General features: G+C 72.2%; 103 protein-coding genes and 2 pseudogenes (1 of these 105 only partly in view). 76 read left to right on the top strand and 29 right to left on the bottom strand.

Going from position 1 to position 114,375, the window contains the following annotated elements:
- Positions 1–315, bottom strand: partial view of a nucleotide sugar dehydrogenase gene (locus Asi03nite_RS02295; protein WP_203676684.1) — the beginning only. It extends 948 nt beyond the left edge of the window; the window shows 315 of its 1,263 coding nt (coding positions 1–315); it begins with the start codon at positions 313–315; its stop codon lies beyond the left edge, outside the window.
- A gap of 28 nt (positions 316–343) precedes the next feature.
- Positions 344–2,071, bottom strand: a complete 1,728-nt coding sequence (locus Asi03nite_RS02290; protein WP_203676683.1) for a stealth family protein — start codon at positions 2,069–2,071, stop codon at positions 344–346.
- A gap of 216 nt (positions 2,072–2,287) precedes the next feature.
- On the opposite strand from Asi03nite_RS02290, the gene Asi03nite_RS02285 reads away from it, so the two are divergent.
- The 16 genes and pseudogenes from Asi03nite_RS02285 to Asi03nite_RS02210 all read left to right on the top strand — a co-directional run.
- On the top strand, positions 2,288–2,515 hold the full coding sequence (locus Asi03nite_RS02285; RefSeq protein WP_203676682.1) for a hypothetical protein: 228 nt from the start codon (positions 2,288–2,290) through the stop codon (positions 2,513–2,515).
- 65 nt (positions 2,516–2,580) lie between these two features.
- Positions 2,581–4,119: a signal recognition particle protein gene (ffh, locus tag Asi03nite_RS02280; protein ID WP_203676681.1), complete on the top strand. Its 1,539-nt coding sequence runs from the start codon at positions 2,581–2,583 to the stop codon at positions 4,117–4,119.
- Positions 4,120–4,557: 438 nt separating this feature from the next.
- Positions 4,558–5,634, top strand: a complete 1,077-nt coding sequence (locus tag Asi03nite_RS02275; RefSeq protein ID WP_203676680.1) for an amidohydrolase family protein — start codon at positions 4,558–4,560, stop codon at positions 5,632–5,634.
- Between the two features lie 62 nt (positions 5,635–5,696).
- Positions 5,697–7,103: a proline--tRNA ligase gene (proS, locus tag Asi03nite_RS02270; protein WP_203676679.1), complete on the top strand. Its 1,407-nt coding sequence runs from the start codon at positions 5,697–5,699 to the stop codon at positions 7,101–7,103.
- A gap of 2 nt (positions 7,104–7,105) precedes the next feature.
- Positions 7,106–7,753 carry a ribonuclease FAU-1 family protein gene (locus tag Asi03nite_RS02265; RefSeq protein WP_203676678.1) on the top strand — a complete coding sequence of 216 codons (648 nt, stop codon included), beginning with the start codon at positions 7,106–7,108 and terminating at the stop codon, positions 7,751–7,753.
- 173 nt (positions 7,754–7,926) lie between these two features.
- Positions 7,927–8,442: a 30S ribosomal protein S16 gene (gene rpsP, locus Asi03nite_RS02260; RefSeq protein ID WP_203676677.1), complete on the top strand. Its 516-nt coding sequence runs from the start codon at positions 7,927–7,929 to the stop codon at positions 8,440–8,442.
- Complete coding sequence (locus tag Asi03nite_RS02255; RefSeq protein WP_014447131.1) at positions 8,420–8,677, top strand: RNA-binding protein; 258 nt, start codon at positions 8,420–8,422, stop codon at positions 8,675–8,677. The genes rpsP and Asi03nite_RS02255 overlap by 23 nt, the downstream gene beginning before the upstream one ends.
- A 6-nt stretch (positions 8,678–8,683) precedes the next feature.
- Positions 8,684–9,250, top strand: a complete 567-nt coding sequence (gene rimM, locus Asi03nite_RS02250; protein WP_203676885.1) for a ribosome maturation factor RimM — start codon at positions 8,684–8,686, stop codon at positions 9,248–9,250.
- The gene (trmD, locus tag Asi03nite_RS02245; RefSeq protein WP_203676676.1) at positions 9,250–10,014 is read left to right on the top strand and encodes a tRNA (guanosine(37)-N1)-methyltransferase TrmD; all 765 of its coding nucleotides are present in this window, start codon (positions 9,250–9,252) and stop codon (positions 10,012–10,014) included. The genes rimM and trmD overlap by 1 nt, the downstream gene beginning before the upstream one ends.
- 124 nt (positions 10,015–10,138) lie before the next feature.
- Positions 10,139–10,495, top strand: coding sequence for a 50S ribosomal protein L19 (rplS, locus tag Asi03nite_RS02240; protein WP_203676675.1), 357 nt, complete (start codon positions 10,139–10,141; stop codon positions 10,493–10,495).
- Between the two features lie 153 nt (positions 10,496–10,648).
- Positions 10,649–11,539 carry a signal peptidase I gene (lepB, locus tag Asi03nite_RS02235; protein ID WP_203676674.1) on the top strand — a complete coding sequence of 297 codons (891 nt, stop codon included), beginning with the start codon at positions 10,649–10,651 and terminating at the stop codon, positions 11,537–11,539.
- On the top strand, positions 11,536–12,198 hold the full coding sequence (lepB, locus tag Asi03nite_RS02230; protein ID WP_203676673.1) for a signal peptidase I: 663 nt from the start codon (positions 11,536–11,538) through the stop codon (positions 12,196–12,198). Before lepB (Asi03nite_RS02235) ends, lepB (Asi03nite_RS02230) begins: the two co-directional genes overlap by 4 nt.
- A 44-nt stretch (positions 12,199–12,242) precedes the next feature.
- Entirely contained in the window at positions 12,243–12,872 is a 630-nt protein-coding gene (locus tag Asi03nite_RS02225; RefSeq protein WP_203676672.1) for an NUDIX hydrolase, read from the top strand.
- Positions 12,872–13,717 (top strand): ribonuclease HII, encoded by an 846-nt coding sequence (locus Asi03nite_RS02220; protein WP_203676671.1) that lies wholly within the window; start codon positions 12,872–12,874, stop codon positions 13,715–13,717. The genes Asi03nite_RS02225 and Asi03nite_RS02220 overlap by 1 nt, the downstream gene beginning before the upstream one ends.
- Positions 13,714–14,037 carry a DUF2469 domain-containing protein gene (locus Asi03nite_RS02215; protein ID WP_014447123.1) on the top strand — a complete coding sequence of 108 codons (324 nt, stop codon included), beginning with the start codon at positions 13,714–13,716 and terminating at the stop codon, positions 14,035–14,037. The genes Asi03nite_RS02220 and Asi03nite_RS02215 overlap by 4 nt, the downstream gene beginning before the upstream one ends.
- 73 nt (positions 14,038–14,110) lie before the next feature.
- A pseudogene (locus Asi03nite_RS02210) lies at positions 14,111–14,617 on the top strand (M23 family metallopeptidase); the annotation flags it as partial.
- Between the two features lie 126 nt (positions 14,618–14,743).
- Here the strand turns inward: Asi03nite_RS02210 and Asi03nite_RS02205 are convergent.
- The 4 genes from Asi03nite_RS02205 to Asi03nite_RS02190 all read right to left on the bottom strand — a co-directional run bounded on the left by Asi03nite_RS02205 (position 14,744) and on the right by Asi03nite_RS02190 (position 18,696).
- On the bottom strand, positions 14,744–15,931 hold the full coding sequence (locus Asi03nite_RS02205) for an aminotransferase class V-fold PLP-dependent enzyme (protein ID WP_203676670.1): 1,188 nt from the start codon (positions 15,929–15,931) through the stop codon (positions 14,744–14,746).
- 20 nt (positions 15,932–15,951) lie between these two features.
- Positions 15,952–17,217 carry a tyrosine recombinase XerC gene (locus Asi03nite_RS02200; RefSeq protein ID WP_239102303.1) on the bottom strand — a complete coding sequence of 422 codons (1,266 nt, stop codon included), beginning with the start codon at positions 17,215–17,217 and terminating at the stop codon, positions 15,952–15,954.
- 382 nt (positions 17,218–17,599) lie between these two features.
- Entirely contained in the window at positions 17,600–18,004 is a 405-nt protein-coding gene (locus tag Asi03nite_RS02195) for a winged helix-turn-helix domain-containing protein (protein ID WP_203676669.1), read from the bottom strand.
- Positions 18,005–18,438: 434 nt separating this feature from the next.
- Positions 18,439–18,696, bottom strand: coding sequence for a hypothetical protein (locus Asi03nite_RS02190; RefSeq protein ID WP_239102302.1), 258 nt, complete (start codon positions 18,694–18,696; stop codon positions 18,439–18,441).
- 753 nt (positions 18,697–19,449) lie between these two features.
- Here Asi03nite_RS02190 and Asi03nite_RS02185 point away from each other — a divergent pair.
- Complete coding sequence (locus Asi03nite_RS02185) at positions 19,450–19,635, top strand: AlpA family phage regulatory protein (protein ID WP_052164533.1); 186 nt, start codon at positions 19,450–19,452, stop codon at positions 19,633–19,635.
- Between the two features lie 245 nt (positions 19,636–19,880).
- Here the strand turns inward: Asi03nite_RS02185 and dprA are convergent, their stop codons facing one another.
- The 3 genes from dprA to Asi03nite_RS02170 are packed head-to-tail and all read right to left on the bottom strand — an operon-like array spanning position 19,881 to position 22,992.
- Positions 19,881–21,056: a DNA-processing protein DprA gene (gene dprA / locus Asi03nite_RS02180; protein ID WP_203676668.1), complete on the bottom strand. Its 1,176-nt coding sequence runs from the start codon at positions 21,054–21,056 to the stop codon at positions 19,881–19,883.
- Positions 21,056–22,633: a YifB family Mg chelatase-like AAA ATPase gene (locus Asi03nite_RS02175; protein WP_203676667.1), complete on the bottom strand. Its 1,578-nt coding sequence runs from the start codon at positions 22,631–22,633 to the stop codon at positions 21,056–21,058. The genes dprA and Asi03nite_RS02175 overlap by 1 nt, the downstream gene beginning before the upstream one ends.
- Positions 22,633–22,992, bottom strand: coding sequence for a YraN family protein (locus tag Asi03nite_RS02170; protein WP_203676666.1), 360 nt, complete (start codon positions 22,990–22,992; stop codon positions 22,633–22,635). The genes Asi03nite_RS02175 and Asi03nite_RS02170 overlap by 1 nt, the downstream gene beginning before the upstream one ends.
- Before the next feature lie 146 nt (positions 22,993–23,138).
- Between Asi03nite_RS02170 and Asi03nite_RS02165 the strand changes: the two genes are divergently transcribed.
- The 8 genes and pseudogenes from Asi03nite_RS02165 to Asi03nite_RS02130 all read left to right on the top strand — a co-directional run bounded on the left by Asi03nite_RS02165 (position 23,139) and on the right by Asi03nite_RS02130 (position 30,750).
- Entirely contained in the window at positions 23,139–23,738 is a 600-nt protein-coding gene (locus tag Asi03nite_RS02165; protein WP_203676665.1) for a hypothetical protein, read from the top strand.
- A gap of 220 nt (positions 23,739–23,958) precedes the next feature.
- The gene (gene rpsB, locus Asi03nite_RS02160; RefSeq protein WP_203676664.1) at positions 23,959–24,855 is read left to right on the top strand and encodes a 30S ribosomal protein S2; all 897 of its coding nucleotides are present in this window, start codon (positions 23,959–23,961) and stop codon (positions 24,853–24,855) included.
- Between the two features lie 75 nt (positions 24,856–24,930).
- Positions 24,931–25,761 carry a translation elongation factor Ts gene (tsf, locus tag Asi03nite_RS02155; RefSeq protein WP_203676663.1) on the top strand — a complete coding sequence of 277 codons (831 nt, stop codon included), beginning with the start codon at positions 24,931–24,933 and terminating at the stop codon, positions 25,759–25,761.
- Positions 25,762–25,868: 107 nt separating this feature from the next.
- A complete protein-coding gene (gene pyrH / locus Asi03nite_RS02150; RefSeq protein ID WP_203676882.1) occupies positions 25,869–26,621 on the top strand; it encodes a UMP kinase in 753 nt (250 codons plus the stop codon).
- A 69-nt stretch (positions 26,622–26,690) separates the two neighbouring features.
- Positions 26,691–27,248, top strand: a complete 558-nt coding sequence (gene frr, locus Asi03nite_RS02145) for a ribosome recycling factor (RefSeq protein WP_203676662.1) — start codon at positions 26,691–26,693, stop codon at positions 27,246–27,248.
- Between the two features lie 83 nt (positions 27,249–27,331).
- Positions 27,332–28,225 (top strand): annotated as a pseudogene (locus tag Asi03nite_RS02140) (phosphatidate cytidylyltransferase); the annotation flags it as partial.
- A gap of 43 nt (positions 28,226–28,268) precedes the next feature.
- Positions 28,269–29,447 carry a dual-specificity RNA methyltransferase RlmN gene (gene rlmN, locus Asi03nite_RS02135; protein ID WP_203676660.1) on the top strand — a complete coding sequence of 393 codons (1,179 nt, stop codon included), beginning with the start codon at positions 28,269–28,271 and terminating at the stop codon, positions 29,445–29,447.
- Positions 29,448–29,484: 37 nt separating this feature from the next.
- Entirely contained in the window at positions 29,485–30,750 is a 1,266-nt protein-coding gene (locus Asi03nite_RS02130; RefSeq protein ID WP_203676659.1) for a DivIVA domain-containing protein, read from the top strand.
- Positions 30,751–30,805: 55 nt separating this feature from the next.
- Here the strand turns inward: Asi03nite_RS02130 and Asi03nite_RS02125 are convergent, their stop codons facing one another.
- Positions 30,806–31,042, bottom strand: coding sequence for a DUF2631 domain-containing protein (locus Asi03nite_RS02125; RefSeq protein WP_203676658.1), 237 nt, complete (start codon positions 31,040–31,042; stop codon positions 30,806–30,808).
- A gap of 142 nt (positions 31,043–31,184) precedes the next feature.
- On the opposite strand from Asi03nite_RS02125, the gene Asi03nite_RS02120 reads away from it, so the two are divergent.
- Positions 31,185–32,750: a Rieske 2Fe-2S domain-containing protein gene (locus tag Asi03nite_RS02120; RefSeq protein ID WP_203676657.1), complete on the top strand. Its 1,566-nt coding sequence runs from the start codon at positions 31,185–31,187 to the stop codon at positions 32,748–32,750.
- Between the two features lie 368 nt (positions 32,751–33,118).
- On the opposite strand, the gene Asi03nite_RS02115 is transcribed toward Asi03nite_RS02120, so the two are convergent.
- Positions 33,119–34,693 (bottom strand): phytoene desaturase family protein, encoded by a 1,575-nt coding sequence (locus Asi03nite_RS02115; RefSeq protein ID WP_203676656.1) that lies wholly within the window; start codon positions 34,691–34,693, stop codon positions 33,119–33,121.
- Positions 34,690–35,529: a YhjD/YihY/BrkB family envelope integrity protein gene (locus Asi03nite_RS02110; protein WP_203676655.1), complete on the bottom strand. Its 840-nt coding sequence runs from the start codon at positions 35,527–35,529 to the stop codon at positions 34,690–34,692. The genes Asi03nite_RS02115 and Asi03nite_RS02110 overlap by 4 nt, the downstream gene beginning before the upstream one ends.
- A 176-nt stretch (positions 35,530–35,705) precedes the next feature.
- On the opposite strand from Asi03nite_RS02110, the gene dxr reads away from it, so the two are divergent.
- Genes dxr through ispG form a run of 3 tightly spaced genes read left to right on the top strand, consistent with a single transcriptional unit; the run spans position 35,706 to position 39,384 of the window.
- A complete protein-coding gene (gene dxr / locus Asi03nite_RS02105; RefSeq protein ID WP_203676654.1) occupies positions 35,706–36,914 on the top strand; it encodes a 1-deoxy-D-xylulose-5-phosphate reductoisomerase in 1,209 nt (402 codons plus the stop codon).
- Positions 36,914–38,203: a M50 family metallopeptidase gene (locus Asi03nite_RS02100; RefSeq protein ID WP_203676653.1), complete on the top strand. Its 1,290-nt coding sequence runs from the start codon at positions 36,914–36,916 to the stop codon at positions 38,201–38,203. The genes dxr and Asi03nite_RS02100 overlap by 1 nt, the downstream gene beginning before the upstream one ends.
- 8 nt (positions 38,204–38,211) lie before the next feature.
- Complete coding sequence (ispG, locus tag Asi03nite_RS02095) at positions 38,212–39,384, top strand: flavodoxin-dependent (E)-4-hydroxy-3-methylbut-2-enyl-diphosphate synthase (RefSeq protein WP_203676881.1); 1,173 nt, start codon at positions 38,212–38,214, stop codon at positions 39,382–39,384.
- A gap of 182 nt (positions 39,385–39,566) precedes the next feature.
- On the opposite strand, the gene Asi03nite_RS02090 is transcribed toward ispG, so the two are convergent.
- On the bottom strand, positions 39,567–40,406 hold the full coding sequence (locus Asi03nite_RS02090) for a GNAT family N-acetyltransferase (protein WP_203676652.1): 840 nt from the start codon (positions 40,404–40,406) through the stop codon (positions 39,567–39,569).
- Positions 40,407–40,529: 123 nt separating this feature from the next.
- On the opposite strand from Asi03nite_RS02090, the gene Asi03nite_RS02085 reads away from it, so the two are divergent.
- Positions 40,530–41,114 (top strand): PadR family transcriptional regulator, encoded by a 585-nt coding sequence (locus tag Asi03nite_RS02085; RefSeq protein WP_203676651.1) that lies wholly within the window; start codon positions 40,530–40,532, stop codon positions 41,112–41,114.
- Positions 41,115–41,309: 195 nt separating this feature from the next.
- Here the strand turns inward: Asi03nite_RS02085 and Asi03nite_RS02080 are convergent, their stop codons facing one another.
- A complete protein-coding gene (locus tag Asi03nite_RS02080) occupies positions 41,310–42,278 on the bottom strand; it encodes an LLM class F420-dependent oxidoreductase (protein WP_203676880.1) in 969 nt (322 codons plus the stop codon).
- Positions 42,279–42,404: 126 nt separating this feature from the next.
- On the opposite strand from Asi03nite_RS02080, the gene Asi03nite_RS02075 reads away from it, so the two are divergent.
- Genes Asi03nite_RS02075 through Asi03nite_RS02065 form a run of 3 tightly spaced genes read left to right on the top strand, consistent with a single transcriptional unit; the run spans position 42,405 to position 45,871 of the window.
- A complete protein-coding gene (locus tag Asi03nite_RS02075) occupies positions 42,405–43,133 on the top strand; it encodes an ABC transporter ATP-binding protein (protein WP_203676650.1) in 729 nt (242 codons plus the stop codon).
- Positions 43,130–45,271, top strand: coding sequence for a YhgE/Pip domain-containing protein (locus Asi03nite_RS02070; protein WP_203676649.1), 2,142 nt, complete (start codon positions 43,130–43,132; stop codon positions 45,269–45,271). The genes Asi03nite_RS02075 and Asi03nite_RS02070 overlap by 4 nt, the downstream gene beginning before the upstream one ends.
- 15 nt (positions 45,272–45,286) lie before the next feature.
- Positions 45,287–45,871, top strand: coding sequence for a TetR/AcrR family transcriptional regulator (locus tag Asi03nite_RS02065; RefSeq protein ID WP_203676879.1), 585 nt, complete (start codon positions 45,287–45,289; stop codon positions 45,869–45,871).
- Between the two features lie 246 nt (positions 45,872–46,117).
- Here Asi03nite_RS02065 and Asi03nite_RS02060 read toward each other — a convergent pair whose 3' ends face one another.
- Complete coding sequence (locus Asi03nite_RS02060) at positions 46,118–46,552, bottom strand: HIT family protein (RefSeq protein ID WP_239102300.1); 435 nt, start codon at positions 46,550–46,552, stop codon at positions 46,118–46,120.
- A 622-nt stretch (positions 46,553–47,174) separates the two neighbouring features.
- Between Asi03nite_RS02060 and Asi03nite_RS02055 the strand changes: the two genes are divergently transcribed.
- The 12 genes from Asi03nite_RS02055 (at position 47,175) to Asi03nite_RS02000 (ending at position 62,243) form a co-directional block, all read left to right on the top strand.
- Positions 47,175–47,666: a MerR family transcriptional regulator gene (locus Asi03nite_RS02055; protein WP_373872076.1), complete on the top strand. Its 492-nt coding sequence runs from the start codon at positions 47,175–47,177 to the stop codon at positions 47,664–47,666.
- Between the two features lie 10 nt (positions 47,667–47,676).
- Complete coding sequence (locus tag Asi03nite_RS02050; protein ID WP_203676647.1) at positions 47,677–48,954, top strand: sensor histidine kinase; 1,278 nt, start codon at positions 47,677–47,679, stop codon at positions 48,952–48,954.
- The gene (locus tag Asi03nite_RS02045) at positions 48,951–49,610 is read left to right on the top strand and encodes a response regulator (RefSeq protein WP_203676646.1); all 660 of its coding nucleotides are present in this window, start codon (positions 48,951–48,953) and stop codon (positions 49,608–49,610) included. Before Asi03nite_RS02050 ends, Asi03nite_RS02045 begins: the two co-directional genes overlap by 4 nt.
- Before the next feature lie 61 nt (positions 49,611–49,671).
- Positions 49,672–50,562: an ABC transporter ATP-binding protein gene (locus Asi03nite_RS02040; protein WP_203676645.1), complete on the top strand. Its 891-nt coding sequence runs from the start codon at positions 49,672–49,674 to the stop codon at positions 50,560–50,562.
- The gene (locus Asi03nite_RS02035; protein ID WP_203676644.1) at positions 50,559–51,614 is read left to right on the top strand and encodes an ABC transporter permease; all 1,056 of its coding nucleotides are present in this window, start codon (positions 50,559–50,561) and stop codon (positions 51,612–51,614) included. The genes Asi03nite_RS02040 and Asi03nite_RS02035 overlap by 4 nt, the downstream gene beginning before the upstream one ends.
- Before the next feature lie 441 nt (positions 51,615–52,055).
- Complete coding sequence (locus tag Asi03nite_RS02030; protein ID WP_203676643.1) at positions 52,056–53,588, top strand: amino acid permease; 1,533 nt, start codon at positions 52,056–52,058, stop codon at positions 53,586–53,588.
- Between the two features lie 12 nt (positions 53,589–53,600).
- Complete coding sequence (locus Asi03nite_RS02025; protein ID WP_203676642.1) at positions 53,601–54,947, top strand: glutamine synthetase family protein; 1,347 nt, start codon at positions 53,601–53,603, stop codon at positions 54,945–54,947.
- Between the two features lie 16 nt (positions 54,948–54,963).
- Positions 54,964–56,325 (top strand): aldehyde dehydrogenase family protein, encoded by a 1,362-nt coding sequence (locus Asi03nite_RS02020; RefSeq protein WP_203676641.1) that lies wholly within the window; start codon positions 54,964–54,966, stop codon positions 56,323–56,325.
- A gap of 2 nt (positions 56,326–56,327) precedes the next feature.
- Complete coding sequence (locus Asi03nite_RS02015; RefSeq protein WP_203676640.1) at positions 56,328–57,092, top strand: 3-oxoacyl-ACP reductase; 765 nt, start codon at positions 56,328–56,330, stop codon at positions 57,090–57,092.
- 176 nt (positions 57,093–57,268) lie between these two features.
- Positions 57,269–57,961, top strand: coding sequence for a gamma-glutamyl-gamma-aminobutyrate hydrolase family protein (locus tag Asi03nite_RS02010; protein ID WP_203676639.1), 693 nt, complete (start codon positions 57,269–57,271; stop codon positions 57,959–57,961).
- 16 nt (positions 57,962–57,977) lie between these two features.
- Positions 57,978–58,718, top strand: a complete 741-nt coding sequence (locus Asi03nite_RS02005) for a gamma-glutamyl-gamma-aminobutyrate hydrolase family protein (RefSeq protein WP_203676638.1) — start codon at positions 57,978–57,980, stop codon at positions 58,716–58,718.
- 69 nt (positions 58,719–58,787) lie between these two features.
- The gene (locus tag Asi03nite_RS02000; protein WP_203676637.1) at positions 58,788–62,243 is read left to right on the top strand and encodes a SpoIIE family protein phosphatase; all 3,456 of its coding nucleotides are present in this window, start codon (positions 58,788–58,790) and stop codon (positions 62,241–62,243) included.
- Here Asi03nite_RS02000 and Asi03nite_RS01995 read toward each other — a convergent pair.
- Positions 62,236–62,544 carry an STAS domain-containing protein gene (locus tag Asi03nite_RS01995; protein WP_203676636.1) on the bottom strand — a complete coding sequence of 103 codons (309 nt, stop codon included), beginning with the start codon at positions 62,542–62,544 and terminating at the stop codon, positions 62,236–62,238. The genes Asi03nite_RS02000 and Asi03nite_RS01995 overlap by 8 nt on opposite strands.
- Before the next feature lie 79 nt (positions 62,545–62,623).
- Here Asi03nite_RS01995 and map point away from each other — a divergent pair, with 79 nt between their 5' ends.
- Positions 62,624–63,481: a type I methionyl aminopeptidase gene (gene map / locus Asi03nite_RS01990; RefSeq protein WP_203676635.1), complete on the top strand. Its 858-nt coding sequence runs from the start codon at positions 62,624–62,626 to the stop codon at positions 63,479–63,481.
- A gap of 109 nt (positions 63,482–63,590) precedes the next feature.
- On the opposite strand, the gene Asi03nite_RS01985 is transcribed toward map, so the two are convergent.
- The 3 genes from Asi03nite_RS01985 to Asi03nite_RS01975 all read right to left on the bottom strand — a co-directional run bounded on the left by Asi03nite_RS01985 (position 63,591) and on the right by Asi03nite_RS01975 (position 65,356).
- Positions 63,591–64,298: a nucleotidyltransferase domain-containing protein gene (locus tag Asi03nite_RS01985; RefSeq protein ID WP_203676634.1), complete on the bottom strand. Its 708-nt coding sequence runs from the start codon at positions 64,296–64,298 to the stop codon at positions 63,591–63,593.
- 17 nt (positions 64,299–64,315) lie between these two features.
- Positions 64,316–64,744 carry a ferritin-like domain-containing protein gene (locus Asi03nite_RS01980; RefSeq protein ID WP_203676633.1) on the bottom strand — a complete coding sequence of 143 codons (429 nt, stop codon included), beginning with the start codon at positions 64,742–64,744 and terminating at the stop codon, positions 64,316–64,318.
- A gap of 156 nt (positions 64,745–64,900) precedes the next feature.
- Entirely contained in the window at positions 64,901–65,356 is a 456-nt protein-coding gene (locus Asi03nite_RS01975; protein WP_239102299.1) for a hypothetical protein, read from the bottom strand.
- 195 nt (positions 65,357–65,551) lie between these two features.
- Between Asi03nite_RS01975 and rimP the strand changes: the two genes are divergently transcribed.
- The 10 genes from rimP to truB all read left to right on the top strand — a co-directional run bounded on the left by rimP (position 65,552) and on the right by truB (position 76,585).
- Entirely contained in the window at positions 65,552–66,187 is a 636-nt protein-coding gene (gene rimP / locus Asi03nite_RS01970; RefSeq protein ID WP_203676631.1) for a ribosome maturation factor RimP, read from the top strand.
- Positions 66,184–67,200, top strand: a complete 1,017-nt coding sequence (gene nusA, locus Asi03nite_RS01965; protein ID WP_203676630.1) for a transcription termination factor NusA — start codon at positions 66,184–66,186, stop codon at positions 67,198–67,200. The genes rimP and nusA overlap by 4 nt, the downstream gene beginning before the upstream one ends.
- Positions 67,178–67,564 (top strand): YlxR family protein, encoded by a 387-nt coding sequence (locus Asi03nite_RS01960; protein WP_373872080.1) that lies wholly within the window; start codon positions 67,178–67,180, stop codon positions 67,562–67,564. Before nusA ends, Asi03nite_RS01960 begins: the two co-directional genes overlap by 23 nt.
- Positions 67,565–67,671: 107 nt before the next feature.
- Complete coding sequence (gene infB / locus Asi03nite_RS01955) at positions 67,672–70,728, top strand: translation initiation factor IF-2 (protein ID WP_203676629.1); 3,057 nt, start codon at positions 67,672–67,674, stop codon at positions 70,726–70,728.
- Positions 70,729–70,862: 134 nt separating this feature from the next.
- Positions 70,863–71,888, top strand: coding sequence for a TRM11 family SAM-dependent methyltransferase (locus Asi03nite_RS01950; RefSeq protein WP_203676628.1), 1,026 nt, complete (start codon positions 70,863–70,865; stop codon positions 71,886–71,888).
- Between the two features lie 34 nt (positions 71,889–71,922).
- Positions 71,923–72,216 (top strand): DUF503 domain-containing protein, encoded by a 294-nt coding sequence (locus tag Asi03nite_RS01945; RefSeq protein WP_203676627.1) that lies wholly within the window; start codon positions 71,923–71,925, stop codon positions 72,214–72,216.
- A 96-nt stretch (positions 72,217–72,312) separates the two neighbouring features.
- Positions 72,313–72,780, top strand: coding sequence for a 30S ribosome-binding factor RbfA (rbfA, locus tag Asi03nite_RS01940; RefSeq protein WP_203676626.1), 468 nt, complete (start codon positions 72,313–72,315; stop codon positions 72,778–72,780).
- Positions 72,777–73,796 carry a DHH family phosphoesterase gene (locus Asi03nite_RS01935; protein ID WP_373872075.1) on the top strand — a complete coding sequence of 340 codons (1,020 nt, stop codon included), beginning with the start codon at positions 72,777–72,779 and terminating at the stop codon, positions 73,794–73,796. The genes rbfA and Asi03nite_RS01935 overlap by 4 nt, the downstream gene beginning before the upstream one ends.
- A gap of 456 nt (positions 73,797–74,252) precedes the next feature.
- Positions 74,253–75,566 (top strand): MATE family efflux transporter, encoded by a 1,314-nt coding sequence (locus Asi03nite_RS01930; RefSeq protein WP_203676625.1) that lies wholly within the window; start codon positions 74,253–74,255, stop codon positions 75,564–75,566.
- Between the two features lie 137 nt (positions 75,567–75,703).
- A complete protein-coding gene (truB, locus tag Asi03nite_RS01925; protein ID WP_203676624.1) occupies positions 75,704–76,585 on the top strand; it encodes a tRNA pseudouridine(55) synthase TruB in 882 nt (293 codons plus the stop codon).
- 4 nt (positions 76,586–76,589) lie between these two features.
- Here truB and Asi03nite_RS01920 read toward each other — a convergent pair whose 3' ends face one another.
- The gene (locus Asi03nite_RS01920; RefSeq protein WP_239102297.1) at positions 76,590–76,988 is read right to left on the bottom strand and encodes a response regulator; all 399 of its coding nucleotides are present in this window, start codon (positions 76,986–76,988) and stop codon (positions 76,590–76,592) included.
- Positions 76,985–79,738, bottom strand: coding sequence for a response regulator (locus Asi03nite_RS01915; protein ID WP_203676623.1), 2,754 nt, complete (start codon positions 79,736–79,738; stop codon positions 76,985–76,987). The genes Asi03nite_RS01920 and Asi03nite_RS01915 overlap by 4 nt, the downstream gene beginning before the upstream one ends.
- A 90-nt stretch (positions 79,739–79,828) precedes the next feature.
- Here Asi03nite_RS01915 and Asi03nite_RS01910 point away from each other — a divergent pair, with 90 nt between their 5' ends.
- The 6 genes from Asi03nite_RS01910 to dapB all read left to right on the top strand — a co-directional run bounded on the left by Asi03nite_RS01910 (position 79,829) and on the right by dapB (position 86,721).
- Positions 79,829–80,761 carry a bifunctional riboflavin kinase/FAD synthetase gene (locus Asi03nite_RS01910; protein ID WP_203676622.1) on the top strand — a complete coding sequence of 311 codons (933 nt, stop codon included), beginning with the start codon at positions 79,829–79,831 and terminating at the stop codon, positions 80,759–80,761.
- A 129-nt stretch (positions 80,762–80,890) separates the two neighbouring features.
- Positions 80,891–81,160, top strand: coding sequence for a 30S ribosomal protein S15 (rpsO, locus tag Asi03nite_RS01905; RefSeq protein WP_203676621.1), 270 nt, complete (start codon positions 80,891–80,893; stop codon positions 81,158–81,160).
- Positions 81,161–81,349: 189 nt separating this feature from the next.
- Complete coding sequence (locus Asi03nite_RS01900) at positions 81,350–83,668, top strand: polyribonucleotide nucleotidyltransferase (RefSeq protein ID WP_203676620.1); 2,319 nt, start codon at positions 81,350–81,352, stop codon at positions 83,666–83,668.
- 2 nt (positions 83,669–83,670) lie between these two features.
- Positions 83,671–85,005, top strand: coding sequence for a M16 family metallopeptidase (locus Asi03nite_RS01895; RefSeq protein WP_203676619.1), 1,335 nt, complete (start codon positions 83,671–83,673; stop codon positions 85,003–85,005).
- 71 nt (positions 85,006–85,076) lie between these two features.
- Entirely contained in the window at positions 85,077–85,979 is a 903-nt protein-coding gene (locus Asi03nite_RS01890; RefSeq protein ID WP_239102336.1) for a phosphatase PAP2 family protein, read from the top strand.
- Complete coding sequence (gene dapB, locus Asi03nite_RS01885; RefSeq protein ID WP_203676618.1) at positions 85,960–86,721, top strand: 4-hydroxy-tetrahydrodipicolinate reductase; 762 nt, start codon at positions 85,960–85,962, stop codon at positions 86,719–86,721. Before Asi03nite_RS01890 ends, dapB begins: the two co-directional genes overlap by 20 nt.
- A 506-nt stretch (positions 86,722–87,227) precedes the next feature.
- On the opposite strand, the gene Asi03nite_RS01880 is transcribed toward dapB, so the two are convergent.
- Both Asi03nite_RS01880 and Asi03nite_RS01875 read right to left on the bottom strand, forming a co-directional pair.
- On the bottom strand, positions 87,228–87,788 hold the full coding sequence (locus tag Asi03nite_RS01880) for a GNAT family N-acetyltransferase (RefSeq protein ID WP_203676617.1): 561 nt from the start codon (positions 87,786–87,788) through the stop codon (positions 87,228–87,230).
- A 9-nt stretch (positions 87,789–87,797) separates the two neighbouring features.
- Complete coding sequence (locus Asi03nite_RS01875) at positions 87,798–88,304, bottom strand: GNAT family N-acetyltransferase (RefSeq protein ID WP_239102295.1); 507 nt, start codon at positions 88,302–88,304, stop codon at positions 87,798–87,800.
- A 24-nt stretch (positions 88,305–88,328) separates the two neighbouring features.
- On the opposite strand from Asi03nite_RS01875, the gene Asi03nite_RS01870 reads away from it, so the two are divergent.
- From Asi03nite_RS01870 to Asi03nite_RS01850, 5 genes are all read left to right on the top strand, one after another.
- Positions 88,329–89,546, top strand: coding sequence for a winged helix-turn-helix domain-containing protein (locus Asi03nite_RS01870; protein WP_203676616.1), 1,218 nt, complete (start codon positions 88,329–88,331; stop codon positions 89,544–89,546).
- Positions 89,547–89,563: 17 nt separating this feature from the next.
- Positions 89,564–90,109, top strand: coding sequence for a DUF2752 domain-containing protein (locus Asi03nite_RS01865; RefSeq protein ID WP_203676615.1), 546 nt, complete (start codon positions 89,564–89,566; stop codon positions 90,107–90,109).
- Between the two features lie 26 nt (positions 90,110–90,135).
- Entirely contained in the window at positions 90,136–91,029 is an 894-nt protein-coding gene (gene dapA, locus Asi03nite_RS01860) for a 4-hydroxy-tetrahydrodipicolinate synthase (protein WP_203676614.1), read from the top strand.
- Between the two features lie 13 nt (positions 91,030–91,042).
- The gene (locus tag Asi03nite_RS01855; protein ID WP_203676613.1) at positions 91,043–92,731 is read left to right on the top strand and encodes a ribonuclease J; all 1,689 of its coding nucleotides are present in this window, start codon (positions 91,043–91,045) and stop codon (positions 92,729–92,731) included.
- Between the two features lie 114 nt (positions 92,732–92,845).
- Positions 92,846–94,417 carry a S1 family peptidase gene (locus tag Asi03nite_RS01850; RefSeq protein WP_203676612.1) on the top strand — a complete coding sequence of 524 codons (1,572 nt, stop codon included), beginning with the start codon at positions 92,846–92,848 and terminating at the stop codon, positions 94,415–94,417.
- Positions 94,418–94,474: 57 nt separating this feature from the next.
- Here the strand turns inward: Asi03nite_RS01850 and Asi03nite_RS01845 are convergent, their stop codons facing one another.
- A complete protein-coding gene (locus tag Asi03nite_RS01845; protein ID WP_307833980.1) occupies positions 94,475–94,882 on the bottom strand; it encodes a YbjN domain-containing protein in 408 nt (135 codons plus the stop codon).
- Between the two features lie 87 nt (positions 94,883–94,969).
- Here Asi03nite_RS01845 and Asi03nite_RS01840 point away from each other — a divergent pair, with 87 nt between their 5' ends.
- The gene (locus Asi03nite_RS01840) at positions 94,970–97,474 is read left to right on the top strand and encodes an FtsK/SpoIIIE family DNA translocase (protein WP_203676611.1); all 2,505 of its coding nucleotides are present in this window, start codon (positions 94,970–94,972) and stop codon (positions 97,472–97,474) included.
- Between the two features lie 220 nt (positions 97,475–97,694).
- On the opposite strand, the gene Asi03nite_RS01835 is transcribed toward Asi03nite_RS01840, so the two are convergent.
- Together Asi03nite_RS01835 and Asi03nite_RS01830 are read right to left on the bottom strand one after the other, a co-directional pair.
- Positions 97,695–98,153: a DUF3291 domain-containing protein gene (locus Asi03nite_RS01835; RefSeq protein ID WP_203676610.1), complete on the bottom strand. Its 459-nt coding sequence runs from the start codon at positions 98,151–98,153 to the stop codon at positions 97,695–97,697.
- A gap of 32 nt (positions 98,154–98,185) precedes the next feature.
- Positions 98,186–98,842 (bottom strand): helix-turn-helix transcriptional regulator, encoded by a 657-nt coding sequence (locus Asi03nite_RS01830; protein ID WP_203676609.1) that lies wholly within the window; start codon positions 98,840–98,842, stop codon positions 98,186–98,188.
- 88 nt (positions 98,843–98,930) lie between these two features.
- Between Asi03nite_RS01830 and rimO the strand changes: the two genes are divergently transcribed.
- The 6 genes from rimO to pspM all read left to right on the top strand — a co-directional run bounded on the left by rimO (position 98,931) and on the right by pspM (position 104,082).
- Positions 98,931–100,391 carry a 30S ribosomal protein S12 methylthiotransferase RimO gene (rimO, locus tag Asi03nite_RS01825; protein WP_203676608.1) on the top strand — a complete coding sequence of 487 codons (1,461 nt, stop codon included), beginning with the start codon at positions 98,931–98,933 and terminating at the stop codon, positions 100,389–100,391.
- Positions 100,388–100,969: a CDP-diacylglycerol--glycerol-3-phosphate 3-phosphatidyltransferase gene (gene pgsA / locus Asi03nite_RS01820; protein WP_203676602.1), complete on the top strand. Its 582-nt coding sequence runs from the start codon at positions 100,388–100,390 to the stop codon at positions 100,967–100,969. Before rimO ends, pgsA begins: the two co-directional genes overlap by 4 nt.
- 25 nt (positions 100,970–100,994) lie before the next feature.
- Complete coding sequence (locus Asi03nite_RS01815; RefSeq protein ID WP_203676872.1) at positions 100,995–101,480, top strand: CinA family protein; 486 nt, start codon at positions 100,995–100,997, stop codon at positions 101,478–101,480.
- Between the two features lie 161 nt (positions 101,481–101,641).
- Positions 101,642–102,043: a helix-turn-helix domain-containing protein gene (locus tag Asi03nite_RS01810; protein ID WP_203676601.1), complete on the top strand. Its 402-nt coding sequence runs from the start codon at positions 101,642–101,644 to the stop codon at positions 102,041–102,043.
- A 310-nt stretch (positions 102,044–102,353) separates the two neighbouring features.
- A complete protein-coding gene (locus Asi03nite_RS01805; RefSeq protein ID WP_203676600.1) occupies positions 102,354–103,217 on the top strand; it encodes a PspA/IM30 family protein in 864 nt (287 codons plus the stop codon).
- Between the two features lie 61 nt (positions 103,218–103,278).
- Positions 103,279–104,082, top strand: a complete 804-nt coding sequence (gene pspM, locus Asi03nite_RS01800) for a phage shock envelope stress response protein PspM (protein ID WP_203676599.1) — start codon at positions 103,279–103,281, stop codon at positions 104,080–104,082.
- Here the strand turns inward: pspM and Asi03nite_RS01795 are convergent.
- On the bottom strand, positions 104,027–104,998 hold the full coding sequence (locus tag Asi03nite_RS01795) for a DNA-formamidopyrimidine glycosylase family protein (RefSeq protein WP_203676598.1): 972 nt from the start codon (positions 104,996–104,998) through the stop codon (positions 104,027–104,029). The genes pspM and Asi03nite_RS01795 overlap by 56 nt on opposite strands.
- A 175-nt stretch (positions 104,999–105,173) precedes the next feature.
- Positions 105,174–105,962, bottom strand: a complete 789-nt coding sequence (locus tag Asi03nite_RS01790; protein WP_203676596.1) for an SAM hydrolase/SAM-dependent halogenase family protein — start codon at positions 105,960–105,962, stop codon at positions 105,174–105,176.
- A 110-nt stretch (positions 105,963–106,072) separates the two neighbouring features.
- Between Asi03nite_RS01790 and Asi03nite_RS01785 the strand changes: the two genes are divergently transcribed.
- Complete coding sequence (locus tag Asi03nite_RS01785; protein ID WP_203676594.1) at positions 106,073–106,999, top strand: LLM class F420-dependent oxidoreductase; 927 nt, start codon at positions 106,073–106,075, stop codon at positions 106,997–106,999.
- A gap of 87 nt (positions 107,000–107,086) precedes the next feature.
- Here Asi03nite_RS01785 and Asi03nite_RS01780 read toward each other — a convergent pair whose 3' ends face one another.
- Positions 107,087–111,826, bottom strand: a complete 4,740-nt coding sequence (locus Asi03nite_RS01780) for an Lhr family helicase (RefSeq protein WP_203676593.1) — start codon at positions 111,824–111,826, stop codon at positions 107,087–107,089.
- 119 nt (positions 111,827–111,945) lie between these two features.
- Between Asi03nite_RS01780 and Asi03nite_RS01775 the strand changes: the two genes are divergently transcribed.
- The coding region (locus tag Asi03nite_RS01775; RefSeq protein WP_203676588.1) for a serine/threonine-protein kinase at positions 111,946–114,375 on the top strand (2,430 nt) is incomplete at its 3' end.

The following is a 114,375-nucleotide window of genomic DNA, read 5'->3' as shown; positions in this document are numbered from 1 at the left end:
CACCGAGCCGGTCGCGCCGGTGACCGCCCGCAGGTCCGGGCCGTCGCCCTCGGCGAGCGGGGTGGGTACGCAGATCACCGCGGTGCGGGCCTGTGCGATCTCGGTCTCGTCACCTGTCGGCCGGAACCCGCCCGCGACCATCGCGGCGACGTCGGCGTCGCTCAGGTCGTCCACGTGCGAGCGGCCGGCGGCCAGCGACCCGACCACCGTGTCGTCGACGTCGAAACCGAGCACCGACAGGCCCGCCCGGATCGCTTGTTGTGCCAGGGGCAGGCCGACGTACCCCAGGCCGAGGATGACCACGTCGTAGCTCAAGGGAATCTCCTTGTCGTGTTGGGTGTGATCACGCGACCGGGGGGAGCGCGACGGTGCGGACGGGCCGCCGGGGCTGGGGGGCGGGCACGGTGCCGGCCCGTGGCTCGCACAGTTCGAAGGGCGACGGGAAGGGCAGGTACGCCGGCAGGAAGTCGCCGAGCAGCGCCCGCTGCTCGGCCACCGCGGCGTCCCGGCTCTCCACGTCGTTGAGGCAGAACGCGTCCGCGTCGCGCGAGCGCAGCAGCCCGGCCAGCTTCAGCGCGGTCCCCGGGTCGGCCAGGTCGGCGTACCGGTGCCGGATCCGGCCGGGGGTGGCCCGGCCGGTCAGGTAGGCGTAGTACTGCTGCAGCGAGGAGAGCAGCGACACGTCGTCCGGGTGCCGGAACTGGTGGCCGGCGGTGCTCCGGACCGGCTCGGCGAACCGCGACTCGATCTCGGCGAGCACGCTGCGCCGGGACGGGTGCGGGGTGTGCATCATCTTGCGGCTCGGCACCCGGCCGAAGGTCTCCAGGATCAGCCGCCGGTTGTTCTTCGCCGCCGAGTCGGCCGGCCGGTCGCCGGGGCCGCGCGGCGCCGGGTCGACCAGCGCCGGCGACGGGAAGAACTTGATCAGCCCGCCGGCCGTGAAGAACAGGTCCGGGGTGACCGGCCGGCCCAGGATCACGTCGTCGTTGAGGTACAGGAAGTGCTCGGCCAGCCCGGGGATCCGGTGCAGGCGGGACTCGATCGCCTGCGAGTTGAAGGTGGGCAGGGCGCCGGTGTCGCCGAAGATCTCCCGGTGACCGATCACGGTCAGGCGCGGGTGACCGAGGTCCAGCCAGGACGGCACCTGGTCGTCGGTGACCAGGTAGACGTGACGTACCCAGGGGGCGAAGCAGTGCAGCGCGCGCATCGAGTAGCGCAGCTCGTCCCGGCTGGTCCAGCGCGCGTCGTTGGCGGCCTGCCGGTGCGTCCCGCCGACCCACGGGTTGTCCGCCAGCGCCCGGGCCTTGCGCCGCTGCCAGGCCGGATCGGCGCCGTCCACCCAGGTGTAGACGACGTCGACCGGGAACTCGACGCGGTCCGGATCGACAGTGGTGAAGGTGCGCCGGGTGCGGTAGGCGGTGACGTCGTCCGGCGCGCAGAACGCGCCGAAGGCCGGCTCGGCGGCGCTCACCACCGGGTCGCCGGCCGGGATCCGGTCCGCCACCGGGTTGCGGCGCGGCGCGACCAGGTGCGTCCTCTCGGCCCGCCAGAACTCCACCTCGCAGGCGTGGTCCGGGCCGAGGACGAGGTTGCCGCCGGGGTCGGTGACCGGCCAGCAGACCGCCGCCACGCGGCCCTGCGGGCCACCGCGGCGCAGCATGCCGTGGTCCCGCCCGGCGAGCCCGGCCAGCACGCGCAGCACCAGGTCCCGATCGCTTTCCGGTACGGCGACGGCGGTGCTCGTGGGCCGTCGGCCGGGAATCCGGAACCAGTCGACGCCTGCCGAGTCCAGAGCCTGGGCGACCCGGTCCAGATTGGCGCGGCGCGCCTGGACCGGGTCGGCCCGGGTGACCACCCGGGCCCTGAGCGGGCCGTGCGGGTCGCGGACCCGGATCACCCGGCCGGTCGTCGCGGGCCGGTCCGGCCGGGCCGGGCCGAGCGGCATCAGCCGGCGGGCCACCCGCAGCCGCCGTTCCGGAGTCATCCGGGGCAGGAGCCGGCGCTGCGCGGCCTGGAAGACCCGCCGCCGGATCGGCCAGGGCGTCAGCAGCAGAATCCGCCGCAGGGTCACGCCGTCGTCCTTTCGCCGCACCACGCGTGCCTTAACGCGACGGTCGAGAGTGAAGTTGCGGTCTATACCGTTTAATGCGGTATATGCCATTGTCGGGCGGCTGGTGGGTGATCCGGGAAGTCCCACCCCTTAGGGGAACGTCTCAGGGGCTCGGCCGATGCGGGCGTTGCGCGGGCGCGGCATGGTGGTAGGGAGTCGAGACCGGGAGGGTCCCAGATGGGCAAGGCAGTGATGTTCCTGCTGGCGGTTATCGGTGGCGTCGTCGTGGTGAGCTGGGTGGTCCACGCCGTGTTCGGCGCCTTCTTCTACCTCGTGCTGGCCGCGGCGCTGGTCGGCGGCGGGCTCTGGCTCTACGGGAGGATCAAGCGGGAGATCGCCCCGGGGACCCGTACCCAGCGGCGGATCGAGGCGGCGGCGAAGACGTACCGGATGCGGAACAGGTGAGGTTCGGCCGCTCCGGATAGGCTTGCGGACGACGCCATCTCCACCGACCAACGGGAAGTCGCACCGTGTTTGACACCCTGAGTGACCGCCTGTCCGGGATCTTCACCAAGCTCCGCGGCAAGGGCCGGCTCACCGATGCCGACATCGACGCCACCGCGCGTGAGATCCGTCTCGCGCTGCTCGAGGCCGACGTGGCGTTGCCGGTGGTCAAGGCGTTCATCGCCAGCCTCAAGGAGCGGGCGCGCGGCGCCGAGGTCTCCCAGGCGCTGAACCCGGCCCAGCAGATCATCAAGATTGTCCACGAAGAGCTGATCAACACGCTCGGTGGTGAGGGGCGGCGCTTGGTCTTCGCCAAGCAGCCGCCCACCGTGATCATGCTGGCCGGCCTGCAGGGCGCCGGCAAGACGACGCTGGCCGGCAAGTTGTCGCGCTGGCTCAAGGGGCAGGGTCACCAGCCGCTGCTGGTCGCCGCCGACCTGCAGCGCCCGAACGCGGTCAACCAGCTGCAGGTGGTCGGCGGCCGGGCCGGCGTCGACGTCTACGCGCCGGAGCCGGGCAGCGGCGTCGGCGATCCGGTCAAGGTCGCCAAGGACTCGATCGACGTCGCCAGGCGCACCGCCAAGGACATCGTCATCGTCGACACCGCCGGCCGGCTCGGCATCGACGAGGAGATGATGCAGCAGGCCCGGGACATCCGCGACGCGGTGCGCCCCGACGAGGTCATCTTCGTCATCGACGCCATGGTCGGCCAGGACGCGGTGCAGACCGCCGAGGCCTTCCGGGACGGCGTCGGCGTCACCGGCGTCGTGTTGTCCAAGCTGGACGGTGACGCCCGCGGTGGCGCCGCGCTCTCCGTCCGGCACGTCACCGGCCAGCCCATCCTCTTCGCGTCCACCGGTGAGAAGCTGGAGGACTTCGACGTCTTCCACCCCGACCGGATGGCCAGCCGGATCCTCGGGATGGGTGACGTGCTGACCCTCATCGAGCAGGCCGAGCAGGCCTTCGACGAGGACCAGAAGGAGAAGATGACCAGCAAGCTGCTCGGTGGCGAGCAGTTCACGCTGGAGGACTTCCTGGACCAGCTGATCGCGGTCCGGCGGATGGGCCCGATCGCGAACATCCTCGGCATGATGCCCGGCATGGGCCAGATGAAGGATCAGCTGGCCGAGCTGGACGACAGCCACTTCGACCGGGTCACCGCGATCATCCGTTCGATGACGCCGAAGGAGCGCACCGAGCCGAAGATCATCAACGCGTCCCGCCGGCTGCGCATCGCCAACGGCTCCGGGGTCACCGTGATGGAGGTGAACCAGCTGCTCAACCGCTTCGCCGACGCGCAGAAGATGATGAAGCAGATGAGCGGCATGATGGGCCTGCCGGGCGGTCGCCGGAGCGCCACGAAGAGCTCGAAGAACAAGCGCAAGGGCAAGAACAACCGCCCGCGTACGGGCGGCGGGATGCCGGCCGGGTTCCCCGGCGGAATGCCGCAGCTCCCCGCCGGCCTGGACCCGAACGCGCTGGCCGGCGGCGGGATGCCGCCCGGCTTCAAGCTGCCGAAGCTGGACTTCAACAAGCTGCAGAAGCCCAAGGACAAGGACCGCTGACCCGGTGAACGACCACCAGCCCCGGCCGACCACCCTCGGCCGGGGCTGCTTGTTGTCATCGGTCCGTTCTGGGACTGTGAGCCCCGGCCGAGCGCCGTCGGCCGGGGCTGGTGGTGGCTATCGGGCTCCGGAAAGGACGATGAGTGCCAGCTGGTCGGAGTGAGCGGCGGCCGGGGCTGGACCCGAAGCGGAGGCCGCCTGGCGAGCCAGCTCAGCCGTCTGGCAACCGCGACGGCCGGCAGGGAGGGGCGGGTACGGCGCGCGTCGGCGACGGGCCCAGAGAACGGCGGGCGGGACCGGTGCGGCCCGGGGCGGCGGCGACCCGGCGACGAGCGGCGGGCGGGGCGGGTCTGGCCGGGGCGACGCCGACCCGGCGACGAGTGACCCGCGGGCGATCCGGTGCCGCGACCGGCACGCTGATCCGGTAGGACTGTGGGCATGGCGTTGCATGTGCGTGGAACTGTGCTGCCGGACGGCGAGGTCCGGGACATCTGGCTGGTCGGCGACCGGGTGACGTTCGAGCCGGTGACCGAGGCCGAGACGATCAGCGACGGCGGGTGGATCGTGCCGGGGCTGGTCGACGCGCACTGCCACCTCGGGATCGCGTACGGCGCGAAGCCGATCGAGAGCCTGGACCAGGCCCGCGAGCTGGCGCACATCGACCGGGACGCGGGCGTGCTGGCGTTGCGGGACGCCGGTTCGCCGTACCCCTATCCCGAATTGGACGACGAACCGGGGGTGCCCCGGCTGGCCCGCGCCGGGCGGCACGTCGCGGCCCCGCGCCGCTACCTGCGGGACATCGGTGTGGAGGTGGCCGCCGAGGAGGTCGCCGCCGCGGTGACCGCGCAGGCCGAGGCCGGCACCGGCTGGGTGAAGCTGGTCGGCGACTGGATCGACCGGGAGGCCGGCGACCTCGCCCCGAGCTGGGACGCGGCGACCATGGCGGCGGCGGTGCAGGCGGCCCACGCGGCCGGCGCGCGGGCCGCGGTGCACACGTTCTCCGAGGAGGGCGTGGAGATCATGGTGCGGGCCGGCGTGGACTCGGTGGAGCACGGCACCGGCCTGTCGCTGGAGCTGATCGACGAGATGGCCCGGCGGGGGACCGCCCTGGTGCCCACGATGATCAACATTCGCACGTTCGGGAAGATCGCGGACCAGGCGCGGGCCAGGTTCGCCGGCTACGCCGACCACATGATCGCCCTGCGGGACAACTTCCCCGAGGTGGTGCGCGCCGCACACGAGGCCGGCGTCCCGATCTACGTGGGCACCGACGCGGGCGGCGGGATCCGGCACGGGCTGGCCGCCGAGGAGATGCTCTACCTGCACGAGGCCGGCATCCCGGCGGCCGACGTGCTGGCCGCGGCGTCCTGGCGGGCGCGGGAGTGGCTCGGATTCCCCGGCCTGGTCGAGGGCGGGCTGGCCGACCTGGTGGTCTACGACGCCGATCCGCGGGTGGACCTGCGGGTGGTGCGGGCGCCCCGCCGGATCGTGCTGCGGGGCGCCGTCGTCCGCTAGGAGGTGAACACGGGATGCCCACCCGGCTCGTTGCGCCCGGCCCACGACTACGATGCTTGCTCATGGCTCGCGTGCTCACTCCCCGTGCGGAGGACTTCCCCCGCTGGTACCAGGACCTCATCGCCAAGGCGCAGCTCGCCGACAACGGCCCGGTGCGCGGCACGATGGTGATCCGGCCGGTCGGTTACGCGATCTGGGAGCGCATGCAGGCCGACATGGATGCCCGGATCAAGGAGCAGGGCGTCCAGAACGCGTACTTCCCGCTGTTCATCCCGGAGAACTACCTGCGCCGTGAGGCCGACCACGTGGAGGGCTTCTCGCCGGAGCTGGCAGTGGTCACCCACGCCGGCGGCAAGGAGCTCGCCGAGCCGCTGGTGGTCCGGCCGACCAGCGAGACGGTGATCGGCGAGTTCATGGCCAAGTGGGTCGACTCGTACCGGGATCTGCCGCTGCTGCTCAACCAGTGGGCCAACGTGGTCCGCTGGGAGCTGCGCCCGCGCACCTTCCTGCGCACCACCGAGTTCCTCTGGCAGGAGGGGCACACCGCGCACGCCACCGAGCAGGACGCCCGGGACCACGCCCGCGAGATCCACAAGCACGTCTACCAGGCGTTCATGGAGGAGATGCTGGCCATCCCGGTGGTGCCCGGCCGCAAGACCAGGGGCGAGCGGTTCGCCGGCGCGACCAACACGATGACCGTCGAGGCGATGATGGGCGACGGCAAGGCGCTGCAGATGGGCACCTCGCACGAGCTCGGGCAGAACTTCGCGAAGGCGTTCGACATCACGTACTCGTCGGCCGAGCGCACCGTCGAGCACGCCTGGACCACGTCGTGGGGCACCTCGACCCGGATGCTCGGCGGCCTGATCATGGTGCACGGCGACGACAACGGCCTGCGGCTGCCGCCGCGGCTGGCGCCCATCCAGGTGCAGATCATGGTGGTCAAGGCGGGCGAGGGGGTCGCGGAGGCCGCTGCGCGGCTCCGCGACGATCTGAAGACCGCGGGTGTACGGGTGCGGCTCGACGACCGCAGCGACATCCCGTTCGGCCGCCGGGCGGTGGACGCCGAACTGCAGGGCATCCCGATCCGCGTCGAGGTCGGCCCGCGTGACCTGGCCAACGGGAACGCCGTGGTGGCCCGCCGGGTGGACGGGTCGAAGTCGCCGATCGCGCTCGGCGAGGTGGCCACCGCGGTGGTCGCCGCGCTCAAGGCCGACCAGCAGCGGCTCTACGACGACGCGCTGGCGTTCCGGGTGGAGCGCACCGTCGAGGTGAAGACGCTGGAGGAGGCGATCGAGGCGGCGCAGACCGGCTGGGCGCGGGTGCCGTGGTCGGCGGTCGGCGAGGCCGGCGAGAAGGAGGCCAACGGCAAGGCCGTCACGGTCCGCTGCCTGACCCGCGAGGACGGCACGATGCCGGAGTCGGACGAGGAGCCGGGCCTGATCGCCTACCTCGGCCGGTCCTACTGACCGTGCGATTCCCGGTGGGCCGGCTGGTCCTGTACCGGAACTTCTCCGGGGACCGGCTGGTCAACGTCCGGCCCTGCCGGGTGATCTCGGACGACGACCGTGGGCTGCTGCTCTGGCTGGCGCAGGGGTCGCCGGTGATCATAGAGGTGGGGCTGGACGGCCGTGGGACGCGCGACATGTCGTTCGCCGAGTGGTCGGTGTCGCCGCACCAGCTGGTCCGGTCGACCTGGCGGGGCCCGGGTGTCCTGAAGTTCTTCCCGCCCGGCGCCGACCACTCCGTCTGGTTCTTCCGCACTTCCGGGGGCGACTTCGCCAACTGGTACGTCAACCTGGAGGAGCACGCGATCCGCTGGGACGACGGCGACGTCGCCGGGGTCGACGTGATGGACCAGGACCTGGACGTGGTGGCCACGCCGGATCGCGTCTGGCGGTGGAAGGACGAGGACGAGTTCGCCGAGCGGCTCGCCCTGCCCGAGCACTACTGGGTGCCCGATCCGGAGGGGGTCCGGGCCGAGGGTCGCCGGGTGATCAAGCAGATCGAGGCCGGCGAGTTCCCCTTCGACGGGACCTGGACGGACTTCCGGCCGGATCCGTCCTGGCCGGTTCCGGCGGAGATTCCGGCCGGATGGGATCGTCCCGGGGTTCGTTGACACCCGGTTGGGAAGTCGCGCCTCCCGTCTGGCAGAATGACTTGTTGGTATCCGGCATGTCGTGAGGCGCCCTCTAACCCCTCACCACGCTGCCAGTCCACGAGGCATCGGTCCCGCATCCCCACGTGGGTTCCGACCGGCTCACCCACGCAGTCATCAGGAGCGAATAAACCGTGGCCGTTAAGATCCGGCTCCTGCGGATGGGCAAGATCCGCAACCCGCAGTACCGCATCGTCGTCGCCGACTCGCGCACCAAGCGCGACGGCCGCGCCATCGAGTACATCGGCATCTACCAGCCGAAGGAACACCCCTCGGTGATCGAGGTCAAGTCCGACCGGGTGCAGTACTGGCTGTCGGTCGGCGCCCAGCCGAGCGAGCCCGTTCTCCGCATCCTGGAGAAGACCGGCGACTGGCAGAAGTTCAAGGGCCTGCCGGCTCCGGCGCCGCTGCTGGTCGCGCCGAGCAAGCAGAACAAGACCGAGGTGTACGAGGCGGAGGCCAAGGCCGCCGCCGGTCTCGCCGACACCAAGCCGGCCACCACCGGCAAGTCCGGCAAGAAGGCCGCCGCCCCGGAGGTCGCCGAGGCCCGCCCGGCCGACACCAAGCCGGCCGACCCGGCGGAGCCGAACCGCGAGGCCGTGGCCGAGACGGCAGAGGACCCGGCCGGTGCCGGCGCCGACGCGAGCTGACGGGGCGCTCCGGCCGGCGCTGGAGCACCTCGTCAAGGGCATCGTCGACAACCCGGACGACGTCCGGGTTCGCCTGGTCGACTCGCGCCGCGGCAAGCGGCTCGAGGTTCGCGTGCACCCGGAGGACCTGGGAACGGTCATCGGGCGCGGCGGGCGGACGGCCAAGGCGTTGCGTCAGGTGATCGGGTCGATCGGTGGGCGCGGCATCCGCGTCGACATCGTCGACGCGTACTGATCGATGCTGCTCGTCGTCGGCCAGATCGGTAAACCGCACGGCATCCGGGGCGAGGTCTCGGTGGTCGTGCGGACAGACGAGCCCGAGGAACGCTTCACCGTCGGGTCGGTGTTCACCACGGAGGTCCCCCGGGACCGCCGGGTGAGCGCCGGCCCGGCGGCCGCGTCCCCCTCGGAGGTTCGTTTCGAGGTCCCGAAACAACTCACCCTGGAGCAGATCCGCTGGCATCACGGCCGCGGGATCGCGCTTTTCGAGGGCATCTACGATCGCAATCTCGCCGAGGCGATGCGCGGCGTGCTCCTGCAGGTGGACAGCACCGAGCTGACGCCGCCCGCGGATCCGGACGAGTTCCACGACCATCAGCTGATCGGCCTGCGGGTGGAGTCGGCGGACGGTCTCTCCTACGGCACCGTGCAGCGGATCGAGCACGCCCCGGCCTCGGATCTCATCGTGCTGGCGAAATCCGGCGGCGGGACGGCCCTGATCCCCTTCGTGACCGCCATCGTGCCGACCGTGGACCTGCGTGCCGGTCGCATCGTGGTGGATCTTCCCGAGGGACTGCTGGACCTGTAGTGCGCGTCGACGTCGTCACGATCTTCCCGGATTACTTCACCCCGCTGGACCTGTCGCTGATCGGCAAGGCGCGGACGACAGGTGTGCTGTCGCTGACCGTGCACGATCTGCGTACCTGGACCCACGACGTGCACCGCACGGTCGACGACAGCCCGTACGGCGGGGGTCCCGGCATGGTGATGCGCCCCGAGCCGTGGGGGCAGGCCCTGGACGCGGTCACCTCACCGGAGGCGACGCTGGTCGTCCCGTCCCCGGTCGGCAGGCCGTTCACCCAGGCCGACGCGTACGAGCTGGCCGCGCTGCCGCACCTGGTCTTCGCGTGCGGCCGCTACGAGGGCATCGACCAGCGGGTGATCGACGACGCCGCGGACCGGATGCCGGTGCGCGAGGTGTCGCTCGGCGACTACGTGCTGTTCGGCGGCGAGGTCGCGGTACTCGTGATCATGGAGGCGATCACCCGGCTGCTGCCCGGCGTGCTGGGCAACGCCGACTCGCTGACCGAGGAGTCGCACGCGGCGGGCCTGCTGGAGGCCCCGGTCTACACGAAACCGGCCTCCTGGCGGGACCGTGCGGTGCCGGACGTGCTGCGGTCGGGCGATCACGGGCGGATCGCCCGCTGGCGGCGTACCGAGAGCCTGTTGCGGACCGCGGCCCGGCGGCCGGACCTTTTCGCGGCCTATCCTCCGGAGAACCTCGACAAGAAGGATCGGAAGGCGCTGGCCGAGGCCGGATTGGAGCTCCCGCCACCGGGTGTGGCAAAGTAGGGAGGTTGCCGTCTCCATCCCACGCCGTGGGGCGGGGCGAGGACTCTCCGAGGTGGTGGGGAGTCAGAAGTACCCATTCGCGTACCGAACTCCCGGTGCGCTCTAGCTCTACGAGGATGCAGCGATGAACACGCTGGACGAGCTCGACGCCCAGTCGCAGCGCACCGACCTCCCCGACTTCCGCGCCGGTGACACCGTCAAGGTGTACGCCCGGGTCGTCGAGGGCAACCGCTCCCGTGTCCAGGTCTTCCAGGGCGTTGTGATCGCCCGCCAGGGCGCCGGCCTGCGGGAGACCTTCAAGGTCCGCAAGATCAGCTTCGGCGTCGGCGTCGAGCGGACCTACCCGCTCAACAGCCCGGCACTGGACAAGGTCGAGGTTGTCACCCGTGGTGACGTGCGTCGCGCCAAGCTCTACTACCTGCGTGAGCTCCGTGGCAAGAAGGCCAAGATCAAGGAGCTGCGGGAGAAGCAGACCGTCTGAGTCTCTCAGATCCGGCACAGCCAGGAGGGCCTAGGCTGACGGCTGTGCCGGATGATGAACCATTCCAGTCCTACCGCTCGTAACTTCCCCTAGCCGGGAAACTCGGGCGGTAGTGCTGTATCCGGGGACGGTTCGGTCGGCAGGCGTCAGGAGATGCGAAGCGTGGATCCGATGGAAGGCTATCGTCCGAGCCGGCGGCGCTCGATGATGCGGCGCAAGGAGATGCCCCTGTGGCAGGAGCTGCCGCTTCTCCTGGTGGTGGCGTTCTGCCTGGCCGTGCTCATCAGGACGTTCCTGGTCCAGGCGTTCTACATCCCCTCCGGGTCGATGCAGAAGACCCTGGAGCTCAAGGACCGCGTGCTGGTCAACAAGGTCGTCTACGACATGCGGGACCCGCTGCGCGGCGAGATCGTGGTGTTCCGGGGCACCGACAACTGGGCGCCCGAGGTCACCGAGCCGGTCAGCAACGCGTTCGTCTCCAAACTCGGCCGCACCATCGGTGACCTGGTCGGGGTCAGCCGTCCCGGCGAGCGGGACTTCATCAAACGGGTGATCGGCCTTCCGGGTGACAAGGTTGCCTGCTGCGACGACCAGGGCCGGATCACGGTCAACGGCGTACCCATCGACGAGAGTTACATCGCCGACGGGTTCAACTCCGACCTCAGCCAGCCGGTCATCGCCGGTCAGTGCACCAGCCGGAAATTCGCCGAGGTGACCGTGCCGGCCGGGCAGATGTTCGTGATGGGTGACCACCGCGCGGTGTCCCAGGACGCCCGCTGCCAGGGTCCGGTGCCGATCGAGAACGTGATCGGCCGCGCCTTCGTGATCGTCTGGCCCAGCGACAGATTTACCAGCCTCAAAGTCCCGGACGTCTGGGAACAGTTCGCCGAGGAGCATCCGACGGCCGCCGCCGGACCCCCCGGACCGCAGCCCCGACAGGATCCCCAGGTGGCCGGCAACCTCCTCGCGGTGCTGTTGACCGCCGCCCTGTCCGCGCGTTCCGGCATGTCGTTCGTGACTCGACGACGTAGGCTCCGAGCGTGATTGACGAGCAGACCGAAAAGCGCCGCGGGTCCTTCTGGCGCGAGCTTCCCATTCTGCTGGGCGTGGCGATTCTGGTCGCCGTCCTGGTGCGCGCGTTCGTGTTGCAGACGTTCTACATCCCGTCCCCCTCCATGGAGCACACGCTGAACGTGTGGGACCGGGTGCTCGTCAACAAGCTCGTCTACGACTTCCGGGATCCGAAGCGCGGCGAGATCGTCGTCTTCAAGGCGCCCACCGAATGGCAGTCCGGCGCCGAGGGCGAGGACTTCATCAAGCGGGTCATCGGCACCCCCGGCGACCACCTGGTCTGCTGCGACAACCAGAATCGTCTGGTGGTCAACGGGCACTCGCTCGACGAGCCGTACATCTACACCGACGCCGACGGCAACCGGAACCAGGTGGCGGACGAGAAGTTCGACATCACCGTGCCGGCCGGGCGGCTCTGGGTGATGGGCGACCACCGCGAGGCCTCCGGCGACTCGCTGGAGCACTACGAGCAGAGCACCGCCGCCGACCAGGCGGGCAAAATGCAGGACGCCACGATCACCATCGATTCGGTGGTCGGCCGGGCGTTCACCATCTTCTGGCCGGCCGGCCGGGCCACCTGGTTGACAGTGCCGGACACGTACGACGACGTCCCGGATGCCGCCGGCCGGTGAGAGGGCGGTTCGGAAGATCCTGCACGGGCGCATAGGCTTGACCGATGACCGAGTCGAACCTGCCCGTCATCGAGCGGCGTGCCGGCCGGGTGCTCCTGGTCGATTCGGCCGGGCGCGCGCTGCTGTTGCACGGCGGCGATCCGGCCCGGCCCGGGCTGCGCTGGTGGTTCACCCCGGGCGGCGGGCTGGAGCCGGGCGAGAGCACGGCGCAGGCGGCCGCCCGTGAGCTGTTCGAGGAGGTCGGGCTCCGGGTGCGGCCCGAGGACCTGAGCGGGCCGGTGCGGCACGAGCAGACCGAGTTCTCCTTCGACGGCCGGGACTACCGGCAGGCGCAGGACTTCTTCTTGCTCCGGGTGCCGGGCTGGCGCGTCGACACGGCCGGGATGGACGAGGAGGAGCGGCTCACGATCACCGGGCATCGGTGGTGGTCGGTGGCCGAGCTCGAGGCCAGCGACGCGTTGATCTATCCGGCCGATCTGGCTGAGCTGTTGCGCTCCCAGGTGTCCGGGGAGGCCGCCGTGGCCGGCGCCGCTTCCTCCGGGCCGGCTTCCCGCGAGAGCGCCGGCGCGTCCGGGACGGCGATTCCCGGGCAGGCCGGCGCGTCCGGGCTCGCTCTCCCCGAGCCGGCCGGTGCTCCTGGGCGAGCTCACGGCGTACCGGAAAAGGATTCTTGATGTTGGCCCCTCCCCGCACCGTCGTCCGCCGCGAGGCCGGGCTCTACGCGCTGGAGCAGGCGTTGCAGCGGCGCGGCTTCGAGCATGTGGCCGGCGCCGACGAGGCGGGCCGCGGCGCCTGCGCCGGCCCGCTGGTCGCGGCCGCGGCGATCCTGCCGGCCGGCAAGCGCGGCGAGGTGCCCGGCCTGGCCGACTCCAAGCTGCTCACCGCAGCCGCGCGCGAGCGGGTCTACGACGAGGTGGTGGCCCGCGCGCTGGCCTGGTCGGTGGTGACCGTCCCGCCTGCCGAGGTGGACGCGCGCGGCCTGCACGTCTGCAACCTGGCGGCGATGCGGCGCGCGCTCGCCTCGCTGGCCGTCCGCCCGGAGTACGTGCTGACCGACGGCTTCCCGGTGGACGGGCTGGGCGTGCCGGGCCTGGCGGTGTGGAAGGGCGACCGGGTGGCGGCCTGCGTCGCGGCGGCCAGCGTGCTCGCCAAGGTCACCCGGGACAGGCTGATGGTGGAGTTGCACGACAGGTTCCCGGAATACGGTTTCGCCGTACACAAGGGTTATGTAACGGACGAGCACAGTGCCGCGCTGCTGCGGCACGGCCCCTGCGCCGAGCACCGGTTCTCTTATGTGAACGTCGCCGCCGCCTCGGGCCGGCGGAACGTGCCGCCCCGGGCGCGCCGCCCGGTGTCGCGGCCAGCCGACCCGGCGCAGGCGCTGTTCGATGTTTCCGTTACCGAGCCGCTGCTGCTTCCGGGGGCCGCTGAGGGTACCGTCGGCGTGGCGTCGGGCGAGCAGCCTCAGCCGTCGCCGTCGGTGGGGGAAGATGAGGCCATGGAGGGCGAGACACGATGAGCGCAGAGGATCTCGAGAAGTACGAGACCGAGATGGAGCTGCAGCTCTACCGGGAGTACCGCGACATCGTCCGCCAGTTCTCCTACGTCGTGGAGACCGAGCGCCGGTTCTACCTGGCCAACCAGGTCGACCTGCACGTGCGCAACTCCGACGGCGAGGTGTACTTCGAGGTCGAGATGCACGACGCCTGGGTCTGGGACATGTATCGTCCGGCCCGGTTCGTGAAGAACGTGCGGGTGATGACGTTCAAGGATGTGAACGTCGAGGAGCTGGAGAAGCCGGACATCTCGTTGCCGGACGACGCCGGGTTCGGCGGCTGAGGGGTTTTCCACACTGCCCGGTTGTCCACAGGGCCGGTCGCCGGTCGGCTGACGCGGGGTCAGACTCGCCGGCATGTTCATCGTTCTGGCGCTCCTTCTGGCCACGGTGCCGGGTCCGGTCCCGGCGGCGCTTCGTTCTCCGGCTCGCGGCCCGGTCCCGGCCGCGCTGCCGGCTCCGCGTTCGACTCCGGTCCCGGCCGCGCTTCTGGCCCCGGCGCCGGGCCCGCTTCCGGTTCCGGTTCTCTGGCCGCTGACGCCGCCACGGCTGGTGCGGCGGTTCGAGGCGCCGCCGGCGCCGTGGCTGGCCGGGCATCGCGGGGTCGACCTCGGCGGCGCGGTGGGGACGCCGGTCCGGGCGATCGCGGCCGGCACCGTGGTCTGGGCCCGGCTGCTGGCCGGGCGCGGTGTGGTCAGCGTCGCGCACCCGGGCGGGCTGCGCAGCACCTATGAGCCGGTCGACCCGTCCGTGGCGGCCGGGGATCCGGTGCTCGCGGGGCAGCGGCTGGGTGTGCTGGCGGCCGGGCACCCGGGCTGTCCGGAGGCCGCCTGCCTGCACTGGGGTGCCCGCCGCGGTGCGGACTATCTCGATCCGCTCACGCTGCTGGGGCTGGGCCGGGTGCGGCTGCTGCCGCTCTCGTCCGCCGCGGGCCGGCCGGCGCCGCTGCCGGCTGTCCGGCCGGCGGGCTCCGCTACCGCCGGCCGGCGGTCACCACTGCCAGGTGCTCAGCAGTGCGGGCAGCCGGTCGGCGAGGTGGTGGTACTCCTCCGGCCGGTTGTAGATCTGCGCGCTCAGCCGGAGCAGGCCACGGCCGCCCCAGGCGGTCATCTGGGTCTCCACGCCCAGCTTGTCGGCGATGTGCTGGCGCAGCGCGTGCGCCTCGGGCACGGTCGTGGCCAGCCCGGCCGGCAGCGGGACGATCCGCATCGAGACCCCGGGTCCGCCCGGGTCCGGCAGGTCCGCCGGGTCCAGGCCGAGGGCGCTTCCGACCACCCGCTGGCCGTAGGCCACGAGCGCCGCGTTGTGCCGCCGGATGGCGTCCAAGCCGAGCGTGCGCATCGCGAAGACACCGGCCGGAGCCGCCAGCCACGGTGTGTAGTCGGCGGTCCCGTGCGATTCCACGGAGGCCGGGAAGCCCCGGTCGTGCTCCCAGGAGACGACCAGCGGATCGATCCGCCGCCGCCACTCCTTCGCCACCACCAGCAGGGACGTGCCGCGCGGCGCCCACGCCCACTTGTGCAGGTTGCCCGCCCAGAAGTCGGCGCCGATGTCGTCCACGTCCACCGGCAGCATGCCGGGCACGTGCGCGGCGTCCACGAGCACCGGGATGCCTTGGGCGCGGGCCGCCGCGACGATCTGCTTCACCGGCATCAGGGTGGCGGTGGCCGAGGTCAGTTGGTCGATGATGAGCAGCCGGGTGCGCCCGGGGCGCAGCGCCGTCCGCACCCGCGAGACGGTCTCCGCGCTGGAGGCGCCGAGCGGCACGGCCACCGTCCGCACCGTCGCCCCGGTCCGCCGGCACTCCCGCCGGGCCGCCATCGCGACCGCGCCGTAGGAGTGGTCGGTGAGCAGCACCTCGTCGGCGCTGCCCAGGCCGGCGGACTGCAGCACCAGGCTGACCGCCGTGGTGGTGTTCGTGGTGAGGGCGCTGCCCTCCGGGTCGGCGCCGAGGAAGGCGGCCAGATGCCGTCGGGTGTGGCTGATCCGGTCGAGCAGGCCGGCGCCGAAGAACCGCATCGGGTTCAGGTCCATCTCGTCGCGCAGTCGCTGCTGCGCCCGCTGCACGCTGATCGGCAGCGCCCCGAAGGACCCGTGGTTGAGATAGGAGACCGCGGGATCCAGCGAGAACAGGAGCCGGGCGCCGGGGATGGGCTGCGGTGGATCTTCGGCGCTCATGGTTTCCGATCGTACGGTGTTCAGGCTCGTGGATGCGCCTGATCGAAGGCGGCACGTAGGCGCTCGGTGGAGACGTGGGTGTAGATCTGGGTGCTGGACAGCGAGCTGTGGCCGAGCAGCTCCTGGACCGCGCGCAGGTCCGCGCCGCCGTCGAGCAGGTGGGTGGCGGCGGAGTGGCGTAGGTCGTGCGGTTTGGCGTGCGGGAGGTTCGCGGCGCGGGCGGCGGCCGAGACGATCCGGCGGACCACGGTGGGTTGCAGGCGGCCACCCTTGAGGCCGAGGAAGAGCGCGTCGCTGTCGCCCCGGACGCCCCTGCCGGTGCGTTTTCCGCTGTTCGGGCCGTTCCCCGCGCGGTTCGCGGGTGCGGCTCCCCTCCGGCCCGCTGTCGTCGCGTCGTCTTCCGGGACGTGGCCTCTCGCGCGTTTGCCGTCCGCGGTGCTGGCGCGCGTCGCGCTGTTCGCGGCGGTCAGCGTCGGGCGGCCCAGCCTCAGCCAGGCGGCCAGGGCGTCCCGGGCGGGATGGCCGTAGGGGACGGCGCGTTCCTTGCCACCCTTGCCGAACACCCGGACCACCTGCCGGGAGTGATCGATGTCGGACTGGTCGAGGTCGCAGAGTTCGCTGACCCGGATGCCTGTGGCGTAGAGCAGCTCCAGCACCGCCCGATCGCGGATCGCGACGACGTCCCCGCCCGCCGGTCCGCCGTGCCGGTCTTCCTCCGCGTCTTCGCTCGCGTGCCCGGCTTCTGGCCCGCCGTCGCCTGCCACCTGCCCGCCCTCGCTCACCCGCGGGTCCGCCGGCCTGCCGGCTTCGCCCGCGGGCCGGTTCTCCGGTTCGCCGGCTCGTCCTGCCCGGGAGGTCCCCGGCTCGGTGGCCTGTCTTGCTCCGGGGGCGGTGACCAGGGCGGCGGCCTGGTCCGCGCGGAGGACGTGGGGGAGGTCACGGTGTGCGCGCGGGCTCGCCAACCCGGCGCCGGCGTCCGCGGGTGCCAGGCCGATGCGGTGCGCCCATCCGGTGAAGGTCCGGACCGCGGCGGCGCGGCGCGCCTGTGAGGTGCGGGCGGCGCCCTCGCCCAGCCGGGCCGCCAGCCATCCGCGCAGCACCGTGATGTCGAGGTCGGCCACGGTCGTGCAGCCCTGGCCGGCGGCGTGCGCGAGCAGCGAGACGACGTCGCCCAGGTAGGCCCGCACGGTATGCGCGGATCGATCCTCGACGACCGCCAGGTGATGCCCGAACCGGTCCACCGCGTCCCGCAGATCCGGAGGCAGCGTCTGGTGCAGATCGGTCACGCGCTTGGCCCGAGGCCGTCGTCGGTAGGCGTCCACGGTGTTCAGTGTGCCGCTTCTTGTCGTACCCCACCCCTATGGTCCGTCCATGGCGCGCCACCCGAAGCGAATCCGTTCGGCACCGAGCCGGCAGCCCCGCCGTCCGGTCCCGCCGCCTGCGCCGGCCCGCGCGACGTCCGCCTGTCTGCTGCCATTCCCTGCGTGCTCATCGGTGAGGCCCGGATCGCGGCGGCCCGGGTCGGTCTTGTCCCGGGCGAGGACGCGTGTGGTGTGGGGAAGCCACCGATCGGCGCGGGGGCCCGGGTCGGTCTTGTCCCGGGCGGGGACGCGTGTGGTGTGGAGAAGCCGCCGATCGGCGCGGGGGAGCGGAGCGTTGGTCCCGGGATCAGGGGCGGGTGATCTGGACGCGGTCGGCGGGGTGCACCGTCTCGGTGCCGTCCGGCGTGGTCACGACCAGGACCGGGACGCCTTCGCCGAGCCGGTACTTGCGGCGCTCCGCGTCGGTCGGCATCCGGGCGCCGGCGCGCTCGCCGCGGGCCAGCGGGATGACCTGGACAGGCTCGGGCACTCGGACGAACGTCCCGCGTGGCCGGTCGACCGTGACGAGCCCCTCGGTGCGCAGCTGCCCGATCGCCTGGCGCACCGTGGTGCGGCTGATCCCATAGTCCTGAGCGAGGCGAAGCTCACTGGGCAACGGCTCCCCGGGGCCCAACTCACCGGACTTGATGCGATCCCGCAGCAGGTCAGCCAGCTGACGGAAGACCGCCCGGTCCGCCGAATGATCGATCATGGCGATTATTTTACGTGACCACGATGTTCCGTCACGTTGTACCTACAGCCCAATATAACTATGATGGGGATGCCGCACCGGGAAGGCCCAGCCGGACCGGACGGAAGAGCGGGCGACGGTTTTGCCAGGCTGGCCGAAAGGCTGCTGGGCGCGACCGTCGCCCGTTCGCCATGCGGAGCCCAGCCGTACCGACTCGATCCGGCCACCCCCACTCCGGCCACGTCGGCAGCGCCGATCCGGGTGGCGGCCCGGTTGTGGCGCGGCGCGCGGGTGGCGGCCCAGTGGGGTGCGGCGCGCGCGGATGGTGGCCCGGTTGGGGCGCGGCGCGTGTGGGTGGTGGCCCGGTTGGGGCGCGGCGCGTGTGGGCGGACGCGCTGCGGCACGTGCGGTGCGGCCTGCGCGGCGGTGGGTGGCGACGGCGGGCGGTGGGTTGGTCACGGAGTTGGCGGCTTGTGCCAGGCCCAGGCGAGGAACCGCTCGTACAGGTTCAGCGGAATTCCCTCGTCCGTGACCATGTCCTCGATCGCGTCGTACATCTGCGCGGACAGGTAGATCCGCAGCAGTGAGGGAAAGGCGCGGTACTCGTACAGCAGATTGGTCTTCGCCGTGGCGCACGGCCAGGGGCGGCCGCAGATGCGGCAGTTCCAGCCCGGCCGGTCATGCAGGTGCTCGGCTTCTCGTGCGACGGTCAACGTTGTTTCCCCCCGGATCCGGTGCGGGCCGCCGCCCGCGGCCCGGCCGACGCCGGCGGACTTCTCCGCGGCGCCGGCCCGCGACCCCGCGGTACGACGGCATCCTGAACGGTGCGTTGCCTCCTTGTGTGCCGTCCGCCGTGGCGCTCAGCGGCGGCCGCGACGCCGGTGCAGATGGTTCTTGAACGGGTCGTTGCAGCACGCGCGGAACCGTTGTCCCGGCGTCGGATTGCCGGCCCCGCCCACGTTCGCCTCCAGGTGCCGGCGCCGCGGTAGCGGCGCCGGAACGCGTTCGATCGGGTGTCCACCGTGCTCGCCGGCGTCGGCCCGGGATGAGCAGATCCGAGGTGCTCCACCGGCGCCGGGCCCCTCCTTGTTGCGCTCGTCGAGGGGCTCGCGCTGTGTGTGCGGCGCGCTCAGCCGGGGTTTCTGCGGCTCTCCGACCACATTGTCGGAATGTGCGGGTGTTGCTCCGCGGCCCGGAGCGACCGGCCGTGGCGGGTACGGCTTGGCCGGCGCGGGCACCAGCCGGTCGACGCACGGGGCCGGCAGGCCGCATCGGCAACGGCGCCACAGGGTCCGCCAATCCCGGCGGTGACTAGGGGATAGGGGGACTTGTCCGGTTGACGGTCGACATCTAGTCATGGCGACGATCCTAATGAACGAACGACTAGCTGTCTGCCGCCAACATGCTGAATGCCTAATAGTCCCGCGCCTACGGTCGATCATGTGGGAGTGAAGCCGATCCGCCTCATGGGCGCACACGAGATCCGTATCCGCCTGGGCGGGGTCAGTCGCCAACGGGCGTACCAGATCACCAGCCGCGCGGACTTTCCCAAGCCGGTCGCCGACCTGGCGCAGGGCAAGGTGTGGCTGACCGAGGACGTCGAGGCCTGGATGAAGGTCCACCGTCGTGACCTGGATGAATCCGAGGACTGATCGCTGCCGCGCCGTCCCGGACGGCGCGCGTGCGACGAAGGGGCCGGGCCGCCCGGCTGCCGCGCGACAGCGGCGCCGGAGGTCCGGCACGCGGACGAAAGTTTCCGCGGCGTTCACGCGCTGAACGCGGTGGTGCACGGCCTCGCCGCGGGGCCGGCAGTCCACATCGGACGTCCGGATCGGCGCTCTCCCGGCCGCCGGGCGTGCCGGATCTTTCCCCCGATCGGGTGGTGGAGTCCACATGACTAGCCGCCCCGGGGCGCCAGCGCGACGCCGGCCTCGGTCCGTACCACCAGGCCGGCCGCCTCGAGCAGGGACAGGCGGCGCAGCACCGTACGCAGATCCAGCCGGGCCCGGGCCGCGAGCTCCTCCGGAGTCGCCACCCCGCGGCCCGGGACCACCTCCAGGACCAGCGCGGACTCCTCGTCCAGCCGGTCGTGCGCCCGCTCGGCGCCGCGGGGCGCCGGCTCCAGGTACTCGCCGATCCGGCCGACCTCCTCCAGCACGTCGGCGACCGAGGTGACCAGCCGCGCCTGTGGGTGGGCGCGCAGCACCTCGTGGCAGCCCACCGACATCGCCGAGGTCACCGGCCCCGGTACGACCATCGCGGGCCGGCCCAGCGCCAGCACCCGACTCATCGTCTGGGTAGCGCCGCTGCGGGCGGCGGCCTCGACCATGACGGTGCCCGCGGTGGCCGCCGCGATCACCCGGTTCCGGATCAGGAAGCGGTGCTTGAACGGCTCGGAGCCCGGTGGCCACTCGCTGATCAGCAGGCCCCGCTCGGCGATCCCCGCGAACATCGTCGAGTTGCCCGCCGGGTACGGCCGGTCCACGCCGCAGGCCAGCACCGACACGGTCCTCCCGCCCGCGGCGAGCGCACCCTGGTGGGCCGCCGCGTCGATCCCGAACGCGCCGCCGGAGGTCACCGTCCAGCCGCGCTCGGCCAGCCCGTACGCCAGTTCGCGGGTGACGTGGTCGCCGTACCCGGTGGACGCCCGCGCCCCCACGATCGCCACCGACCGGTCCAACGCCGAGCCCAGCGGCAGCTCGCCGCGCACCCAGAAGCAGAGCGGCGGCCGGGTGTCCCGGTTCACCCGCCCGCCGCTGTCGATTTCCAGCTGCGCCAGCGCGTCCACCCGGGCCGGCCACTCGTCGTCCGCGGGCACCACCAGGCGGGCGCCGATCCGCCCCGCCTCGCGCAGCGCCGTCTCCGCCACCTGCCGGGCGTCGCCGGCCGCGGAGCGCGCGGCGACCGTGGAGCGCAGGAACCGGTCCGGGATGTCCCCGGCGAGCAGGCGGTGCAGGGTGGCCGGCGCTCCGGCCCGCTGGACCAGCGTCCAGACCGCGCGGTTGCCGGGCTCGGCCAGCCAGGTGAGCGCGGCCCGGGCGATCCGATCGGCGTGACTTCCCGGCTCACCCATCACGACCGCGCCGGGGACGAGGCAGGGGCGGCGGAGTGCGTGGGCCCGGACGGCGTCCAGGAGGCGGCCGGGGCGCCGGTTCGTAGCTGCAGCGCCTCCGCCACGTCGCCGCCACCGGGCCGATCGCGTCCGTCCAGATCCGCGATCGTCCAGGCCAGGCGCAACACCCGGTCGAAGCCCCGGGCCGACACCGTCCCGCGGTCCAGTGCCTCCCGCAGCACCCTGGTGTCCTTCGCCGGCAACAGCCACGGCGGCCGGCGGAGCTGGGGTCCGGGCACCTCGGCGTTGAGCCCCCACCCGCACGGCCCCCATCGCTGCGACGCCGCCGTCCGGGCCCGCAGCACCCGGGCGGCCACCACCTCCGACGATTCGGCCGGCCGGTCGTCGGCCATCAGTTGCGCGGCTCGCATCGGCAGCAGGTCCACCTTGATGTCCACGCGGTCCAGCAGCGGCCCGGAGAGCCGGGCCAGGTAGCGCCGCCGGACCTGCGGGCTGCAGGTGCAGCGCTGGTCCGTGGTCGCGCAGGGGCAGGGATTCGCGGCGAGGACCAGTTGCACCCGGGCCGGGTACTCGGTCGTGCCCCGGGCCCGGGCCAGCACCACCTGGCCGCTCTCCAGCGGCTGCCGCAGGGCCTGCAGGGTCGCCCGGGCGATCTCCGGCGCCTCGTCCAGGAACAGCACGCCCCGGTGGGCCAGGGAGAGCGCGCCCGGCCGCGCCAGCCCGCTGCCCCCGCCGATCAGCGCCGCCAGGCTGGAACTGTGGTGCGGCGCCTGATACGGCGGTCGCCGGATCAGCCCGCTGTCCGGCGGGAGCACCCCGGCGATCGACTGCAGCGCCGTCACCTCCAGCGCCGCCTCGTCGCTCAGCGACGGCAGGATCGACGGTAGCCGCTCGGCCAGCATCGTCTTGCCCGAGCCCGGCGGGCCGAGCAGCGCCAGATGGTGGCCACCGGCGGCGGCGATCTCCACGGCGTACCGTCCGAGCTGCTGCCCGGCCACGTCGGCCAGGTCGGGTCCGCCGCGGGCCGGCGGCGGGGACTCCGGCGGCGGGTCGAGCAGCCGGTCGGCGCCGCGGACGAAGTCGGCGAGGCGGCGCAGCGTGTCCACGGCGCGGACGGTCACCCCGGGGACCACTGTCGCCTCCCGGGCGTTGGCCAGCGGCACGATCACCCGGGTGATCCCGGCCCGCGCGGCCGCGGCGACCATCGGCAGCACGCCGCGCACCGGGCGGACCGCCCCGTCCAGGCCGAGCTCGCCGAGCAGGAGAACCCGCTCCAGCGGCCCGGGGGGCAGCTCACCGGCCCCGGTGAGCAGCGCCGCGGCGATGGCGAGATCGAAGCCGCTGCCGTGCTTGGGCAGCGCGGCCGGCAGCAGGTTGACGGTGATCCGCCGGTTCGGCCACGCGCAGCCGCTGTTGACCACTGCCGCGCGCACCCGGTCGCGGGCCTCGTGCAGCGCGGTGTCCGGCAGGCCGGTCAGCACCACGGCGGGCAGGCCGACGGACAGGTCCGCCTCCACCTCGACGAGGCGGCCGGCCACCCCGATCAGTCCGACACAGAGCACCCGGGCGTAGCTCATCAGAACGCCGCCGGGATGTGCGCGACCCGGGCGGCGCCCCGCGGCTGCGGCAGCACCTCCACCACGTCGAAGCGGATCTGCGGCGAGGACGTGCCGGACTCGGCCAGCCAGCGGAGCGCGAGCTGCCGCAGCTTGTGCACCTTGCGCCGGTGGACCGCGGCCGAGGGTGGCCCGAAGGCCGCCGTGCGCCGCGTCTTGACCTCGCAGAACACCACGGTGTCGCCGTCCCGCAGGATCAGGTCGATCTCGCCGTCGGCGCACCGCCAGTTGCGGGCCAGCACCACCAGCCCGCGCTCTTCCAGATACCGGGCGGCCTGTCGCTCGCCGTACGCCCCGATCGCCTGTCGCTGAGTCGTCATGCCGCCGGACGGTGGCAGGGTCGGTCGCTCGCCGTGGATCTGCCTGTGGACAGAGCGTCATTGTGGATTCCGGCACGGTCGCCGATGCGGTGTGATATGTGCCTACCTGTGGTGTGATCGGCCCCGGTCGCCTACGGTGCGAATTCGTGGAGCATCGTTACGCCGACGAGTCCGGCCCCAGCTGGTACTCGGGGAGCCGGTACACCGATCCACCCCGATACCCGGCCGAGCCCGAGGTCTCCGGTTCGCACGCGTGGCGCGAGCAGCCGTACGACACCGGCGCCGTGCGCCTGCCCGAGCAGCGCCCCGCCACCGCCCCGTACGAGTCGGGCCGCATTCCGGTCCGCGGCCCGGAATATCCGACCATTCCGCCGCCCTCGCTGCCGCCGGTCCCGCAACAGCCGCCGGACCAGGCGACCACCCTGGTCCCGCCGGTGAGGGTGGAGCCGCGCGGCGCGGCCCGGCGCCGCCCGCTCTCCTCGGTGGTCGTGGCGGTCGGGACGGCGGTCCTGGTCCTCCCGGCGCTGCGGCTGCTGCTGAGCGTGACCTTCGCCTCGGATCCCACCGCCCGCGGCATCGTTCCCGCGGTGCTGCTCACCCTGGGTCTGGCGCTCACCGGCTTCGGCGTGCACGCGGCAGCCGGCGGAGCCGCGAAGGCGGACCGCGACGCGTGGCTGCGCCCGCCCGCGGCGTACCTCCCCATCGGTTTGATCTTGCTGTTGGCGGCGGGCTTGGCCGTCGCTTAGCCGGAAACGGCTTGGCGTATGCTTGTGCCTGGCGACCGCCCACGCGGTCGACCTCGCGCGCCCTCCGACCGTTCCGACCCGCTGTTCCTGGCGCGTCGGCCGGCGGCGACGGCCCTCCCTGGTCCCGATGATCGTCGGGTCCGACTGTGGCCGTCGACCGGGCGCCAGGACGCTCACCGCCGGTGGGCGTGACAACCAGGGCAGATCAGGGAGCACCACCATGGCCGTCGTGACCATGCGCCAGCTGCTGGAGAGCGGTGTCCACTTCGGGCACCAGACCCGTCGCTGGAACCCGAAGATGAAGCGCTTCATCTTCACCGAGCGCAACGGTATCTACATCATCGACCTGCGCCAGACCCTCGACTACATCGAGAAGGCGTACAGCTTCGTCCGGAACACCGTCGCCGAGGGTGGCCACATCCTCTTCGTCGGCACCAAGAAGCAGGCCCAGGAGGCCATCGCCGAGCAGGCGACGCGGGTCGGCCAGCCGTACGTGAACCACCGTTGGCTCGGCGGCATGCTGACCAACTTCCAGACCGTTTACAAGCGCCTTCAGCGGATGAAGGAGCTCGAGGCCCTGGGTGACCTGAGCGGCACCGCCGCCGGCTACACCAAGAAGGAGACCCTCCAGCTCTCCCGCGAGAAGGAGAAGCTCACCAAGACCCTCGGTGGTCTGCGTGACATGACCAAGGTCCCGTCGGCGATCTGGGTCGTGGACACCAAGAAGGAGCACATCGCGGTCGACGAGGCGCGGAAGCTCAACATTCCGGTCATCGCGGTGCTCGACACCAACTGCGACCCGGACGAGGTCGACTTCCCGATCCCGGGCAACGACGACGCGATCCGCTCCGCGGAGCTGCTCACCAAGGTGATCGCCAGCGCCGTCGCCGAGGGCCTGATCGCCCGTTCCGGCCGCAACCGCGGTGACGCCGACGCGAAGCCCGAGGCGGGCGCCGTCGCCGCCGGCGAGCCGCTGCCCGAGTGGGAGCGGGACCTCTACGAGGGTGGCGAGAAGAAGGCCGACGAGGCCGCCCCGGCCGCTGCCGAGCCGGCGGCTGCCGAGCCGGCCGCCGCCGAGCCGGCCGCCGCGGCGCCCGCTGCCGCCCCGGCCGAGTAAGTCGACCGACGTGCTTGCGGCCGCCGTCGTTGACGGGCGGCGGCCGTTCTCCCGACTGACATCGAGAAGAGAGTCATGGCTAACTACACCGCCGCGGACGTGAAGAAGCTCCGCGACCTCACCGGTGCCGGCATGATGGACTGCAAGAAGGCGCTCGAGGAGTCCGAGGGCGACTTCGACAAGGCCGTCGAGTTCCTGCGGATCAAGGGCGCGAAGGACGTCGGCAAGCGGGCCGGCCGGACCGCCGCCAACGGCATCGTCAGCCACTCCGGCAAGGCCCTGCTCGAGCTGAACTGCGAGACCGACTTCGTCGCCAAGACCCCCGACTTCGTCGAGCTGGGTCAGCGCCTGGTCACCTTCGGCGAGCAGAACCAGCTGGCCGACGCCGCCGCTCTGCTGGCCGCCACGATCGAGGACGGCAAGACCGTCGCCGACCTGGTCCAGGACTACGCCGCCAAGATCGGTGAGAAGATCGTCCTGAACCGCTTCACGATCCTGGACGGCACCGTCGCGGTCTACCTGCACCGCAAGGCGCAGGACCTGCCGCCGCAGGTCGGCGTCCTGGTGCAGTACACCGGCAAGGACGACGAGGCGGCCGACTCGGACGCCCGCGGCATCGGCATGCAGATCACCGCGATGCGGCCGAAGTACCTGACCCGTGACGAGGTTCCGGCCGAGGTCGTCGAGTCGGAGCGCCGGATCGCCGAGCAGACCGCTCGCGAGGAGGGCAAGCCGGAGCAGGCGATCGCGAAGATCGTCGAGGGCCGGGTGAACTCCTTCTTCAAGGACTTCGTCCTGCTGGAGCAGGCTTCCGTCGTCGACAACAAGAAGACGGTCAAGCAGGTCGCCAGCGAGGCCGGCATCGAGCTCACCCGGTTCGTCCGGTTCGAGGTCGGCCAGGAATAAGGCTCCACAACGCTTGGCACGGGAGGTCGGGAACGCGATTGAGCGTCCGGCCTCCCGGTCGCATAGGGTCTCCTGCAGAAAGCGAAGGGAAGGCGGGTCTCATGACGATGGTGACCGAGCAGTCCGCCACGGTCGACGAGAACCCGCCGGCCATGCGGCCGCGCCGGGTCGTGCTGAAACTGTCCGGCGAGGTGTTCGGCGGCGGCGCGGTCGGCGTCGACCCCGACGTCGTCCAGGCGCTGGCCAGGCAGATCGCCACGGTGAACCGGCGCGGCATCCAGGTGGCCGTGGTGGTCGGTGGCGGCAACTTCTTCCGCGGCGCCGAGCTGCAGAAACGCGGCATGGACCGGAACCGCGCGGACTACATGGGCATGCTGGGCACGGTGATGAACTGCCTGGCCCTCCAGGACTTCCTGGAGAAGGAGGGCATCGAGACCCGGGTGCAGACGGCCATCACGATGGCCCAGGTCGCCGAGCCGTACATTCCGCTCCGCGCGATCCGGCACCTGGAGAAGGGCCGCGTCGTGATCTTCGGCGCCGGCGCGGGCATGCCGTACTTCTCCACCGACACGGTGACCGCCCAGCGCGCGCTGGAGATCCACGCCGACATGGTGCTGATGAGCAAGAACGGCGTCGACGGGGTGTACACCGCGGACCCCCGGATCGACCCGGGCGCGCGCAAGCTGGAGAACATCACCTTCCAGGAGATCCTCCAGCGGGGGCTGCGGGTGGCCGACCAGGCCGCGTTCAGCCTGTGCGAGGAGAACAAGCTGCCGATGCTGGTCTTCGGCGCGGACGGCGACGACACGATCGTGCGCGCGTGTGCCGGCGAGAAGATCGGCACCCTGATCACCGCGTGAGCTCGCTCATCGCGACTGACGTGCCCACATCCCGCACCACCGAAGACAGCAAGGAGGCGAGAAGAGCCGGTGATCGAGGAAACCCTCTTTGAGGCCGAAGAAAAGATGGACAGTGCGGTCGAGCACGCCAAGGAGGAGTTCGCCGCCATCCGGACCGGCCGGGCCACTCCGGCGATGTTCTCCAAGATCCTGGTCGACTACTACGGCGCGCCCACGCCGGTGACCCAGATGGCCTCGGTCGGCGTCCCCGAGCCGCGCATGGTCATCGTCAAGCCGTACGACAACAGCCAGCTCGGCCCGATCGAGCGCGCCATCCGTGACTCGGACCTCGGGGTCAACCCCAACAACGAGGGCACCCAGCTGCGCATCCACCTGCCGCAGATGACCGAGGAGCGCCGCCGCGAGATGATCAAGGTGGCGCGCGGCAAGGCGGAGGAGGGCCGGGTGGCCATCCGCAACGTGCGCCGCAAGGCCAAGGAGCAGATCGACAAGCTGGTCAAGGACGGCGAGACCGGTGAGGACGACGGCCGTCGCGCCGAGAAGGAGCTCGACGACGTCACCCACCGCTACGTCTCGGTGATCGACGAGCTGGTCAAGCACAAGGAAGCCGAGCTGCTCGAAGTCTGATGTCCTACCTCGATCCGCGTGCCGGGCAGACCTCCGGCGACGACACGAGCGTGCCGGCGTACCCGAACCGCGCCTGGCACGCGGACGAGCAGGCGCCGCCTTCCGAGCCGGCCCGGCGCGGCCCCGGCAGGCGCCGCGCCGGCCGTGGCCGCAGCCCGGAGCAGGGCAAGAGCCGCGCCGGCCGCAACCTGCCCGCCGCCATCGCGGTCGGGCTCAGCCTGGGCCTGGTCGTGCTGGCCGCGCTGCTGGTCTGGCCGCCGGCCCTGCTCGGCGTGGTGGTGGTGGCCGCCGGAGTCGGCGTCTGGGAGACCGCCCGCGCCCTGTCCGTGACCGGGGCCCGCCCGCCGCTCATCCCGCTGATCGCGGGCACCGCGGTGATGACCGGCCTGGCCTGGTACGAAGGCGCCGACGCGCTCACCCTCGGCCTGCTCGCCACGATCGGCGCGGCCGCGCTCTGGCGTCTCGCCGACGGCACGCGGGCGGTCCGCCGCGACTTCACCGCCATCACCCTGATCTCGGTGTACGTGCCGTTCCTGCTCAGCTTCGCCGCGATGCTGGTGCGCCCGGACGACGGCCAGTGGCGGGTGCTCGCCACGGTGGTCGCCGTCGTGTTGTCGGACACCGGCGGTTACGCCGCCGGCGTATTCCTCGGCAAGCACCCGATGGCCCCGCGGATCAGCCCGAAGAAGTCCTGGGAGGGCTTCGCCGGCTCGGTCACCGCGGCCGCGATCGGCAGTGGCGCCCTGCTGTTCTTCCTGATGGAGATCCCGGTCTACTACGGCCTGCTGTTCGGCGCCGTGATCTCGGTGGTCGCGGTTCTCGGCGACCTGGCCGAGTCGATGCTCAAGCGCGACCTCGGCGTCAAGGACATGAGCAACCTGCTGCCCGGCCATGGCGGTCTGATGGATCGGCTGGACTCCATCCTCTTCGCGGTTCCCACCGCCTACCTGCTCTTCGCGATCATCGCACCGAACTAGCCATGGCCGACCTGCCGGTGAAGCGTGGGAGACTGGATACGCCATGACGATTCTTCCGGTCATCCCGATCAGTCCCGACCAGCCCGACGCGGTGTCGACCCGCCGCCGTCCCAGCATGCCCCCGCGCCACCTCGCCGACCTGGACCTCGCCGGGCGCAAGGCGGCCGTGGCGGGCCTGGGCGAGCCGGCCTTCCGGGCCAAGCAGCTCTCCACCCACTACTTCGGCCGCCTGGTGCGTGACGCCGCGGAGATGACCGACCTGCCGTCGGCCACCCGCGACAAGCTCACCACCGAGCTGCTGCCCACGCTGCTGACCCCGATCCGCGAGCAGGCCTGCGACGACGGGGCCACCCGCAAGACGCTGTGGCGGCTGCACGACGGCGCGCTGGTGGAGAGCGTGCTGATGGGCTACCCCGACCGGATCACCGCCTGCGTTTCGAGCCAGGCGGGGTGCGGGATGGCCTGCCCGTTCTGCGCGACCGGCCAACAGGGCCTGACCCGCAACCTCTCGGTCGCCGAAATCGTCGATCAGGTGGTCTACCTCGCCGGGGTGGCCGCCTCCGGCGCGGTGACCGGTTCACCGCCGCGGCTCTCCCGGGTGGTCTTCATGGGGATGGGTGAGCCCCTGGCCAACTATCCGCGGGTGATCGAGGCCGTTCGGCGCCTCATCGCCCCCGCTCCGGAGGGCCTCGGGCTTTCACAACGGCACATCACGGTGTCCACGGTGGGTTTGGTGCCCGCAATGCGCCGGTTGATCGCCGAACAGCTCTCCGTGACTCTTGCGTTGTCACTGCATGCCCCCGATGATGATCTGCGCGATGAGCTTGTGCCCGTCAACCAGCGTTGGAAGGTGGCCGAGGTGCTCGATGCCGCGTTCGACTACGCGGCGCAGACCGGCCGTCGGGTCTCCATCGAATACGCCCTGATCAGGGACGTAAACGATCAGCCCTGGCGTGCCGACCTGCTTGGCCGCCTACTGCACGGCAAGCTGGCCCATGTGAATCTCATCCCGCTGAACCCGACCCCGGGCAGCAAGTGGGATGCCAGCCCGAAACCGGTCGAGCGGGAGTTCGTCCGGCGGCTGCGGGAGGCCGGCGTCGCGACCACGGTCCGCGACACCCGGGGCCGCGAGATCGACGGTGCCTGTGGCCAGCTGGCCGCGGGCGAGCTGACGCAGGCAGGCGCGGGAGCCGTCGCAGCCGACGCGGAGGTGGCACAGTGACTGGGCTCAGGTCCCAGCGAGCGGAGTGGGAGACGTTGTGACGAGTCAGGGACAGCGTTTCCGGCGGCGCGCACTGCGCCGGGGCTACAAGGTCGACGAGGTCGACGCCTTCCTGGACCGGGTCGAGGCGACCCTCGCCGGTGAGCAGGTCGGCCCTCCGGTCGCCGCCCAGGAGGTGCACGACGTCGTCTTCCGGGTGCGTTTCGGCGGCTACGACGAGTGGCAGGTCGACCTGCACCTCGACCGGGTGGAGCGACAGCTCGCCGAGTTCGAGGAGCGCGGCGGCCGCCCGGTCGACTCGATGCGCGACTCGATGCGCGGTGGCCTGTCGGCCGACCGTTCCGGCGCCATCGACCGTGGCTCGATCGAGCGCTCCGGCGCGATCAACCAGCCCAGCGGCCCGCCGGCGCTCTCCGGTGGTCCGGGGGGCATGCCCCGCAACGGGATGGCCGGCGCCGGCATGGGCATGGGCGGCCCGCAGCAGCCCGGCCCGTCGCAGCCGGGCATGCAGCCGCCCGGCCCGCAGTTCGGCAACCCCGGCCAGCAGCAGTTCGGCAATCAGGGGATGAGCAATCCGAGCATGGCGCAGACCGAGCGGATCCCGGCCCCGATCCGGGACGACCGGATGATGCCGCCGCAGACGCCGCAGCGCCCGCAGATGCCGCAGCCGGACCCGTATGGCGGCGGCCGTTACGACGAGCCCACGACGTACGGTGGCCAGCCGCAGCTCCCGCAGCGCAACGCGCCGCAGCCCCCGCCGGGCTACGACCAGGGCGGCTACGACGAGCCGACGACGTACAACGGGTTCGAACCGGGCCGGCACGGCCGCGCCGACATGACCGCCGAGATCCGGATGCCTGACCGGGACCCGCGCGGCGGTTACGGCGGCCCGCCGATGCCGCCCGCGCCGATGGGCAACCCGATGCAGCAGCAGCCGCCGGCCGGGATGCCGGGCTCGCCGATGCCGGGCGCCCCGATGAGCGGCCCGCCCGGTGGTTACGGTCAGCCGCAGCAGTCGCACCTGGGCCCGCCGATCGGCGAGCCGGGCGGCGAGCTGTACCGCGTCGACCAGCTGCGCCGCACGTTCCAGCCGCGCCGCTTCGGCAGCGGTTACGACCCGATGCAGGTGGACCGGCTGTTCGAGGGCATCCTGCAGGCGATGACCGGTCGCGGCCCCATGCCGGTGAACGAGAACGAGCTGGACATGCTGCAGTTCGGCCTGGTCCCGAACGGTTACTTCGAGGCCGAGGTGGACGCGGCCCTGCGCGAGGTGAAGGACATCCTGCTGCGCGGCCGCCGCTAGAGGACGAAACGAGTAGGGCCCGCTCCTGGCGGGCCCTACTCGTGGTGCACGCGGGTCAGTCGTTCGGCCGCAGGCCGGCCTTGCGCAGCACGATGTCGCCGATCACGGCGGCGACCAGCAAGGCCGCGATCACGACGAGCCACACCTTCTCGGTGTTGCCCTCCTGGTTGCCCCAGAAGAACATCAGCAGGACCACTGCCGAGATGATCGCGCCCCGCTGGGCGCGCCGGCGGTTGGTCGGCTTCAGCTGGTCCGGAGCGTAGACGTCCTCGTGTTCCTCCAACGCCGACACGTCGGTCCTCCTCGTCGATGATCTGAGCGTTATCCACAGTCTGTCACGGGGCCGATGGGCGGAACCCGGCAACCCGGCTGTACTTTCGATGCGGTCAGAAAAGCGATGCGGTCACCACGGCCCGAAGCAGAGGAGCGATCAAGTGCGGATCACGGGCACCGGCCATGCGAGCATGCGGATCGACACGGCCGCGGGCAGCATTCTGTGCGATCCGTGGGTGAACCCGGCGTACTTCGCCTCCTGGTTCCCGTTCCCGGACAACTCCCAGCTTGATTGGGAGACCCTCGGCGACGTCGACTATCTGTACGTCTCGCACCTGCACCGGGACCACTTCGACGCGGAGCACCTGAAGCGGTTCATCAACAAGAAGGCCACCGTCCTCCTCCCGGAGTACCCGACCAGCCAGCTCGAGGACGAGCTGCGTGAGCTGGGCTTCACCAGCTTCCTGCGGACCAGGTCGGACGAGGTGCACGAGCTCGACGGCGGCCTCAAGGTGATGATCCAGGCGCTGATCAGCCCCACCGACGGCCCGATCGGTGACTCCTCGCTCTGGGTGGAGTACGACGGCATCCGGGTTCTCAACCAGAACGACGCCCGGCCCGCCGACCTGACCCGCTTCAACGAGCTGGGCCACGTGCACGCCCACATGCTGCAGTTCTCCGGCGCCATCTGGTACCCGATGGTCTACGAGCTGCCGGAGAACGCGAAGACCGCGTTCGGCAAGCAGAAGCGGGAGCGGCAGTTCGACCGCACCTGGCGCTACATCGACGACCTGAAGGCGGACTTCGTCTTCCCGATCGCCGGCCCGCCGTGCTTTCTCGACGACTCGCTCTGGCAGTTCAACGACATCCACGGCGACGAGGGGAACATCTTCCCCGACCAGTCCGTCTTCCTGTCGGAGTACGCGAAGGTCGGCGGCACCAACGCCGTCGTGCAGCTCCCGGGCAGTGTGACGGTCCTCTCCGACGGCGGCCGGACGCAGCACACCACGCACCCGATGCCGGTCGAGGAGTTCTTCGCCAACAAGGCCGCCCACCTGGAGGAGATGCGGGAGCGCAAGGCCCCGATCATCGCCGCGGAGAAGGCGTCCTGGCGGCACCCGGAGATCGACGTGCTGGGCGAGCTGAAGAAGCGGATCGAGCCGCTGCTCGAGGAGTCGATCTACCTGGCGAACGGGGTCGGCGGCCCGGTCCGCTTCGACCTGACCGACTCGTTCGGCCCGGACGGCGAGGTCATCGAGTCGATCGTGGTCGACTTCCCCGGCAAGCAGGTCCGGGCATATGCCGACGAGAAGGTGCGGTACCGGTTCAAGACCGGTCGCGCCCTGATCGAGCACCTGATCCACATCGACGAGGGCGACTGGGTCAACTCGCTGTTCCTGTCCTGCCGCTTCTCGGCGGCCCGCATCGGGCAGTACAACGAGTTCGTCTACGCGTTCTTCAAGTGCCTCTCCGAGGAGCGTCTGCAGTACGCGGAGGGCTGGTACGACGAGCACGAGAAGGCGGTCGACGCCGAGGACACCCAGTTCGGCGACTGGACCGTGCAGCGTCGCTGCCCGCACCTGAAGGCCGACCTGTCCCGCTTCGGCGTTCTCGACGGCAACGTGCTGACCTGCCAGCTCCACGGTTGGAAGTTCGACCTGCCCAGCGGCCGCTGCCTGACCGGCGTCGGTCACAAGATCAGGGCCCACCGGACCGAAACCGCTTAGCCGGTACGGGCCGGGACCTGCCCGGCCGCGGCGGGGTCCCGGCGCCGGACCGCCCGGCGATCATCCGGTCGTGGTGGTCGGTCCGCGAGGCCGGCGGGACGCGCGTCCGCGCCGCGCGGCTCGCATTCCGGCTGGCTGTGAGAGGTGTCCCGGGACGGTTGAGAGACCCCTGAGCGCCAGCCGGACCGTGAGCGGCGGCAGTCGCGGGACCGGAGATGGGACTGCCGGGCCTGCGAGGTCGCGCGGGCGCGTGGGAACGTGCCGGGCCGGCGAGGTCGCGGTCGGGTGAGCGGGCGGGAACGGGCCGGGCCGGCGCGAGCGCGCGGGACGGGCGGCCCCGGCGGGAGGTGCCGGGGCCGGGGCGCGGTTCAGCGGTGGCCGAGGTCTTCGAGGATCCGGGTGGCCGCGTTGTGGCCGGCGGCGCCGATCACGCTTCCCGCGGGGTGGGTGCCCGCCGAGCCCGCGTAGAGGCCGTCGACGCCGGTGAAGTAGGGCATGCGCCGGTCGAAGGCGACCGTGTTGTCCACGTGGTGGATGTGACCGCCGGTGATCCCGAAGTGCCGCTCGATGCCCGGGGGAGTCAGCGGGAACACGTCCGCGACCAGCTCGGAGGTCCCCGGGGCGTAGCGGTCGCAGATCGCCAGGAGGCGCTCCACGTACGCCGGGAGCTCCGCCTCCCACGACGAGCCCGCCGGCTCGAACGGCACCGACTGCACGAACAACGCGGACGAGTGATGCCCCTCGGCGTCCCGCAGCGACGGGTCGACCGTGGTGTGCAGATACCACTCGATGGTCGGCTCGGCCGGCAGCTGCCCGGCCTGCACCCGCGCCCACATCTCCCGCAGCGCGGCCATCGGCGAGTCGCCCGCGCCGGGCAGCAGGTGGATCGTCGAGCCGAACGGGGACGGCGCGCCCTCCGGCAGGCAGCTGAACGCCGGCAGCCCACGCAGCGCCAGGTTGACCTTGAGCGTGGTGCCGGGCTTGCGCACCGCGGCCATCCGCTCGGTCAGCTCGGCCGGCAGCACACCCTCCGGGACCAGGGACATCAGCTGGTACGGATCGCAGCTGCCGAGCACCACCCGGGCGCCGACCGCCCGGCCGTCGGCGAGCACCACACCGCTGGCCGCGCCCCCGTCCACGGTCACCGCGGACACCCGGGCGTCGGTGAACAGCCGCGCTCCGGCCGCCCGGGCGGCGCCGGCGAAGGTACGCGACACCGTGCCCATGCCGCCCTCGGCGATCAGCCAGGTGCCGTCGGCGCCGGGCAGCCGGCACATGTTGTGCACCAGGAAGTTGTGCCCGGTGCCCGGGTCGTCGGGGCCCGCGGTCAACCCGGAGAGGCCGTCGGTCACCGCGTACATGCTGGTCAGCAGTTCGCTCTTGAAGCCGAACCGGGCGAGGTAGTCGGCTACCGAACCGCGCACGAGATCGAGGAACGTGCTCTGCAGCTGTGGGCGGACGTAACGGTCGGCGATCTGCTCCACCGAGCCGGGCTCGTGGAGCCAGGACGGCGCCAGATCGGCGCGCAGCGCGCCGATCTCCACGGCGAGGGCCTCGTCGGCGGCCGCGTCGCGGGGCGAGAAGAACGTCTCCAGCTGCTGCCGGGTGGCCTGGCGGTCCCGGCCGAACAACAGGTACGGCGAGCCGGCCGGGCCGGGGGTGGGCAGGAAGTAGTGCGGGTCACGGCGCAGCACCGGGATGTCGACGTCGAGGGTCCGCAGCAGTTCCGGCGGCATCAGGCCGAGCAGGTACGAACCGGTGGACTGGCCGAGCCCGGGCACTTTGGCGAACGGGTGCTCGGTGCGGGTGGCACCGCCGAGCACCCCGGCCGCCTCGAGCACGACGACGTCGAGCCCGGCGCGGGCCAGCAGGATCGCGGAGACCAGGCCGTTGTGACCGGCTCCGATGATCACCACGTCGGCGCGGTCGGGAATGGGGGTCATGCCGAGCGACGGTACCTTGCGCCGGCCTCGTCCGCCCTCGACGGTTCGCCCGACAACCGCGGCTTGACGGCATGGGTTGCCGCGAACCCGACAAGAACGATCGTGTGGAACAGATAGAGCCAGAGGCCGACCGCGACCGTTCCGCCGATCTGGTCGAATCCGCCGAACGGCGCGCCCAGGTTCAGCGGCAGCGAGCAGAACAGCACGAAACCGTGCAGGAAGCCGGAGAGGTTGGCGGCTGTGAACGACCCGATCAAGACCGTCGGCAGCCAGGGCGGGCGGCCCGGCGCGACGTAGCGGAAGACCCAGATCACCACGGGCGTGAGGACCAGCCAGGCGGCCAGGAAGGACAGGACCACGCCGAGCACCGACCACCAGCCGCCGCGGATCCAGAGCGAGCTGGTGGTGGGCAGCGCCAGGAACAGCGAGAGCAGCAGCGCCGGGGCGGCGGCCAGCAGGGGCAGCCAGAGCACCCGGCCACGCCAGCCGACCAGCGACTCGCCGCTGGTCTTGTAGATCGACACGAACGCCCGGCGCAGCCCCTCCCCGTAGAGGGTGGCCGGCAGCAGGCTGGCCAGCGCCAGCAGCGGGGTGAGGTGCAGGCCGGCGTCGATCAGCGCGGCCAGCGCGCGGGGCGCGCCGATCTGGTCCGGAAGAGCCGCGATGGTACGGCCGGTCAGCCGCCGTACCCGGTCCGCGCCGGCCACCAGCCCGGTCAGCCAGATCGCCAGCAGCGCGACCGGCACCACAGCGATCCCGCTGTAGAACGTCACCGCCGCCGCGTGCAACGCGAGATCCCGTCCACGCAGCGGCCCGAGCAACGCCCTGATCTTCATGGGCTGTGAACTACCCAGTCCAGCCCGGTTGTCCACAGGAGGGTGAATCGGGCCCGCGCGGCGGGCCGGTCAGGGCACGACGCCTCCCCGTTGGAGCCCTTCCCCTTCGCCGTCGATCCGGTGGATCCGCTCGGCGGGGAGGACTGAGCGCGAGCGGTGGGACGGCGTCCGGGAAGATGGGCGGCATGCGAGACCTCGTCCTGCTCGGTTCCACCGGATCCATCGGCACCCAGGCCATCGACATCGTGCGCCGCAATCCGGAGCGGTTCCGGGTGGTCGCGCTCGGCGCGGGTGGCGGCAACGTGGAGTTGCTCGCCGCCCAGGCGCTGGAACTGCGGGTGGACGCGGTCGGCGTCGCGGCGGCCTCCGCCGTACAGGACCTGCAATTGGCCTTTTACGCGCAGGCGCAGAAGCGCGGCTGGTCGTCAGGTGACTTCAAGCTTCCCAGGATCGTGGCCGGGCCGGACGCGATGACCGAGCTGGCCCGCCAGCCGTGTGACGTGGTGCTCAACGGCGTGGTCGGCAGCCTCGGGCTCGGGCCCACGCTGGCCGCCCTGCAGGAGGGCCGGACGCTGGCCCTGGCCAACAAGGAGTCGCTGGTCGCCGGGGGCCCGCTGGTCCGGCGGATCGCCAAGGAGGACCAGATCGTCCCGGTCGACTCCGAGCACTCCGCGCTGGCCCAGTGCCTGCGTGGCGGCCGGGCCGGCGAGGTGCGCCGGCTGGTGCTGACGGCCAGCGGCGGGGCGTTCCGCGGGCGGCGCCGCGAGGAGTTGACGAACGTCACGCCGGAGGACGCGCTCAAGCACCCGACCTGGGACATGGGCCCGGTGGTCACGATCAACACGGCGACCATGGTGAACAAGGCGCTCGAGGTGATCGAGGCGCACGAGCTGTTCGGCGTGCCGTACGAGGACATCGAGGTGACGGTCCATCCGCAGTCGGTGATCCACTCGATGGTCGAGTTCACCGACGGCTCGACGCTGGCCCAGGCCAGCCCGCCGGACATGCGGCTGCCGATCGCGCTGGCCCTGGCCTGGCCGGAGCGGGTGCCCCGGGCCGCCGCGGCGGTGGACTGGACCATGGCGCACAACTGGGAGTTCCGGCCGCTCGACAACCGGGCGTTCCCCGCGGTCGAGCTGGCCAAGGAGGCCGGCCGGGCCGGGCGCTGCCGCCCGGCGATCCTCAACGCGGCCAACGAGGAGTGTGTGGCCGCTTTCGTGGCGGGTCGGCTACCTTTCTTGGGCATCGTCGAGACCCTGGAGCGGGTGCTCGCGTCGGCTCCCGATTTCGCGGAGCCGGGTACCGTCGATGACGTGCTGGCCGCAGAGGCCTGGGCTCGTGCTCAGGCGCAGCGGACGATCGCGACTGTGGCTGAAGGAGCCTGATGGCGTTCTGGCTTGGTACGGCGGCCTTCGCGCTGACCATCCTGATCTCGGTGAGCCTGCACGAGCTGGGTCACATGATCACCGGTAAGCGCTTCGGCATGAAGGTGACGCAGTACTTCGTCGGCTTCGGTCCGACGATCTTCTCGTTCCGGGTCGGTGAGACGGAGTACGGCCTGAAGGCCATCCCGCTCGGCGGCTTCTGCAAGATCGTCGGGATGACCCCGCAGGACGACGACGTCCGGCCGGAGGACCAGCCGCGGGCGATGTGGCGTTTCCCGGTGTGGAAACGGACGATCGTGATGTCGGCCGGCTCGATCACCCACTTCCTGCTCGCCCTGGCCGGCGCCTGGGTGATGGCCGTCTCGGTCGGCCTGCCGAACATCCACCTCCCGCAGAACACCGCCGATCAGCGGAGCTACCCCGCGATGATCGAGGTCGGCGACTGCCTCCCGGTGCAGACCGAGCTGAAGAAGCTGGACGCCGCGGCGCAGAAGGCCGCGAGCGAGACCTGCACGCCGGGCGTCAACGGCGCCGTCGTGCCCCCGGCCAAGGCCGCCGGCCTGCAGGACCTCGACCTGGTCACCAAGGTCGGCAACACCCCGGTGGCGAACTACGGGCAGCTCACCGACGCCATCCGGGCCTCGCCGGCCGGCCCGACCGTCTTCGAGATCGTCCGCGACGGTCGGGCGCAGAGCGTCAAGGTCGACCTGATCACCGACGAGCGCGCGCCGATCGACAACCCGGAGGGCCAGGTCGCGCTGGTCTCGGTGGCCGGCCTGAGCTGGGACACCGACCAGCCGTACGTGGTGCACTACAGCCCGGCCGGCGCGTTCCAGGGCTCCGGCGAGTACGGCTGGTACCTGGTGGAGAACTCGTTCAAGGCGATGGCCCGGATCCCGCAGAAGATCCCGGCGCTGTGGCACTCGATCACCGGCGACGAGCGCGACCCGGACACCCCGATCAGCGTGATCGGCGCGAGCCGGCTCGGCGGCGAGGCGATCGAGAAGGGCGTGCCGGAGATCTTTTGGCAGATCTTCATCTCGCTGAACGTGTTCATCGGCCTGTTCAACCTGCTGCCGCTGCTCCCGCTGGACGGCGGGCACATCGCCATCGCCTGGTACGAGAAGGTCCGGTCCTGGCTCTACCAGCGGCTCCGGCGACCCGATCCGGGGCGTGTCGACTACTACAAGCTCATGCCGCTCACCTATGCGGTCATTCTGATCGGTGGTGCGTTCACCTTGCTGACCGCCACCGCCGACATCATCAACCCGATTACGATCTTCAAGTGAGTGAGTCGATGACCGCGATCAGTCTCGGAATGCCGGCCGTACCCCCGCCGCCGCTGGCCCCGCGCCGCCAGAGCCGGCAGATCAACGTCGGCGGCGTCCTGGTCGGCGGCGGCGCTCCGGTCAGCGTGCAGTCGATGACCACCACGCTCACCGCCGACGTCAACGCGACGCTGCAGCAGATCGCCGAGCTGACCGCGGCCGGCTGCCAGATCGTCCGGGTCGCCGTGCCGTCCCAGGACGACGTCGAGGCGCTGCCCGCGATCGCCAAGAAGTCGCAGATCCCGGTGATCGCCGACATCCATTTCCAGCCGAAGTACGTGTTCGCCGCGATCGACGCGGGCTGCGCCGCGGTCCGGGTCAACCCGGGCAACATCCGGCAGTTCGACGACAAGGTCAAGGAGATCGCCAAGGCGGCCTCCGACGCCGGCGTCCCGATCCGGATCGGCGTCAACGCCGGCTCGCTGGACAAGCGGCTCCTGGAGAAGTACGGCAAGGCCACCGCCGAGGCGCTTGTCGAGTCGGCGCTCTGGGAGTGCTCGCTGTTCGAGGAGCACGGCTTCCGGGACATCAAGATCTCGGTCAAGCACAACGACCCGGTCGTGATGATCCGGGCGTACCGGCAGCTCGCCGAGCAGTGCGACTACCCGCTGCACCTGGGCGTCACCGAGGCCGGGCCGGCGTTCCAGGGCACCATCAAGAGCGCTGTGGCGTTCGGCGCGCTGCTCGCCGAGGGCATCGGCGACACCATCCGGGTCTCGCTCTCCGCTCCGCCGGTCGAGGAGATCAAGGTCGGTCAGCAGATCCTGGAGTCGTTGGGCCTGCGCGAGCGCGGCCTGGAGATCGTCTCCTGCCCGTCCTGCGGTCGCGCCCAGGTCGACGTCTACACGCTGGCCGAGCAGGTGACCGCGGCGCTCGACGGGTTCCCGGTGCCGCTGCGGGTGGCCGTGATGGGCTGCGTCGTGAACGGGCCTGGCGAGGCCCGGGAGGCGGACCTCGGGGTGGCCTCGGGCAACGGCAAGGGCCAGATCTTCGTGAAGGGCAAGGTCATCAAGACCGTGCCGGAGGCGGTCATCGTGGAGACGCTCGTGGAGGAGGCGCTGCGGCTGGCCGACGAGATGGGCGCCGAGCTGCCGGACGAACTGCGGGAACTGCTCCCCGGCCCGACCGTGACCGTGCACTGACGGCGTACCGGATCGGGCGATCGGCGAAAAGCGGCCCGGGCTCGCGATGCGAGCCCGGGCCGTCGCATCGCCGGCGATGCGGCAGGCGCCGGCCCCGGGCGTCGCGTGGATGCGAGAAGCCGGGATGCGCGAAGCCGGGATCCGAGAAGCCCGGACCCGAAACCCCTGGATCCGAGAAGCCGCTAGAAGAGCACTGTCGCGAAAGCGCCGGCCGACACGAAACCGCAGCGCTGGTAGACCCGGCGCGCCGCGGTGTTGTAGTCGTTCACGTAGAGGCTCACGGTCGGCGCGACCCGCCGCAGCGCGTTCTCGACCACCGCGGCCATCGCTGCCGTGGCGATCCCGCGCCCCCGATAATCCGGATGCACCCAGACGCCCTGGACCTGTGTGGTGCGCCGGGTGATGATCGCCAGCTCGGCCTTGAAGATCACCTGTTCGCCGTCGAACCGCGCATACGCCCGCTTGCCCTTGACCAGCTCGGCGACCCGTCGACGATAGCCCCGCCCGCCGTCGTCCTGCAGCGGTGAGACCCCGACCTCCTCGGTGTACATCGCCACCGCGGCCGGGAACAGCTGATCCACCTCGCCCGGCCGGACCAGGCGTACCCCCGGGTCGGCCGCCACGGCCGGGGTCCGGTCGGTGACCAACAGCGGCTGGTTGGGCCGCACGTCCCGGGCGCGTCCCCAGTGCACGCCGAGCCGGTCCCACAGATCGAGCACCGCCTCGGCCCGTCCGATGATCGACGAACAGATCCGCGGCTCGTTGCTGAGCAGGTCGGCGAAGGCCGCGACGGCCGGCGGGGTGGCGCCGACCGGAACCAGATGCGCGCCGGACCAGATGATCGACTCGATGCGGCGGGCCGGCTCGTAACCGTAGACCCGCCCGTCGGAACGCCACCAGTTCAAGCCGTGCGCGGCCACCCGCTCGGCGATCTGGGCGCCCGCGTAGGGGTCGGCGTCCAGGATCCGCTCGACCGCAGCACGCTCCGGCTCACCGAGCTGGCGAATGGGCACCGTCAACACAGCTACCACATTGCCAGATGCGGGCGTCTCGACACGCATGGCAACCCCATCAGTTCGGAAACCCTTGCCGCCGACACGTTGCCGATATATCGTCTAACTATCGACGACAGAACGGAGAAGATTATGAGGTTCCCGCACGAGGGTCACCACGGACGCCGCATGCGCGGTTTCGGCTTCCCGCCCGGATTCCCCTTCGGCCCCGGCGGTCCGGAGGGTCACGGCCCGTTCGGGTCCGGCGAGTTCGGCCCGCGCGGCGGACGTCGCGGTGGCCGCGGCCGGCTCAACGTCCGCCCCGCCGTCCTGGCGCTGCTCCTGGAGCGCCCGATGCACGGCTACGAGATGATCCAGGAGCTCGATGCCCGCACCAACGGCATCTGGCGCCCCAGCCCCGGCTCGATCTACCCGACGCTCCAGTTGCTGGAGGACGAGGGCCTGATCGAAGCGACAGCCGAGGGTGGCCGCAAGAGCTACCAGCTCACCGCCGACGGCCGGCCGGAGGCCGAGACCGCCGCGCAGAACCCGCCGTGGGCCCGCTTCGGCGACGACACGCTCAACCAGGTGCAGGACTTCCGCGACGCCGCGGTCGGCATCTTCGGCGCGCTGAAGCAGGTGGGCTTCTCCGGCACGCCGGAGCAGCGCCAGCGGGCGCTCGAGGTGCTGAACGAGACCAAGCGCAAGCTCTACGCGATTCTCGCCGACGGCGAGTGAGCGGCCCGGGGTCCAGATCCGCCGAAAAGGAGCGCAATCCTCCGGGTTGCGCTCCTTTTCGCTGGGGTACGACCGCGGCACGCCGCAAAGCGCGGGCGTTCCCGGCGGGGTGACAGGTGCCGCCCGCGCCGACCTGATCGGGGAGGGCGGCGCGGCGCGGCGGGACGCCTGGAGTGCGAGACGGCGGGGGAGCGGTCAGGCGGGGCGGCCCAGGGCGCTGATCAGCTCGGTCAGGGCGGGGAGGCCACCCCGCTCCAACTCGGGCGTCGGCAGCAGCGCCATCACCGGGACCGTGATGCCGGCGTCCGCGTAGGCCTGGACCCGGGCGCGGACCTGCTCCGGCGTGCCGTGCACCACCAGCTCGTCGACGAGCGGATCCGGGATGGCGGCCAGCGCGCCCCTGCGGTCGCCGGACTCCCAGGCCCGCCACATCGGGGTGAGGACCTCCTCGCGGCCCAGCCAGCGGTGGAACTCGGCATAGGCCGGAACCGTCAGATACGACGTGATCAGCCGGCGGCCGAGGGTCCGGGCGTAGGCCGCGTCGTCGGTCGGGACGACGAAGATCCGGGCGGCCACGGCGAAGCCGGGGCCGGCCTGCTTGGTCTCGGCGAGCGCGGTGTGCACGTCGGCGGGGGAGAGCCAGTTGAGGATCACCCCGTCCGCCTCGGCGGCCGCCAGGCGCAGCATCTGCGGGCGCAGCGCGGCGAGCAGGAGTTGCGGCGGCACGGCCGGCGGGCGCTCCAGGCGGAAGCGCTTCACGGTGAACGTCGGGAACGCCTGGTCGACCACCTCGCCGGCGAGCGCGGCGCGCAGGAAGCGCAGCATGTCCCGGCTGCGGGCGAACGGCTTGACGAAGTCGGCGGCGTTCCAGTCGCCGGCGACCACCGGGGAGGACGCGCCGATGCCGAACTGGAAGCGCCCCGGCGCGGTCTCGGCGAGCGCGGCCGCGGTCATCGCCAGCAGGCCCGGCCCGCGGGTGTAGACCGGGGCGATCGCGGTGCCCAGCCGCAGTCTCGGCTCCCAGGCGGCGGCCAGCGTGAGCGGCGTGAACGCGTCGGCGCCGTTCACCTCGGCGGACCACGCGTCGGTGAAACCGGCGTCGGCCAGAGCCGAGAAGACGGCGGCGTGGCCGGCCAGCGGAACGCCGCCGAGCGGCACGGTCATGCCCCAGCGCATCGACATGACCCCGATCCTGCCGTACCGGCGTGATGTCCACCACCTGTGGATTCCCGAAGATGTGGGCGCGGGTATGTTTTCGAACTGACCAGTCAGTTCGAAAAAGGAGCCATCATGGCGGTGCTCAGCGTCACCTGCGCCGAGGTGCGGCACCATCGGCGCACGCTCCTGCGGGACCTCGATCTGGTGGTCGAGGCCGGCCAGACCGTCGCGGTCGCCGGCCCGCCCGGCAGCGGCCGGACCAGCACGGTGCTGGCCCTGGCGCGCCGGTTACGGGTGTCCGGGGGCAGGGTCGAGCTGCGTGGTACGGCGTCGCTCGGGCACGTGGCAGGCGTCAACGACCCGGAGCCGGTCCTCACGGTGCGTGAGCACGTGCGGGAGCGGCTGGCGCTGCTCGGGCGCTCGCCGCGGGAGGCCGCCACGGTGGACCTGCGCGGGTTGGACCCGCGGCTGCGGGGGCGGGAGCTGACGCCGTACCAGAAGCAGGTCCTGGGGTTGATCCTGGCTCGCCTGTCCCGGCCGGCGCTGATCGCCCTCGACGGGCTGGACAGCGGGCTCGACGAGGCGGAACAGGCCGCGCTCTGGGAGCAGATCGATGAGCTGACCGCGGAGGGCGTGGCCGTGCTGGTCACCGCGCGGACCGTGGATCCGGGACGGGTGACGCGCACGGTGCTGCTCGGCGACCCGCGGTCGGGGGAGCCGGGACGGGCGGAGGTGCTTCCGGCCGTACCGCCCGAAGCGCCGGCGGTGGAGGCGGTGGAGGCGGAAGTGCCGGCGGCGGCCGGGGACGCGGCCGGCGGCCGCGACGAGGAAAGCGCGAGCGGAACCGAGGAGGAACGATGACCGGGTTCTCGGCAGTGTCGCTGGCGGGTCTCGAGATCCGCCGTTTCCTGCGCGGCCGGCTGACCGCCGCGGCATTGGCGGTCCTCGCGGTCGTCCCGCTGCTCTACGGCGCCCTCTACCTCTACGCGTTCTGGGATCCCTACGGCCGTCTGAACCACATTCCGGCCGCCCTGGTGGTCGAGGACCGGCCCGCGACCGATCCCGACGGCAACACCGTCCACGCCGGCCGGAACCTCGCCGACAAGCTGATCGAACGGCAGGTCTTCGACTGGCACGTCGTCGGCGCGCAGGCCGCCGACGCCGGCCTGCGCGACGGCAGGTACCAGATCGAACTGCGCATCCCCGCGGACTTCTCCGGCAATCTGGCCGCCGCCCCGGACCCCGATGCCGGCCCGGCGGCCGCGCGATTGAGCGCCACCAGCGACGATGCCACCAACTATCTGTCCGGCGTCTTCGCCCGCACCGCTTTCGAGGAGGTGCGCGCGGCCGCCAGCGCCGGCGCCTCGGCGAAGTACTACGACCGGATGCTGATCGGATTCACCGACCTCAAAGCCGAGACCGAGAAGGCCGCCGACGGCGCGGGGCAACTCGCCGACGGGGCCGGGGCGCTGCACAAGGGTGCCGCGGAGGAGGCCGCCGGGATCGACGAGGCGCACGCCGGCGCCGGTGAGATCGCCGGCCGGCTGACCGCTGCCGGCTCGGGTGTGGACCAGCTCGCCGACGGCCTGACCCGGCTGGAGTCCGGCGCCGCCCAGCTGGCCACCGGCACCGCGCGGGCCGCGGACGGCGGCCGCCGGCTCGCCACCGCCGTGGACGCCGCGGCCGACCGGGTCGGACCCGTGCTGCGCGACAACGCGGAGGCCATCGGGGATGCCGCCACCCTGGTGGCGAACGGCGCCGACCTGCTCGCCGCGAACGTCGGCGCGATCGACGACGCCGCCGGCCGGGCCGTCACGGACGCCAGGCGGCTGCGGGACTACCTGGACGGCCTGCCGGCCGGCACCAAGGGCCTGGAACAGGCCAAGCGCCTGGCCGCCCAACTGGTCACCGACGCCGAGCGGATCCAGCAGCGGATCGGCGCCGCCGATCTGGACGGCCTGCGCGCCCGGCTCCGGGAGGTCGCGAAGACCGCCCGTGAGGTGGCCGCCGCCGCGCCGCACCTGGCCGACGACGTCGCCGCCGCCCGCGCCCGGGTGGACCGCCTGGCGAACGGCCTGGACCAGCTGGCCACCGGAGCGAAACAGCTCAGGACCGGCACCGCGCGGGCCGCGGACGGCGCGAGCCGGCTGCGGACCGGTGTGTACCGGCTGGCCAGCGGCGCCCGGGAGCTCGACGGCGGGCTGGCGGAACTCTCCGCCGGCGGGCACCGGATCGCGGACGGCCTCACCGAGCTGCAGGACGGCGCCGGGCAGCTCGCCGGCAAACTGGCCGACGGGGCCGGCGAGATCCCGGCGTACGACGACGCGGACGAGCGGTCCGGCGTCCTGGCCGACCCGGTCTCGCTGGACCGGGTGGTGCGCCACCCGGCCGGCACGTACGGCGTCGGCTTCGCGCCGTACTTCCTGGCCCTCGCACTCTGGGTCGGCGCAATGATCAACTACATGCTGCTGCGCCCGCTGAACCGGCGCTACCTGGTCTCCGGCGCGCCCGCGCCGCGGGTCGCCCTGGCCGGGCTGCTGCCCGGGGTGCTGATCGGGCTGATCCAGGCGAGCCTGCTGTACGCGGTGGTCCGTTTCGGTCTCGGCCTGTCCCCGGTCCGCCCGTGGGCGAGCCTTGGCCTGCTGCTCGGCACGGCGGCCGTCTTCGCCGCGATCATGCAGCTGATCGGCGCGGCGCTCGGCGCGCCCGGCCGGATCGTCGCGCTGGTCCTGCTGATGCTGCAACTGACCTCGTCCGGCGGGACCTATCCGGTGCAGACCACGCCGGGGTTCTTCCAGGCGATCCACCCGCTGCTGCCGATGACGTACGTGGTGGAGGCCATGCGCCACGCGGTCGACGGCGGCGCCGCCGCCCCGGTCGCGCACGGCGCCCTGGCGCTGGCCGCCTTCGGGCTGGCGGCGCTGCTGCTCACGATCCTGGTGGCCGGCCGCAAACGCCGCCTGAGCACCGCGGATCTGCACCCGGAGCTCGTCCTCTAGCCTGGTTCCGTGGCGATGGACGGGCGCAGCCGGCGGCGTGAGGACACCCGGCAGAGGTTGTACGAGGCCGCCGTGGAACTGATCGCCGAGCAGGGCTTCAACGAGACCACGGTGGACGACATCGCCCTGCGCGCGAACGTCGCGAAGGGCACCGTCTACTACAATTTCAAGTCCAAGTCCGACCTGTTCAAGGAGCTGTTGCGGCACGGGGTCGGCCTGCTCACCGAGGAGTTCCGCCGCGCGGTGGCCGGCCTGCCGCCGCGCGAGGCGGTCCGTGCCCTGGTCCGCGCCCAGCTCGCGTACATCCAGCGCTACCAGGCCTTCGCCCAGCTGCTGGTCTCCGAGATGTGGCGGACCAACCGGGAGTGGCAGCAGACCCTGGCGCTGCTGCGCGAACAGGCGATCGGCGTGATCGCGGAGACCGTCCAGGCCGGGGTGGACTCCGGTGACCTGCCGGCCGACCTGGACGTGCGGGTGGCGTCCGCGGCGCTCTTCGGGGTGGGGCTGGTGGTCGCGGTGGACTGGCTGGTGTTCCAGCCGGAACGGCCGATCGGTGACGTCGAGGAGGCCATGCTCGCGATCGTCCGGCGGGTCGCCTGATCAGCTGCCGGCGGAGCAGCTCGGCGGTGGCCACCCACAGCCGGCGCTCCCGCCGCCGGTCGTGCGCCACCGGCTTCGGCCGGATCACCCGGTCCCTCGGGACGAACGCGCCGTCGCGCGGGTGCGCCCGCCGGTCGTCGGGGGGCGAGGGAGGCGAGCGCTGGCCCGGACGTCGCCGGACCGGACACTCCGGGGAGGCGCCCGAGCCCGCGCAGGACCGTGGACGACTCTAGGGCGGAGCGGACGTCAAGCCAGCGCGTCGCGCAGCGCGGCCGCCACCTCGTCCAGGTTTTCCGCGGGCGACCCGCCCAGGTAGGCGAAGATCCGCGGGCCGCGGTGCTCCGCCGGCAGGCCGGGCATCCGGGGCACCACGTGGAAGTGCAGGTGAGCGAAGCCCTCCTGCTCGGAGAACTGCATCACATACGTCTTGGCGCACCCGGTCACCACGCCCAGCGCCCGGGCCAGCCGCACCTGCCAGGTCCCGAGGACGGCGGCCTCGGCGTCGGTGAGGTCGGCGATCGAGAGGACGTGCCGCCGCGGGAGCAGGACCAGCCAGCCCGGCAGTGCCGCGTCGAAGGCGTGCGCCACCCGCCAGTGGTCGTCGAGCCCGATCAGCTCGCGCACCGGCAGCTGCTCGATCCGCTCGTTCCGGCGGCAGGTGTAGCAATCCACGGCAGGCACCACCGTATGCCCACCGGGCAAGGCGGCCCGCCCACCGGATCCGGGTCTCCTCCCGCCCCGCGCAACCAGGGCGGCCCAGCGGCCACAGCCGTATCAGGGCGATCTCGGGAGCGCCGCTGCCTCGATCCGCCGTTACGTCGGGTCCGCCAGCTCGGGCCGGGCGCAGTGGGGTATGGGTTTCATCATGGGTCTCACCGAGGGCTGATGAAAGGTGTCCAGCAGGGCGTGACGGCGGGCGGCAGGATGGTGCGACGGGTCTTGCAGAGGTTGACGGCAAGTTGCATAACAGCAGCTCAATATGGGTGCTGACAAAAAAATCTACAGTGGCGACTCTAGAAATTTGGCCGGAAGTGGCATACGTTTGGCGAGTCGGTCAACCGCCGGCATCGCAAACTGGCACAGACGCTGAGTTGGAGAAGGAGGACGAGATACCGCAGTTACGCGTAATCACCACGTCCCCGACCCGACAAGAGGTGATCGCAGCCGATGCCCATCACTCCGGTCGACTGCTAGCGGCACGCAGCCGGTCGACCACATGCGCCGGCCAGTGGAGTCGGCACGAGAATTGAAAAGCCAGGGCCCCGGTTACCCGCCGGGGCCTTGGACTGCGCACGAGGTGGCGATGCCGATCAACCGGATGCCCAGCAACCCGGCGCCCGCCGACCGGACGCCCGCCAAGCCGCCGACGCGCGGCGGCCCGAGGTCCCCGGGTCGCGGGCCGGCAAGCGACCGGGACGCCGACCTCCCAGCGTACACCATGGGCCGGGCCGCCGAACTGATCGGGGTGACCCCGGCCTTTCTCCGCAGCCTCGACGGCGCCGGCCTGATCGAACCGGAGAGGTCCGCCGGCGGCCACCGCCGCTACTCCCGCCACCAGCTGGATCTCGCCGGCCGGGTCCGGCTTCTGCTCGACGAGGGTTTCCTGCTCGCCGCCGCGGTCCGGATCGTCACGCTGGAGGACCGCCTGGCGGCCGCGCACCGTCGGATCCGCGAGCTCGGCGGCACCCTCGGCCCCGGCGAGGACGCGAGCATCCCGCTGGGCCCGGGCGCGGGCCCGGAGGTCGGCATTCCGGCGCAGGCCCGCCGTGATACCACCGCCCGGGAAAACATGTAATCGTTTCCGCATGCCATCGTGGAACGTCGAAGAGTGGCGGCGGCCGGGCCCGACCCCCGAACAGCGCCGTAACGACCTGCTGATCGGGGCGGCGACCGCCGCCATCGCCGTTCTCAGCCTCTACCTGATGCGCAGCACCGGGTCGTTCCACGGCGAACGGGCCCCGGCCCTGGCCGAGCAGATCTTCTGGGCGGTGGTCACCACCGGGCCGCTGGCCTGGCGCCGGATCGCCCCGGACCTGGTCGCCGTGGTGATCTCGATCGCCTTCATCGCCGGTCAGGCGCGGTTCTCCCCGGAGCAGATGGTCACCACGTACGCCCTGTTCGCCGCGATCTACGCGCTGGGCGCCTGGGGCCCGGACCGCAGGCGCGCCCGCGCCCTGCGCCTGGGCATCGTGGTGGTGATGTTCGGCTGGCTGACCCTCTCCTGGGCGCTGTACCACGACATGATCACCGTCGCCGAGCTGAGCGGCGCCACCGGCGAGCTGCCCGGTGTCTGGTCCGTGGTGTTCACCAGCTACCTGCAGAACATCGTCTTCTTCGGCTTCACCTACCTGATGGGCGACGCCGCCTGGCGCGCCGTGTGGCGGCAGCACCAGCTGCGGGAACAGGCCGAGCAACTGCGCGCGGCTCAGGAGGCGGCCGCCGGCCGGGCGGTTCTCGACGAGCGCGTCCGGATCGCCCGGGAGCTGCACGACGTGGTGGCGCACCACGTGTCGGTGATGGGCATCCAGGCCTCCGCGTGCCGCCGGGCGCTGGACAAGGACCCGGCCCGGGCGGTCGCCGCGCTGACCGCCGTCGAGGAGGGCGCCCGGACCGCGGTGGGCGAGCTGCGCCGGATGCTGGGCGCGCTGCGTTCCAGCGGCGCGGACACCGAGCCGGCGCCGGGCGCCGGCATCGACCGGATCGAGGAGATCGCCGACCGGGCCCGGGAGGCCGGTCTCCAGGTTCACTTCGGGACGTACGGCGATCCGGCGCCGCTGCCCGAGTCGCTGTCCCAGGCGGCCTACCGGATCGTGCAGGAATCGGTGACCAATACGCTCAAGCACGCGCAGGCCGGCACCATCGACATCCGCGTCCGCTACCTGGCCGGGGAGTTGGAGCTGGACGTGGCCGACGACGGGCACGGCGGGACCGGCGCGGGTGGCGGCGGGATGGGACTGATCGGGATGCGGGAGCGGGTGGCGGTGCACGACGGGACGCTGGAGCACGGGCGGCGCGGCGGTGGCGGGTTCCGGGTGCGGGCCCGGCTGCCCTACGGGCCGGCGACCGTGGGGAGCGCCGCGTGACCATCCGGGTCCTCCTCGCGGACGACCATCAGCTGGTGCGCTCCGGGTTCCGGGTCATCCTGGAGATGGAGGACGACATCACGGTGGTCGGGGAGGCGGCGGACGGCCAGCGGGCGGTGGAGCTGGCGCTGCGGCTGCGGCCCGACGTCGTACTGATGGATGTCGAGATGCCGGTGATGGACGGTCTGGAGGCGACCCGGCGGATCGCGGCCGGAAGCGGCCCCTCGGTGTTGATCCTGACCACGTTCGACCGGGACGACTACCTGTTCGCGGCGCTGCAGGCGGGGGCCAGCGGGTTCCTGCTCAAGAACGGGACGCCGGAGGCGCTGACCGAGGCGGTCCGGGTGCTCGCGGCCGGTGACGCGCTGCTCGCGCCGGCGGTGACCCGGCGGGTGATCGCCCAGTTCAGCGCGCCCCGCCAGCGGGCGCCCGAGCCGGCTGCGCGGCTCGGCGAGCTGACCCCGCGCGAGCACGAGGTGCTGGTCCAGCTGGCCGGCGGGGCGACGAACGCGGAGATCGCCGCCGCTCTGCACCTGGGCGAGACGACCGTGAAGACGCACGTGAGCCGGGTGTTGATGAAGCTCGGCGCGCGTGACCGCACACAGGCGGTGGTCCTGGCGTACGAGATGGGTGTGGTCCGTCCTTCGCAGGGATGACCCGGGACGGTCCGTCGCGAGCCGGACGCCGGCGGCGGCCCGAAAGCCTAGCGTCAATGGCATGAACACCGTTCTCACCGTCGACGGGGTCGACCGGTCGTTCGGTGAGCGGCAGGTCCTCAAGGACGTGTCGTTCACCGTGGCGGCCGGTCGGCTGACCGGATTCGTGGGCGCCAACGGCGCCGGCAAGACCACCACCATGCGGATCATCCTGGGCGTGCTGGCCGCCGACGCGGGCACGGTGACCTGGCGGGGCGAGCCGCTCGACCGGGGGATCCGGCAGCGCTTCGGCTACATGCCGGAGGAGCGCGGCCTCTACCCGAAGATGAGCGTCCTGGAGCAGATCGTCTACCTGGGCCGGCTGCAAGGGCTGGGCGCCGCCGAGGCGCGCGACCGCACGATGGCCCTGCTGGAGCGCCTGGAGCTGGCCGGCCGGGCCGACGACCACGTGCAGAAGCTGTCGCTGGGCAACCAGCAGCGCGCGCAGATCGCCGCCGCGCTGGTGCACGACCCGGAGCTGCTGGTGCTGGACGAGCCGTTCTCCGGCCTGGACCCGCTGGCGGTGGACAACGTGGTAGCCGTGCTGCGCGAGCGGGCCGCCGCCGGCGCCGCGGTGCTCTTCTCCAGCCACCAGCTCGACGTGGTGGAGCGCCTCTGCGACGACCTGGTGATCATCGCGGACGGCACGATCCGCGCGGCCGGCGACCGGGCCGCGCTGCGTGAGCAGTACGCCCTGCCGCGCTACGCGATAGAGGTCGGCGCCGACGCCGGCTGGCTGCGTGACCTGCCCGGCGTCACGCTCGTCGACCTGGACGGCAGGAACGCCGTCTTCGACCTCGACTCCGGTTCCGACCAGGACGTGCTGCGCGCCGCCCTGGACCGCGGCCCGGTGCACGCGTTCGGCCCGGTCCGCCCGTCGCTCGCCGAGATCTTCCGAGAGGTTGTCCAGTGACCACGTTCGAAGCCGCCAAGCTGGTCGCCGCCCGGGAGATCCGGACCAAGCTGCGCGACAAGGCGTTCCTGTTCAGCACCGTGTTCTTCCTGGTCATCGTGGTCGCGTCGATCATGCTGCCGTCGCTGCTCAACGGCGGCGCCACCAAGGTCGCGGTCGTCGACGGCGGCTCGGCCGCCGTGCTGCGGGAGCACGGCATGCAGGTGCGGATCGTCGCCGACCAGGCGACCGCCGAGCAGCTGGTCCGGGACGGCGAGGTGGACGGCGCGGTGCTGCCCGGCCCGGTGGTGATCGGCGACGAGGAGAGCCCGGACGACGTGGTCGAGGCGCTCAGCACCGCGCCGCAGGTCCGCCTGCTGGAGCCGTCCGACGTCGACCCGTTCCTCAAGGTGATCGTGCCGGTCGCGTTCGCGATGCTGTTCTTCTTCACCTCGTTCACCTTCGGCATGCAGATCGCGCAGAGCGTGGTCGAGGAGAAGCAGACCCGGATCGTGGAGATCCTGGTGTCCAGCGTGCCGGTGCGCGCGCTGCTGGCCGGCAAGGTGTTCGCGTTGACCGTGCTCGCGTTCGCCCAGGTGGGGCTGCTCGCCCTGGTCGCGGTCGTGGGCATGAGCGCCACCGACACCGCGCCCGGCCTGGTCTCCGCGGTGCTGCCGGCGATCGGCTGGTTCGTGCCGTTCTTCGTCCTCGGTTTCGTGATGCTGGCCGCGCTCTGGGCCGGGGTGGGCGCGCTCGCCTCCCGCCAGGAGGAGCTGGCCAGCACGACGGTGCCGGTGCAGATGCTGGTCCTGATCCCGTTCTTCGCGGTGATCAGCCTGCCGCATGACGGCGTCGCGATGCGCGTCCTGTCGTACATCCCGTTCTCCTCGCCGATCGCGATGCCGATCCGGCTGTTCGAGGGTGACGCGGCGGTCTGGGAGCCGGTGGTCGCCGTGGTCCTGCTGGCGGTCACGGCGGTGGCTCTGCTCGGGGTGGGAGCCCGGGTCTACTCGGGGTCGCTGCTGCGGACGCAGGTCCGGACCTCGTTCGCCGCGGCACTGCGAAAAGCCTGATTCCGGTACGACGTGAGTCCCGCGCCCGCCCCGGTCCGCCGGAGGCGGGCGCCCCCGGTCGGGCCGGCGCCCGTTTCCGCGACGTCGCGACCCCCCCAGCCCGCCCGCCCGGGAATGGAGGCGCGCGTCCAGGTTTCGGCGGCGCGCAGCTACCTGGAGCAGGCAGGGCGGCGATGCGGGGCGGGCGCTCCGCGGCCGGAGAGCCGCGTGCGGGGTGAGAGAGGTGACCGCGCCCCGCATCGCCGCGGGAGGGTTGCCGAACAACCGGGCCGGCGAAGCTTGCCGAGAGCTTGCGGGCCCGCCCTGATGCCATCAAGGCTCGCACCATGCCGTACCCCGGGCAACGCAATTAACGCTGATCATTGACGGCCGTAACACAGCGGAGCGATCATCACCGAAAGCCGTGGCTCAGGTCACACCTTCGGCATAGGGAGCTCACCTATGAGCACTGAACCAGCCGTCTCCAGCAGCGACGAGGAACGACTCGCGCAACTCGGGTACAAGCAGGAACTGCACCGCCGGTTGTCCGGCTTCTCCAATTTCGCCGTCTCCTTCTCGATCATCTCGATCCTGGCCGGCGCGATCACGTCCTACGTGATCGCGATGAACGCCGGCGGGCCGTTCGCGATCACGATCGGCTGGCTCCTCGTCGGCATCATGGTCACGCTGGTCTCGCTGGCGATGGCCGAGGTGTGCTCGGCCTATCCGACCGCAGGCGCGCTCTACTGGTGGGCCGCGGCGCTGGCCAAGCGGAACAAGGCGGCCTGGGCCTGGTTCATCGGCTGGTTCAACTTTCTCGGCGAGGTCGCGGTCACCGCCGCGATCGACTTCGGTGCGGCGATCACCACGTCGGCGTTCCTCAGCCTGACCTTCGACATGGAGGTCACCCCCGGGCGGACGTTCCTGATCTTCCTGGTCGTCATCGTGGCGCACGGCCTGCTCAACACGTTCGGCGTGAACCTGGTGCGGCTGCTCTCCGACGTCAGCGCGTGGTGGCACCTGATCGGCGTGGTGGTCGTCGTGGTGCTGCTGGCGGTGATCCCGGACCAGCACAAGCCGATCTCCGAGGTGTTCTTCGAGGTGCGCAACGCCACCGGGTTCGGCTTCACCGGCGCGACCGTCTACGCCGTCCTGATCGGACTGCTGATGGCGCAGTACACCTACACCGGTTACGACGCGTCCGCGCACGTCGCCGAGGAGACCCACGACGCGGCGAACGCGGCACCCCGCGGCATCGTGATGTCCGTGGTGGTCTCGGTGATCGCCGGCTTTGTCCTGCTGTTCGCGATCACCTGGTCGATCCAGGACTACGACGCCGAGGCGGCCACCTCGCTGGGGCTGCCGCCGGCGCAGATCTTCATCGACGCGGCGGGCCACGACACCGGCACGTTCTTGCTGTTCATCTGCATGGTCGCGCAGTGGTTCTGCGGGATGGCGTCGGTCACCGCGAACTCCCGGATGTCCTACGCGTTCGCGCGGGACGGCGCGCTGCCCGGCTCGCGGCTGTGGAAGCAGGTCAACCCGCGCACCGGCACCCCGACCAACTCGATCTGGCTGTGCGTGACGATCTCCACGATCCTGGTGCTGCCGTCGCTCTGGAACACCACCGCGTACGCCGCGGCCACCTCGATCGCGGTGATCGGCCTGTACATCGCGTACGTCGGCCCGGTCTTTCTGCGCCGCCGCCGGGCGGACTTCCAGGCCGGTCCGTGGAACCTCGGCCGGTGGAGCGCCCCGGTCGGCTGGATCTCGATCGCCTGGGTGGCGTTCATCTGCGTGCTGTTCGTGCTGCCCACGGCTGGCCCGATCACCGCGGGGAACTTCAACTACACGGTCGTCGCGGTGGCCGTGGTGGTGGGCGGCGCGACGATCTGGTGGTTCGCCGGCGCCCGGAGGTGGTTCACCGGCCCCCGTTCCAACCTGCTGGAGAAAGCGGCACACGGCGAGCAGACCATGCCGACGGCCAACGACTGATAGGACTGTTCCATGGATCTCGAGGACCTCGATGTAGCGGTCGGCAACGGCTCGATCGACACCGTCCTGCTGGCGCTCACCGACATGCAGGGGCGGCTGCAGGGCAAGCGGCTGCACGGCCGGTACTTCATGGACGAGGTGGTCAGCGGCGGCAGCGAGGGCTGCAACTACCTGCTCGCGGTGGACGTCGACATGAACACCGTCGGCGGGTACGAGATGTCCTCGTGGTCCACCGGCTACGGCGACTTCGTGATGCGGCCGGACTTCGGCACGCTGCGGCCGGTGCCGTGGCAGCCGGGGACCGCGCTGGTGCTGGCGGATCTGTTCGACACCGCGGGCGCGCCGGTTCCGGCGTCCCCGCGGCAGATCCTGCGGCGCCAGCTGGACCGACTGGCGGCGCACGGCCTGACCGCGTTCGCCGGGACCGAGCTGGAGTTCGTGCTCTACCGGGACAGCTACGAGCAGGCGTTCTCCTCCGGATACCGGAACCTCACCCCGGCGAACCAGTACAACGTGGACTACTCGCTGCTCGGCACGGCCCGCGTCGAGCCGCTGCTGCGCCGGATCCGCAACGAGATGTACGGCGCCGGCCTGCTCCCGGAGAGCGCCAAGGGCGAGTGCAACCTCGGTCAGCACGAGATCGCCTTCCGCTACGCCGACGCGCTGGCCGCCGCCGACAACCACGTCGTCTACAAGAACGGGGCGAAGGAGATCGCCGCGCAGGAGGGCATGGCGCTGACCTTCATGGCCAAGCCCAACGAGCGGGAGGGCAACTCCTGCCACATCCACTTCTCGCTGCGCGGGCCGGACGGGAGGTCGGCGATGCTCGGCGACGGGCCGGCGCACCTGAGCGTGACCGGGCAGCGGGTGCTGGCCGGCCTGCTCGCCACGATGCGCGAGTTCAGCCTGCTCTTCGCGCCGAACATCAACTCGTACAAGCGGTACCAGCCGGGCTCGTTCGCGCCGACCGCGCTGCGCTGGGGCGTGGACAACCGGACCTGCGCGCTGCGGATCGCCGGGCACGGGCAGGGCATGCGGGTGGAGAACCGGGTGCCGGGCGGGGATGTGAACCCGTACCTGGCGATCGCCGCGCTGGTCGCCGGCGCGGTGCACGGCATCGAGAACGAGTTGCCGCTGGAGGACGAGTTCGTCGGCAACGCCTACCAGGATCCCGGGGCCGAGCGGGTGCCCGGGACGCTGCGCGCGGCGACCGACCTGTGGGCCTCCAGCGAGCTGGCGGAAGCCGCGTTCGGGGCGGATGTGGTCGCGCACTACGCCAACATGGGCCGGGTGGAGCTGGCGGCCTTCGACGCGGCGGTCACCGACTGGGAGCTGCGTCGTGGATTTGAACGCCTCTGAGTGTGAGGATCTTGGCGTGGGGACGACTGATGTGATCGACCCGGCGACGGGCGCGGTCTTCACGACCGTGCCGTCGCTGGACCTGGCCGGGACGGACGCGGCGATCGAGCGTGCGGCGCGGGCCTTCGACGGGTGGCGCGCGGTCGCGCCCGGCGACCGGGCGAGGCTGCTGCGCCGCTTCGCGGCGGTGGTCGAGGACCACCTGGAGGAGCTGGCCCGGCTGGAGGTACGCAACGCCGGGCACACCATCGGCAACGCCCGCTGGGAGGCCGGCAACGTCCGCGACGTGCTGAACTACTACGCCGGCGCGCCGGAGCGGCTGTCCGGCCGGCAGATCCCGGTGCCCGGCGGCGTGGACGTGACGTTCCACGAGCCGCTCGGCGTGGTGGGGATCATCGTGCCGTGGAACTTTCCGATGCCGATCGCCGGCTGGGGTTTCGCGCCGGCGCTGGCGGCCGGCAACACGGTGGTGCTGAAGCCGGCCGAGCTCACCCCGCTGACCGCGATCCGTCTCGGCGAACTGGCGCTGGAGGCCGGCCTGCCGGAGGACGTCTTCCAGGTGCTGCCGGGCCGGGGCCGCGTGGTGGGGCAGCGGTTCGTCACGCATCCCGCGGTCCGCAAGGTCTGCTTCACCGGCTCCACAGCGGTCGGCAAGTCGATCATGGCAGGCTGTGCGGATCAGGTGAAGCGGGTGACGTTGGAGCTGGGCGGGAAGTCCGCGAACATTGTCTTCGCCGACGCCGACCTGGAGAAGGCCGCGGCCGCGGCGCCGGGTGCGGTCTTCGACAACGCCGGGCAGGACTGCTGCGCGCGGTCGCGGTTGCTGATCGAGGCCTCGGTCTACGACAAGTTCCTCGCGCTCCTGGAGCCGGCCGTCAGGAAGTTCCGGGTAGGAGACCCTTCCAGTGACTTGTCCGAGATGGGCCCACTGATCTCTTCCGGGCAACGGGCGACGGTGGCTGGATTCGTCGCCGGCGCCGACGTGGCTTTCCGCGGCGACGCTCCCCGCGGTGAAGGTTGGTGGTTCCCGCCCACGGTCCTGCTCGCCGGGTCCACACAGGATCGGCACTGGCGGGAAGAGATCTTCGGACCGGTCGTGTCCGTCCTGCCGTTCCGCGACGAGGCCGAGGCGATCCGCTTGGCCAACGACACGGAGTACGGCCTGTCCGGCTCGATCTGGACCCGTGACGTCGGCCGTGCCCTGCGAGCGGCCCGCGCGGTCGAGACCGGCGCGCTCAGCGTCAACAGCAACTCGTCGGTGCGGTACTGGACCCCGTTCGGCGGGATGAAGCAGTCCGGCCTCGGCCGCGAACTGGGCCCGGACGCGCTGCTGTCGTTCACCGATGTGAAAAACGTGTTCCTGGCTACGGGAGATTGACAGTGGATCGTTTGCAGGACCGGGTCGCCGTGATCACCGGCGCCGGCAGTGGGATCGGGCTGGCCACCGCCCGGCGGTTCGCCGCCGAGGGCGCCAAGGTGGTCGCCGTGGACATCTCCGAGGAGGCCGGCAAGGCCGTCGCGGCCGAGGTCGGCGGCGAGTTCGTGGCCTGCGACGTCAGCGATGAGGAGCAGGTCCGGGCGCTCTTCGACGGGGTCGCCGAGCGGCACGGGCGGGTCGACATCGCGTTCAACAACGCCGGCATCTCGCCGCCCGACGACGACTCGATCCTGGTCACCGGCATCGAGGCCTGGGAACGGGTCCTCAAGGTCAACACCACCAGCGTCTTCTTCTGCTGCAAGTACGCCATCCCGCACATGCAGCGGCAGGGCAAGGGGTCGATCATCAACACCGCGTCATTCGTGGCGCTGCTCGGGGCGGCCACGTCGCAGATCGCCTACACCGCGAGCAAGGGCGGGGTGCTGGCGATGACCCGGGAGCTCGGGGTGCAGTTCGCCCGCGAGGGCATCCGGATCAACGCGCTCTGCCCCGGCCCGGTGGCCACCCCGCTGTTGCTGGAGCTGTTCGCCAAGGACCCGGAGCGGGCCGCCCGCCGCCTGGTGCACGTGCCGATGGGCCGGTTCGCCGAGCCGGACGAGATCGCCGCCGCGGTGGCGTTCCTGGCCAGCGACGACGCCTCGTTCATGACCGCCGCCCAGTTCGTCGTCGACGGCGGCATCACCGGGGCCTACGTAACGCCGCTGTAAACGTTTAGCTTTGCCGAACGAGGGAACGAGATCACAGAACAGGGGTCGAATCCCTGCTCAGGCGGGCTCGGATCCCCGTCTGGGATAGGACAGAGGGCCCGTCGCGCGGCGCCGGAAATCCGGCGCCGCGCGCCTGTCCGGCCCGGAAACCGGCGGACGGTGACTACGGTGGTGCGATGCGTCCGATCATCGGGATAACGACGTACGTGATGCCTGCCACCTGGGGGGGCTGGAATGATCTCCCCACCGTCCTGGTCCCGCGGGACTACGCCGAGGCGGTGACCCTGGCCGGCGGCCGGGCGGTGCTGCTGCCACCCGACGACCGGGACGCCGACGTGCTGCGGATGCTGGACGGCCTGCTGCTCTCCGGCGGCCCGGACATCTCGCCGCGGTGGTACGGCCAGGAGCCGGGGCGGCACACCGTGACCCACCCCGAGCGGGACGAGGCCGAGCTGCTGTTGCTGGAGGCCGCGCTCGACCGCGACCTGCCGGTCCTCGGCGTCTGCCGGGGCATGCAGCTGCTGGTCGCCGCGCACGGCGGCACCCTGCACCAGCATCTGCCCGATGTGCTCGGCCATGAACGACACCGCGTGGCCCCGGCGGTGTACAGCGAGCACGACGCCGTCTTCGTCCCAGGCAGCCGGATCGCCGGGCTGATGGGCGGGGACGTGACCATCAACTGCTTCCACCACCAGGGCGTCGCCGACGCCGGGAAACTGACCGTGACCGGGCGGGCCGAGGACGGGCTGCCCGAGGCGGTCGAGGACCCGGACCGGCGGTTCCTGCTCGGTGTGCAGTGGCACCCCGAGGTGAGCCGGGACGTCCGGCTCTTCGGCGCCCTGGTGCAGGCGGCAGCCGAACGGAGCTGAGGAGGACCACACCCCCATGCGCAGACCGCTGATCGGGCTCACCGCGTACGCCCAGCACGTGCACTTCGGCCGCAACGACGTGATGGCCGGGATGCTCCCGATGACCTATGTGAGAGCGGTGCACGTCACCGGCGGGCGGGCGGTGCTGATCACTCCGGACGACCCCGGCACCGACGTCCTGGAGACCCTGGACGGGATCGTGTTCACCGGCGGCGGCGACGTCGGCCCCGGGCACTGGGGCGCCGAGCCGCACCCGGAGACCGAGGTCGACGAGGTCCGCGACGCCGCCGAGATCATGCTGATGCGCGCCGCCCTGGAGCAGGATCTGCCGGTGCTCGGGGTGTGCCGGGGCCACCAGGTGATGGCCGTGGCCACCGGCGGCTCGCTGCACCAGCACCTGCCCGACCTGATCGGCCACGACCGGCACCGGGCCGCGGTGGGCACCGACCCGCTGGCCGCCGGGGCCGGCGACTACGGCCGGCACGACGTGGTGACCGCTGACCACTCCCTGGCGCACGACCTGTTCGGCCGGCACACCACGGTGAACTCGTTCCACCATCAGGCGGTGGCCGACCCGGGCAGGTGCGTGGCGACCGGCTGGTGCCCGGACGACCGGGTCGTGGAGATCATCGAGCATCCCGGGCGGACCTTCGCGCTGGGTGTGCAGTGGCATCCGGAGCGCACCTCGGACCTGCGGGTCTTCGCGGCGCTCGTGGCCGCGGCGATGAACCGCCGGAAAGTCGCCGCAGCGGCGTAGGCGGACCGGTGTTAACGTGCGTCCGGGCCGGCTTTTCCCGGTCACCCGACCCCCCACCGGAGGCTTTTGATGGGCGCCCTGCCGGCCCGGCTGCGCATCGCTTTCGAGCGTGGTGGCGAGATGGGCCGGCGGATGGCCGCGCTCGACTGGTCCACCTCGCCGGCCGGCCACCCGTCCACCTGGCCGCCGGAGCTGGCCGACGCCGTGATCAGGGCGCTCGCGTCGCGCGCGCAGATCTGCGTGTTCTGGGGGCCGGAGCGCGTCGTGTTCTACAACGACGCGTACATCGCGGTGACCGGCGCCAAGCACCCGGCGTACCTGGGGCGGCCCGGCGCCGAGCTGTGGGCCGAGGCCTGGGACATGATCGACGGGCTGCTCCGGCGGGTGGCCGCGGAGAACGAGGCCTTCTACGCCGCCGACCTGCTCTTCCTGCTCGACCGGTACGGCTTCCTGGAGGAGACGTACTTCGACGTCTCGTACGACCCGATCCGCGGCGCGGACGGCACGGTCGCCGGGTTCCTCTGCCTCGTCACCGAGACCACCGGCCGGGTGCTCGGCGAGCGCCGGGTGCGCACGCTCTCCGCGCTGGGCCGCCGCCTGGCCGACCTCGCCCACCCGACCGCGCTGGCCGGCGAGGCGGTCGCGGTGCTCCAGGAGAACGCGGCGGACGTGCCCGCGGCCCGGGTGGTGCTGGACGGCCCGCTGCCGGAGCCGGCCGCCGGCACCCTGGTGCTGCCGCTCGGGGTGGGCGCGGACACCGTCGGCGCGCTGGTGGTCGAGGTCAGCCCGCGCCTGGCACTGAACGGCGACTACCGGGACTTCCTGGAGCTGGCCGCGGCGCAGATCGCCCGGGCGGTGGCCAACGCCCGCGCGCTCGAGCGGGAGCGCCGCCGGGCCGCCGAGCTGGCCGCGCTGGACCAGGCGAAGACCGACTTCTTCTCGAACGTCAGCCACGAGTTCCGTACCCCGCTGACCCTGGTCCTCGGACCGCTGGAGGACCTGCTCGACAACCCGGCCACCGATCCCGCCCTGCGGCGGCGGCTGGATCCCATGCACCGCAACGGCCTGCGCCTGCTCAAGCTGGTCAACACCGTGCTGGACTTCTCCCGGCTGGAGTCCGGGCGGATGCGCGCCGTCTTCCGGCCGACCGACCTGGCCGGTCACACCGAGCGGCTGGCCGCGTCGTTCCGGCCGGCCACCGAGCGGGCCGGGCTGGACCTGGTGATCGAGACGCCGCCCGCGCCCGTACGGGTACACGTGGACCACGAACTGTGGGAGAAGATCGTCTTCAACCTGCTCTCGAACGCGGTGAAGTTCACCCGGGCCGGGCGGGTCGAGGTGCGCGTCCGGGTCGACGACGAGCACGCCGAGCTGGCCGTGCGGGACACCGGCGTGGGCATCCCGCCCGGCGAGCAGCCGCTGCTGTTCGACCGGTTCCACCGGGTCACCGGCGCCTGGTCGCGTAGCCATGAGGGCACCGGCATCGGCCTGGCCCTGGTCCGTGAGCTGGCCGAGCTGCACGGCGGCTCGGTGAGCGTGCGCAGCGAGCCGGGCGTGGGCAGCGAGTTCCTGGTCCGGATCCCGTTCGGCACCGGGCACCTGCCGGCCGACCGGGTCAGCGACGACCCGGCCCCGGCGATCGGCGTGGACCCGCGGCTCTGGGTGGACGAGGCGGCCTGGTGGACCCGGGACGGCGGGACCGCCGAGACCCCGCCGGGGATCGCCGGGGGCGGCCGCATCCTGCTCGCCGACGACAACCCCGACCTGCGCCGGCACGTCGCCCGGCTGCTCAGCCCGTACTGGGAGGTGGTCACCGCGGTGGACGGCGCCACCGCTCTGGAGCTGGCCCGGCAGCGGCCGTTCGACCTGGTGCTGACCGACGTGATGATGCCGGGGCTGGACGGGTTCGGGCTGATCGCCGCCCTCCGTGCCGATCAGCGCACCCGCGACGTGCCGATCGTGGTGCTCTCGGCCCGGGCCGGCGAGGAGTCCGCGGTCGAGGGCCTCGCCGCGGGCGCCGACGACTACCTGGTCAAACCGTTCTCCACGCGGGAGCTGACCGCCCGGGTGCGGGCCAACCTGGAGCTCGGCCAGCAGCGCCGGGAGACGGTCAGCCGGCTGCGCGGGCTCGTCGACGCCGCGGCCGCGCTGAACGCGGTGACCGGCACCGCCGAGGTGCTCGACGTGGCCGCCCGGCACGTGCAGGCGATGACCACGGCCGGCCGGGTGGTGGTGACCGCCCCGGACGCGCGGGCCGAGCGGGACGGCGGCGCGGACGGCGCCGCCGAGCCGGACCTGGTGCTGCCGCTGCCGGACACCGCCGGGGCCGCCCTCGGCGAGCTGCGGGTCTGGTCGGGCGCCGGCGGGCCGGTCGAGCCGGTGCTGCTCACCCAGCTCGCCCGGCTGATCGGGCTGCGGCTGGCGAACGCCCGGCTCTACGAGACCGAGCACCGGATCGCCCGGACCCTGCAGCACAGCCTGCTGCCGCAGTCGCTGCCCCGGGTCCCCGGCGCGGTGGTCGGCAGCCGGTACGTGGCCGGCAGCAGCGAGGCCCGGGTCGGCGGCGACTGGTACGACGTGATCGCCGCCCCGGACGGGCAGCTCTACCTGGTGATCGGGGACGTCGTCGGCAAGGGCGTGCAGGCGGCGGCCGCGATGGGCCAGCTGCGCAACGCGCTGCGGGCGTACATCCTCGAGGGCTTCGACTGCGGCCCGGCTCTGAGCCGCCTCAACCGCCTGGTCGACACGCTCGGCCGGCGACAGTTCGCCACGGTGTTCTGCCTGCGCTTCGACCCGGGCACCCGGGTGATGCGCTACTCCTCGGCGGGCCACCCGTCACCGATCCGGGTGGCGCGCGGCGAACTCGGCACGTTCCTCTACCGCACGGCGCTCGGCCCGCCGATCGGCGCGCTCGGCGACGTGCCCTACCCGACCAAGGAGCTGCAGCTGAACCCCGGCGACCGGTTGCTGCTCTACACCGACGGGCTGGTCGAGGACCGCACCCAAGGCATCGACACCGGCCTGGCCCAGCTCACCGCGGACGCGGCGAAGCCCACCGAGCACATCGAGGACCTGCTCGACGGGCTGCTCACCAAGGCGGCCCGGCACGTCCGGCGGGACGACATCGCGATGATCGCGCTGGAGGTCACCGAGCCGCGCGAGTTCGTCATGCGCCTGCCGGCGGATCCGACCCGGCTCAGCGTGCTGCGCAAGCGTCTCGACGACTTCCTCACCGCGCACGGCGTGCCCGAGACGGACATGTTCGATCTGTCGGTGGCGGTCTCCGAGGCCGCGGCGAACGCGATCGAGCACCCGATCGATCCGGCCGAGCCGTGGATCACCGTGGAGGCGTCGATGGCGGAGGACGCGATCCTGATCACCGTACGGGACACCGGGCGCTGGCGGCCGGCGACCGACGCCGGTTTCCGCGGGCGTGGGCTGGCGCTGATCGGCGCGCTGACCGAGCTCTCCGTGCACCGTTCCCCGGAGGGCACCGCGGTGACCCTGCGCCGGCCCCTTACCTGAGCCAGGGCTGGCCGCCCAGCCCGGAGATGTCGAGCACCCGGCGGACCCGGTCGGAGGGGATCACCTCGAGCGTCCCCGGGTACCGCTCGGCGAGCCGGATCAGCGTGTGGATGGCTGCCGAGTCGAAGAACGTCACCGCGCGCAGATCGATCGTCGCGCCGGTGATCAGCTCCGGGGTGGCGGCCCGGTAGAGGGCGCCGGCCGTGGACATGTCCACCTCGCCGGTCACCGTGACGACGATGCGGTCGCCGGTGACCGTACCGGTCGCCGAGAAAGCCGGGTCCTGGCCCTCTTGATCCACGAATACACGATTTCACAGCGGATCAGGAGCGGCAAGGACGGGCCCGGCCGTGGCCGCACGCGGCGGATAGGCTGTTCCCATGACCGTACGTGCGCCACTCGCGCCGGGTAAGCAGTCGCGTGAGCGATCGGTCCCGGCGAACATCGTCCGCCCCGAGTATGTCGGCAGGAAGCGCCCGAAACAGTGGCACGGTTCGCACGTGCAGACCCCGGAGACCATCGAGAGGATGCGGGTCGCCGGGCGGATCGCCGCGCGGGCCACCCAACTGGCCGGCGAGCACTGCAAACCGGGCGTCACCACCGACGAGATCGACCGGGTGGTGCACGAGTTCATCCTCGACCACGGGGCGTACCCGTCGACCCTGGGTTACAAGGGCTTCCCCAAGTCCTGCTGCACCTCGCTGAACGAGGTGATCTGCCACGGCATCCCGGACTCCACGGTCCTGGAGGACGGCGACATCATCAACGTCGACGTCACCGCGTTCCTGGACGGGGTGCACGGCGACACCGACGCCACGTTCTGCGTGGGCGAGGTCAGCGAGGAGGCCCGGCTGCTGGTCGAGCGCACCCACGAGGCGATGATGCGCGGCATCCGCGCGGTGGCCCCGGGCCGGCCGATCAACGCGATCGGGCGGGTCATCGAGGCCTACGCGCGGCGGTTCGGCTACGGCGTGGTCCGCGACTTCACCGGGCACGGCATCGGCGAGACGTTCCACTCCGGTCTCTACGTCCCGCACTACGACAACCCGCGCCTCGACACCGTGATGGAGCCGGGGATGACGTTCACCGTCGAGCCGATGATCACGCTGGGCACGCACGAGTACGAGATCTGGAAGGACGGCTGGACGGTCGTCACCAAGGACCGCAAGTGGACCGCCCAGTTCGAACACACGCTGGTGGTCACGGAGGACGGTTTCGAGATCCTGACCCTTCCCTGAGACCGATTCCGGTACGCACGGCGCCGGCCCTGGCCGCGCACCCGGCTCCGGTGCCGGCGCACGCGACGCCGCCAGTGGTCCGGACCGCCCGGGGGCCGGGCCGTACAGCTCAGTCGAAGAGCGCGCCCAGCGTGCCGTCCACCGGACGGCCTCGGGCGGCCAGCTCGTCCGCCTGGTATTTCAGGATCGCGCCCAGCTCCTGAATGTCCGCGGCGGCGACCCCGGTCCGCTTCACCGCGTCCGCGGCGTTGCGGAACCAGGTGCGGGTGAGGAAGCCGGTCACCAGCGCCGCGTGCACCCGGGCCTGGGTGATCATCACGAGCGCGGCGTCCGTGTCGTACCACTGGGTGAGCCGGATAGCCCGCTGCCGGGCACCGTTCGCCGCCGCCCAGTTGTGCCTGGCCAGCGACGTGAACTCGGCCGGCCGGGCCTCGCCGAGCAGGTTCTGGTGCGCCTCCCGCTGCTCCTTGAAGCATGCCTTCGGATCGTGCAGCGGGAAGGTGGTGATGAACCGGTCGGCCAGCAGCGGCCAGCGCGGCGTCAGCTGCCGGGCCTGGACCAGCGCCTCCTCGGCGGCCAGCACCTCCAGCTCGACCGGGATGCCGTCGACCTTGCGCAGGGTCGGCTTCGGCCCGGTCCGCGGGCGATAGGTGACCACCACCAGGTTGACGTCGCTGCTGTCGGTGTCGTCGCCGTGCGCCACCGAGCCGCGCACCCCGATCGCCTTCACCTCGGCGGGCCACCGGTGCAGGACGGTGTTGCCGAGCCGGACGGCCAGGGCGCCCCGGGGCGAGCTGGTGTCGATCGCGCCGATCATCACTTCATTGTCGGCCCTCAGGCGGTCGGGCGGCCCGGAAAGATCAGGGTCAGCGGCGTGAGCCGGGCGAGTTTGCGCCATTTCGTCGCACGAACCGCGGACTCGGTCAAAGCCGACAGGGCGTCGGCCCGCTGGGTGCTCTCGGTGACCGGCAGCACCGTCCGCCACGCCTGGGCCACGCCGTCCTCGATCTGGACCGCCAGCTTCAGCGCGGTGGCCCGGTCGGTGACCGGGAACGGCAGCTCGTAGCCGGCCGGGGTGGGCGCGGTGCCGGCCCGCAGCGCGGCGAGCTGCTCGACCAGGTCGTCCCGGCGCACCCGGTGCGCGTCCTCGGCGGCTCGCGCCTGGTCCTGCTCGGCGCCCTCGCGCAGGTGCACGCCGATCAGCCCGTACGCCCAGATGGCCGCCTCCTCGGCGGCGAGCGCGCCGGCCAGTTCGTCTTTCACGTTCGAGAAACTAGCGCAACGCTTCCGCCGGCGGGGGAGCCGGCGGAGAGCCGCGGGCAGACCGGTGCGGTGTCCAGCGACGTCGACCGGGGCGGTGACCGCTGTCAGTGCCGTTCCGGCGGCCTCAGCGACCCGGCGGAGCCGGTGGGCACCGCGCTAACGGAGGGCTTCCGCGTGGCTGGCGCGAGCGGCGGCGATCGATCCGACCAGCGCGGCCCGGGCCGCCGGAGCCGCCTTGCACGCGGCCGCGGCGGTCTTCTGCGCGGCCAGCTCCGCCGTGCGCAGGCCGGCCACGGTGTTGTCGGCGCCGGCCGCCGTGGGGGCGGCGGACGGCAGCGTGGTCCCGATCACCCGGGCCAGCTCGGCGGCGTGTGCCCGGTGGGCCTGGGACATCGGGGTGAGCCTGGCGCTCAGCGTCTGGTCGGCCAGCACCACCCGGTCGTACGCCGCGGCCAGCGCCAGCGCCTCGTCCAGCACCGGCCGCAGCGGGTCCGGCCCGGCGGGCGGCTCGTGGTCGTCGCCGAAGATGCCGCAACCGCTCAGCGTCACCAGGCCGGCCAGCGCACCGCCCGCGCCCAGCACCCGTCGGCGGGTGTGTCCCGAATCGCTCATCCGCACCGAGCCAGTCAACACCATCCCCGCCAAGGATGAAGTGCGGGGCCACTGACCTGCGGATCGAGTGGTTTTGGTGCGGCGGCGCGCCGCCCGGCCGGTCGGCACGTTACGCTCTGCGTCAGCCGCGGGGCCGTGCACTGCCCGGCGGCATATAGTCGTTGCAGCGAAAAAACGAGGGAGAGGTCGAGCCCGATGACGCAGCGTGGTCGCGCCGGGGCCCGGCCCGGTGGTCGCCCGAGTGGCCGGCGGACCCGGCCGGAGCCGGAGACCCGGAGCACTCCCGTCGCCCCGCGGGTCGACCTGGCCGCCGCCCGCGCCCGGTTGCGCGAGGTGGTCGAGCCGGTGGTCGCCAGGTCCGGTTACGACCTGGAGGACCTGACGCTGACCCGGGCCGGCCGGCGGTTCGTGGTCCGGGTGCTGATCGACGCCGACGGCGGGATTGGGCTGGACGACGTGGCCGTCGTCTCCCGGGAGATCTCCGAGGCCCTCGACGCCGCGGACGAGCAGGGTGGCGAGGTCCTCGCGGGGGAATACCAGCTGGAGGTCGGCTCGCCCGGGGTGGACCGGCCGCTGACCGAGCCGCGCCACTGGCGCCGCAACATCGGCCGCCTGGTCGCGGTGAACGGGCTGACCGGCCGGGTGCTGCGCACCGGCGACGCCGGCGTGACGCTCGACGTGGACGGCGCCGAGCGGGAGCTGGCCTGGGCCGAGCTCGGGCGCGGCCAGGTCCAGATCGAGTTCAAGCGCATGGACGAAGCCGATTTCGGCGACGAGGACGACGCCGACGACCTTGACGAAGACGACGACGAAGGGGAGGGCGAGGAATGAACATCGACCTCGCGGCGCTGCGCGCCCTGGAGCGCGAGCGGGAGATCCCGTTCGAGACGATCCTCGCGGCCATCGAGACCGCGCTGCTGACGGCCTATCGGCACACCGAGGGCGCGGAGAGCCACGCCCGGGTGGAGATCGACCGCAAGACCGGCGTCGCCTCGGTGCTGGCGCAGGAGCTGGACCCGGACGGCACTGTCGTCCGCGAGTGGGACGACACCCCGCACGACTTCGGCCGGATCGCCGCGATGACCGCCAAGCAGGTGATCCTGCAACGCCTCCGGGAGGCCACCGACGAACAGCACTTCGGTGAGTACGCGGGGCGCGACGGCGACCTGGTCACCGGCGTGGTGCAGGCCGACGCCGCACGTGCCGAGAAGGGCATCGTGATCGTCGACCTGGGCAAGCTGGAGGCGGTGCTGCCGCAGTCCGAGCAAGTCCCCGGCGAGTCCTACGAGCACGGCTCGCGGATCCGCTGCATCGTCGTGCACGTGGCCAAGGGCTTCCGCGGCCCGCAGATCACCCTGTCCCGCTCGCACCCCGCGCTGGTGAAGAAGCTGTTCGCGCTCGAGGTGCCGGAGATCGCCGACGGGACCGTCGAGATCGCCGCGATCGCGCGTGAGTCCGGTCACCGTACGAAGATCGCGGTCCGGTCCACGGTGCCCGGGGTGAACGCGAAGGGCGCCTGTATCGGCCCGATGGGCCAGCGGGTCCGCGCGGTGATGAGCGAGCTGCACGGTGAGAAGATCGACATCATCGACTGGTCCGACGATCCGGCCCAGTTCGTCGGCAATGCGCTGTCACCGGCCAAGGCACTGCGGGTGGAGGTCGTCGACGCGGCCACCCGGACCGCCCGGGTGACAGTGCCCGACTTCCAGTTGTCCCTGGCCATCGGGCGGGAGGGGCAGAACGCCCGGCTCGCCGCCCGGCTGACCGGATGGCGCATCGACATCCGCCCGGACAACGAACCCGCTTCAGTCGCGGACCGTGATGCGGCCGAGGCGGGGAACTGACCGGATACGCGGTCGCCGCGATCGAGGGGTAGACTTGCCTTCGGTCGGCCCGATGCGAACCTGCATCGGCTGCCGCAAACGCGCGCCGGCCGCTTCATTGCTGCGGTTCGTCGCGGCCGGATCCGGGGGAGACCTCCGGCTTCTGCCCGATCCAAGCCGCCGACTGCCGGGCCGGGGAGCTCATCTGCATCCCGATCCGGCTTGCTTCGGGCAGGCGGAGCGACGTCGCGCCTTCGGGCGTGCGTTGCGTCTCACCGGTGTTGCTGACGCCGGACTGCTTGCCGAGCACATCCGGACGGTCTCCGTGCCGTCTGGAACACCTGATGACGAGGCGTCGTCGCCCCGTCACGACCCAGCAAGGTAGGACGACCCAGATGAGCACACGATGAAGTCCCTGAAATGACCAGGCTTCTAGTGCACGAGTGAGGTCGCTGCGGGTACTGCTCGCACGACCTCGAAGTGAGGAGTGCAGTGCCAGGCAAGGCCCGCGTACACGAGCTCGCGAAGGAGCTCGGGGTCGACAGCAAGACCGTTCTCGCCAAGCTCAAGGAGATGGGCGAGTTCGTCAAGTCCGCATCCAGCACCGTCGAGGCCCCGGTGGCCCGGCGGCTCCGTGGCGCCCTCGAGGCGGGCGGCAGCGTCCCGGCGGCTCCGGCCGCTCCGGCGGCGTCCAGCCCCGCCCCGTCCACCGGCGCCCCCACCCCGTCCGCGGCCCCCCGGCCCGGTCCGCCGATGGCCCGGCCGCAGCCGCCGCGCCGTCCCGGTCCGCCTCCCGGCCCCGGCACGTCCAGCAGCACCACCCCGGCCGCGCCGGCTCCGACTCCCGGTCAGTTCGCCCGGCCGAAGCCGTCGGCCCCCGGCCGTCCCGGCCCCACGCCCGGCCCGGTCACCAAGCCGGCCAGCGCGCACGACATCGAGGTGGCGGCCGCCGAGGCGCGCGCCTCGGCGTTGAAGGCCGAGCAGGAGGCCGCGGTCAAGGCGGCCCAGGCCGCGTCGGCGGCCCGCACGCGGGACGCCGAGCGGCGGCCCGCGCCGCAGGCGCACCCGCAGGTTCCGGCCGAGGGTGGCCCTCGTGGCCCCCGCCCGGGTCCGGCCGGCATGCCGCCGCGCCCGGGTTCCCCGGCCGCCGGTCGTTCCGGTGGCAACCAGGGTGGCCAGGGCCAGGGTGGCCCGCGTCCGGGTCCGGCCGGCGGCGCGCCGCGCCCGCCCGCGCGTGGTCCCGGTAACAACCCGTTCGGCGTCTCCGGCAACGCGGCCGGCCCGCGGCCCTCGCCGGCCTCGATGCCGCGTCCCAACCAGCCCGGCATGCCGCCGCGCCCGAGTCCCGCCTCCATGCCGCCGCGGCCCAGCCCGGCGTCCATGCCGTCGCAGCGCCCCGGTCGTCCCGGTGGCGGTCCCGGCGGTGGCGGCGCCGGTCGTCCCGGTGGTCCCGGCGGCGGCCGTGGCGGCCCCGGCGGTGGCGGTTTCCGTCCCGGTGGCGGCGGTGCCGGCGGTGGCGGTGGCTTCCGCGGCGGTCCCGGCGGCGGCGGTGGCGGTCCGGTCGGCGCGGGTGCTCCGGGTCGTCCCGGTGGCGCCGGCGGCCGTGGTCGCGGCGGTGGCGCGGCGGGTGCCTTCGGGCGTCCCGGCGGCCGGCCGACCCGTGGCCGCAAGTCGAAGAAGCAGCGGCGTCAAGAGTTCGACAACCTGTCGGCTCCGCAGATGAGCTCGGGTGCTCCGCGCGGTCAGGGTCAGGAGATCCGGCTGTCGCGTGGCGCCTCGCTGTCCGACTTCGCCGACAAGATCAACGCCAACCCGGGCTCGCTCGTCCAGGAGATGTTCAACCTGGGCGAGATGGTCACGGCGACGCAGTCGGTCTCCGACGACACGCTGCTGCTGCTCGGTGAGCACCTCGGCTTCGACGTCAAGATCGTCAGCCCCGAGGACGAGGACCGTGAGCTGCTCGCGCAGTTCAACATCGACCTCGACGCCGAGGTGGCGCAGGACCGGCTGGTCACCCGGCCGCCGGTGGTGACCGTCATGGGTCACGTCGACCACGGTAAGACGAAGCTGCTCGACGCGATCCGCAAGACCAACGTGGTCGCCGGCGAGGCGGGTGGCATCACCCAGCACATCGGCGCCTACCAGGTGCAGTACGAGCACAACGGCGAGGACCGGGCGATCACCTTCATCGACACCCCGGGTCACGAGGCGTTCACCGCCATGCGTGCCCGTGGTGCCCAGGTGACCGACATCGTCATCCTCGTGGTCGCCGCTGACGACGGCGTGATGCCGCAGACGGTCGAGGCGTTGAACCACGCCAAGGCCGCCGAGGTGCCGATCGTCGTGGCGGTCAACAAGGTCGACAAGCCGGACGCCAACCCGGACAAGGTCCGGCAGCAGCTGACCGACTACGGCCTGCTCGCCGAGGAGTACGGCGGCGACACGATGTTCGTCAACGTCGCGGCCAAGCCCGGCATCGGCATCGACGACCTCCTCGAGGCCGTCCTGCTGACCGCCGACGCGTCGCTGGAGCTCACCGCTCCGATCGACGGGCCGGCGCAGGGTGTCGCGGTCGAGGCCCACCTCGACAAGGGCCGTGGTGCGGTCGCGACCGTCCTGGTGCAGAAGGGCACGCTGCGGGCCGGCGACTCGATCGTGGCGGGTGGCGCGCACGGCCGCGTCCGCGCCATGCTCGACGAGAACGGCAAGCAGGTCGCCGAGGCCGGTCCGGCCCGTCCGGTCCTGGTCCTGGGTCTGACGTCGGTGCCCAGCGCCGGCGACACGTTCCTGGCCGCCGAGGACGACCGCACGGTCCGCCAGATCGCCGAGCAGCGTCAGGCGCGCCGTCGTGCGGCCGCCTTCGCGAACTCCGGCGCCAAGGCCACGCTCGAGACGCTCATGGCCCAGCTGAAGGAGGGCGAGAAGACCTCGCTCACGCTGGTCATCAAGGGCGACAGCTCGGGTTCGGTCGAGGCCCTGGAAGACGCGCTGTTCAAGATCGAGATTCCGGACGAGATCCAGCTCAAGGTCATCCACCGCGGCGTCGGTGCGATCACCGAGAGCGACGTCAACCTGGCGTCGGCCTCGTCGGAGCAGACCGCGACGATCATCGGCTTCAACGTCCGGGCCTCGAACAAGGTCAAGGAGATGGCCGACCGCGCCGGCGTGGAGATCCGCTACTACAGCGTGATCTACCAGGCCATCGAGGAGATCGAGGCGGCGCTCAAGGGCCTGCTCAAGCCGGAGTACGAAGAGGTCGAGCTGGGCACGGCGGAGATCCGCGAGGTCTTCCGCTCGTCCAAGATCGGTCTGATCGCCGGCTGTCTGGTCCGGTCCGGTCTCATCCGCCGCAACGCCAAGGCGCGAATCCTGCGCGACGGCACCGTGGTGGGGGAGAACGTCACGATCAGCTCGCTCAAGCGGTTCAAGGACGACGCGACAGAGGTCCGCGAGGGCTTCGAGTGTGGTCTGACGCTCTCCGGGTTCGGCGCGCCGCAGATCGGCGACGTGATCGAGACCTACGAGATGCGGGAGAAGCCGCGGGTCTGATCCCCGGCTGAGGTTTCGGCGGCCCCGGCGCTTCGTGCGCCGGGGCCGCCCCCTTCTCCGGTACGGCGCGGCCCGGCCGTTGGCCGGGCCGCCCCTTTCCCGGTCGGCCGGGGCCGGCTGGGAGGATGGGTGGCATGTCCCGCTACGCCATGCTGCTCGCGCCCTCCGCCAACCGTGTCTACGCCGATCAGGCGTCCCGCATGTCCCAGGCGGAGCTGGCCGCGTTCGCCCCGGTGCTCTCCTCGGAGCTCGCCGGGATCGGCGTCACGCAGATCGGCGGCGTGGAGTACCTGACCTTCGACGCCGAGCTGACCGCCCGGGACATTGCGTTCGTCGCCAACCTGTCCGCCGCGTACGCGCTGTTCGAACTGGTCGAGGGTGACCTGCTGCGGCCGCTCGGGCTGACCCCGCTGGCCCGCTACGACAGCGACCTGATCACCATCCCGAAGTACGCCGGCAAGACCAACGAGCAGTTCACCAAACTGGTGCTGAATCTCACCCTGCTCGCCTCGGCGTCCGCCGAGCGGATGCTGGACGGGCACCTCACCGTGCTCGACCCGCTCTGCGGCCGGGGCACCACCCTGAACCAGGCGCTGATGTACGGCTACGACGCGCTCGGCGTGGAGATCGACGGGAAGGACGTCGAGGCGTACAAGCTGTTCCTGCAGACCTGGCTCAAGCGCAAGCGGCTCAAGCACACCGCCGACCTGGTGCCGGTGCGCCGGCAGGGCCGCCGTGCCGCCCGCCGCCTGGAGGTCACCCTGGCGGCCAGCAAGGACGACCACAAGGCCGGCGCGGTGCAGAGGGTGACAGTGCTGCAGGCCGACACCACGGCGCTGGACGGGCTGATCCGGGGCAACGTGGCGGACGTGCTGGTGGCCGACCTGCCGTACGGGGTGGCGCACGGGTCGTACGACGACGCCGGCGGCCTCTCCCGGCGCCCGCTGGACCTGCTGGAGCGGGCCGTGCCGGAATGGCTGCCGCTGCTGCGTGCCGGCGGCGCGGTCGGCCTGTCCTGGAACACCAAGGTGGCCCGGCGCGAGCTGGCCGAGGACATCCTGCTCGCGGCCGGGCTGGAGCTGGTCGAGCACGGCGATCTGGCGCACCGCGTCGACCAGGGCATCGAGCGCGACGTGCTGGTCGCCCGGAAAAGGGGCTGACCAGCGGCGGAACGGGGCGTAGCCTGGCTCGCTGATGTATACCGAGACCGCAGTCTTCGACCTGCTCCTGCCCGGTGACTCGCGCTCGCTCAAACAGAAGCGATCGTACGTCCGGCCGATCATCGCGATGTTGAAGAAGTTCGAGGTGAGCGCCGCCGAGGTGGGTTTCCACGACCTGCACGGCCGCGCCCAGATCGGGGTCGCCGTGGTCGCCCCCGACCCGGCACAGGCCCGCGCCGTGATCGACACCTGCGAGAACCAGGTGGCCGGGCGCCCGGAGATCGAGTTGCTCTCCGTCAAGCGCCGTCTCCACGGCGACGACGACTGAAAACCGTGTGGTGGGCCGGCCATCCCACCTGGGTACGCTTCAGCAGTTGGGCGGGGGAACGTTGACCCGCGGGTTCCACAGTCGGAGGTGGGCGAGATGTCGGATCCGGCCAAGACGCGGCGGCACGCGGAGCGTGTCCGTGAGCTGGTGGCCTCGCTGGTGCGGGAGATCAAGGATCCCCGCCTCGGCATGCTGACGGTCACGGACGCCCGGATCACCGGTGACCTCCGTGAGGCGACCGTCTTCTACACGGTGCTCGGCGACGTGACCGAGCAGGCCTCGACGGCCGCGGCGCTGGAGAGCGCCAAGGGCATGCTGCGCAGCCGCGTCGGCCACGCGCTCGGGCTGCGGCACTCGCCGAGCCTGGCGTTCAAGCTCGACAACGTGCAGGACAACGTGAAGGAGATCGACGACCTGCTGGCCGCGGCCCGGCACCGGGACGAGGAGGTCCAGCGGCTGGCGACCGGCAAGCAGTACGCGGGCGACCCGGATCCGTACAAGAGCGAAGAGCCGGTGGACGAGGACGAGGACGAGCGGGTGGGAGCCCGCGAGGACCTCGGGTGATCGATCAGTCCACCGGGCCCGCCGCCGAGCAGTGGGACGCCGCCGTCGCGGCGGTCCGCGCGCTCGGCGGCGACGCCGAGATCCAACTGGTCTGCCATGTGAGCCCGGACGGGGACGCGCTCGGGAGCATGCTCGGGTTCGCGCTGGGGCTGCGCCGGCTCGGGTTCACCCGGGTCCGTGCGACGTTCCCCGGGGAGTTCCGCGTGCCCACGCCGTACGCCCAGCTCCCCGGCGTCGCCATGCTGGTGCCGGAGCAGGCGGCATATCGCGCCCCGGCCCTGGTCCTGGTCTTCGACGTGGCCGGCGAGTCGCGTCTGGGCGGTCTCGCCGCCCAGGTCGCGGCGGCGCCGGTCAGCGTGGTCCTCGACCACCACGCGTCGAACACCGGCTTCGGCACGATCCAGCTGGTGGACCCGCACGCCGCGGCCACCTCGGTGCTCGCCGAGGAGTTGGTGACCCGGCTCGGGGTCCGGCTGGACGCCGAGATCGCCGAGTGCTTCTACGTGGCGCTGGCGACCGACACCGGGTCGTTCAAGTTCGACCTGACCACGGTGGCGGTGCACGAGCTGGCCGCTCGGCTGATCGCCACCGGGCTGCGGCCCGGCGACATCTCCCGGCGGATCTTCGACTCCCGGCCGTTCGGGGCGATGAAGCTGACCGGCGAGGTGCTCGGCCGCGCGGTGCTGGATCCGGCCGCGGCCGGTGGGCGCGGCCTGGTCTGGACGTACGCGACGCTGGCCGACCTGGCCCGGCACGAGCAGCCGCCGTACGTGCTGGACACGCTCATCGACCCGGTCCGCTCGGTGGCCGAGGCCGACGTGTCGGTGCTGGTGAAACAGGTCGCCGAGGGGGAGTGGGCGGTGTCGCTGCGCAGCAAGGGCGCGGTCGACGTGAGCCGTCTGGCGATCTCCCAGGGCGGCGGGGGTCACCGGCTGGCCGCCGGTTTCACCGGGCACGGCGAGCCCGGCGACCTGGTCGACCGGGTCCGTCGGCTACTTGACGATTACCTGATCTGACGCTGTTTCAGCAGCTCGCAGGGGGTCGCCCGGAAGGGTGGCCCCCTTCTTTCCGTCTCGGATCGCGGGAACCGTCCGTGCCACGGGCTGATTGAACGTTAGTTTGGGTCCTGAACGGTGATTTGGTTTTGCGCGGCTGACACCTCCGCCTCCCGTGAGACCGCGAGCCGCCCGGGCCCACCGGCCCGGGTCGCGTCACCCCGCCAGCGTCCGGCGATCCCGGACCGGCCCATGTGACGCCCCGCTCGACCGCTTCCGGGCGCCTCCAGTCGGCGCCCAAACCACACACCGTGGAAGGAACCACTCTGATGGCTGCCAAGCCGAAGCCCCAGCCCACCGAAGACGCCCGTGAGCAGGCGCGCCGCGCGCTGCAGACGTCGCTGGACACGCGCCAGTAGAGGTAAGGCCCCAGCCCGGGTTGTAGCCCTTACCGCTGGGCGGGCATCATGGGACACCATGAGCCCGTCTGCCCAGCCGCGAACCGGCTCCCGCCAGATCGCCGCACTCGCCCTGCCCGCTCTCGTGGTGCTCGCCGCCGAGCCGCTGTACGTGCTGGTGGACACCGCCGTGGTCGGCCATCTCGGGCCGGTCCCGCTGGCCGCCGTCGCGGTCGGTGGCACGGTGATGTCGGTCGCCGTCTGGTTCGGCACCCTGATGGCGTACGGGACGACCGGACGCGCCGCCCGCCGCTTCGGCGCGGGCGACCGCCCGGCCGCCGTCGCCGAGGGCGTCCAGGCGTCCTGGCTGGCGCTCGGCGTGGGCGTGCTGCTGGGCCTGCTCGGCGTGCTCCTGGCCGGGCCGCTGGCGGACGCGCTGGCCGGCAACCCGGAGACCGCCGACGCGGCCGCCGGGTGGCTGCGGATCGCCGCGCTCGGCGTGCCCGGCCTGCTGCTCGCCGCCGCCGGGAACGGCTGGATGCGCGGCGTGCAGGACACCCGCCGGCCGCTGGTCATCGTGCTCGGCGCGAACGTGCTGTCCGCGCTGCTCTGTCCGCTGCTGGTCTATCCGCTCGGCCTGGGCCTGACCGGTTCCGCGATCGCCAACGTGACCGCGCAGTCGGTCGGCGGCGGACTGTTCCTGCTCGCCCTGATCCGCGAGACCCGGCACCTGCGGCCGCAGCCGGCGCTGATCGTCCGGCAGGTGGTGCTCGGCCGGGACCTGCTGATCCGCGGGGCGGCCTTCCAGCTGTGCTTCCTGTCGGCCACCGCTGTCGCGTCCCGCTTCGGGGTGGCAGCGGTCGGCGCGCACCAGATCGCGCTGCAACTGTGGTTCTTCGCGGCGCTGGTGCTGGATGCCGTGGCGATCGCCGCGCAGTCCCTGGTCGGCGCGGCCCTCGGCGCGGGCGACGCGGACCAGGCCCGGGACGTGGCCCGCCGGGTGACCATCGCCGGAGGCCTGGCCGCTGTCGTCTTCGCCGCGCTGGTCGTGGCCGGCAGCTCGGTGATCCCGGGCCTGTTCACCGACGATCCGCCGGTGCTGGAGCAGGCCGCGGTCGTCTGGCCCTGGTTCGCCGGCCTGCTGCCGTTCGCCGGGGTGGTGTACGCCCTGGACGGCGTTCTGATCGGCGCGGGGGACATCGCCTACCTGCGGACGACGACGGCGGCCGGGGCGCTGCTCGGGTTCCTGCCGATGATCTGGCTGGCCTACGCCCTGGATCTGGGGTTGGGTGGGGTCTGGGCCGGCTTGGCGTTGTTCGTCCTGGTCCGCTTGGTGGCCACGGTGACGCGTTGGCGCTCGTCGCGCTGGGTGGTGGTCGGGGCCACCCGCTGATCCGGCGCGCTGAGCCGTTTCCCCGCGGTGCCGGAGCAGCTTTCCTGCTCGCGCCCGCGGGCCGTACCGGACGCGATTGATCTTGATCTGGTGGACCCTCGGCCCGGAACGGGGAGGGCGGGCCATAGGGTGACACGGTGGACGGGTTGATTGTGGTGGACAAGCCGGCGGGGATGACCTCGCACGACGTCGTGGCGCGGATCCGGCGGCTGGCCAGGACGCGGCGGGTCGGGCACGGCGGGACGCTGGACCCGATGGCGACCGGTGTGCTGATCATCGGGGTGAACCGGGCCACCCGGCTGCTCACCTACGTGATCGGGTCGGAGAAGAGCTACACCGCGACGATCCGGCTGGGCCAGTCGACAGTGACCGACGACGCCGAGGGTGAGGTCACCGCGACGGCGCCGGCCGCGGCCGTGCCCGACGAGGCGATCCGGGCCGGGCTGGCGGCGCAGGTGGGCGAGATCGACCAGGTGCCGAGCGCGGTCAGCGCCATCAAGATCAACGGTGAGCGGGCCTACAAGCGGGTGCGCGAGGGCGAGACCGTCCGGATCCCGGCCCGGCGGGTCACCGTGCATCGGCTCGAGGTGCTGGACATCCGCCGGCCGCAGGGTCCGGACGTGGTCGACGTCGACATCGACGTGACCTGTTCCTCGGGCACCTACATCCGGGCCATCGCTCGTGACCTCGGCACGGCGCTGCGGGTCGGCGGGCATCTCACCGCCCTGCGGCGGACCGCGGTCGGCGGCATGACGCTGGACGCCGCGTCGACCCTGGAGCAGCTGGAGGAGCGCGCGCCGGACGTGGTCGGCCTACCGATGTCCGAGGCCGCCCGGCGCTCCTTCCCGCAGCGGGTCGCGACCGAGGAGGAGACCCGGGTGCTGCGGCACGGCGGCCCGCTGAGCGCGGCCGGCATCGACGGGCCCTACGCGGTGTTCTCCCCGGCGGGCGACGTGCTGGCGATCGTGAGCGAGCGGGGCGGGCGGGCCCGCGCGGAGATCGTGCTGGCGCCCGCGTGAGCCGTCAGGTCAGGTGGCGGGCGACCGTGGCGACCAGGTCGGCGGCGGCGTACGGCTTGTCCAGGAAGTCGTCGCACCCGGCGTCCAACGCGGCCTTCTGATCCTGCGGGAGGACGCTGGCGGTGACCGCCACCACCACCGGCTTGGGGCGGTCCGTCGGCGGCTCGCTCGCGGCCAGCTCCCGGGCCAGCGACAGGCCGTTGCCGTCGGGCAGGTTCAGGTCGAGCAGGATCAGGTCGAACCCGCCGCCGCGCACGCTCTCCCGGGCCTCGCTCAGCGTGGTGGCGTCGACCAGCTCGGCGTTGCGGACCGCGTCCACGCCGGCCCGGGACAGCACCGCCTTGACCAGCATCCGGTTCAGTTCCTCGTCCTCGACCAGCAGGATGCGATGCCGCTCGCTCACTGATCCTCCTTCGCGGTCTCGAGCCCGCGGGGCACCGCGCTGCGCAGCTGGACCGCCCCGGCGGGCGGGTGGGCGCCCCCGGACGTACGGCGGATCACCGGGTGCGCCGGGTGGTGCGGGATCGCCGGGTGCTGGGCCGCCGGGTGCGGTCCGAGCAGCGGCGCCAGGCTGTCCCAGCCCGCGCCGCCGGCCATCGCCTCGGCGACCACCCCGCCGGCCATCGCGGTGGCGATCAGCGGGGCGGTGTCGCCGGGCGCGCGCTCGGACAGCGCCGCCGCGCTCAGGCCGAGCACCGGGGTGTGCCGCCCGGACGGGTCCTGCTCGATCGCGGCCAGCAGGCTGAACCCGTCCGCCTCCGGGGACTGCATGTCGCAGACGATCAGGTCGAAGTTCTCCGTACGGCTGCGGGCCAGCCCGTCCCGCCCGTCCGCGCAGGCCACCACGTCGGCGCCGCCGGCGCGCAGGCCGTCCTCGATGGCGTGGCGAACCGCGTCGTCGTGGTCGACCACCAGCACCCGCGGGACCCGCCGCGCGGCGATCGCGTTGGACAGCGCGCTGAGCAGGGCCGGCTGGTCGACCGGTTTGACGAAGTAGTCGTGCGCGCCCAGGGCCAGCCCGGCCGCGGCCTCGTCGAGGATGCTGGCGAAGAAGACCGGCACGCCGGCCAGCGCGGCGTCCGCCTTGAGCCGCCGGATCACCTCCCAGCCGGAGATCCCGGGCAGTTCCACGTCCAGCACGATGGCGTCCGGCTTGTGGGACCGGGCGACGGCGAGCCCGCTCTCGCCGGTGCCGGCCACCTCGACGCGGTAGCCGGCGTTGCTCAGCTGGGTCTGCATCAGCTCGGCGGAGTGCGGGTCGTCCTCGACGAGCAGCACGTACGGCGCCCCGGCCGTCCCGGTGGCGCTCGGCTGTGTCACGGGCGCCGCGGGCAGCCGTACCGTGAAGGTACTGCCCTGGCCCGGCGTCGAGTCCAGGGTGATCCCGCCGCGGTGCGCCTCCACCAGCCGGCGCGTCAGCGCCAGGCCCAGGCCGGTCCCGGCGTGCCGCCGCTCCGGGTCGCCGACCTGCTGGAACTCCTCGAAGACCCGTTCCGCGTCGGCGTCGGCGATGCCCACCCCGGTGTCCGTGACGACGATGCACACGTCGGTGTCCGTGCCGGACGTGGTGATCGTGATGGTGCCCTCGGCGGGGGTGAACTTGATCGCGTTGGAGACCAGGTTCTCCACGATCTGGCGCAGCCGGAGCCGGTCGGCCAGCGCGGTGACCGGGGCCAGCTCGATCATCACCGTCAGCCGCTTCTGGGCGAACAGCGGGGACAGCGTGGTGAGCAGCTCCTCGATGGCGGTGTCCACCCGTACCGGGGCGACCCGCAGGTCCATCCGTCCGGCCTCCACCTTGGCCAGGTCCAGGATGTCGTTGATCAGGCCGAGCAGGTGCCGGCCGCTGTCGTGGATGTGGTCGACCCAGTCGGCCGGCACCCGGCGGCGGTCACCCTCCGGGTTCTCCAGGCGCATCAGGTCGCTGAAGCCGATGATCGCGTTGAGCGGTGTACGCAACTCGTGGCTCATGTTCGCCAGGAAGTTGCTCTTCGCCTCGTTGGCCCGGGTCAGCGCCTCCACCGAGTTGCTCAGCTCGGCGGCCAGCCGGCGCTCCAGCACGCTCACCGCCTGCCGCTCGGCGAGGACGCCGGCCTGCCTGCCGAGCTCGGCGAGCAGCCGCAGGTCGTCGTCGCTGAACAGGCCGCGGTGCCGGTTGAAGAGCAGCACCCAGCCCTCGACGTCGGGCGGGACCGGCATCCGCAGCGCGACCACGAAGTCGTCGGCCAGCCCGGCGCCGAAGTGCCGGACCAGGGCCGGGTCGCCGTCCCGCAGCCGGGCCGGCAGGCCGCTGCGGATCAGCACGGAGAGGTCGGCGTCGATCGGCGCGTCCGGGACGTCGAGGGGTGGGCCGGCGTACCCGATCTGGCGCGGGCCGTCCGGCCGGGGCAGCACCACGACCACCGCGTCCGCGCCGGTCTGCACCCGCATCATCTCCGCGTAGGTCTGCCAGACCGCTTCCGGGGAGTCGGCCGGGGCCCGTAGCAGCCGCTCGGTGACCGACCGCGCCGCGGTGGCCGCGAAGAGCCGGCTCAGCCAACGGGGCGGCGCGAACGCGATCAGGTACCCGAGCCCGCTGGCCAGCGCGAGGATGTGGCTGGCCGATCTCAGCGCGGGGGTGTCCGGGCCGGCCGCGCCGAGCAGCAGGATCATCAGGGCGAAGGCGAGGGTGGCGGCCGCGGCGACCATCAGCCGGGCCCGGTTCGCGCCGGTCCGGGTACGGGCCTTGCCGAAGAGCAGGGCGGCCGCGGTCGACTCGACGGAGAAGAAGTAGAGCACGGCGGCGACCTTCAGGCCGAACGGCAGCGGGCGGCCGGCCACCGCCAGCGGGATCGCCAGGACCACGAAGCCCAGCAGTGTGCCGGCGACCAGCCACCGGGGCACCTGGCGGAGCCGGCTGGCCAGCCGGAGGGTGAGAAACGGCTGCGCCATCAGCGCGACAGAGGTGAAGCCCCTGGCCCAGCCCGGCCGGTTGGCCAGGTCCTGGTGCATCAGGTCGGCGGAGAAGGCCATCGTGCAGGGCGCGAAGACCAGCGTCACGTCGAGGTGCAGCGGATCGCGGTGACGCAGGTAACCGAGTAGTCCGCGCAGGAAGAGCACCGCGAAGGTGAGTTCCGCGGCGAGCAGGACGAGGCGGCTCCACCCGATGCTCATATCGGTGCTAATCGTACCGATCCGGGCGCGTCGCAGGAGGGATAAGCGATCGATACGCTATGGCTGACGACGAGGCGGAGGAGCTTTTCGATGCAGCGGTGGCGGGGTTTGGAGGCGGTCCCCGGCGGCTGGGGCCGATCGGTCGTGACCATCGGCGTCTTCGACGGCGTGCACCGCGGGCACCAGGCGATCATCGGGCACGCCGTGAAGCGCGCCCGGGACCTGGGCCGGCAGTCGGTGGTTCTGACCTTCGACCCGCACCCGTCCGAGGTGGTCCGCCCGGGCTCGCACCCGGCGGTGCTGACCGAGTCGGTGCGCAAGGCGGAGCTGATCGAGCAACTCGGCGTGGACGCGCTCTGCGTGATCCCGTTCACGCCGGCGTTCTCCCTGCTCAGCCCGAACGAGTTCGTGCACGGGGCGCTGGTCGAGGCGCTGCACGCCACAGACGTGGTGGTCGGGGACAACTTCCGGTTCGGGCACAAGGCGTCCGGCGACGTGACGCTGCTGGAGAGCCTGGGGCGGGCGTTCGGCTTCACGGTCGAGGAGGCGCCGCTGGTCTCGGCGGACGGGGTGGTGTTCTCCTCGACGTACGTCCGCAGTTGTGTCGACGCCGGGGACGTGCGTGCCGCGGCCGCCGCGCTGGGCCGCCCGCACCGGCTGGACGGCGTGGTGATCCGCGGCGACCAGCGCGGCCGCGAGCTCGGCTTCCCGACGGCGAACCTGATGACCCACCGCTACGCGGCGGTCCCGGCCGACGGCGTCTACGCGGCCTGGCTGACCCGGGCCGGGGAGAACGGCGGCCGCTGGCCGGCCAGCGTGTCGATCGGCACCAATCCGACGTTCTCCGGGCGGGAGCGCCGGGTGGAGGCGTACGCTCTTGACTTCTCGGGTGACCTCTACGGTGAGCGGGTCAGCCTCGATTTTGTCGCGCACCTCCGGGAGCAGCGGAAATACGACGACATCGAACCGTTGATCGCGCAGATCCGGGCCGACGTCGAAGAGACCCGCGTGTTGCTTCGGTAACCCCCTGGTAGGGTTTGGTGGTCGTCTGGATTATTCGACACCGGTCCCGCTGTGCCTTGACAGGCACGGCCTGCCCGACGCCGCGGGCCGCGGGAATCCGTGAATCGGCAACACAGAAGTTCGGAGATCATGGCGCTCGACCAAGACACCAAGAACAAGATCATGAGTGAGTACGCGACCAAGGAGGGCGACACCGGTTCGCCCGAGGTTCAGGTCGCCATGCTCACCAAGCGGATCGCCGACCTGACCGAGCACCTCAAGGTGCACAAGCACGACCACCACAGCCGTCGTGGTCTGCTGCTGCTGGTCGGTCAGCGCCGCCGCCTGCTGAACTACGTTCAGAAGAAGGACATCACCCGCTACCGGACGCTCATCGAGCGCCTCGGCCTGCGCCGATAGTCTTGCCGGGGAGCGGCTCCGGCCGCTCCCCGAAGCACCACCACCCCACGGACCCGCGCGGCTCACACCGGCAGCACCGGTCTCCGGTAGTGGTTCCCAGGCATCACCACCTGGGTACTTCGATCGAAGACCGGCCTTGTTGAAACGCGCTGTAGACCGCCGGGTCCTCGACGAAGAGGAGTACCTCACTTGACAGAGCAGACCGCTCTTGGCACCGAAACTCGTACCGCCATCATCGACAACGGGTCGTTCGGCACCCGCGAGGTGGTTTTCTCCACCGGCCGTCTGGCCAAGCAGGCCGCCGGATCCGTGCTCGTCCAGCTGGGCGACACCACCGTTCTCTCCGCCACCACGGCCAGCAAGGCGCCGAAGGAGCACTTCGACTTCTTCCCGCTGACCGTCGACGTCGAGGAGCGGATGTACGCGGCGGGCCGCATTCCCGGATCGTTCTTCCGGCGTGAGGGCCGTCCCAGCGAGGACGCCATCCTCACCTGCCGCCTGATCGACCGGCCGCTGCGCCCGTCGTTCACCAAGGGCCTGCGCAACGAGGTGCAGGTGGTCGAGACCGTGCTGGCGCTCGACCCCGCGCACCCGTACGACGTGGTCGCGATGAACGCCGCGTCGATGTCCACCAAGCTCTCCGGCCTGCCGTTCAGCGGCCCGGTCGGCTCGACCCGGGTCGCGCACATCGACGGCCAGTGGGTCGCCTTCCCGACCATCGACGAGCTGGAGCGGGCCACCTTCGACATGGTCGTGGCCGGCCGGGTGCTCGCCGACGGCGATGTCGCGATCATGATGGTCGAGGCCGAGGCCACCCCGCAGGCGGTCAAGCTGATCGCCGGTGGCGCCACGGCCCCGACCGAGGAGATCGTCGCCGGCGGCCTGGAGGCCGCCAAGCCGGCCATCCGCGAGCTGTGCCGCGCGCAGAGCGAGCTGGCCGAGGTCGCCGCGAAGCCGGTGACCGAGTTCCCGGTCTTCCTGGACTACCAGGACGACGTCTACTCGGCGGTCGTGGAGGCCGTCCGCGAGGAGACCGCCGAGGCCCTGAAGATCGCCGGCAAGCAGGAGCGCGAGGAAGCCCTCGACCTGGTCAAGGCGAAGGCGCACGAGCTGCTCGACGAGCGGTTCGAGGGCCGGGAGAAGGAGATCAGCGCGGCGTTCCGCTCGGTCACCAAGGCCGAGGTCCGCCAGCGGGTGCTGCGCGAGCAGATCCGCATCGACGGCCGCGGGCCGCGGGACATCCGCCCGCTCAGCGCGCAGGTCGGCGTGCTGCCGCGGGTGCACGGCTCGGCGCTGTTCGAGCGCGGCGAGACCCAGATTCTGGGTGTCACCACGCTGAACATGCTGCGCATGGAGCAGGCGCTGGACACGCTCTCGCCGGAGAAGACCAAGCGCTACATGCACAACTACAACTTCCCGCCGTACTCGACCGGTGAGACCGGCCGGGTGGGCTCGCCGAAGCGGCGTGAGATCGGCCACGGTGCGCTGGCCGAGCGCGCGCTGGTGCCGGTGCTGCCCTCGCGCGAGGAGTTCCCGTACGCGATCCGGCAGGTCTCCGAGGCCCTCGGGTCCAACGGCTCCACCTCGATGGGCTCGGTCTGCGCCTCGACGCTGGCCCTGCTCTCCGCCGGTGTGCCGCTGAAGGCCCCGGTCGCCGGTATCGCGATGGGCCTGATCTCGGACGAGGTCGACGGCAAGACGCAGTACATCGCGCTGACCGACATCCTGGGCGCCGAGGACGCGTTCGGCGACATGGACTTCAAGGTCGCCGGCACCAGCGAGTTCGTGACCGCGCTGCAGCTGGACACCAAGCTCGACGGCATCCCGTCGGACGTGCTGGCCGGCGCGCTGCAGCAGGCGCACGAGGCCCGGGCCACCATCCTCGAGGTGATGACCGCGGCGATCGAGGCCCCGGCCGCGATGAGCGAGTACGCCCCGCGCGTCACCACCGTGAAGATCCCGGTCGACAAGATCGGCATGGTGATCGGCCCCAAGGGTCAGACGATCAACGCGATCCAGGACGAGACCGGCGCCGACATCTCCATCGAGGACGACGGCACGATCTACGTCGGCGCGACCAACGGCCCGGCCGCCGAGGCCGCGGTCGAGCGGATCAACGCGATCGCCAACCCGACCCTGCCGAAGGTCGGCGACAAGTTCCTCGGCACCGTGGTGAAGACCGCCGCGTTCGGCGCCTTCATCTCGCTGCTTCCCGGCCGCGACGGCCTGCTGCACATCTCCAAGGTGGGCGACGGCAAGCGGGTCGAGAAGGTCGAGGACTTCCTCAACGTCGGCGACAAGGTCGAGGTCCAGATCGCGGACATCGACCAGCGCGGCAAGATCTACCTGGACAAGGTGCGCCCGGAGGGCGAGGAGGCGCCGGCCGCGGAGCCGGCCGCGGAGAGCAAGCCCCGTGAGGAGCGTGCCCCGCGGGAGGGCAACGGTGGCGGCGAGCCCCGCCGTCGCCGGTCCCGCCCGTCCGGCGACCGTGGCGAACGCCGCGAGTAGAGGTGACAGCTAGTTCCGTCCACGGGCCGGCCGAGAGGCCGGCCCGTGCCGTCACCAGGACCCTGCAGGACGGGGTCAAGAAGACCGTCCTGCCCAGTGGTCTGCGCATCATCACCGAGTCGATCCCCACGACCCGCAGCGCGGCGCTGGGCATCTGGGTGGGGATCGGCTCCCGCGACGAGACCCCGGCGATGTCCGGCGCCTCGCACTTCCTGGAGCATCTGCTCTTCAAGGGCACCCACAAGCGCACCGCGCTGGAGATCTCCGCGGAGATCGAGGCGGTGGGCGGCGAGACGAACGCCTTCACCACGAAGGAGTACACCTGCTACTACGCGCGGGTGCTCGACAGCGATCTCCCGCTCGCGGTGGACGTGCTGGTGGACGCGGTGGCCGACTCGCTCCTCGAGCCGACCGACGTGGAGACCGAGCGTGGCGTGATCCTCGAGGAGATCGCCATGCACGAGGACGAGCCGGGCGACGAGGTGCACGACGTGTTCGCCGAGGCGATCTACGGCGACCACCCGCTCGGCTGGCTGATCTCCGGCACACCGGAGTCGGTCACGCCGATGACCCGGAACCAGATCGACAACTTCTACCGGAAGCGGTACCGGGCGCCCGAGATCGTGATCGCCGCCGCCGGGAACCTGGACCACGCCGCTGTGGTCCGGCTGGTGCGCAAGGCGCTGGCCGGCAGCCCGCTGGACACCGGGGCGGCCGACCCGGCCGGTCCGCGGGACGGCGACAAGCCGGTCCGGGTACGCAGGCCGCACACCGTGGTCCTGCACCGGGACACCGAGCAGGCCCACATCGTCCTCGGCACGGTCGGCCTGAGCCGCTACGACGAGCGCCGGTTCGCCTTGGGCGTGCTGAACAACGTGCTCGGCGGCGGCATGTCCAGCCGGCTCTTCCAGGAGATCCGGGAGAAGCGCGGGCTGGCCTACTCGGTGTACTCCTACGCCAGCCAGTACGCGGACACCGGCCTGTTCGGCGTCTACGCCGGCTGCGCCCCGGGCAAGGCGGCCGAGGTGCTCGACCTGATCCGCACCGAGCTGGCGCGGGTCGCCGCCGGCGGGATCACCGCCGAGGAGCTGGTCCGCGGCCGCGGCATGGTCAAGGGCTCCTACGTGCTGGGCCTGGAGGACACCAGTTCCCGGATGAGCCGGCTGGCCAAGTCCGAGCTCCTGCACGGTCACCTGATGAGTGTCGACGAGCTGCTCGCGCGGGTCGACGCGGTGACGACCGCCGATGTCGCGGAGGTCGCCGCCGATCTGCTGGCCCGCGAACAGTCCCTGGCCGTGGTGGGACCGTTCGACGAGGGCGCGTTTCCCCCTGGTTAACCTTGGTCCCCGTGACCACGACGCTGGAGACCCCCCCAACCCTGTCGCTGCGGCGCAGGCGGACCATCGGCATGCTGGTCTGGGGGGTGGTCTTCGCCGTCGGCGTCTACTTCATCGGGGTGCCGACCAGTGACCCGCTGATAGCGTTCGGCTGGCTGTGGCTGGCCACCATCGCCTGGCGCAACCACCAGCCGTGGCGCACCCACCTGCGGTTCCTGCGGGACTGGCTGCCGATCGCGCTGCTGCTGGTGGTCTACAACGTCTCGCGCAGCTGGGCAGACGACTTCTTCGCTCCGCACGTGACCCCGCTGATCCACGCGGACGAGGCGCTGTGGGGCTGGCTGACCGGCGGTCAGGTGCCGACCACGTGGCTGCAGCAGCACCTCTACCACCCCGGCGACACCCCGTGGTGGCTGGCCATCGTCACACTGGTCTACGTCTCGCACTTCCTCACCGTGCCGACCATCGCGGTGATCCTCTGGGTGCGGGCCCGGGCGCCGTGGGGCCGCTTCATGCGCCGGTGGATCACGCTCTGCGTGTTCGGCCTGGTGACGTACTTCCTGTATCCGGCCGCCCCGCCCTGGTGGGCCCATCAGCACGGCTATCTCGCCGAGCCGGTCGCCCGGATCTCCACGAACGGTTGGGACGTGATCGGCCTGCACGGCGCCGGCAACACGCTGAACGCGCTGCAGGTGGAGCAGTCCAACCCGGTCGCCGCGATGCCCTCGCTGCACACCGCGTGGGCGATGATGGCCGTCGCGTTCTTCCTTCCGATGGTGCGCAGGCGCTGGTGGCCGCTGCTGCTGGCGTACCCGCTGGCGATGACGTTCACGCTCGTCTACACCGGTGAGCACTACGTGATCGACGTGCTGGTCGGCTGGGTCTACGTGGCGGTGACCTTCCTGGTGGTGGGTGCCGCCGAACGGTGGTGGGCGGCTAGGTTAGGTTCACCGGGTGACTCACGTTCAGCCTGAACCCGTTCGCGTCGGCGTCCTCGGCGCTCGTGGCCGCATGGGCCTCGAGGTGTGCAAGGCGGTCGACGCCGCCCCCGACCTCGACCTGGTCGCGCTGATCGACCACAACGACACCCTGGCCTCGGCCGCTTCGGCGGGCGCCCGGGTGCTGGTCGACTTCACCAACCCCGGTGTGGTGATGGACAACCTGAAATGGGCCATCGACCAGGGGATCCATTCGGTGGTCGGCACGTCCGGCTTCTCCCAGGAGCGCCTCGACCAGGTCCGGGGCTGGCTCGTCGAGAAGCCCTCGGTCGGCGTGGTGATCGCTCCGAACTTCGGCATCGGCGCGGTCCTGATGATGCAGTTCGCCGCTCGCGCGGCACGGTACTTCGAGTCCGTCGAGATCATCGAGCAGCACCACCCGCGCAAGCTGGACGCCCCCAGCGGCACGGCGACGCACACCGCCCGGCTGATCGCCGACGCCCGCAAGGCCGCCGGCTGTCCCCCGATGCCGGACGCGACGCGGGAGGAGTTCGGCGGCGCGCGCGGCGCGGACGTCGACGGTGTCCGCGTGCACGCGGTCCGGGCCGCCGGCCTGGTGGCCCACCAGGAGGTCCTGTTCGGCACGGCGGGCGAGACGCTGACCATCCGGCACGACTCGCTGGACCGCTCGTCGTTCATGCCCGGCGTGCTGCTGGCGATCCGCGAGGTGGTCAAGCGCCCGGGCCTGACCCTCGGCCTGGACGATCTGCTCGCCTGAGCCAAGCAGGATCACATTCAAGATCTGGATGTCGTAGGCCCAGCGGGGTACAGGCCGCCGCTCCCGCCGGGGCCGGGTCCGGCGATCTGGCCGCTGGCGCGTCCAGAACGATCGCCGGACCCTTCATTCCGGGTGGGTGGCAGGGCCGGACACCCCGGACACGGCCACCACGTCCGCCCGCCCGGCCCGCCGTGCGGTCACCACGACGCTGCGGCCCACTTCAGGCTGTCCCGCGCAAGGCTCCGGCTGGGCCGGGAACCGCGCCTCGCGCCGCTGCCGGGAGTCGGCCGCAGCCGCGCCGGCCGGCGTGTCCGTGTGGCTCCGCCCTGCCGCGCCTGCCGGTGTCCCTACGCGGGTCGTCTGTGCCGCGCGGGACGGTGTGCCCGGGCCCTGGCGTTTCCGGGCGACGCGCGGCGGGCTGGTGCGCGGGGGTGCCGTCCTGGGCTGGGTCCGCGGATGTGACCCGCGGGGCCCAGGTGTGTTGCGTGGGGCGCGGGCCGGACGGGTCAGGGCGCCAGTGCGACGTGGAGGCGGAGCTGGGGGACCAGCATGTCCTCGACGTCGAGTGCCCGCCCCGCCCCGTCCGGCTCCCACCCGGCCGACTCCAGGAACTTCCGCATCACGGTGTCGGTGTCGTACACCCAGGCCACCGCGTACCGGAACTGGTCCTCCCGCCACAGGTCCACCGCCGCCGCCAGCAATCGGCTGCCGTGCCCCCGGCGCCCCCACCGTGGCTCCACCAGCAGATCGGTGACCGCCGCCACGGTGTCCGGCAGGGGCGGCTCCTCCGGTGCGAGGGCCTGCTCGTCGGCCGGCCCGGCCGCGGCGAATCCCACCACGTGCTCCGCGCTCTCCCCCTGTTCGACGGCGATCAGCACCCGGTGCCGGCCGGACGGCGGCGCGGTGATCGCCTCGGTCCAGCCCTCGGTCAGCGCGTCCGCGGAGAGCGCCGCGAGCACATGCGCCGGGAACATCCGCCGGTACGCGGAACGCCACGTGGTCAACTGGATGCGGGCGATCTCCGGGGCATCCGAAGGACGCGCGGGACGGACGAAGCCGAGTGCCATGGCGGCAGCCTACAGAGGGCCGCGGTACCGGAGTTTGGGCAGTTCGACCCCGGCGCCCGCGCGGTGTGGCACGGGCACCCCGTCGGTGGTCATCCCGGCCCGCTCGTAGAACCGCCGCGCCCGCTGGTTGGCGGCCAGCACCCAGAGCCTCAGCGCCGGATACCCGGCCTCCGCCAGCATCGACGAGGCGGCGCGGAACAGCAGCCGGCCCGCGTCGCTGCCCCACGCCGGCGGGTCCACGTAGATCGCGTACAGCTCGCCGAGGGACGCGTCGTCCCGGTCCGGCCCGAAGCTGGCGAAGCCCACGATCCGCCCGTCCTGCCAGGCGACCAGCGTGTGCCGCCCGGGTTTCTCCTGCACGGCCCGGCGCCGCGCGGCGAAGACCAGCGGATCGAGCGACGCCAGATGTGACGCGGGCAGCAGGCCGGCGTAACCCGCCTGGGTGCCGCGCACGTGCACGGCGGCGACCGCGTCGACGTCCGAGGAGGTCATCGACCGGATCACCGACTCTGTCATACCCCTGTTCTACTCTGCTCGTCGATGAAGACCGCCGAATCGCTCTCCGTCGCGCAGGCCCGCCGGGTCACGTTGGCCGCGCAGGGTTTCACCGATCCGAAACCGGGTGGCGCCGCCGATCTGCGGCACCTGCGCCGGGTGCTGCGCCGCCTGCACCTGATCCAGATGGACTCGGTGAACGTGTTGCAGCGTGCCCACTTCATGCCGTTGTACAGTCGGCTGGGCCCTTATCCGGCGGCCCTGCTGGAGCGCGCGGCGTACCAGCGGCCCCGGGAGCTGTTCGAGTTCTGGGGGCACGAGGCCTCACTGATCCGGGCCGACCTGCAGCCGCTGTTCCGCTGGCGGATGGCGCGCGCCGGCGAGCTCGCCTGGGGCGGCATGCGCCGGATCGTCGCCGAGCAGCCGGAGCTGGTCGCCTGGGTGCTCGACGAGGTGCGGCGGCGGGGCCCGATCACGGCGAGCGAGATCGAGCACGACGCCCCGCGCCGCACGGACCACTGGGGATGGAACTGGTCGGTCGTCAAGCAGGCGCTGGAGTGGCTGTTCTGGAGCGGCCAGGTCACCGCCGCCGAGCGCACCACGTCCTTCGCCCGGCGTTACGACCTGCCGGAGCGGGTGCTGCCGCCGGCGGTGCTGGCGACGCCGACGCCGCCGGCGGAGGACGCGATCCGGGCCCTGGTCGACCTCTCCGGCCGGGCGCTGGGCGTCGCCGCGGAGGCGGAGCTGCGGGACTATTTCCGGTTGCCCACCAGGGAGTGCCGAGTCGCGATCGCCGAGCTGGTCGAGGAGGGTGTGCTGCGCCCGGTCACGGTGCGCGGCTGGCGGCCGGTGGCCTATCTGCACCGTGACGCGAAACTGGCGCGCCGGGTGGACGTGGCCACACTGATCAGCCCGTTCGACCCGCTGATCTGGCAGCGGGAGCGGACCGAGCGGCTCTTCGACATGACCTACCGCATCGAGATCTACGTGCCCAAACCGCAGCGGCTGTACGGGTACTACGTGCTCCCGTTCCTGCTCGGTGACCGGTTCGCGGCCCGCGTCGACCTGAAGGCGAACCGGCAGACCGGCGTGCTGGAGGTGCCGGCCGCCTGGCTGGAGCCGTCCGCCGAGCCGCAGGAGACCGCTCAGGCGCTGGCCGCGGAGCTGCGCCGGCTGGCGGCCTGGCTGGGTCTGGACGCGATCGCGGCCCCGGTCGCGGGGGATTTCGCGGGCCCGCTCGCGGCGGCGGTCAAAGCCCTGTGAGGTGTACCGTGGCGCCCATGAGCACCACCCTCCCGCCGTGGCTGGCCACCCAGCCGTTGCAGGGCCCACAGGTGCCCCCGGACTGGCCGGCCTACCGGCACCACACCGCTGCCGAGACCGACCGGATCACCCGCTTCTTCGACAGCGTGGCCACCCGTTCCCCGGTCTGGCTGGCCCCGCTCGCGGTGCTCGCCTGCATGGGCGGCGCGGTGGGCTACACCCTGGTCACCGACCCGACCCACGCCGAGGCCGGCGCCGCACCGACCTGCCTGCTGAAATACACCACCGGCTTCGTCTGTCCGGGCTGCGGCGGCACCCGCGCGGCGTGGTATCTGTTGCACGGCAACCTGCCGGCCGCCGCCCGGCACCACGCGATCTTCGTGTTCGCGGTGCCCTTCCTGCTGTATCTGTACGTCGCCTGGGCCGGTCGCCGGCTGTTCCGCCGGCGGATTCCGCAACTGACGATCAGTCCGCGCGCGATGATCGTGTTCATGGTGGTGTGGGCGGTCTGGAGCGTCCTGCGTAACCTGCCCTGGGCCCCGTTCACCGCTTTCTACGTGTGACCGGGCCGTCCGATAGGTTGTCAGGTATGACGCACGACCCGCGGCCGTTCGGCCGGCTGCTGACCGCCATGGTGACCCCGTTCACCCAGGACGGCTCGCTGGACCTGGAAGGTGCGGCCCGCCTGGCCGTCCATCTCGTCGACGAGCAGCGCAACGACGCGCTCGTGATCAGCGGCACCACCGGCGAGTCCCCGACCACCACCGACACGGAGAAGGAGTCGCTGCTGCGCGCCGTGGTCGAGGCGGTGGGTGACCGGGCCCAGGTGGTGGCCGGGGTGGGCACCAACAACACCGCGCACACCGTCGAGCTGGCGCATGCCGCGGAGAAGGCCGGCGCGCACGGCCTGCTCGTCGTGACGCCCTATTACAACAAGCCCCCGCAGGCCGGGGTGCTGCGGCACTTCCTGACCGTGGCCGACGCCGCCGGGCTCCCCATCATGGTGTACGACATTCCGCACCGGGCCGGGACGGCGATCACCACCGAGACCATGGTGCGCCTCGCCGAGCACGAGCGGATCGTCGCGGTCAAGGACGCGAAGGGCGACCTGATCGCCAGCTCGTGGGTGCTGAGCCGCACCGACCTGGCCTACTACTCCGGCGACGACGCGGCCACCCTGCCGCTGCTCTCGATCGGCGGGGTCGGCCTGGTCGGCACGTCCTCGCATTTCACCGGCGTGCTCGCCAAGGAAATGATCGAGGCGTTCGAGGGGGGCGACACGGCCACCGCTCTGGCCCGGCACCGGCAGGCGCTACCGCTGTTCACAGGAATCTTCCGCTCCCCGGGGACGATTCTGGTGAAGGCGGGGCTGACGGCCCAGGGGCTGCCGGCCGGTCCGGTGCGGTCGCCGCTGGTGGACGCGGGGGAAGAGGAACTCAAGCAACTGCGCCAGGACGCCGCGGCGGCCGGCATCGTGCTCTGACAGGAAGAGGCGAATGAGTCAAGCTCACGTGGAGCTGGGTCCGCCACCGCCGTTGCCGGAGGGCGCCCTGCGCGTCATCCCGCTCGGCGGGCTCGGCGCCATCGGCCGTAACATGACGGTCTTCGAATACGACGGCAAGCTTCTGGTCGTCGACTGCGGGGTGCTCTTCCCCGACGTCGAGCAGCCCGGCGTGGACCTGATCCTGCCCGACTTCGCGCCCATCCTGGACCGGCTGGACGACATCCAGGCGATCGTGCTGACCCACGGGCACGAGGACCACATCGGCGCGGTTCCCTACCTGCTGGCCCACAAGCCGGACATTCCGCTGGTCGGGTCGGAGTTCACGCTGGCCCTGGTCGAGGCGAAGCTGGCCGAGCGCCGCCTGGACCCGTACACGCTCACCGTCCGCGAGGGCGGCATCGAGCGGCTGGGCCCGTTCGAGTGCGAGTTCTTCGCGGTGAACCACTCCATCCCGGACGCGCTGGCGGTCGCCGTGCGCACGCCGGCCGGCCTGGTCCTGCACACCGGCGACTTCAAGATGGACCAGGTCCCGCTGGACGGCCGGATCACCGACCTGGCCGGCTTCGCCCGGCTCGGCGCCGAGGGTGTCGACCTGCTGCTCTCCGACTCGACGAATGCCGAGGTGCCCGGGTTCGTGGCGCCGGAGCGTGACATCGGCCCGGTGCTCAGCCGGATCTTCGGCAAGGCGCGCGGCCGGATCATCGTGGCCAGCTTCGCCTCCCACGTGCACCGCGTGCAGCAGGTGATGGACGCCGCCTGGGAGTTCGACCGGAAGGTCGCCCTGATCGGTCGTTCCATGGTCCGCAACATGGGCATCGCCCGGGACCTGGGCCTGTTGCGCATCCCGGACGGCCTGCTGGTCGGGCTGGACGAGGCCACCCACCTGCCGCCGGACGAGATCGTCTTCATGTCCACCGGGTCGCAGGGCGAGCCGATGAGCGCCCTGGGCCGGATGTCCACCGGCGACCACCGGCACATCACCATCGCCTCGGGCGACACGGTGGTGCTGGCCAGCTCGCTGGTGCCGGGCAACGAGACCTCTGTCTACCGGGTGATCAACCAGCTGTCCCGGGCCGGCGCCACGGTGGTCCACAAGGAGACGGCGAAGGTGCACGTCTCCGGCCACGCCCCGGCCGGCGAACTGCTCTACCTGCTGAACGTGACCCGTCCGAGCAACCTGATGCCGGTGCACGGCGAGTGGCGGCACCTGCGCGCGCACGCCCAGCTGGGCATCGAGTCCGGGGTGGCCGCCGACCGCGTGGTGCTCTGCGAGGACGGCGACGTGGTGGATCTGGTCGAGGGCCATGCCCGGGTGGTCGGCCGGGTCAAGAGCCGGTACGTGTACGTGGACGGCCTGGCGGTCGGCGACGTCAGCGAGTCGCTGCTCACCGAGCGGCGGATCCTGGGCGACGGCGGTTTCATCGCGGCCACCGTGGTGATCGACTCGGTGACCGGCAAGGTGGTCGGCGAGCCGAGCATCTCGGCGAAGGGCTTCTCCGAGGACCCGGACGCGTTCAACCCGGTGATCCCGCTGCTCACCGCGGCCCTGCACCGCTCCGCCGAGGACGGCATCACCGACACCCATCAGCTGCAACAGGTGGTCCGCCGGACGGTGGGCCGGTGGGTCAACGACGCCTACCGGCGCCGGCCGATGATCGTACCGACGGTCGTCGAAGTTTAAGAAAAGCTTTTAAATCCGCGAAAACGGCATAGAACTCAACCTTTTTCGTACGGGCTGCGTACTCCTTGGCACGGTGCCGCCCCCACGGCACCCGTGGCGGAGGGAGTACTCCAGATGCAGCGCAGATCGATCGCCGTGGCTGCGGCGGTAGTGGCGGCGACCGGGGCAGCGGTCGCCTTCACTCTGCCGTCGCTGGCCGGCACCACGCCGACCGGCGGCAGCGGCGCGACGAGAGCGAACGGGACCGGGGGCGTCTCCCCGGACCTGCTCGCGGCGATGAAGCGTGACCTGGGCCTCGACGGGGACCAGGCGGCCGCGCGGCTGAAGCGCGCCAAGTGGGCCGGCGGGGTCTCGGCGACCCTGGCCGCGTCGACCGGCGACAACTTCGGCGGCTCGTGGATCGCCTCGGACGGCACCACCCTCAAGGTCGCCGTGACCGATGCCGACGCGGCCGCCGCGGTGAAGGCCGCCGGCGCCGTACCGGTGCTGGTCAAGCGCAGTGAGGCGCAGCTCGACGCGGCCAAGGCCAAACTGGACGCGAAGGTGCGGTCGGCCACCGGGCTGACCGGCTGGTACGTCGACGCCCCGACCAACAAGCTGGTCGTCGTCGCCCAGCCGGACGCCAAAACGGACGCGCAGACGTTCGCCCGGCAGGCCGGGGTCTCGGCCGGCTGGATCACCGTGAAGGTCAGCAACCGGCAGCCGAAGCCGCTCTTCGACGCGCGTGGCGCCGACCCGTACTTCATCTCGGTCGACGGTGGCACCGCCCGCTGCTCGATCGGCTTCTCGGTGGAGGGCGGGTTCGTCACCGCCGGCCACTGCGGCGCCTCCGGGACCACCACCACCGGCTTCAACAACGAGGCTCAGGGCGTGGTCAAGGCCTCGGTCTTCCCCGGCAACGCCGACATGGGCTTCGTCGAGGTCAACGGCGACTGGACGCCGCGTCCGGTGGTCAACGACTTCAAGGGCAACGAGCTGCCGGTGGCCGGCAGCACCGAGGCCCCGGTCGGCGCGGCGGTCTGCCGCTCCGGATCCACCACCGGCACGTTCTGCGGCACGATCCTGGCCAAGAACCAGACCGTGCGCTACCCGGAGGGCGCGGTGACCGGCCTGACCCGCACCGACGTCTGCGCCGAGGGCGGCGACTCCGGTGGCCCGTGGCTCTCCGGCGATCAGGCGCAGGGCGTCACCTCGGGTGGTTCCGGCGACTGCACGGTCGGCGGCGAGACGTTCTTCCAGCCGGTCAACGAGATCCTCGCGGAGAACAACCTGACGCTGGTGACCAGCGGCGGCGCGGGCGCTGAGCAGGGCGGCGCGACTGCCGCTCCGAGCGGGGCGGCCGAGGCGCCCCCGGCCGGCGAGGCGCCGGCCGACAACGCCTGCGGCGACCTGCCGGTTCAGCGTTCCGGCGCGCTCAGCAAGGCGGGCAGCGCGCAGGCCCAGCCGAGCGGCGGCGCCTTCCGGGCGCGCGCCGGCCAGCACGTGGCCTGCCTGGACGCGCCCGAGGGCGCGGACTTCGACCTGGTGCTGCAGATGCTGACAAACGGCAGGTTCACGACGGTGGCCCAGGCGACCGGCGAGGGTGACAAGACTCTCAGCGTGAATCTGCGGTCCGGCACGTTCCGGTACGTCGTGGTGGCCACCTCGGGCACGGGCGACTACTCGCTCGGCTTCAACGTGCGGTAGCCCGTACCCGGGAAAGCAAGAGGTTCGATCCGGCCGGGGTCGCGGAAGCGGCCCCGGTCAGCGTTTCAGCTCGCCCAGCGCCTCGCCGAGCCGGCAGCCGGTGGCGATTCCGCAGATCAGCACCTGGTCGAGCTGTTCCGGCGTCACGCCGCGCTCCCAGTCGCTCGACACCTCGCCCACCACGACTGCCGCGCCGTCGTCGGTGACCTGCACGTACGCCTTCGGCCAGAGCTGGTCGCGGTTCCACGTGTTGCAGAACTCGTAGAGCCGGGGAACGTCCTCGACGCTGAACACGTGCTGCATCATCGCCCGGATCTGCAGCATCTCCTTGTTCGCGCCGAGGCGGAAGAAATAGATCAGGTTGCCCTGGAAGTTGCCGGCGATGTCACCGTCCGCATCGACGAAGTACGCGAACCCGCGCGCGTCCATCGCGGCCTTGATCATCTCGTTGTCGAGTACCTGCACCTTGTGATTTTAATCAGCGGAAAAGCGAAAAGTGGTCACGGTGCGCCTTCTCGATGCGCCGGGCGGTCGTGGATTACCGTGTCTGCCATGGCGGGCCGAACTCCTCCGGCAGGCCGGGGCCGCGCCGCGTCCACCTCGCGCGGCGCCGCGACCACGCGTGCCCGCCAACCGGCGGCGCGCCCGGCTCGCCCGGCGAAGAAGACCACGGCGGCGGCCGCGCGCAAGCGCCCCGCGCCCCGGAAGGCGCCCGCCTCGGCCGGCGTGGGCCGCGGTGTCGGCGCGCTCTGGATGGGCCTGGCGCACAGCGCCGGCTGGGTGGCCCGGGGCGCCGGCCGCAACGCCCGCAACATCGGCCCGGAGCACCGCCGCGACGGCGCCGGGCTGTTGCTGCTCGGCTTCTCGATCCTGACCGCTGTCGCCGTCTGGGGGCACAGCGCGGGCCCGGTGGGCCGCCGGCTGGCGGACGCGGTGCACCTGTTCTTCGGCGGCCTCGGGATCTTCCTGCCGCTGCTCTTCTTCTACGGCGCGGTCCGGCTGATGCGCGACCCGGTCGACCCGGAGCACCGCGGCCGCAATCCGGTCGGCTGGTCGGCTGTCATCATCGCCACCGCGAGTCTGCTCTACATCTCCGACGAGCCGCGTGACGACCTCGCGCTGACCGGCAACGGCGGCCTGCTGGGGTACGGCGTCGGCTCGCTGCTGGAGCGCGCGGTCAGCGCCTGGGTCGCGGTCCCGCTGCTGATCCTGCTCTTCGTCTTCGGCCTGCTGGTGATCACCGCGACCCCGATCAACAAGATCCCCGAGCGGTTCATGCTGCTCGGCGACATGGTGCTCGGCCGCGCTGCCGCCACGCGCACCCGGCCGCCGTTCGAGCCGGACGAGATCGACGACGAGCCTCGGGAGCGGGCGCCGAAACCGCGCCGCCCGGCCCGCCGGCCCGCCTCGCCGACGGTCCCGCTCGACGAGATGCTGGAGCCGGAGGAGCCCGAGGAAGACCTGATCCTGCACGACACGGTGGCCCTGCCGAAGGCGCCGGCCAGCCGGAGGAAGCCGGCCCCGACCCCGCCGGAGCACTCCGAGCCGCTGCCCACCCGCGCCGAGCAGCTGGAGATCTCCGCGGTCGCCGGCGACTACCGCCTGCCCCCGCCGAACCTGCTCGCCACCGGAGCCCCGCCGAAGGCCCGCAGCCGCGCCAACGACGAGATCATGGCGGCGCTCACCGGCGTGTTCGAACAGTTCAACGTGGACGCGCTGGTCACCGGTTTCACCCGCGGCCCGACGGTCACACGTTACGAGGTGGAGATCGGCCCGGGTACCAAGGTGGAGCGGATCACCCAGCTCTCCCGCAACATCGCGTACGCGGTGAAGTCCCCGGACGTGCGGATCCTCTCGCCGATCCCGGGCAAGAGCGCGGTCGGCGTCGAGATCCCGAACTCCGACCCGGAGAACGTGTCGCTCGGCGACGTGCTGCGCTCCCGGGCCGCCACCGCGGACCACCACCCGATGGTCGTCGCGCTCGGCAAGGACATCGAGGGCGGCTTCGTGGTGGCGAACCTGGCCAAGATGCCGCACATCCTGATCGCCGGCGCGACCGGCGCCGGCAAGTCCAGCTGCCTCAACTCGCTGCTGGTGAGCCTGCTCACCCGGGCCACCCCGGACGAGGTGCGGCTGCTGCTGGTCGACCCGAAACGGGTCGAGATGACGGCGTACGAGGGGATCCCGCACCTCGTCACGCCGATCATCACGAACCCGAAGAAGGCGGCGGACGCCCTGGAGTGGGTGGTCCGCGAGATGGACATGCGCTACGACGACCTGGCCGCCAACGGGGTGCGCCACATCGACGACTTCAACCGCAAGGTGCGCAGCGGCGAGATCACCGCGCCGCCGGGCAGTGAGCGGGTGATGAAGCCGTACCCGTACCTGCTGGTGATCATCGACGAGCTGGCCGACCTGATGATGGTGGCCCCGCGCGACGTCGAGGACTCGGTCGTCCGGATCACCCAGCTGGCCCGGGCCGCCGGCATCCACCTGGTGCTGGCCACCCAGCGCCCGTCGGTCGACGTGGTGACCGGCCTGATCAAGGCGAACGTGCCGTCCCGGCTGGCCTTCGCGACGTCCTCGCTGGCCGACTCCCGGGTCATCCTGGACCAGCCCGGCGCGGAGAAACTGCTCGGCCGTGGCGACGGCCTCTTCCTGCCGATGGGCGCCTCCAAGCCGACCCGCATCCAGGGCGCGTGGGTCGACGAGAAGGAGATCGCCGGCGTCGTCAAGTTCTGCAAGGACCAGCGCGAGCCGGAGTTCCGCGACGACGTCACCGAGGCGCCGCCCAGCAAGAAGAAGGAGATCGACGAGGAGATCGGCGACGACCTGCAGCTGTTGCTGCAGGCTATCGAGCTGGTGGTGACCAGCCAGTTCGGTTCCACGTCGATGCTGCAGCGCAAGCTGCGGGTGGGCTTCGCCAAGGCGGGCCGCCTGATGGACCTGATGGAGACCCGCGGCATCGTCGGCCCGTCCGAGGGTTCGAAGGCCCGTGACGTTCTCATCAAGCCGGACGAGTTGGAAGAGGCGCTCGCCGCCCTCAAGGTCGACTGATCCCGGCGTCCGCCACGGTCCCGGTCCCCGCCGGCGCCCAGCGGTGTCTCGACCACGTGCGAGAACCCTGACGGCCGGCGGGTGCCGGGGGCCGCGCGGTGCGTTCCGGTCCGGCTTCCGGCTGGCGCCCGGGGGTGTCCCAACGACCTTGAGGCACTCCCGGGGACCAGCCGGGGGAGTGCGGCCCGGCGCCGGGAACGCGTCGCGGACGTGCGCGACGTCAGGCCGCCGGGACCGGGGCCGGGAACAGCTCGCGGAAGGTGAACGCGTCCGGGGTGGGTCCCTGCGCCCGCAGGCGCCCGAGCCGGGAGATGCCCTGGCGCAGCGTCGGCACCTCGCCGGCCGGGATCCACCACATCACGAGCGCCGCCTGGTGCCCGTGCGGATGGAACCACTCCCGGCGGCGGCGCAGGTAGTCGAGGTGCTCGCTCTGGTACGCGTAGGCGCGCAGGTGCTCCGGCGACTCCCAGACCGAGAGCGTGTAGATCCGGCCGGGATCGGTGGGCGCCGCGATCGTGCCGTCCCCGTTCTCCCCCCTCATCCGCCAGACGAAGCCGGGTGAGCGGTCGGCGAGCTCGTTCATCAGCGTGAGGCCGGCGGCGAACTCGGCCATCGACGGGTCTTCCAGCGGGGCTCGGAGTCGAGCGGTGTTGATCTGGGCCAGGTGGAAGGCGCTCATGGAAGTCAGCAGACCAGGCCGTACATCTAATGTCAATTGGTTTTATTTTTAGAAACGGCCACACAGCACCGTCCGGGCGCGGCGTCCATCCGCGCGGTCCACTCCTCCTCCAGCCCGGCGCCGGTCAGCAGCCCGGCCACCAAGGCCAGGTTCATCCCGCAGATCACCGGCGGGAACTGCTCGGCGAGCTGGTGGAACGGGCAGTTGCGCAGCTCGATCCGGTCCGGCCCGCCGGCAGCCGGCGCGTACCCGTGCTCCCGGAGCAGTTCCACGACCTCGGACCCGGCGGCGGCCCGTTGCCCGTGCCGCCGCGCCACCTGGTAGAGCGCCTTCTCGGCGCCGGCCTGCTCCAGCGCCTCGGCGAGCAGTTCGGCAGCGGTGCGATAGGCCCGCGGCGGCACGCTGACCGCGTGCTCCGCCGCGGCGATCCGGTACAGCTTCGCCGGACGCCCGGCGCCCGGCCCGGTCCGGCCCGACCTCCTGGCGTACGACGTCTCCAGCAACCCGGCGGCCACCAGTTTGTCCAGGTGGAACGCGGCAAGCGTGCGGCCGATGCCGAGCGCCTCGGCCACCTCGTCCCGGCCGACCGGCCCGGTCCCGTCGGCCACCACCCGGTAGGCCTGCCGCCGCACCCGGTCGGCGAGGCTGGCCAGGGCGTCGAGATCGTCGAGGTCTTCCGGAGTCGTCACCCGTCAATCGTATTGTCAACGTTTGTTGGCGGAAGAGTCCGGCTGTCCGGGGGACGGCCGCCGGCCGGCGGCCCGGTAACCTTGTCGGGTGTCTGTAACTCCTCCTCCCTCTCGCCGTGTCGCGCTGCTCACCCTGGGCTGCGCCCGTAACGAGGTCGACTCGGAAGAGCTGGCCGCCCGCCTCGACGCCGAGGGCTGGGAGGTCGGCACCGACGCGGCGAAGGCCGACGTGGTGCTCGTCAACACCTGCGGCTTCGTGGAGAAGGCGAAGCAGGACTCGATCGACACCCTGCTCGCGGCCGCGGACACCGGGGCCAAGGTGGTCGCCGCCGGCTGCATGGCCGAGCGGTACGGGCGGGAGCTCGCCGACAACCTGCCCGAGGCCGACGCGGTGCTCGGCTTCGACGACTACACCGACATCTCCGCCCGGCTGAACGGCGTGCTCGCCGGGGAGCGGCACGACGCGCACACCCCGCGGGACCGCCGCGAGCTGCTCCCGATCACCCCGGTGCGGCGGCACGCCGCCAAGGTGGTGGTGCCCGGTCACGCCACGGTCGACGAGCACACCCCGGCCCACCTGCGCAAGGTGCTGCGCCGCCGGCTCGACACCGGCCCGGTCGCCTCGCTCAAGCTGGCCAGCGGCTGCGACCGGCGCTGCTCGTTCTGCGCCATCCCGGCGTTCCGCGGCGCGTTCGTCTCCCGGGACCCGCAGGAGCTGCTCGCCGAGGCCGAGTGGCTGGCCAAGACCGGCGTGCGGGAGCTCGTGCTGGTCAGCGAGAACAGCACGTCGTACGGGAAGGATCTCGGCGACCCCCGCCTGCTGGAGAAACTGCTGCCGCAGCTGGCCGCGGTCGACGGCATCGTCCGGGTTCGCGCGAGCTACCTGCAGCCCGCCGAGACCCGCCCCGGCCTGGTCGAGGCGATCGCCGCCACGCCGGGTGTCGCCGCCTACTTCGACCTCTCCTTCCAGCACTCCAGCGAGCCGGTGCTGCGCCGGATGCGCCGTTTCGGCTCCACCGAGCGCTTCCTGGAGCTGCTCGGCTCGGCCCGCGAGCTGGCGCCCGAGGCCGGCGCCCGGAGCAACTTCATCGTCGGCTTCCCCGGCGAGACCCGGCAGGACGTGGACGAGCTGGTCCGCTTCCTGACCGAGGCCCGCCTGGACGCGATCGGCGTCTTCGACTACAGCGACGAGGACGGCACCGAGGCCGCCGGCCTGCCCGGCAAGATCCGGCCGGACACCGTCAAGCGGCGGTACGACCGGGTCGTCGCCCTCGCCGAGGAGCTCTGCGCCCAGCGTGCCGAGGACCGGCTCGGCAGCCTCGTCGAGGTGCTCGTCGACACGACGGACGACGGCGAGATCGAGGGCCGCGCCGAGCACCAGGCGCCCGAGGTCGACGGCTCCACCACGCTGGTCTCCGGCGACCAGGGCGTCGATCTGGCCGCGCTGCGCCCGGGTGACCTGGTCCGCGCCAGAGTCACCGGCACCGAGGGCGTCGACCTGGTCGCGGTCCCGATCGAGATGATCTCCGCGGCGCGGGTCGACCGGTGACCGACGAGCCGGTTCCGGTGGCCGCACCGCGCGTGGTGTCGCTCTACAACGCGGCGAACGCGCTGACCGTGGTCCGGCTCGTCCTCGTCCCGGTCTTCCTGGCCATGGTGGTCACCTCCCGGATGACCGACCACGACTGGCGGGTCGGCGCCTGCCTGGCGTTCTGCGTCGCCTCGGCCACCGACTTCGTGGACGGCTGGATCGCCCGCCGGTGGCAGCTGGTCACCTCGTTCGGCAAGATCGCCGATCCGATCGCGGACAAGGCGCTGACCGGCACCGCGCTGGTCCTGCTCTCCGCGTACGGCGCGCTGCCCTGGTGGGTCACCTGGGCGATCCTGATCCGCGAGTGGGGCGTCACCGGGCTGCGCTTCTGGGTCATCCGGTACGGAGTGATCCCGGCCTCGCGGGGCGGCAAGCTCAAGACCGGCCTGCAGACCCTGGCCATCGCCTGGTACCTGTGGCCGGTCCCGCATCCTTTCGACGCCGTCGGGTACTGGGTCATGGGCGCCGCGTTGATCGTCACCCTGGTGACCGGCTTCGACTACCTGGTCCAGGCGTTGCGGTTGCGGCGTTCCTGAACGACCTAGGAGAGTTCGCGTGGAGATGTCGGTGGCCGCCGCGGCGGCTGTGCACGTGCTGGTCGAGCGACGACAGACGCTGGCGACCGCGGAGTCGCTGACCGGTGGCCTGGTGGCGGCGACGGTCGTGGAGATTCCCGGCGTCAGCGCGGTCTATCGCGGCGGCCTGGTGGTCTACGCGACGGATCTGAAGGGTTCGCTCGCGGGCGTACCCGGGCAGTTGCTCGAAGAGCGGGGTCCGGTCGACCGGGACGTCGCCGCCAAGCTGGCGGAGGGCGCCCGGGATCGCTGCGGAGCGGACTGGGGCCTGGCCACCACCGGCGTCGCGGGCCCCGAGCCGCAGGACGGCAAACCGGTCGGCCTGGTCTACGTGGCCGTCGCCGGGCCGGACGGCACACGGGTGCGGGAGTTGGCATTGACCGGAAACCGGGACGCCGTCCGCACCGAAAGTGTGACGGCCGTCCTGCAATTGCTCACCGATGTTCTCCGCGCCACTCCGGCCCGGGTCTGAGCAGGGAATACCGCCGTTCACGGCGTGGTTGTCCGGTTGTGCCGCGGGCCGGGCGGGCCGAGGAATTCGGCGGGGCGGGATGTCGCCGTCGCTCGCGGCAGGTACGGTTGCGGGAAGCCTCCGGCGTGTTGCCGGCGGCCCCGCCCGCAGGAGGAGGTGCCATGGTCCTGCTACGCCGGGTTATCGGCGACGCACTTCGTGCGCGCCGGCAGGGACAGCACCGCACGCTGCGCGAGGTGTCGACCGCCGCGAACGTCAGCCTGGGTTATCTGTCCGAGATCGAGCGTGGTCAGAAAGAGGCGTCCAGCGAGCTGCTGGCGGCGATCTGCGACGCGCTCGGCGCCCGTCTCTCCGAGCTTCTCAGTGAGGTCAGCAGCACGCTGTCGCTCGCGGAGAACATGGAGGGCGTGCTCGTCCCGGTCGACGACAAGACCGGCGGGGAGCCGGCGCGCCAAGTGGCGACGGACGGCAGCGTGTCGGTGTCGGTCCGGCAGGATTCGCCGCTGAAGGCCACCCTGCACGCGACGCGGAACAAGAAGCGAGACGTGATCTACGCGGCATGAGGCTCCGGCCTGATGCCCGGACAGGTCCCGAGCGACAGCCCGGTGCGCCACGGCCGGCGAAGTTTGTCGTTTTCGGGTAATCCCACAACAGCTCCCAGGCCGTGATGCCCGTGCGCCGATCAGCCCGGTCGCACCGTCCCCCTCGGGGGCGTAGCCTCGTGGGCAGGCTCGTCGCTAGGGGTGACCCTGAGATCCCCCGTAGGTCACGTGACGCCGCTGGCGTCGGGCTGACACGATGGTTTCGCGTCGGCGGCGGGACTCGTCTCGCCTGGACGCCACCGACCGAGCGACATTGAGGGGATACCGCGAGATGGCGAACCCGTTCGTCAAGGGCTGGCATTACATGATGGCGCTCTTCGGCGCGAAGATCGACGAGTACGCCGACCCGAAGGTGCAGATCCAGCAGGCCATCGAGGACGCCCAGCGACAGCACCAGGCTCTCGTGCAGCAGGCCGCCGCCGTCATCGGCAACCAGCGGCAGCTCGAGATGAAGCTGTCCCGGCAGATGTCCGAGGTCGAGAAACTGCAGGGCATGGCCCGCCAGGCGCTGGTGCTGGCCGACCGGGCCCGCGCCGCCGGCGACGAGTCCGAGGCCCAGAAGTACGAGCAGACCGCGCAGACGCTGGCCACCCAGCTGGTCTCCGGCGAGCAGTCGATGGAGGATCTGAAGACCCTGCACGACCAGGCGCTCGCCGCCGCCGGCCAGGCCCGCAAGGCGGTCGAGAACAACGCGATGGTGCTGCAGCAGCGCATCGCGGAGCGGTCCCGCCTGCTCAGCCAGCTGGAGCAGGCCAAGATGCAGGAGACCGTGGCCAAGTCGCTGGAGTCGATGTCGCAGCTCGCGGCGCCGGGTAACACCCCGTCGCTGGACCAGGTGCGCGACAAGATCGAGCAGCGGTACGCGAACGCCATGGGTCGTGCCGAGCTGGCCTCCAACTCGGTCGAGGGCCGCATGCTCGAGGTGCAGAAGTCCAGTCTGGACCTGGCCGGCTCGTCCCGGCTGGAGCAGATCCGGGCCAGCATGGCGGGGGAGAAGCTGGGTGGCGCGGCGGGTCAGCCCGCTGTCGGCCAGCAGGCGGAGACCCCGGCCGCCGACCCGGCCGGGGTCGCCCGGCTGGACGAGATCCGCGCCAGCATGAACCAGAAGCGTGGCGACACCACGGCCGCCGGCTGAGCGTCCGCTTTCCCTGGGCGGTGTTTCCATCGGGCCGTTGTGAGCGGCGGGAGGGCGTGACGTGGACGAGCGGGGCAAGTACTTCCGCCGGCTCAAGCGGCTGCGCGGTGCGGCACGCCGGTGGAGTGTGCTCGGTGGAGGCCTGACCGCGGCGGCGGCGGTGCTCGTGCCGTACTCCGGGATCGGCATCGCGGACGCGGCCTGGGCCGCCGGGGCGGGCGCCTCGGTGGTCCTGGCCCGCTGGCGCTGGCGGGACTACCGGGAGCTGGAAGCCCAGCCCGCCCCCGAGCCCAGCCTGCCGGGCCCGCGGATCACCGCCGCGCTGGAGCGTTCGCAGGTCGGCCGCACGGTGCTGCACGAGGTCCGCCGCCACAAGAACAGGTACGCCCTGCGCGGCTCGGCGATCGCCGACGCGTGGGACCGGCTCGACCGCACCTCCGCCACGATGATCGCGCTGGCCGGCCGGCTCACCGGGGCCGGCGAGACGGCGGCGCTGGAGGCGGCCACCGCCGAGCAGTGGCTGCGTGATCTGGGCCAACGAGTGGCGAGCGTGGAGCGGGCCATCCCGCTCGGGCAGCCGGCCCAGCGCAGCGCCCTGGAGCAGTCGCACGCGGCGCTGGCCGAGCAGTTCACCGAGGGCGTGACGGCGTATGAGGAGCTGGTCGCGGCCGCGGCCGGCTATGTGGCGGAGGACGGGCATCCGGTCGCGGACAGCCGCCACCCGGCGTATTTCAGCCTGGTCGAGGCCGCGGAGCGGCTCCGTGGGATCGCCGAGGGCCTGGCCGAGCTGCGCGACCGGACGGCCCGGTTCAGTTCGACGCCGCCGCGGCAGGCTCGGGCTGACAGCGCGGGCACCAGTAAGTGATCCGGTCCTCCAGTTCGGACTTCTCCCCGATCCGTCCGGCGACCGTGTCACGGGTCTGAATCCCGCCGGGTGTCCGATTCGTGGCGCCTGTTCGATGAGCGGCGCGCGTTCGGTCCGCGCCGTGCGCGTGCCTTGCCGCTGTTCCCTGTGGCCGGCTCTCGGCCGTGCCGGTGGAGTTCTCCGCCTTTTGGATCGGCGCGCCGCAACGCCGGCACGGCTGGGCGCGGCGCCCGTACACATAGCTGGTCTCACCGCGTCGCAGCGACCCGGTCGTCGTCTGCGTCCAGCGTCCCCGGTTCGACGCGACCAGGCGTTGCGCCAGTTCCACGGTCCCGGTGAGATCGGCCACCTCGGCCACCCGCGTCCACGGCCACAGCCCGCGCAGGAAAAGCGTCTCCGCCTTGTAGAGGTTCCCCACACCAGCCAGGTTCCGCTGATCCAGCAGCGCCTCGGCGATCGTCGCCTCCGGACGCGCCGCGATCCGCCGGACCGCCTCGGCCGGATCCCAGTCGGCGCCCAGCAGGTCCGGCCCCAGATGCCCGACCAGGCTCTCCTCCTCGGCGGTCCGGATCAGGGCGAGATCGTGCAGGTGGTAACCGACCGCCACGGAGCGCGCGGTCCGCAGCACCACCCGGATCAGATGCGCGGGCCGGCCGGTCCAGCGTTCCCCGGTCGCGTAGGTGCGCCAGGCGCCCTCCATCCGCAGATGCGAGTGCAGCGTGTGCGGCTCCCGCCCCTCCCGGGTGAGCCGTAGCAGCAGATGCTTGCCCCGGCTCGCCGACTCGGTCACCGTCCACCCGGCCAGGTCGGTCGCGGCCAGCCTCGGCACCCGGAAGTCGGTTGCGGTCAGCACCTCGCCGGTCAGGGCACGCTCCAGCACGCGGGCGGTGTTCCAGACGGTGTCCCCCTCGGGCATGCGTACCATCCTGCCGCGCTCGACGCCGATTCGTCCCCCCGCACCAGTACCCGGAATCCAGGTCCGAATCCGGCCATCAGCCGGCGGACGTCGCCCGAAGCCGCCCCGACCGTGGCGCCGGTCAGGCGTTCCTCCACGGCGACGGCGTGCGGCCCGGATCAACCGCAGCCCGGCTTCACCTCTCGGCGATACGCACCACGTCGCCGGGGACCACCGACAGCACGACCACCGCGCGCCCGTTGTTGACCGCGATCGCCACCCGGTCCGCGGAATCCGTGTAGACCAGCAGCTCACCCGCGCCCACCTCGGCGAAGGTGGCGCCCCGGCGAGCCCGGACCGTCCCGTTCACGGTCAGCTCGGAGCCCAGCCCGGTCAGCATCGAGCCGTCCGCGGCGAGCTGCACGTTGCCGAACCGGTCCACGGTGAGCACCTCCGCCTCGATCCAGCCGTCGCCGACGCTGGTCACCGGGTCGGGCAGGCGGATCAGCGAGGCCGGGTCGACGGCCGGGCCCGCGTCGGACGTCTCCGCGCCCGCGGCGAGCCGGGCCGCGATCGGGGCGAACACGTCGCGCCCGTGGAACGTGCGCGACACGTCGCCCAGCATCCACTCCTTGGTGGTCAGCTCGTGCGCCGCGGTGATTCCGCCGAGCGCCTCGGCCGCCCAGATCAGCAGACCGTTGTCCGGGCCGACGAGCAGGCCGTTCGGTGTGGTCAGCACCACCGGACGGCGGGCCGTGCCGACGCCCGGGTCGACCACCGCGAGGTGCACCGACGCCGGAAGGTACGGCGCGGTCTGCGCGAGCACTGCCGCACCCCTGATCACGTCCGCGGGCGGCACGTGGTGCGTGACGTCGATCACCCGGACATCCGGCGCGATCCGGGCGATCGACCCGCGGCAGGCCGCGACGAACCCGTCGAACGTGCCGTAGTCGGTCGTGAAGCTGATCCATCCATAACCGGGCATGCTGGCGACGTTACTGGCAGTCGCCGCCAGACACGGGCCGGGCACGCCGCGCGTCATTTCCTGGCGGGATCCCGCCGGGCGGGCGCCGGCCATCTGGCAGGGTTGATCGCATGCGTCTCGTCATCTTCACCGAACCACAGCAGGGTGCCAGCTACGACGATCTGCTGCGGGTCGCCAAGGCCGCCGAGGACGGCGGCTTCGACGGATTCTTCCGCTCCGACCACTACCTCAAGATGGGTGACGTCTCCGGGCTGCCCGGACCGACCGACGCCTGGATCACGCTGGCCGCGCTCGCCGTGCAGACCTCCCGGATCCGGCTCGGCACGCTGGTCAGCTCGGCGACGTTCCGGCTGCCCGGTCCGCTGGCGATCGCCGTCGCGCAGGTCGACGCGATGAGCGGCGGGCGGATCGAACTCGGTCTCGGTGGCGGCTGGTTCGAGGCCGAGCACCAGGCGTACGGCATTCCGTTCCCGTCGCTCGGCGAGCGTTTCGACCGGCTGGAGGAGCAGCTGGAGATCATCACCGGGCTCTGGAAGACGCCGGCCGGCTCGACTTTCGCCTTCGACGGCAAGCACTACCGGCTCAGCGACTCGCCGGCGCTGCCGAAGCCGGTCCAGTCGCCGCTACCGGTGATCGTCGGTGGGCACGGCAAGAAGCGGACGCCGGATCTGGCGGCCCGGTTCGCGGCCGAGTTCAACGTCCCGTTCGCCAAGATCGAGGACATTCCGGCGCAGTACGAGCGGGTCCGTGCGGCCAGCGCCGCGGCTGGCCGGGCCGAGCCGCCCGTGTTCAGCGCGGCGGCGGTGCTCTGCGTGGGCCGGGACGACGCCGAGGTACGGCGCCGGGCCGCGGCCATCGGCCGCGAGCCCGAGGAGATGCGGGAGAACGGCGGCATCGTCGGCACGCCCGCGGAGGCGATCGAGACGATCCAGAGGTACGCCGCGGCCGGCGCCTCCCGTCTCTTCCTCCAGCTCCTCGACCTGTCCGACCTCGATCACGTCGGACTGGTCGCCTCGGACGTCCTGCCGCACGTCTGACCCGGCGCTCTCCTCCAGCGGCCGTCTCCGGGCGGCCGCTGCGCCCGCTTGGCCGCTGCGCCCGGGTGGCTCCGCGCTCCGGCCGCCCTATCCCCGGAGCCTCAACCCCCGGGGTGTGGCGCGGAACCCCGCCGTCTGCAGCGCGTCCCGCAACGGCGAAGCGTGCACCGACTCCCCGTCCGCCCGCTCCACAGACATCGGCCCCAGCGCCCCGGACCGCACCGAACCGGCCAGCGCCTGCCCGGCCGCGGCCAGCACCTCCGGATCGTCCGCGAACGACAGCAGCGTGCGGCCGCCCCGCTCGACGTAGAGCACCAGCTCACCGCCGACCAGCACGACCAGCGCCCCGGCCTTGCGTCCGGCCCGGTGCCCGGCCTTCGCGACCGGCTCCCCGTCCCCGCTGTCCACGATCCGCTCCGGCCACGGCAGCGCCGCCCCGTACGGATTCGCCGGATCCGCCGCGGCCAGCACGAGCGCGTTCGTCCCCGTACGCCGGGCCAGCTCGGCCGGCTCCGCCAGGGCCCGCAGCCGGTCCACCGCGCCCGGCACCGCGAACTGCGCCGCCCCGAGCCCCTCCACGAAGTAGCCGCGCCGCGCCGCCCCGCGCTCCTCCAGCGCGCTGAGCACCGGATAGACCGCGGCGAACCCGCCGGTCACACCTTCGGCCAGCACCGCGCCCCGGGTCACCACCCCGTGCCGCTCCAGCAGCAGGTCGGCGAGCGCGGCCGCGCGCCGGGTCGGGTCCAGATCCCGCTCCGGCAGCCGGGACCAGCGCCCGGCCATGTGGAGCGGGCCGGTCCGGGACGGCAGGTGCGGGCGGCCCGGCCGCCGGTAGCGGGTCCGGGCCGGAGCGGCTTTCGCCTTGTGCGCCCCGCTGCCGCTGAGCAGTGCCCGCAGCGGTGCGAACGTGTCGTTGGTGAGGTGCCCCGCCCACACCAGATCCCACACCGCCGCGGCCAGCTCGGTGTCGTCGGTCGAGCCCACCCTGTCCGAAAGCGATCGGAAGAACAGCGCCTGCCCGTCGTCCAGCGCGTCGAGCACGGATCGATGGGCCGGAGTGAGCGCGAACTCCTCGTCGGGCGGGGGCAGAAGTAGGGGCGCGCTGTCCGCGTACGCCAGGGTCACCCACCCGTCGCCGCCGGCGATGGACCCGGACCCGGCCCACAGCACCTCGCCGCTCCCGCACAACTCGTCGAGCAGCGGCGGCGCGTAGTCGGCCACCCGCGCCGGCAGCACCAGCCGTTCCCAGGCCGAGGCCGGCACCGCCAGCCCCTGCACCTGCTCGATCGTCGCGGCCAGTGCGTCCACCCCGCGGGCGGCGCCGCCCACCTGATGCCACCGGGGCAGGAACGCGGCCAGCACCTTCGGCGGCACCGGCTCGATCTCCCGGCGCAGCGCGGCCAGCGACCGCCGTCGCAGCATGCGCAGCACCTCGGCGTCGCACCACTCGGTGCCGGCGCCGTCCGGCGAGAACTCGCCGGAGGTGACCCGGCCGGTCGCGCTGAGCCGCTTGAGCGCCTGCTCCACCACGAAGACGCCGAGCCCGAACCGGGCCGCGCAGATCGCGGCGAGGAACGGGCCGTGCGTGCGCGCGTAGCGGGCGACCAGGTCACCCAGCGGGTCGGCGACCGGCTCCAGGTACGCCTCGGCGACCCCGACCGGCAGGGCCACGCCGAGCGCGTCCCGGTACCGTCCCGCGTCGTCCACCCCGATCCAGCGCTCCTCGCCGGCCACCCGCACCCGGATCGCGCGGCGGGCCGTCTCCAGCGACCGCACCCAGACCTCGGGCACGCCGCGCTCGGCCAACTCGGCGGCGGACAGGTCACCGAGCAGCCGGAGCAGCTCGGCGGCGTCCTCGGCGTCGCGCGGGGTGCGCTGGGTGGTGCGCCACTGCAGCTGGGCCTCGGTCTCGCCGACCACCTCCGGGTCGAGCAGCTCGCGCAGGTCGACCCGGCCGAGCAGCTCGCCGAGCAGTGTCGCGTCCAGGGCCAGCGCGGCGGCGCGGCGCTCGGCCAGGGGAGCGTCCCCCTCGTACAGGAAGGCGCCCACGTATCCGAAGAGCAACGACCGCGCGAAGGGGGACGGCCGCGGGGTCTCCGCCTCGACGAGGCGGACCCTGCGCCCGGCGATCTCCCGCATCAGGCCGGTCAGGCCGGGCACGTCGAAGACGTCCTGCAGGCACTCGCGGGCCGCCTCCAGAGTCACCGGGAAGTCGGCGAACTCCCGGGCCACGTCGAGCAGCTGCGCGGAACGTTGCCGCTGCTGCCAGAGCGGCTGGCGGCGGCGCGGATCGCGGCGGGGCAGCAGCAGCGACCGGGCCGCGCACTCCCGGAACCGGGACGCGAACAGCGCGGACGTGCCCACCGACTCCTCGACGATCTGCACGATCTCCTCCGGGTCGAAGGCGACCAGCTCGGCGCCGGGCGGCTCCTCCGCGGTGTCCGGCAGCCGCACCACGATGCCGTCGTCGGACGGCATGACCTGGCCGTCCACCCCGAACCGCTCGCTCATCCGGCGGGCGATCGCCAGCGCCCACGGCGCGTTCACCCGGGCACCGAGCACACAGTGCACGGTCATCCGCCAGTCGCCCAGCTCGTCGCGGAACCGTTCGACCACGATGGTCCGGTCGTCGGGCAGGTGCCGGGTCGACTCGCGCTGCTCGCGCAGGTAGTTCACCAGGTTGCCGGCGGCCCAGTCGTCCAGCCCGGACTCCCGCAGCACGGTGGTGGCCGCCTCGTCGCCGGCCTTGGCCAGCGCGCGCAGCCGCGCCCCGATGGCCCGGCCCAGCTCGATCGGCCGGCCCGGCGAGTCGCCCTTCCAGAACGGCATCCGCGCCGGCGCCCCGGGCGCCGGGGACACCAGCACCCGGTCGGGCGTGATGTCCTCGATCCGCCAGGAGGTCGAGCCGAGCAGGAACACGTCACCCACGCGGGACTCGTAGACCATCTCCTCGTCCAGCTCGCCGACCCGCGAAGCGCGCTCCGAGCCGGCCAGGAAGACGCCGAACATGCCGCGGTCGGGGATCGTGCCACCGCTGGTCACCGCCAGCCGCTGGGCGCCCGGACGGCCGGTGAGCAGGTCGGTGCCGCGATCCCAGACCAGCCGGGGCCGCAGCTCGGCGAACGCGGTCGACGGATACCGCCCGGAGAGCATGTCCAGCACCGCGTGCAGCGCCGACTCGGGCAGCTCGCCGAACGGCGCGGCCCGCCGGACCAGCGTGGCCAGCTCGTCCACCGGCCACGGGTCCAGCGCCACCATCGCGACGATCTGCTGTGCCAGCACGTCCAGCGGATTGCGCGGATAACGCAGCTCCTCGATGGCGCCCTCGCTCATCCGTTCCGCGACGACCGCGCAGGAGAGCAGGTCGCCGCGGTGCTTCGGGAAGACCACCCCGCGCGAGACCGCGCCCACCTGGTGCCCGGCACGGCCGATGCGCTGCAGGCCGGCGGCCACCGTGGGCGGCGCCTCGATCTGGACGACCAGGTCGACAGCGCCCATGTCGATGCCGAGCTCCAGGCTCGAGGTGGCGACGACGGCCGGCAGCCGCCCGGACTTCAGCGCCTCCTCGATCTGTTTGCGTTCCTCCCGGGAGACGCTGCCGTGGTGCGCGCGGGCGATCACCGCCGGCGCGCCGGAGGCCGCGCCGGACTGCGCCATCAAGGCCGCCGGCATGCCGGCGGCGCCGTTCCCCCGCGTCGCCGCCGGCATGCCGCCGGATCCGGCCGACTCGGGGGTACGCCCGAAGCCCCGCCCCCCGTCCACATCCCCGGCCGCCCGGCTCAGCCAGTCGTCGCCGCCCCGCGCGCCGGGCCCCGCGACGACCTCTCCCGGCGCGCCGGTTGCCACGGTCGGTTCTCCTGGCGCGCCTGACTCCGCGGCGAGTCGCGCCAACTCGGCCCGCTCCGCCGCCAGCTCGTTGAGCCGGGCGCACAGCCGCTCCGCCCCACGCCGCGAGTTCGTGAAGACGATCGTCGACCGGTGCCCCTCGATCAGGTCGAGCACCCGCTCCTCGACGGCCGGCCAGATCGACGGCGTGTGCCGCCCGCCCTCCAGGTCGTCGCCGGCCGGCGCCTCGTCCAGCCGGGTCATGTCCTCCACCGGCACCTGAACGGAGACCTCGATCGTCTTGGCGGCCGGCGGCCGGACGATCTCCACGTGCTGCGAGCCGCCGAGGAACCGCGCGGTCTCCTCGACCGGGCGCACCGTCGCGGACAGCCCGATCCGTTGCGCCGGCCGCTCCAGCAGCGCGTCCAGCCGCTCCAGGGACAGCGCCAGGTGAGCGCCCCGCTTGGTCGCCGCGACCGCGTGCACCTCGTCGATGATCACTGTCTCGACACCCCGCAGCGACTCCCGCGCGGCCGACGTGAGCAGCAGGAACAGTGACTCCGGAGTGGTGATCAGAATGTCCGGCGGGGTGCGGGCGAAGCCGCGCCGCTCGTCGGCGGGGGTGTCCCCGGTCCGCATCCCGACGGTGATCTCCGGCGGTGGCAGGCCGAGCCGGCCGGCCGCCTGCCGGATGCCGGTGAGCGGCGCCCGCAGATTTCGCTCAACGTCGACGGCGAGCGCTTTGAGCGGACTGACGTAGAGCACCCGGCATCGGCGCCGGACCTGCTCGGGCACCGGCTCGCGGGCGAGCCGGTCGAGCGACCAGAGGAACGCGGCAAGCGTCTTGCCGGAACCGGTGGGCGCCACCACGAGCGCGTGCCGGCCGGCGCCGATCGCCCGCCACGCGCCGTCCTGAGCGGCGGTGGGCGCGGCGAACGCGGCAGTGAACCACTCCCGGGTGGCCGGACCGAACTTCTCAAGCACCTCTCGCACGTCATCCATCCTTCCCCGGAGGTACGACAAAAACGCGTCGCCGAGGCCCACGCGGGGCCCGGGTGATGTCGTTCCGTGGGCGGTCTGTGCGTGATTATCCTGAATGCCGACGTGATGGGTGGGTGCCGATGGCGGTCAGGCAGATGCTCGTCGCAGGCCGGTATCGACTGCTGGAACCGGTCGGCGCAGGAGGAATGGGACGGGTCTGGCTGGCCCGCGACCGGATGCTGGACCGGGACGTCGCGATCAAGGAGATCGTCCCGCCGGACTGGATGTCGCGGGACGAGAAGGACCGCCTGCGCAACCGGACGCTGCGCGAGGCCCGCAGCGCGGCCCGGCTGACGCATCCGCACGTGGTCCGGGTCTACGACGTGGTCTACGACCAGGGACTGTCCTGGATCGTCATGGAGTACGTGCCGTCCCGGTCGCTCTACCAGATGCTGATCACCAAGGGTCCGTACCCGCCGGCCGAGGCGGCGCGGATCGGCCTGGCGGTGCTGGACGCGCTGGCCGCCGCGCACCGGGCCGGCGTGCTGCACCGCGACGTCAAGCCGCACAACGTCCTGATCGGCTCGGACGGCCGCGTCCTGCTGACCGATTTCGGTCTGGCCACGTTCGTCGATGACGGCATGATCACCACACCGGGGCTGATCGTCGGCTCCCCGCAGTACGTCTCCCCGGAGCGGGCCCGGGACGGGGCATCCACTGTGGAGTCGGATTTGTGGTCGTTCGGGGCGACGCTGTTCGCCACGGTCGAGGGCCAGTCGCCGTACGCCCGGGACAGCGCCATGGCGACGCTCGCGGCGCTGGCCACCGAACCCCCGGACCAGCCGGTCCGCGCCGGGCCGCTCGGCCCGATCATCGAAGGATTGTTACGGTACGAACCGGAAGCGCGCCTGACCGCGGAGGAGACCGAACGACGTCTCCGCGCGGTGCTCGACGCGGACGACCCGGGCCCGCCCGCGCGGCGCCGACCGGGTGCGACCACCGGCCGCCCCCTGGCCGAGCCTCTCGTGGATCGCCCGTCGGACGAGAAGACCCACGTGGTCGGCGCCGTCCGAGCCGTCGCCGGAGTCCCCGCGGCCGCCCTCGCCGCCGCCCCCGAGGCTTCCACAGACACCGACGCCTCCCACCTTCCGGACACGGCCTCCGGCATCCCCGCCGCTCCAGGTCTCCCCGACACCGTTGCCAACGCACCGCGGCCGCCACTGCCCGGCGCCGGCGATCTGGCCGATACCGGCCCGATCCCCACCGCGGCCCCCGCTGAGCCCCCGGTGTCCACCGAGCTCGTACTCCATCGCGTGCCGGGCGAAGCCGCGCAGGACACCGACAGCTCCGACGACTGGCACCACGACTACGCCCGCCTCGGCTACATCGAGGGCACGTTCACCGTCAACGACGACCCGGCCCCCGACCCGGTCCCGGCGGCCGCCGCGGCCCGCGCCGGCCAGTTCGGCGACCCGGGTGGAGCCGGCGACGACCAGACCCCTCGGGCCCCGTCCCCAGGCCATTCCGGCGACCGGGGTGGAGCCGGCGGCAACCGTCGCCCCGCCGCTCCCGACGCCTCCCGCTCCCGCCCGAACCGCCCACCGTCCGCCGCCGGCCACCCCGCGACCACGCCGTCGCTGCGCCGCGGCAACCAGGCCCCGGCCCACGCGATCCCGGCACCCCGCAAGCCGGCCAACGGCCCACCGGCCCCGAACCAGCCACCCGCACGGCGCTGGCCTCCGCGCCCCCGTCCGACCCCCCGGGTCCGTACCCGGGTCGCCGTCGCCTGCCTGCTGGCCAGCGTGGTCCTCGGCGGCAGCGTCCTGGGCATCCACCTGATCGGCCAGCGGGACCCCGCACCGCAGGTCGTCCACCCGCCGGCCTCGTCGGCGTCCTCGACCAGGGCGTCCCCGGGTTTCTCCCGGTCCCGTTCCGCGCCGTCCGCCTCCGGGTCGGCGGCGTCACACCCGGCCTCCCCGAACCAGGCCTGGCCCCCACCCGGCACGTCACCGCGGACCACCGGCTTCTCACCGGTCGTCTGCGACGCCCGCCCGCCTGCCGGCATCCCGGAGGCCCCGAGGGAACACGCCGCCCGGGGTGTCAGCGGCTGGGCGTTGCCGGCCGGCTGGTCGTACTTCACCGACGGAACCGGCTTCCACCTGCCGGTCCCGGACGGCTGGACCTACCAGCGGATCGGCAGCACCTACTGTTTCCGCGACCCGCGAAGCACCCGGGTGCTGAGCCTGGACGTGGGCCGCAACCCCGGCACGGACCCGATCCGGGGCTGCCGGGCCGAGCACCAGCGGCTGCAGCAGAGAAGGGTCCGCGACTACAGGCTGATCGCCCTGGCCCGGGTACGACTCCTGCACCAGGCCGCCGACTGGGACTACCGCTACCGCTCCGCCGCCGGGGCACTGCGCCGAGCCACCACGAGGTGGCTGGTCCTGGGTGGCCACGCCTACGCCCTCGGCTGGGCCACGCCGGAGGTCGTCTGGGCCACCGAGCTCAGCAGCATCCAGATGGTCCGCGGAACCTTCTACACCGACGGTCCCACCGCTGACGGTCCCACC

It is taken from the genome of Actinoplanes siamensis (genome assembly GCF_016862395.1).
Lineage (GTDB): Bacteria > Actinomycetota > Actinomycetes > Mycobacteriales > Micromonosporaceae > Actinoplanes > Actinoplanes siamensis.
This window is presented reverse-complemented; position numbering and strand designations above follow the sequence as displayed.

Bases quoted from the DNA above. Each gene is read 5' to 3' on its own strand.
- Asi03nite_RS02285 (WP_203676682.1), top strand. From the start codon at position 2,288: ATGGGCAAGGCAGTGATGTTCCTGCTGGCGGTTATCGGTGGCGTCGTC.
- Asi03nite_RS01915 (WP_203676623.1), bottom strand. From the start codon at position 79,738: ATGAGCATCGGGTGGAGCCGCCTCGTCCTGCTCGCCGCGGAACTCACC.
- Asi03nite_RS02115 (WP_203676656.1), bottom strand. From the start codon at position 34,693: ATGACCCCCATTCCCGACCGCGCCGACGTGGTGATCATCGGAGCCGGT.
- Asi03nite_RS02225 (WP_203676672.1), top strand. From the start codon at position 12,243: ATGACCGAGTCGAACCTGCCCGTCATCGAGCGGCGTGCCGGCCGGGTG.
- nusA (WP_203676630.1), top strand. From the start codon at position 66,184: ATGAACATCGACCTCGCGGCGCTGCGCGCCCTGGAGCGCGAGCGGGAG.
- Asi03nite_RS02275 (WP_203676680.1), top strand. From the start codon at position 4,558: ATGGCGTTGCATGTGCGTGGAACTGTGCTGCCGGACGGCGAGGTCCGG.
- Asi03nite_RS01795 (WP_203676598.1), bottom strand. From the start codon at position 104,998: ATGCCCGAGGGGGACACCGTCTGGAACACCGCCCGCGTGCTGGAGCGT.
- ispG (WP_203676881.1), top strand. From the start codon at position 38,212: ATGACCGCGATCAGTCTCGGAATGCCGGCCGTACCCCCGCCGCCGCTG.
- Asi03nite_RS02205 (WP_203676670.1), bottom strand. From the start codon at position 15,931: ATGAGCGCCGAAGATCCACCGCAGCCCATCCCCGGCGCCCGGCTCCTG.
- Asi03nite_RS02080 (WP_203676880.1), bottom strand. From the start codon at position 42,278: ATGACCGTGCCGCTCGGCGGCGTTCCGCTGGCCGGCCACGCCGCCGTC.
- dapA (WP_203676614.1), top strand. From the start codon at position 90,136: ATGACGCACGACCCGCGGCCGTTCGGCCGGCTGCTGACCGCCATGGTG.
- Asi03nite_RS02005 (WP_203676638.1), top strand. From the start codon at position 57,978: ATGCGCAGACCGCTGATCGGGCTCACCGCGTACGCCCAGCACGTGCAC.
- Asi03nite_RS01855 (WP_203676613.1), top strand. From the start codon at position 91,043: ATGAGTCAAGCTCACGTGGAGCTGGGTCCGCCACCGCCGTTGCCGGAG.
- rlmN (WP_203676660.1), top strand. From the start codon at position 28,269: ATGACGATTCTTCCGGTCATCCCGATCAGTCCCGACCAGCCCGACGCG.
- Asi03nite_RS02175 (WP_203676667.1), bottom strand. From the start codon at position 22,633: ATGAGCTACGCCCGGGTGCTCTGTGTCGGACTGATCGGGGTGGCCGGC.
- Asi03nite_RS01985 (WP_203676634.1), bottom strand. From the start codon at position 64,298: ATGATCGGCGCGATCGACACCAGCTCGCCCCGGGGCGCCCTGGCCGTC.
- rbfA (WP_203676626.1), top strand. From the start codon at position 72,313: ATGTCGGATCCGGCCAAGACGCGGCGGCACGCGGAGCGTGTCCGTGAG.
- Asi03nite_RS02070 (WP_203676649.1), top strand. From the start codon at position 43,130: ATGACCGGGTTCTCGGCAGTGTCGCTGGCGGGTCTCGAGATCCGCCGT.
- Asi03nite_RS01790 (WP_203676596.1), bottom strand. From the start codon at position 105,962: ATGCCCGGTTATGGATGGATCAGCTTCACGACCGACTACGGCACGTTC.
- Asi03nite_RS01945 (WP_203676627.1), top strand. From the start codon at position 71,923: ATGTATACCGAGACCGCAGTCTTCGACCTGCTCCTGCCCGGTGACTCG.
- Asi03nite_RS01835 (WP_203676610.1), bottom strand. From the start codon at position 98,153: ATGAGCGCCTTCCACCTGGCCCAGATCAACACCGCTCGACTCCGAGCC.
- Asi03nite_RS02065 (WP_203676879.1), top strand. From the start codon at position 45,287: ATGGACGGGCGCAGCCGGCGGCGTGAGGACACCCGGCAGAGGTTGTAC.
- Asi03nite_RS01975 (WP_239102299.1), bottom strand. From the start codon at position 65,356: ATGAGCGATTCGGGACACACCCGCCGACGGGTGCTGGGCGCGGGCGGT.
- Asi03nite_RS02010 (WP_203676639.1), top strand. From the start codon at position 57,269: ATGCGTCCGATCATCGGGATAACGACGTACGTGATGCCTGCCACCTGG.
- rpsO (WP_203676621.1), top strand. From the start codon at position 80,891: ATGGCGCTCGACCAAGACACCAAGAACAAGATCATGAGTGAGTACGCG.
- proS (WP_203676679.1), top strand. From the start codon at position 5,697: ATGGCTCGCGTGCTCACTCCCCGTGCGGAGGACTTCCCCCGCTGGTAC.
- Asi03nite_RS01950 (WP_203676628.1), top strand. From the start codon at position 70,863: ATGTCCCGCTACGCCATGCTGCTCGCGCCCTCCGCCAACCGTGTCTAC.
- Asi03nite_RS02025 (WP_203676642.1), top strand. From the start codon at position 53,601: ATGGATCTCGAGGACCTCGATGTAGCGGTCGGCAACGGCTCGATCGAC.
- Asi03nite_RS01870 (WP_203676616.1), top strand. From the start codon at position 88,329: ATGAAGACCGCCGAATCGCTCTCCGTCGCGCAGGCCCGCCGGGTCACG.
- rimP (WP_203676631.1), top strand. From the start codon at position 65,552: ATGACGCAGCGTGGTCGCGCCGGGGCCCGGCCCGGTGGTCGCCCGAGT.
- Asi03nite_RS01815 (WP_203676872.1), top strand. From the start codon at position 100,995: ATGTCGGTGGCCGCCGCGGCGGCTGTGCACGTGCTGGTCGAGCGACGA.
- Asi03nite_RS01805 (WP_203676600.1), top strand. From the start codon at position 102,354: ATGGCGAACCCGTTCGTCAAGGGCTGGCATTACATGATGGCGCTCTTC.
- Asi03nite_RS02215 (WP_014447123.1), top strand. From the start codon at position 13,714: ATGAGCGCAGAGGATCTCGAGAAGTACGAGACCGAGATGGAGCTGCAG.
- Asi03nite_RS02170 (WP_203676666.1), bottom strand. From the start codon at position 22,992: ATGACGACTCAGCGACAGGCGATCGGGGCGTACGGCGAGCGACAGGCC.
- Asi03nite_RS01785 (WP_203676594.1), top strand. From the start codon at position 106,073: ATGCGTCTCGTCATCTTCACCGAACCACAGCAGGGTGCCAGCTACGAC.
- Asi03nite_RS02050 (WP_203676647.1), top strand. From the start codon at position 47,677: ATGCCATCGTGGAACGTCGAAGAGTGGCGGCGGCCGGGCCCGACCCCC.
- rpsB (WP_203676664.1), top strand. From the start codon at position 23,959: ATGGCCGTCGTGACCATGCGCCAGCTGCTGGAGAGCGGTGTCCACTTC.
- Asi03nite_RS01880 (WP_203676617.1), bottom strand. From the start codon at position 87,788: ATGGCACTCGGCTTCGTCCGTCCCGCGCGTCCTTCGGATGCCCCGGAG.
- Asi03nite_RS02000 (WP_203676637.1), top strand. From the start codon at position 58,788: ATGGGCGCCCTGCCGGCCCGGCTGCGCATCGCTTTCGAGCGTGGTGGC.
- Asi03nite_RS01840 (WP_203676611.1), top strand. From the start codon at position 94,970: ATGGCGGGCCGAACTCCTCCGGCAGGCCGGGGCCGCGCCGCGTCCACC.
- Asi03nite_RS02075 (WP_203676650.1), top strand. From the start codon at position 42,405: ATGGCGGTGCTCAGCGTCACCTGCGCCGAGGTGCGGCACCATCGGCGC.
- Asi03nite_RS02085 (WP_203676651.1), top strand. From the start codon at position 40,530: ATGAGGTTCCCGCACGAGGGTCACCACGGACGCCGCATGCGCGGTTTC.
- Asi03nite_RS01890 (WP_239102336.1), top strand. From the start codon at position 85,077: ATGCTGGTCTGGGGGGTGGTCTTCGCCGTCGGCGTCTACTTCATCGGG.
- Asi03nite_RS02100 (WP_203676653.1), top strand. From the start codon at position 36,914: ATGGCGTTCTGGCTTGGTACGGCGGCCTTCGCGCTGACCATCCTGATC.
- Asi03nite_RS02195 (WP_203676669.1), bottom strand. From the start codon at position 18,004: ATGATCGATCATTCGGCGGACCGGGCGGTCTTCCGTCAGCTGGCTGAC.
- dxr (WP_203676654.1), top strand. From the start codon at position 35,706: ATGGGCGGCATGCGAGACCTCGTCCTGCTCGGTTCCACCGGATCCATC.
- Asi03nite_RS01960 (WP_373872080.1), top strand. From the start codon at position 67,178: ATGCGGCCGAGGCGGGGAACTGACCGGATACGCGGTCGCCGCGATCGA.
- Asi03nite_RS02055 (WP_373872076.1), top strand. From the start codon at position 47,175: ATGCCGATCAACCGGATGCCCAGCAACCCGGCGCCCGCCGACCGGACG.
- tsf (WP_203676663.1), top strand. From the start codon at position 24,931: ATGGCTAACTACACCGCCGCGGACGTGAAGAAGCTCCGCGACCTCACC.
- Asi03nite_RS02030 (WP_203676643.1), top strand. From the start codon at position 52,056: ATGAGCACTGAACCAGCCGTCTCCAGCAGCGACGAGGAACGACTCGCG.
- Asi03nite_RS02185 (WP_052164533.1), top strand. From the start codon at position 19,450: ATGGGCGCACACGAGATCCGTATCCGCCTGGGCGGGGTCAGTCGCCAA.
- lepB (WP_203676674.1), top strand. From the start codon at position 10,649: ATGCGAAGCGTGGATCCGATGGAAGGCTATCGTCCGAGCCGGCGGCGC.
- Asi03nite_RS01780 (WP_203676593.1), bottom strand. From the start codon at position 111,826: ATGGATGACGTGCGAGAGGTGCTTGAGAAGTTCGGTCCGGCCACCCGG.
- pyrH (WP_203676882.1), top strand. From the start codon at position 25,869: ATGGTGACCGAGCAGTCCGCCACGGTCGACGAGAACCCGCCGGCCATG.
- Asi03nite_RS02040 (WP_203676645.1), top strand. From the start codon at position 49,672: ATGAACACCGTTCTCACCGTCGACGGGGTCGACCGGTCGTTCGGTGAG.
- rplS (WP_203676675.1), top strand. From the start codon at position 10,139: ATGAACACGCTGGACGAGCTCGACGCCCAGTCGCAGCGCACCGACCTC.
- Asi03nite_RS01865 (WP_203676615.1), top strand. From the start codon at position 89,564: ATGAGCACCACCCTCCCGCCGTGGCTGGCCACCCAGCCGTTGCAGGGC.
- Asi03nite_RS01930 (WP_203676625.1), top strand. From the start codon at position 74,253: ATGAGCCCGTCTGCCCAGCCGCGAACCGGCTCCCGCCAGATCGCCGCA.
- Asi03nite_RS01850 (WP_203676612.1), top strand. From the start codon at position 92,846: ATGCAGCGCAGATCGATCGCCGTGGCTGCGGCGGTAGTGGCGGCGACC.
- Asi03nite_RS02110 (WP_203676655.1), bottom strand. From the start codon at position 35,529: ATGAAGATCAGGGCGTTGCTCGGGCCGCTGCGTGGACGGGATCTCGCG.
- map (WP_203676635.1), top strand. From the start codon at position 62,624: ATGACCGTACGTGCGCCACTCGCGCCGGGTAAGCAGTCGCGTGAGCGA.
- Asi03nite_RS01910 (WP_203676622.1), top strand. From the start codon at position 79,829: ATGCAGCGGTGGCGGGGTTTGGAGGCGGTCCCCGGCGGCTGGGGCCGA.
- Asi03nite_RS02220 (WP_203676671.1), top strand. From the start codon at position 12,872: ATGTTGGCCCCTCCCCGCACCGTCGTCCGCCGCGAGGCCGGGCTCTAC.
- Asi03nite_RS01810 (WP_203676601.1), top strand. From the start codon at position 101,642: ATGGTCCTGCTACGCCGGGTTATCGGCGACGCACTTCGTGCGCGCCGG.
- Asi03nite_RS01875 (WP_239102295.1), bottom strand. From the start codon at position 88,304: ATGACAGAGTCGGTGATCCGGTCGATGACCTCCTCGGACGTCGACGCG.
- dprA (WP_203676668.1), bottom strand. From the start codon at position 21,056: ATGGGTGAGCCGGGAAGTCACGCCGATCGGATCGCCCGGGCCGCGCTC.